Here is a 115,343-nt window from a genome sequence, read left to right as displayed (position 1 = left end):
AAACTTGACAAGTCAACCAGCAAGAGGTAGATTTGTGTGCCAAAGATTCCTGTTAAAAAGGCCACCACACATACTGCAGTTGTTGCAAGTAACGCGTTCACAGGTATACCATTTCGTGCAATGCTTGCAAATTTCTTTGGCGCCCCTTCTTTTTTTCCAAGTGAATAAAGAATGCGCGTTGAAGCATACATCACAGAGTTTGCTGAGGAAATAACTGAAGTTAAGATGACTGCATTCATGATACTTGCTGCAACAGCTAAACCAATATTTTTGAAAACAATTGTGAAAGGACTCATCACAGCGGTTGAATCGGGATTCAGAAGACGTGGATCTTGATAGTTTATAATAGCTGCAATAACAATAATTGTAAAAATATAAAAAAGAAGGATACGCCAAAATATTGAATTCATGGCTTTAGGAATACTTTTTTCTGGGTTTTCTGATTCCCCTGCTGTTACACCAAGTAGTTCTGTCCCTTGGAAAGAAAAGCCAGCGATGAGTAAAACCCCAACAAAACCAGTAACCCCACCTGTAAAACCATAGTTACCTGCTGTAAGATTTCCCACAACGTCAACATGATTGCCAAAAATACCAATAATGGTCAAAACGCCCACGGCAAGGAAGATAATAATGGTAATTAACTTAATAATCGATAACCAATACTCAGTTTCGCCAAAAGCACGAACAGCCATAATATTTATAGCAAATATAAGTAAAGTAGCTATGCCTGAAAAAATCCAAGAAGGAACCTGGGGAAACCAAAACTGAGAAATTAAGCCCGCTGTTGTTAAATCAACAGCAATCGTAATCGCACCATTTATCCAATAATTCCAACCCAAGGCAAAGCCAAAAGCTGGATCAACAAAGCGTGCACCATAGTCGGTAAAAGAACCGGAAGTAGGAAGATATGTAGCCATCTCTCCAAGGGAAGTCATTACAAAGTAAACCATGATACCCACAAAAATATAGGCCAAGACTGACCCAAATGGTCCAGCTTGACTAATGGTAGCTCCCGAAGTGAGGAACAAACCGGTCCCAATCGTACCACCTAGCGCAATCATGGTGATGTGTCTTTGCTTCAAATTGCGCTTTACTTGATTTTCATTTTTCATATTTTTTCTTTCTAAAATTTCATTATTTCATTTACAGCATAATTTTGCCCAAAAGAAAAGACCGTATAGCCTAGCTACCCGGTCTTTCTGAGAATCACCGGCATAGATGTCTTTCGAGCGGACTCTAAAGTTGCATCTATACCAAAGTACGACACAACTCTTATCTATGCACATGATGATGTTGAGATTGTGAAGCTAACTTAAACATATGTGATTCTCCTTCCTGATATTTTATTTTATTAGTATAATCTTTTATTTAATAATTTGCAAGAATTAACTTTTCATAGTCATTTAGTCTCGGATAAATTTATGTTAAAATATAGAAATGGAAAAGAAAAAAAATACGAATCTTATTTTTGGAGGACTACTCGTTCTCATCATTGTTATCATCGGAGGGCTCCTCTACTTTGCAAATAGTTCTGACAGCAAAACAGAAGCTAAAAACGATTTGCAAAATGTAGCACTTCCTCAGCTCTCTTCTGAAGTTGGAAAAGATGAAGCCGAAGTTCAAATCCAGACGACAGCGGGAAATATTAACATTAAGCTCTTCCCTAAACTTGCACCGATGGCTGTGGAAAACTTCCTAACTTTAGCTAAGCAAGGGTACTACAAGAATAACGAATTTTTCCGAGTGATTGATGACTTCATGATTCAAACTGGAGATCCAAGCAATAAAGGAACAGGTAGTAAATCCGTTGTTAACGATAACAAGCCTTTTGCTACTGAGATTTCTAATCAACTTTATAACATTCGTGGTGCTGTTTCTCTTGCAAACAGTGGCCAAGGTGAAACAAGTAGTTCACAATTCTTTATCGTTCAAAACCCCAAACCTGCTGATGACGGTTTGACGACAGCTCAGTATCCTCAAAAAATTATTGATGCATACCAAAAAGGCGGCTCACCTTTCCTTGACGGTCAATATACTGTCTTTGGACAAGTTATCTCTGGGATGGACATTGTGGATAAAATTGCCGCAGGTAAAGTGACAACTAACCCTAACAATCCCCAAGAAGAGTCTTCCCCTGTTAAGCCTGTAAAAATCACTGCTGTGAAAATTATCAAAGGCTGGGATTTCTAAGAAATATAAAAAAACTTCCGCTATGCAGAAGTTTTTTTATTTATTGCATTAATTTTTGCATATCTTCGGGCATCTCTAACTCAATGTCAATCAATTCATCTGTAAAGGGATGGACGAATTGTAAGTGATGGCAGTGCAATGCTTGACGTCCGATTAAATCATGGTTGCCTCCATAGAGTTCATCTCCTACTAGAATATGCCCCAGATGTGAAAAATGTACACGAATCTGATGGGTTCTGCCTGTATGCAACACAACATCGAGTTGCATCAAACCATTTTTTTCAGCAACTACTTCATAGCTCGTACGGGCTTCCTTTCCGTCAGGAGTCACGCGCCGCTCAATTATCGAAGTTTCTACACGCCCAATCGGAAGATTAATTTCACCAGATTTTGGTAAGGAATCATCTGCATGAATGATTGCATAATAGCGTTTTGTTACACTGTCTTTATATTTAGGATGTACAATCAAAGAATGTGCCAGACTATGTTTGGCAAAAATCATCAACCCACTCGTATCACGATCCAAGCGTGTAATGATATGCACGGTTTGGTCTTCATATTTTTTGCGAACAATGTAGCCTTTTACAATGTTGGACATGGCACCTGTCGGATGCAAGCGACCCGTAATCGACGTCCGACCTGCTGGTTTATTCACGATCAAATAATGGTCATCTTCAAATACGACCTCTGGGTCAATATCTTCAGGGATTAACAAATCTGTACCTTGCTCAACTGGGGTAATGATTGTGACAACATCATCTACTTGCAAAGGAAAGAGAACATTGCGTTCCATACCGTTCACGAGAATCTCACCCCCATCAAATTTGATGTGTGAGAGGAAGCGTTTAGAAACTCCATGACGCTTGAGTAAAGCTTTTACCGTACTTCTATCAATTGTATTTGTAAATGAAAATTCCACTGTTTCAACTTCTCCTTTTAAGACTGTTCCATAACATATCACAATGAAAGGCAATTTTCTACATCTAAAAACTCCAACAAATGTCGGAGTTTGCCTAGAACAGAACTTTATTATATCATATTTGATGTTTATCGGTAGTGCTCTTATTCGACTTCCCCAATAAAAGCATTTTTCACCCGTTCCCAAAAACTTGTGTGGGCACAATTGACAAAAGCAATCGTCTTACCGTCCATACTGTATTCAATAGCTTCAATTTTTTCGTAATTAAAGGTTAATTGATCCACAGTTACACTGTAGTCCTCCACATCCTCTGGACTAATAACAATGCTGTCTTTTTTAGCTACAATCATTGGGGCGCCTAGTGTTCGATACACGATATTGTTTAAGCTTGCTATCTCTGCCATTTGCATCGCTTCAACACGCGGATGTAAAACAGCACCGCCGATAGATTTGTTGTAAGCTGTCGAGCCTGTCGGGGTAGAAACGGATAAACCATCCCCACGAAATTTTTCAAAAAGAAAATCTGAAATTTTAATATCAGCCATCAATGTTTTAGAGGTGCGACGGATTGTTGATTCATTCAGTGCATAGTGTAATCTTTCCGATCCGTCTTGAAATTTCACAAGGATACGGAGTAGCGGATAGCGGACAGCATGCGCAGGTTCTTCCGTTCCTAATGCTACTGCAACTTTGTCCAAATCGGTATCCATGAAGTCCGTATAAAATCCGAGGTGACCCGTATGGACACCTACAAAGCGGATTTTCTCTAACTTATGTTCATACAAATGCATGGCCTTGAGTAAGGTACCATCTCCGCCTACAGAGATAACAACTTCAGGATTTTCTTTATCAAACTGAAAGCCTTTAACTTGTAAGAGAGCCGTTAATTCTGACAATGTCTTCTGTGATTTTTCGCTTGAATTTCCGACTAACCAGATTTTTTTACCAGAGCTCATTGTCTTCTCCGTTTTCCTTTTTATAATCTAGCCTTGCCTGAGGATCGTCAAACAGCAATTGAGCTTCTTGAATATCTTCGCGAATCGCTCCCATTTCCTTATCAAGCTGTGCCGCCATATGTGCTGCAGCCGTCAAACGTTCACGGACTTCTTCCGGAATAACTCCCCCATACTTGTAGCTTAGAGAATGCTCGATTGTGGCCCAAAAATTCATCGCCAGTGTCCGAATCTGAATTTCTGCAAGAACAACTTGGGCCCCCTCAATCATATCAATAGGGTATTCAATTACCACATGATAAGAGCGATAGCCACTCGCTTTTTGATTATGTATATAATCACGTTCTTCGATAATCTTCAAGTCTTTACGTTTTCTGAGAAGTTCGAGAACATCCCAAACATCATCAACGAATTGGACCATAACACGGACTCCAGCGATGTCTTCCATCTCACGAATCGTTTCTTGAGTGTAACCACGCATCGCTGCCTTCTTCCGAATCGAGTCCCGACGTTTCACTCGACCAGTCACAAACTCAATCGGTGAATAAAGTTTTTTCTTCAGAAATTGCTTCCGCACACCACGAAGTTTGATTTTCAGCTCCCCGACCGTTTGGACATACGGATCAAGAAATTCTTCCCAGTTAAATTCAGTTTTTGTGCTTTCTGTCATATGTTTATCCAAATTGACCTCTGGTCAATTCTCCTTTGTATTTTATTACAGGTCTCCCTAAATTATACCATATATCCCTTATATTAACTAGGCAGCTCCGTCTATATTAAGCGATTCAAAAGAGAAGTTAAATGTTGCTACAACTGCACTATAGACCTGAAGTCATCGTACATCGTTTCCTCTCTGGCTTTACTTAGATACAGGCTTTTGATATACTTTTAGGTAATAGATTATTTATCATTCTAATAAGAAGGGAGGATGTCTCTCTTGGAGATCTTGTAAAGAGTAATCTAAACAGAGCATCTTTTTATAAACAAAAATGTCCACAAACTTAGAAATTGAGCATAAAACAATGCTCTCTATGCCGGAGTATGACCGTTTGAAAACTCTCTTTTCACACGTCACTCCTGTCCGACAGACCAACCATTATCTTGACTCTCAAGATTTTACACTTCGTAAGAAAAAGTTAGCTCTGCGCATACGTACCTTTGACCGCTCAGCGGAAATGACACTCAAGGTTCCTCAACAAGTAGGAAATATTGAACATAATATTGACCTGACACTTGATGAGGCTCAGCACCTTCTCTCTCAAAAAAACATCACCTGTGGGGAAACCGATCTGAGTGAAATCCTCGATATTTTGAAAGAGCGAGGGGTTGATGTAGAAAGCATCACCTTAATTGGGAGCTTGACGACTATTCGCTATGAACAAAAACTTCCTATCGGATTAGCAGCCCTTGATAAAAATGATTATCTTGGTCACACCGACTACGAGCTTGAACTAGAAGTTACAGACAGTGAACAAGGTAAAAAAGATTTTCTAGCCTTCTTGAAGAAAAATCACATTGAGTTTCGCTTTTCAAAATCAAAAGTTGTTCGTTTTCTTGATTGCTTACGCCATCTGAGAAAGCAATAAAAAGTGCTAAATTGGCACTTTTTTACTTCTAATTATTAAGCTTTTGCATATAATTTGGTCTAATATCTAAAATTTGATACACTATACTTCGTGGATACTTCAACAGATAAAATAATAATAAAAGATTCTAAATAAGGAAAATAAAAACACTCATGTATGACATTCATCATTTTTTCACTCCTATTCTCGATCAATTTTCCGAATTTGATTCTCATAGCTGGTACCTCTACCCTATAGCTACCCTCGCAGCAGCTAAAGAATTACGTGATAACAGTGAGATGCCTCGAAATATTGAGAACCTCAATGCCAGTTTTGACCGTCTACAAAAACTCTCTTCAGACTTTTTGACTATCAATCTGCACGGGCGAAAATACGGGCGAAAATTCCTTTTAACACTGCAAGACAAACTGAAACACAACAGTGTTCTTGATTATAATAATCAAATGCGCCAGGAGATACTCTCAGATATGGGACTGACAACAGCTGATTTTATCACGCACCGTCAATTTGCCAAAAAACAAATGATGAAAAATGCTCAAGAATTTTATAAGAATGAGTTCACACAAGTCCCTTCTACATTAGTCTATACAGAGACGGAATGCTTACATATTGAAGGTTGCACGCAAACGATTGTTCAAAATTATCTTCGTCGCATTGAAAAAACTGCCTAAGGGCAGTTTTTTTATATCTTATTCTCAAACACCTCCGGTGTCTAAAAAAGCAATATTAGTGGTTACAATTTAGCCAAGGCAGCTTCAAGCTGTCCTTTAATCTCGGCATTTGTTTCTGCAAAAGCTTCCGAAAAGTTTTTGTTAAGATCTTTCAAATGACCGCGTCTTACTCTCTTCACAAATTTTAGTTCTTTGAGTTTTTTTATTGTAGTCTCAGCTTCTTCTTCATTTACATATAAAAGACTATAGTGTGCCTTGCGACTTGTGTAACTCAGATCCCCATAGTGCCCTAACTGTCTGTTGCCTTTGTAAGAATTGCAATAGACAAAAAGAGCAACCCTTGATTGCTTATCCAAAGGGCGTACTTCTCTATCTTCTGACTTACTTTCTTTTATTTCTTGATCAGTGATGTCGTTCATGTCGATTCCCTCCTTTTAAGGGTAAATTTTCATCTACAAAAATGTGTTTGGAAATTGATGCAGTAATATCTTTTGTTAGATTAGACAAAAGCTCTTGCAAATCGTTTTCGGCAACACGCAGATGATATACCTTGTCATTAAGCAGGATATCCTTCTTCAACTGTGCAAGTTCGGGCCGATAAGCGATATAATCTTGATTTTCTGTAAGTGTACGTAAATTATCCTGCAAGTTCTGATCCGCTTCAAATTCAGCCTTTAATTTTCGATAGGCAGCAACCTGAGGCAAGTCTAAAAAGTCTTTGACCAAAACATCTATTAAATCATCAATTTCAAACAATTGTTCATTTATGATTAACATATACTTATTATAACACAACCCATGACACGATATTCAGTAATTACGACCTGGCACGCTTATTTTCCCCTGAGGAGGGCGCAAGACTCTTGTAAAGCCTGATTGGGCTTCACGTTTGTACGTTCACGACTAGACGGGTGACGGACGCAGCAATTTTTCATTAAAAAACAGCGTCCCTCATTTACTCAATACGAAACTTTTTACTCTTCAAAAAAAGTCGATCTCAAAAAATCTTGCTAAATTAATTCAAAAAAGATATAATTAACTGATAATATATATAATTGTATATAAAATTACAGAAAGGTTTTTATGAATAATGAAAACAATCAGACCCAGAGAGGTCTGAAAAATCGTCACATTCAGCTTATTGCAATCGCGGGAACTATCGGAACAGGTCTCTTCTTAGGAGCTGGGCAGTCTATCAGTATGACTGGCCCATCCATACTACTGATTTATATCATTATTGGCGCATTAATGTTTGTCTTGCTCCGAGCAATCGGTGAGATGCTTTATATGGACCCTGAGCAACATTCTTTCCTCAATTTTGTTAGCCGTTATCTAGGTAACAAAGCCGGATACTTTATTCAATGGTCTTATTGGCTGGTTGTTATCTTCATGGCTATGGCAGAGTTAACTGCTGTTGGGGTCTACATCCAGTTTTGGTTGCCTAGTGTACCAGTCTGGCTTACCGAAACAATCATCCTTGTGGCATTAACAGCTTTAAACACCTTAAATGCGCGCTTCTTTGGTGAAACTGAGTTTTGGTTTGGAATGATAAAAATCGTGGCCATCGTTGGGTTAATCGTTGCGGCTGTTGTTATGGCTTTTAGTGGTTTTCAGGCCGATGGAAATGCCGTAAGCTTAAGTAATGTAACCAAGGGCTTCTCGTTCTTCCCTAATGGAATTTCTAACTTTATCGGAAGCTTCCAAATGGTTATGTTTGCCTTTGTAGCGATGGAATTTATCGGTATGACTGCAGCAGAAACTTTGGATCCTCGTCCAACCCTTAAAAAAGCCATCAATCAAATCCCCATTCGTATTTTAATTTTCTACATTGGTGCATTGACTGCGATTATGTCAATTTACCACTGGACAGATATACCCGCAGATCAGTCACCCTTTGTTATGGTTTTTGATTTGATCGGCTTTAAGTGGGCAGCAGCTCTTATTAACTTTGTTGTATTAACTTCAGCAGCTTCTGCTCTTAACTCTGCCCTCTTTTCAACAACACGTAATCTTTTCTCCCTTTCAAAATTACATGGAGATAAGGCATTACAGCCTTTCACCAAACTTTCTAAAAATGGAATACCAACGAATGCGCTCTTCTTTACAGCAGCCTTGATATTCTTGGCTCCCTTTATTTCACTTATTCCTGGGGTGTCGAACGGGTTTGTATTTATTACAAGTGTCGCTACAAATCTATTCTTGATTGTCTACATCATGACCTTGATTGCTTATACAAAATATCGCAAATCAAGTGAATATATGAAAGACGGCTTCAAAGTTCCTATGCCGACTGTCTTAGTTCCAGTAACAATCTTCGCTTTTAGCCTAATCTTTATCTCGCTCTTCTTCTTTAAAGATACGCGCATACCTGCTATTGGTTCTGCAATTTGGATTGTTATCTTTGGTATTGTTTCATATCTTCGCAAAGAAAAACCAGTAGATTTATAAATAAAAAAAACTTCTGAATTCAGAAGTTTTTTTTATTATTCTAACTCAAGTTCAATTTCTTCTACATCTGAAGGTTCAACTTTGGCTTTTTCCTCTGTTTTTTTATCTTTAACAACTTCGGTATCTTCTTCTTCGCTTCCTTCAATCAAACCATAACTTTGACGGACCTTGCGGTCGATTTCGTCAAAGATTTCTGGATTATCTTTAAGGAAAGCTTTGGCTTTTTCTGCACCTTGACCGATTTTTTCGTCATTATAAGAGAACCAAGCACCTGCTTTTTTAACAATGCCTTCTTCAACCGCAATTGTTAAAAGTTCACCAGTCTTAGAAATACCTTCACCAAACATGATGTCTACCAAAGCTACTTTAAATGGTGGAGCTACTTTATTTTTAACGACTTTAATTTTAGTCAATTTACCGATAGCGGTTTTGTTATCACCAGAACCTTCTTCAATTTTAGTACTTCCACGAACATCTAAACGTACAGATGCGTAAAATTTAAGCGCACGTCCACCAGGTGTTGTTTCTGGACTACCAAACATCACTCCAACTTTTTCACGCAATTGGTTAATGAAGATAGCTGTTGTCTTTGTTTTATTGATACCAGCAGCAAGTTTGCGCATCGCTTGGCTCATCATACGCGCTTGTAAACCGACTGTAGAATCACCGATTTCACCGTCAATTTCAGCACGTGGTGTCAAAGCTGCAACCGAGTCTACAACAACGAGGTCAACTGCCCCTGACTCGATCAATTTTTCTGCGATTTGTAGACCTTGTTCACCATAGTCTGGTTGTGATAAGAGAAGCTGATCCACATCAACACCGATCGAAGCAGCATATACGGGATCCAAAGCGTGTTCTGCATCGATAAAGGCTGCAATACCACCCTCGGCTTGTACTTGCGCAACTGCGTGAAGCGCAACTGTTGTTTTACCTGAGCTTTCAGGACCATAAATTTCAATGATACGTCCTTTAGGATAGCCACCTGCTCCAAGGGCAATATCAAGAGCTAAGCTCCCTGAGCTTGTGACTTGAACTTTTTGGCTGGCAGCCTCACCCAAACGCATCAAAGACCCTTTACCAAAATCTTTTTCAATCAAATCAAGAGCATCTTTTAACGCTTTTTCACGTTCTGCTCCATATTTTTTAGTAATATCTTCTAATTTTTTCTTTTTCTTTGTAGCCATTATCTTCTCCGTTAATCTCTTATTCTTTATATTATAACATTTTTCAATTTGTTTGAAACTGATTACACTGCATAATTCTATACGTAAAAAAATTAAGTTTTCACTTTAATTTTTGACAGTTGGGGCAAAAATGCGTCCCACGTCCTGCAACTTTTATTTTTTCAATCTCAGCTATCTGACACCGTGGACATATCGCACCCTTTTTACCATAAACCATAAGAAGATCCTGCATACTTCCCTCCTTACCCATAGCATTTTTATAGGTACGTATGCTGGATCCACCACGCTCAACTGCTGTCTGTAATACTTCTATTGTATAGTCATGGATGGCATGAATCTGTGCTTTACTTAAGTGGGAGGCAAGTGTTTCTGGATGCACCTGTGCACGCCACAGTACTTCATCCACATAGATATTTCCCAAGCCAGCAACTAAAGTCTGGTCTAATAAATACGGCTTTATCTTTTTCTGAGATTTTTTCAACCTTTCAGAAAAACCTTCTTCATCAAAATCTTCAAAGGTGGGCTCTGGTCCTATCTTTTTGGAAATAAAATACTGCTCCACATCTTTTGAAGGTAATAATTCCCAAGTCCCAAACTTACGAACGTCAGCATACACAAGCACCGCATCCGCAAAGCTTACAAAAATATGATCATGTTTTTGCCTTATAAACTCTAAAGGCTCGACCCGATACTTCCCTTCCATACGCAGATGAGAAATCAAAGTCCACTGACCAAAATCAAAAAGTAAGTACTTTCCACGTCGCTTTACTTCTCTAATTTTTTGATTTTCAAGCTCCTTTTTTAATTCCTCGAATCCTGTTAGAACCATTCTAGGATAAGGACTGCTAATCTCTAGTATTGTTTTATTTCTCACCAGCTTTTCCAAGCCTTGCCGAACATTTTCGACTTCTGGTAATTCAGGCATCTGTTTTAGTATCCTATCTGTTATTGGGTTTATACATTGACTATATTTTTTAGCCACTAAATATTGAACCTATCAATATTATATTCTATTTTCGCTATAAAATCAACATATTATATTGGTTTTTTCGATATTACATGAATAAAAAAAGAAGCTCCTAAGAGCCTCCTATTACATATAATCTTCTTTTTTGTAACCAAAGTCAGACAAGTCCATTTTACGGTCGCGCCAGTCATTTTTTATCTTCACCCAAGTTTCAAGATAAACCTTATCTCCAAGCATCAACTCGATATCACGGCGAGCCAGTTTACCAATCTTGCGAATCATATCGCCACCTTTACCAAGAATAATCCCTTTTTGGCTCTTGCGTTCAACGATGATTGTTGCCATAATATGGATTTTACCTGTCTCTTCGTCACGTTTCATCGAGTCCGTCGTTACAGCAATGCTATGTGGAACTTCCTCACGGGTCAAAAGCAATATTTTTTCACGAATCATTTCACTGACAAGAAAGCGCTCTGGATGATCAGTAACCATGTCTTCTGGGAAATATTGTGGGCCTTCTTCAAGTTTTGAACTTAATGTTTCAAGCAAGCGTTCAGTATTGTTCCCTTGAAGTGCTGAAATAGGAACCACTTCAGCAAACTCCATTTGTGAAGTATAGTCTGATACTGTTTCAAAGAGAGCATCTGGATGTACTTTGTCAATCTTATTGACAACTAAAATAACTGGAACATCTGCGGTTTTTAAACGTTCAATAATCATGTTTTCACCCGTTGAACGTGGCTCATCTGCAGCAACCATGAAAAGTACCATATCACATTCACGCAAAGTTGAATAAGCAGACTGAACCATGAAATCGCCCAAGGCATTATGTGGCTTGTGGATACCAGGCGTATCAATAAAAATAATTTGTTCCTTATCTGTCGTATAAATTCCTTGAATTTTATTACGTGTTGTTTGTGGCTTGTCACTCATGATCGCAATTTTTTGGCCCATTACATGATTTAAAAATGTTGATTTACCAACATTGGGACGACCTAAAATCGCTACAAATCCTGATTTAAATGTATTATTTGTCATAGAGCTATTCTATCATATTTCCTCCATTTATTCTCCCCCTCTCGCACTTTGCTCCTGACGATAGCAGGGAGACAAAATATGCCTTATATTCTCAAGGTACCTCCTGCTCTACTGGCTTGAGTGGCGTCCTAAATAAAAAAAGAAGAACGAAGTTATAACTTGGTTCCTCTTTTTTGTTTTAAGTCTTGTCGGTTCTATTTTCTTTATAGAGTAAATAAGCGATACGCATGCAGACAAATCCTAAGACGATAGCCGTGATTGTCAGTGTATCTCCAACATCAGGCAACCGTTCAGTAGTACTTGGAGCATCTGGCGTCTTGCTCGGAGGTTCGGTCATACCGACGTAGGTATTTCGGATACTAAATCCTTCTTGAGCATTACCTGTTATCTCAACATCATAACCATTAACGGGGAGTTCCTTCACTTGATAATCGACTTCTTGTCCGTCCGCATCATAACGTGGTAAATCTTGGAATAGTGTTTGCCACTGAGTTTTTAGTGAGAGCTGCCGGCGACTTATTTCCCTGCCATCTACCATCAGCTGAATGATGATAGATTGGGGTTGTAAGTTTACGGTTAATTCCTTATGAACCCATGTCTTCTTAACAGGAATATTAATTGTCTCTGTCAGCAAAGCTGAACTGTCAAAACGATTGACAAATACGGGGCGTAAACCTTGGACACGTTCGCCATTTTTAGTGAGCCATTGCTCTGCCATAACAAGTGTGCCACCCTGTAGTTCAACTCTTGCAAACCACTTGTATTCTGTATTGTCGTAAGTCCACCCCAGTGTACTCCCGCGCGTTTCATGAATAGTAAACTCAAAAGTACCTGGCCGCTCAAAGGTTACTTCTGGAAAACGTGCACGGCCGCTATTCGTAATGTTCACCACATGATTACCTGGATTCATCACAAATTCAAATTTCTCGTCATGCGGGCTGCTGTCGCCAGTGAGTTGCTTTTCAATCTCTAAGCTGCCTCTAATCGGAGCCATCCAGACATTCTGAATATTAATACTCTCAGGGTTAGTTACCGCATTCCAACCGGGAACAGGAACTTCTCGGATACGATATTGGATCTCGTTTCCTGCACTATCAAACTTTGGTAAGTTTTCAAAAGTATAGGTCCAAGTTGGTCCTGTAACATTTATTTGCCTTACCACATGATTGTCTTGCATGAGCTGCAGTGTAATCTCTTGTGGGGGCTGAATCCCTTCAGGCATCTCCCAGCTTTTGACTCCTGATAAGGTTATCCTTTCGTGAATATAGCGGTTGGTTTGGCGGACATGAATAACTTGTCCAAGATGCCCAATCTCAACGCTTCCTGTACCATTACTAATACCTATCTGGATAAAACCAGCCCCGAAGCTGTCATGCTCAACAACGCGCCAACGGTCACCTAAGGCAAGAGTGATTGGTGTTGAACTTTGGCCACTTCTTAAACGAATCACTTCATCCTGTTTAACATCATTGATATAAAGATCAAACAAGAATTCATGATTCGCATCATAGCCTGTGCCTACAACATTTTTTTCAATGACGAGTTGAGCAGAACCACTGGGCACTTCACGGTTGATGAAAAGATGGTGTGAAGTGCCGCCAATTATGGTCGTACCATTTGCCTCATCAAGCATTTCAAAGAAATCATCGCTTGGAATTTCACGGATATTATAAGCCAAACCAGCAGGTAAATCAGCAAAGACGACCTTCTGACCATGACGGAGGCGGATAGTATCGCCAGATATAAAGTCTTGTAAAGCGCCCTCGGTGCTACCTTCGATAATCCGATATTGGAAAGTTTGACCATCGCTCGGTTCAAAAGTCACTTCAAACTCAAACTCTCTTTCGAGCATGGCTTCATTCTCTGAAACCACTTGCTTTTCAAAAGACAGAGTAGCTGGCTCAGGCTCAACGCCACCCACTTGGTAACTATTGACAAAGCGGTGATGCGGCGTTGTATCTTGAACGATATTCCCTTGCACTGTCTCCGTACCAGAAACAAAGCCTGCAGTTGCTACTTCACGGATCTTGTAGGAAGCACCTACCGGTAAGTTGTGGATGGTAAGGATTTCACCATGACGAAGTGTGAGTGTATCACCACTCGAAACTGTACCCTCACGCGTATCCGCATCGTTATTAGGGTCATCATCAATTTGGTAACGATTGGTCGTATAACGGAAACTTGCTCCATCTGGGACATTTGAAAGTTCAACTTCAAAGTTAAAGTCGATGAGCTTTTGCTCAGGAGTTACACCTGAGCCATCTGAGTTTACAACTTCTTTTTCTAAAATTAAATTCCCTCTGCGGGTCATATCACGGTTGGTAAAAGCTGCTAGTGAGGGTTCAGAATGAATATTCCCCGAGGAGTTATTGGCTTGACCATTTTGAAAATTAATTTCCTCTACCATATAGTGGACACCGACAGGAATGCCAGTAAACACTGCACGTTGCCCATGGCGTAGGCTCAATGTCTCCCCAGAAGACAGCTCATGCATAGCACCTTGACCATCAATTTGGTACTTATAGGTTCCGCCGTCTGAAAAGGTTACTCGAAATTCAAAGAGTTGTGCCAATTGCTCTGGAGAGAGGGGGTGCCCATCGTCATTCACCAGTGTTTTTTCGATAATTAAATCCCCCGCCAATCGACGGTTGTAGGCTGTAACAATCGGTCTTTCATTATTACTCTCTTCAGTGACAGTAAAGTCATAGCGCCTAATGGGTTGATTTTCGCTATCAAGATCTGGAGCAAAGCCATAAGGCAAACGAATTTCTTGGAAAAAATAACGTCCTGGTGGCAGTGAAACAGTTATTCGACCCTCTTGGTCTGTAGTAAAGGTGGCTTGAATCTGTACAGGACTATCGGGATTATTTGCCGGAATTTCAAAAAGTAAGAAATCTGCACCAGGCACAGGAAGTTCCGTTTGATTTCCCTCCGTATCAATCTCCAGCTTAAGTAAATGTACAGGTCGTTCGCCAATCCGTGTCTGGCCAAGATTGAGGGCGCTTTGTCTGCCACTGTTCCATGCCATGGTTCCCGTAATACCTGTCACAATCATTGTTAACAAAAGAGCAGAAAGTAAGACACGACTTTTCACTGTTAATTTACTTAAAATCTGTTTAAGTCTGTACAAGACGGTGCTCCTTTCTGCTGTTTTCTACAGTTGTTACTTTGATCAGTCAGTTTTGTTCCCGAATCGTTTGGACAATACTTTGGCCATTTGCGGGGTTGAGATTTGCAGCTGCATCTTCCGTCCAAAACTCGGCAAGATAAGCTGTATCATTACTAGAAAACTGTCCAATGACATGAATTTGATAAGAACCAGCGCCTTTAAGGGTACTCAGGGCAGGTTGTGCGCGCTTGCTGTCCAAGAGGAAACTGGTGGCTTGCCCTCCCGATAAGAGATTTGCCCAATAAGCCCATCCCGTTTCTTGATCAATCACCCAGAAATTACCTACACGGTCATCTACTGCCAGTGTTTGCCATTGGGCAAAAGTCATGGGCGGACGCGCTTGATTAAGTACCTGTTTTGTTTCCTGCTGCTCCGCAGACTCTGGTGGACCCATGATAGAGTTGCCAAACATCCCTGCCGTCCAATAGTTAGCCGTGCCCTTGCCCGGGTGTGTAGCGCTCCCTGTTTCCACATCACGTCCTACCCCTGCAGCCGCAGTCCTCGTAGAAGTAGAATCTCTGTTGAAGGTGGGCATAAACCAAGGCCGCTGGGCATCCTGAGTGGCTTGACCTAGCGCCAAGTGAAAATAAGCATTGAGGGGTGTATTTACTCCAATACGTGTACCGAGAGCTTCAGTTCCTAAAGGGGTCGTAGTGGCTTCAGGCCCAGGTATCCAAGTAGGCCAAGTCAGCGGATCGTTCATATCAATATCCCCACTCTCAATCAGTGATCTGTCATTGTGCATAAACAGCTCTGTAAACTTCACACGCGCAATAAGAGGCTCACTGCCAAAGTTTTCCACAAAGACATCTTTGTTCCCTGTTGCATCATCGAAATAGTCATGGACGCGGCCGCCATATACGAGTGGCTTGTCCCCTTCAAGCATATTTAGAGCACGTTGTCCCATGTTTGTATAAGCAAAGGTCCCGCCTACCAAGACTAAACTGGCAGCTAAAGCGCACAGGGTGGTAAAAGATTTGATACTTTTTTTCATAAGTTTGCTTCTCTATTCTTTAATTCTACCAAGTAAAAATGAGACAGTTTCATGGATAAATATTTCTTCTTCCTATAAGATACTTTCTCTTTGCTCGTCTTAGCTTATAATGCCCTGCATCAGTTCACCAGCAGAAGCTGACACACCCTGCCATTGATCTATTCCTTCAGCTGTAGCCACGTCTGACTCAACATGCATCCCATAAAATGTATCCTTATTATTAAAATTTACCTCTAAAGCATCTAATAACAAGCTAGTGGCTGTCTCTTGAGGCAACCATGTAGCCCAATAAAGCCAACCGTCATTGTCATGCACCCAAAAATTACCTGTTGGGCGACCAGAAGCCATCCACTCGCTCATCGTGATATAGCCACCCCGCTCTGATAGGACGGTTGCTTGTGCAGTATGGGTCACATTTGCGGTCAAGACTTCTGCACCATTTCTTTCATCCCATGTTCGTAGGGTCGAAGTGTGTGTCTGCCCTAAGTTCCACTGATTATGTGTTCCTGGCATTGCGATACCTAAGTTGGTATTATATGTTCCCGTTAAAGTCTCAAGCCCTCGGCCTGTTGTATTCGATTCTTGGTTTTGATTATTTTGGTTAAAGGTGGGCATAAAGATTTTGGGACGACTGTTATCATCACCAAGATGAAGAGTCACATAATCCCGCAAGCGAGAAACTGTTACCCCATCGGATAGCAGCCCGCTAGGCCTAACCACAGCCCAAGAGTTATGGTCTGCAAGAGTGGCATTTTCTAGTCCTGCATCACTGAGTGGCACGGCTTGGTTGTTTGCTGTTTGACCAGCGCCTGCGCCTACCTCCATGTACTCACTGAGTCTTACACGTGTCAAGATATTTTCTGAAGAATAATTTTCCACAAAGACATCTTTATTCGTTCGGCCACGTTGATTTTCCAGATGAGCTAAACCTTCAAAATCATCATGTAAACGTCCGCCTGGAAGAGATTCAAAACGAGTTTCATTGACTGCCCGCTGACTAATAGATGTCCATGTAAATGTGCCTGCTGAAGTCGCACTTAAGACAACAAGTAAGAGGGCGGGAATAATATACCTTTTTTTAAAAGTGATTTTCGAGAGAAAGTTAGATTGCCTCATGAGACAGTACCTTCCTTTCTCTTACTTTACGCCGTTTCACTCTATTCTTTGGTTTAATTCTTCTGTTTTTTCTTGTTTTTCCCTGCTTCAATCTTGTAATAAAGAAACTCAACATTTCATGTAAGATAAGTACGAGGACCAGCATGAGAATGACCGAAATCACTAGATGTTCTCGAATAAATTGGACAATCCTGCCCAAAGGATAACTTGAAAAGATGACTCTACCCACTACATTATTAGCATGAACGATTTCGGCATCTTCACGCGCGTTATCTACGCCCTTAGTTACAAAGCCACGCTCACGTGTTCGAAGATAGTCTTCTTCGATACCCACAATCCGGTGTGTAACTGTTCGATTTGCCTCAGTAATAAAAGTGATATCGTCTCCAATATTAAGGGTTTGAGGATTTACTTGACGTGTCACCAGTAAGCTTCCTTTAGGATAAACACTTTTCATCGAATTAGAGAGTACAGTCATGGGTGAAAACCCTGCCAGATTTACTGGCTTATCATTTTCATTTTGTAAAATCACACTTGATTCTAGAAAGACTAAAAGAAGAATAATAATTAGATAGAAAATAGTATTACTCAGAATTCCAGCACCTTTAGATTTGGGTTTGGGTTTGAACTTTGAGGCTTCTTTATTTTTACCCTCATTTTTCAAGGCTAGCTGATGCTCCTTATAAAACTCTGCGCGTGGTGCAGTCGATACGGTTAACTTATTTACAACAATTGTCGGATAATGCTTAGCTTCTTTGGGAGAGGCATTATAGTAAAGATAGCTTCCTTCTTGGCGGGGAGAATTTTCAGACCGTGCTGCTGGAGCCTCCTCTGCTAGCTTGTTAGAACGTAAAGATTTTTTTTGAGCTTCATGCGTATAGGTTTTTTTCTTCGCTTTCTCCGTTGCTTGCTTTGGCTCTACAACAACGGATTGAGCAGATATGGAAGGTGGTTCCTCTACTTTATGTGCAGCTGGAAAAACTATTGTTGGCTCATTTTTTTGAGAAGAAGGGTAGTGAACTTCTAGAACTTTTTCAAAAGACTTCTTTGTCGTAGGGGTGTCTAAGATAGAGGCCTCATAGCTTGCCTCAGTGGCGCGAATCGCTGCTCTCACTCTCTCTTGAATCGCCTGTATATCTTCTGGAAAATCACAGGCAGCTGTCGCAAAATCTTCACCACCGCTAAGATCATGATAGACAACCTTTCCTTCTGACTTTTGTTTCTTCGGGACTTTGTTCATACTTCCTTCTCCTTTCTAATCGAAATGTATTATTTAGTGCTACGCGCTATTTAATTAAAAAATAAGTCTAAAGTTACATATTGATGAATATTGATTTTATAGATTTCATTATGATTACACATTTTTATGGTTCTATTATATCAAAAAAACAATATATTAAAAAATAAAAATAAAAAATATATTTGTCCACTTCTCTCATTTAATATCCTCCAATAAGTTTTGAGCGCACACAAAATATTTCTTCCTGTTCAGGTAATGTAGAAAGAGGATTTACACATCTTTGGCATCACTTCCTTGGATCCAAGTCCTGTTTCGTCCCTCCAGATATTCTATAGCATCATTCACGTTATCTATGGGTATTATCGACATGTCTGAACGCAACCATTTTACGGTTTCCTTTGCTTCAAGATAATTATAATCTCCGACCGCCCTGCCGTTGCTATAGACAAAGAAGACATCTATATCTTGACGTTCAGCAGCCACCACCTTTTGGCGAATACCGCCAACAGGCCATACTGCACCGCCAACAGTGATAGAGGCGCTACCGGCCACTTTGCGTCCTTTCGTTATGTCTTTCCCTGTAAGCTTGCTGTAAATATCCAAAGTAAAAAGTAAACCGCCTGAAGGACCACTAATATCGCCAACTTTTATCTTGACTTCTGGGTTGCTTATAAGACTTGTGTTTTCCATAAGCGACATACCTATCCCCGTTTTGCCATTATCAAGCTGGATATAGTTTCCTTCTACCTCTTGTTCCTTTTTCTCTCCATCCATCTCCCGTTGAAATTTCAGAGTAACTTGGTCTCCAACCTTCTGCTTTTTTATATAGTCCAGCATCTCCTCGTTACTTTCAAAACGCGGTCCATCCAGATGAGTAATCAAATCCAAAGGCCTTAACTTATTGTGAAAACTTGAATATCTTGCCACTTCTGTAACGTAAGCTCCCCCATACTCAAAGTCTATAGGCTTTTTTGCTAAGCGAAAGGCTTCCCATACAGCAATATTCTCGGAAACTCGCATCTGCAACTGGCTAATAGTCTCCTCTTGCTGCTTTTTAGACATCGCTTGTGCATCTGAGGTTATGGGATGAATTTCCGAATACCTATCAAATAAATTATAAATGAGAAGACTGATATTCACTGGCGCAGTTTTAACCGTAGGAAGGTAAAAACCTCCACCCGAGCGTACGGGCGCTCCATGCCCGGAAACCACAATACTCTCGTTCAACGGTTTGGCTTCTCCTGGTATTTCGATACGGTAAGGTAAGGGCAAGATGAGGAGCAAGCACAAGAGTACAAGACAAATTATTTTAATAAGAGCCCTTAAATTTTTAGGAACATACTTTTTCATGCTTAATTACCTTTTGTTGAGATATTTGGTTGACAACACAGAGAGATAAAAAAGAGAAGATGGCATGAAAAAATATTTTTTCACTGTATCCTTCTCTTTTTATTTCCTTTAGACTTATATAAAAACTAAGTAATGCTTATGGTGTGTGTTCATTTTCAAGATGCGCTACAATTTCTCTCGCTCCTGCAGTGTCATCCTCTGGATTATCAAGAAATTGATCAAGATCATCAAAAGATACAAACTCACCAATAACATGGATGCTGTATTTCCAGTCATGGGCTTCTGCTCCTGGGAAGTTCGCAGTCAAGTTGTCATTAAAGTCAGCGCTTTGGGCAATGTCATCAAGAAGATAAGATGTCGCTTCACCAGACTCTAGAGGAACGGCATAGTAAGCCCAACCACTGGCTTGGTCGATGATCCATGTTTGACCTACACGACGCCCAGAAGTTGAGAGATCCATCCATTGGCCTGCTGTAAGTGGAGGACGATCTTGGGCTAAAACAGCTGCTGCTGTGTTTGTGCCACCAAACTCTGCACCTACTGGCATGATCGACGTTGCTGTATCTCCCGACTGCCAGAAAGCTTCTGTACCATCACCTGGGTGTGTCACGTCGTCTACGATAAAGTCACGTGCATTACCTGCTGCCGCTGTTTGCATATTATTTGGGTCATGATTAAAGGTCGGCATAAAATACATCGTTGTCCCTGGGATACGTTCCATACCTAAGTTCCAGTCCCAATAATCACTGAAAAGAGAACTGCGCGCACCTTGACGATCATCATTTGCAACGGTCCCACCTGTGGCAGGTCCAGGGATAAATGTTGTCCAAGTATTTGAATCATCTGGGTCTACTGTGGAATCATCATCGACCGGCTGACCTGCGACCTCCATATACTCTTTCAACTTGATACGTACAAATAAAGTATTTTCACCGTAGTTTTCCGCAAAGATATCTTTGTTTCCTGAGTCACGGTCAAACTGGTCGTGGATACGTCCACCATGATTTGGAACGCGTTGGCCATCAATGTCATTCAAGGCACGTTGACTGAAAGATGTCCAGGCGAATGTACCTGCCAAAAGTAATGCCGCTCCTGCAGCTACTACGGGCCACAGTTTCTTTTTAGATGTTCTGTTCTTTGTCATAAATACTCCTTATTTTTAATAATATTTTTCATTAATTAACGTCTGACTTAGGCAGACAAGTTTTGTTTGCGTTTTTTTGTTTTTCTTGTGAGCTTCTCTGGCTTCCCTTCAATATGCCCCTTCTTCTTTTCCTTGCGTACTTGGAAGAGCGAAATAACATACTTGACGAGTACATCTAAGAAGATTAGAAGAAGGACAAAGGTAATAAAAGCCAACAACATATTCTCTCGGATAAAACCAAGCACATGCCCAATGGTTGAGCTTGAGAAGATGACTCTCCCCACCACATTTCTGGCATGAACAATCTCACTATCGACTGTTGTATTATTTACCCCTTTGGTCTCAAACCCACGTTGCCCCGTGGAAAGGTGATTCTCGCGAATACCAACGATGCGGTGAGTGACCGTCCTGTTTTGCTCGGTTATAAAGGTAATATCGTCGCCAACACTCAGTGAGCGAGGTTCCACAGCACGTGTAAGTATAAAGTCGTCACGCGCATAGACATCACGCATACTATCCGAAAGAACAATCATGGGCGAAAAGCCTGCGATATTACGTGGTGTCGTATCCTCACTCTGCGAAATAACGGCGGACTCGATGAAGATGAAAAGGCCTGTGAGCAAGATATAAAACACGATGTTTCCTAACCATTTTCCTTTGCCCGTTTTTGTTGCCTCAGGAGGAGCCATGGCTAGAGTAGCATTTTGTTGTTCTTGCGACTCTTGATGAGCTTTCAATTGCTCTTTAAACTCTTTCATTTGCATCTGCAAGGTGTTTTGCATCATCAGAAGGGTCTCTTCTGGAGTCGCTTCTGATGAGACGGTTGAAATCTGCGGGACAGCTTCATGTGAGAGCGTTGAGCGTCTTTGAGTAAGTTCTGCGGCCTTTTGTGCTGCGGCTTCAGCTTCTTTTTTTAAGGCATCAATCGTCTCTTGCTTAAAAGAAAAGCTATTGGACATTGATGACTCTTGGCTTACCTGAGTGCTGTTCCTCTCAGAATCTTTCCCCAGCCTATCTTGTGAGGGATGAGACTTGTTTTTTACGTTTTTTAAAGTGTTTTCCATTTCTATTTACCATATCTATCACCTCAAGGATGAGTTTTTAGTAGATTACACTGTTGCTCTTTTTATCAACCTGATGAGGACGGCTTCACGTTGCTGCATCTTCTTTCATCGGGAGAAGTTTGGCCTAAACTAAGTTAGGTGCCCCACCCCTCACTTATAATGAATTATCTAAAGTAAGAACACACAAAGCCTCTGAATTAGGAGAGGAATAGATAAACTCACTAAAAATATCCTAATTTTTCCATCCTATACATTTCTTTATGTAACTTATTTTTCTTTAAGGTTACATAAATGACATCTCCATACAATAATATAACAAATCGCACGAAACACAAAATGATTTAATAAGAATAATCTAATTTAAATAAAAATAAATAAGAACATAGATAAAATATTACCTATAAGTTGTGCCTCTAAGGTTGAGCCTTCCCCTTATGTCACCTATACTCTCATGAGCGTAGATATCTTTCAGAAACTTCTTAGATTTGGAAAATAAAAAAAGACAAAGTCATAGGACTTTGTCTTTTTTCTGAGTAAGTTTAGAGGCTTACTTTTTATTTATCACCACGGTTACGCATCACGAAGCCTGCTTGTTTTTCGCTTGCTTGTGTTTTAGGTTTGCGGTCTTTTTTGTAATAGTCACGTTTTTTGTCATCACGGTCACGCCAGTTACGTTTTTTGTCGTCGCGATCACGGTCGCCGCCTTTACCACGGTAACCACCTTTACCATCACGGTCACGGTCGCCACCACGGCCGCCACGGTTGTTATTACGGTCACGGCCATAACGTCCGCCACCTTTATTACCATTACCGCCTTTACCTTTGCCCTTGAAGCCTTTGCCTTCACCGTTAAATGGTAATGGGCGTTCAGCTGTGATTTGAACGTCAGGCATATTATCTGGGTCTTTAACGCGGCTTTGAATCAACATAGCAACGAGTTCTTTCACATCGTACTCTGCCATAAGTTGTTCTGCATCTGCATCAAACTTCGTCAACTTACCTTTAAGGCTGCCCTCTTGTAAGTCACGTTTAATTTCATCCATCGCAACAGAAAGACTGGCTTGGTAAGCATCTTCTTTTGTTGGTGGACGCAAGCTCTTCATTTCTTTCTTCGTCAGTTTTTCAATAGCACGGAGGTAACCCATCTCATTGTAGCTGACAAAAGTTACAGAACGACCAGATTTACCAGCACGACCTGTACGGCCGATACGGTGAACATAACTTTCTTGGTCTTGGGTAATATCGTAGTTATAAACGTGGGTAACACCTGAGATGTCAAGTCCACGTGCCGCAACGTCTGTCGCAACCAAGATATCCAAATGTCCGCCCTTAAAATCACGCAAAACGCGGAGACGTTTGTTTTGGTCCAAGTCACCGTGAATACCTTCGGCACGGTAGCCACGTAATTTCAAACCACGTGTGATTTCATCAACACGGCGTTTTGTACGACCAAAAACAATAGCAAGTTCAGGACGTTCCACATCAAGCAAACGTGTCAAGATATCAAATTTTTCAAATTCTTTTGATTTAACGTAGTATTGATCAATACGATCAGCTGTCATTTCCTTAGCTGCAATCTTGATATGCTCTGGATTTTTCATGAACTTCACGCCAATTTTTTTGATGTCATTTGGCATTGTTGCTGAGAAGAGCAATGTTTGACGTTCACTTGGTGTTTTACCAATGATAAACTCGATGTCTTCGAGGAAGCCCATGTTGAGCATTTCGTCTGCTTCATCAAGAATCAATGTTTCAAGATGTGAAAGGTCAAGTGCTTTACGTTTAAGCAAGTCAACCATACGCCCTGGTGTACCTACAACGATATGAGCACCTGAACGGAGCGCTTTGATTTGTTTTTCGATGCTTGATCCACCGAAGACAGTACGCACTTTAAGGCCTTTAGATTTACCAAAGCGGAAGAGTTCTTCTTGTCCTTGGACAGCAAGTTCACGTGTTGGAGCAATCACAAGGGCTTGGATAGCTTTATTTTCTGGATTAATTTTTTCAATAGTTGGGAGGCCAAAAGCGGCTGTCTTCCCTGTACCAGTTTGGGCTTGACCGAGAACGTCACGTCCTGAGAGCGCAAGTTGGATAGTTTGCTCTTGGATTGGCGTTGGCTGCTCATAACCGATAGCTGTAAGAGTCTCGATAATGCCTTCTGAAAGGCCGAGTTCGTTGAATTTCAATGTTTCACCTATAATTTTCTAAATTTGCCTATAGCAAATATGACGACCAAGCTCGAAAGCTCAGTTACAGGCGAAAAAATCTTTGTCTTAACTCGCCTGAATATATAACTTGACTATTATAACATACTTTTAAAGATGTAAATGCTTACCTTTTTTATTTTTTTTTTTTTATTTTGAAGTCCTTTTTTGCAGATAGAAAAAGCCTCATTTTAGAGGACTTTTTAACTCATTTTCATTAAACAGAAAACTGCTCCATCAACTCAACATCGGGGTATTTATCCTTGAACCAACGCATGGCAAAGTCATTTTCAAACAGGAAGAGAGGATGGTCAAAGCGATCGCGTGCCAAAATATTTCGGCTAGAAGACATTTTTTCATCCAAATCTTCAGGTTTAATCCAACGGACGGTTTTACTGCCCATTGGTGTCATGATAATTTCGGAGTTGTATTCATTTTCCATACGATGTTTGAAAACTTCAAACTGGAGCTGACCAACCGCACCGAGCATGATTTCGCCTGTGGTGTAAGTCTTATAAAGCTGAATCGCACCTTCCTGAACCAACTGCTCGATCCCTTTTTGGAAAGATTTTTGCTTCATGACATTTTTAGCGGTCACGCGCATAAAGAGTTCTGGTGTAAAGGTTGGTAAAGGCTCAAAAGCTGTTTTAAGCTTCCCTGTTGTTAGCGTGTCACCGACTTGGTAAGTACCTGTATCATAAACCCCGATGATATCTCCAGCAACAGCATTTTCTACATTTTCACGTGACTCAGCCATAAACTGTGTAACGTTTGAAAGTTTGACTTGTTTCCCTGTACGAAGAAGCTTCACACCCATCCCACGCTCAAATTCACCAGAAACAATACGAACAAAGGCGATACGGTCACGGTGACGAATATCCATGTTGGCCTGAATTTTGAATACAAAGCCTGAAAATTCTTCACGTAAGGGGTCAATAATCTCATCATCCACTGTCTTATGTCCGTTTGGTTCAGGGGCATAAGTCAAGAAAGTATCAAGGAAAGTTTCCACACCAAAGTCGGTCAAGGCTGATCCAAAGAAGACGGGGGTCAGCTGTCCTGCGAGGACTTCTTTTTCATCAAACTCATTACCTGCATCTTGCAAGAGTTCAGCGTCTTCCATAGCTTGGGCATAAAAAGGGTTGTTTGTCAGTGGGTAGCTGGCGTCAATCTCTCCATTTTCATCGAGCTCAATAAAACGTTCTCCATTTTCTGGCTGAAAAACCTCGATACGGTTATTATAGAAATCATAAAGCCCTTGGAAGTTTTTTCCCATACCAATCGGCCAGTTCATCGGAACAGAAGCAATCCCTAAGATGTCTTCTAACTCACTCAGCAAGTCCAAAGGCTCACGACCATCACGGTCCAGTTTATTAATAAAGGTGAAAACGGGAATACCACGGCGCTTCACAACTTGGAAAAGTTTTTTGGTTTGGGCCTCAATACCTTTGGCACTGTCAATAACCATCACAGCAGCATCTACTGCCATCAAAGTACGATAGGTATCCTCGGAGAAGTCCTCATGCCCTGGGGTATCCAAGATATTGACACGCTTTCCTGCGTAGTCAAATTGCATGACGGATGAAGTTACCGAAATCCCACGTTCTTTTTCGATATCCATCCAGTCTGATTTGGCAAAGTTCCCTGTTTTACGTGCTTTAACCGTTCCGGCTTCGCGTATGGCACCACCAAACTTAAGGAGTTGTTCCGTAATCGTTGTTTTACCAGCATCCGGGTGACTGATGATGGCAAAGGTGCGGCGTTTTTTTATTTCTTCTGCTCTATTCATTTTTTAACCTATTCTTATCAAAGTTTATGCCTTACAATTATACCAAAAAAGCAAAAAAGCTGCTTTTCTCTGAGGTTTCAGAATTTACTTAAGTCAGACTTGTGTGATTTCTCCAAAAAAGACTGCCTTCACAGCCCTTTTAATTCATAAGAAGTGCCACGACAATCCCTAATACTGCACCTCCAAAAACCTGCAGTGGCGTATGTCCCAGCAACTCTTTCAGAGCCCTTTCAGCATTAATCTTAGGATTTTCAATCGTCTTGATGATGATATTCAGAATATAAGCGTGTGTCCCTGCTTGCCGACGTATGCCTTGCGCATCATACATAACTACAAAAGCAAAGACCGTTGCCATAGCAAAAATGGCTGAATCAAAGCCCTGTGTCAGCCCAGTTGCTGTCGTCATCGAAACAACCAAGGCGCTATGAGAGCTGGGCATACCACCTGTGGCAAACAGCAAGCGCAAGTCTAACTTTTTATAACGAAATATATCAACGAAAATTTTTATTATTTGTGCCGCAAACCAACCGACTATAGCCGTTACTAATATTTGGTTGCTAATAATTTCTTTAAAAAAATCCATATATCCCTCCTTTTCTTGTAAATAAATCTACACGACAATTCACTCTTAAGTTAATTTTATACCATTTATAGTGAATTCAAAAATAAAACAATCTATTTATCTATCAAAAAACTACACCTTGGAGGGTGCAGTTTATTTTTTATGAAATCGCAATTTTCCTATATTCAGCAGCTTCTGCTTCAGTAGAAAGGACAAAATGTCCTGGCGTAATTTCACGGAGTTCACGAGGCTGCCCGTCCAGCTCAGCTGTGGGATCGTAAGCCTGAGGCACACGACTACGTTCTGAGATTGGGTCTGGCGCTGGAATAGCGCTGAGCAGTGATTGAGTATAAGGATGGAGAGCATTATTATAAACTTGCTCAGAAGATCCTATTTCAAGAATTTTACCCCAGTGCATCACACCGATACGGTCGGAGATATATTTAACCATAGATAAATCATGGGCAATAAAAAGATAAGTTAAACCTTCTTTTTCTTGAATATCACGCATCAAATTAACAACCTGAGCCTGGATAGATACATCCAATGCCGAAATTGGCTCATCTGCTACGATAAATTTAGGATTGACTGCCAAGGCACGGGCGATACCGATACGTTGGCGCTGTCCTCCAGAGAACTCATGAGGATAACGTGTCATATGGTCTTGATTTAAACCAACAAGTTGAAGCAACTCTCTAACTTTTTCTGTACGTTCACTTGAGTTTTTTGCTAAGCCGTTGACATCGATTCCCTCAGCAATGATATCTTTAACACGCATTCTTCCATTTAACGAAGCTTGCGGGTCTTGGAAAATCATCTGTACTTTTTCACGGAATTTTTTAAGTTCAGTACCTTTAATCTTGCTCACATCTTTGCCGTTGAAGTGAATTTCACCTTTATTAATATCATATAGCTTCATGATCGCACGGCCGATAGTTGTTTTACCAGATCCTGATTCACCTACAAGACCAAATGTTTCTCCTTCATAAATGTGAAAAGAAACATCATTGATCGCCTTGTTGACATTTTTTTTACCCTTGTTGAAAACCAGGTCCACGCCCTTGAATTCGACAAGTTTTTTTCTATCTTCAGTCATTATTCAGCATTTCCCTTCATTTTCATTACTTGCCAACGTGCCCAACGGTGCTGGATATTTTCAGAAGGCGTTACTTTTGGTGAACGCTCATCTAAAAGCCAAGATTTAACTTGATGAGTCGGTGAAACTTCAAAGTAAGGCGGTTCTTCTTCAAAATCAATTTCCAAAGCATGTTGGTTACGCAGCGCGAACGCATCACCTTTTGGTGGGTGAAGCAAGTCTGGAGGCGTACCAGGGATAGAAACAAGACGTTCTCCATCGGTATCAACCGTTGGCATTGAGTCAAGCAAGCCCCATGTGTATGGATGTTGCGGGTTGTAGAAGATTTCTTCCACAGTCCCAAACTCAACGATTTCTCCCGCATACATCACAGCAACACGGTCCGCAAAGCCAGCAACCACACCCAAGTCGTGGGTAATAAAGATGATTGATGACTCGATACGTTGTTGCAACTCTGACATCATTTGCATGATTTGTGCTTGAATCGTTACATCTAAGGCTGTCGTTGGCTCATCTGCGATAAGAATTTCGGGATCAGCAGCCAGCGCAATCGCGATAACGGCACGTTGACGCATCCCTCCAGACCATTGGTGCGGGTAGTCATTGATATGTTGTTCACTTTGTGGAATACCAACAGCTTTCATGAGTTCCAAAGCTTTTACCAAGGCGGCTTTTTTCTTCATGCCTCTGTGCTTGATCAAGGGTTCAGCAATTTGGTTACCGATACGCATAGTAGGATCCAATGACGTCATCGGGTCTTGGAAAATCATCGAAATTTCATTTCCACGGATTTTTTGCCAATCTTCTTCTTTTATATCTAAGAGATTTCGTCCTTTGAAAAGGATTTGTCCATTAGGAATCTCTGCGTTTGCTGCATTTAGTCCCATCAAGGTTTTTGTCGTTACAGATTTACCTGATCATGACTCCCCAACGATGGCTAAGGTTTCGCCTTTTTTCAAATCAAACGAAACATCACGGATGGCTTTAACCTTCCCAGCATACGTTTTAAAATTAACATGCAGATTTTTTACTTCAAGTACTTTTTCTTCTTTTTCAGTCATTTTACTTCCTCATTTCTTAGTCTTGACCAGATTTTGGATCAAATGCGTCACGCAAGCCGTAACCAAAGAGGAAGAAGGCGAGTGACAAGAGCGACAAGACTACGGCAGGTACTGCAACTTGGAACGGATAGAATTGCAAGCTTTGAATACCATCAGAAATCAATGAACCCAATGATGCTGTTGGCGGTTTAACACCTAAGTTAATCGCAGAAAGAACAGCTTCAAAGAAGATAACCGATGGTATATCAAACATAATTTGAACGATGATAACACCCAGCATATTTGGAATAAGGTGTTTAACCATGATTTTAAATGGACTAGCCCCTAAAGTTTTCGCAGCCAGAACAAATTCTCGTTCTTTCAGAGACAGGGTCATATTCCGCACCTGCCGGGCAATACCGGTCCAGATAAAGAGACCGATAGCAAGGACGATTGAAATTATCCCTTGTCCCAGCAAAAGTCCAAACATGGTTACAATAACCAAACTTGGGATAGAACTGATGATTTCAATGATACGCTGCATTACGGTGTCAACTTTTCCGCCAATCCATCCAGAGATTAGACCATAGGTGATACCGATGAGGACATCAAAGACAATCGAAGCGAAGGCGATAATCAAGGAGATACGCAAACCGACAATCGTACGTTTAGCAATAGAACGTCCTAAGGCATCTGTACCAAAGATGAAAGATGTACCTTCTGGAACACTTTGAACTTTATAGAGATCTTCAGCTATCGTGCTACCTGGAGCAGCAAAGTTACCATTCCAACCCGGGATATTTACATTTCCCAGCTTTGGAGGTAAGTTTTTATAGGTTTGAACCTGGTTTGGGTCAAAGTTATTGGCTTCCGATTGAGGAACAAAAACTGTTGAAACCACAGAGAACAAAAGAGTGAAGACAACGACAACCATCGCAACCATTGCGATTTTGTTTTTCTTGAAACGTCGCCAAGCGTCTTGCCAAAAAGTGAGGGCAGGTTTTGCGATTGCTTCGCTCGCTTCAAAGTCGCGATTTGTTACAAGTTTAAATTTACTGTTAATATTTTCCATTTTCTTCCCTCCCTTCTAGTCTAAACGCACACGTGGGTCAACAAACGCTGTAATAATGTCAGTGATTAAAATCATTGCCATCAACATCACAGCATAGACGACCGTTGTTCCCATAATGACTGGGAAGTCTTTTGATGGAATCGACTGAACGAACTGTTGCCCAATACCTGGTATTGAGAAGATTGACTCAATAAGTACAGAACCTGTAAGAAGCCCCGCACTCATCGGACCGATCAATGTCAGCATCGGAATCAATGAATTACGAATCGCGTGTTTCCAGAGTACTTCACGATCAGACAAACCTTTAGCACGTGCCAATAAGATATAATCTGATGACAGTGACTCAATCATCTGTGCACGAACGAAACTCATAACCTGAGACATAGGTGCAAAAGAGAGCGCTAAGGCTGGCAAGATGGTTTGAGAAAAGGTTCCCCAACCTGATACTGGCAAGAGTTCCCAAGTATAACCAAAGTAAAGGAGGAGCAAAGTACCAACAATGAAGGAAGGTACTGAGAAGAAGACAGTGGAGATGATACTTAAAAGTCCATCAATCCAAGTATTTTTGAAGCGTGCAGCAACAACACCAAAGAATGTTCCTACAACAACACCAATAATCAAAGCTTCAAAACCAAGCTGAGCCGAAACAGGCAAGCGTTGTCCAATCATTGTACTTACAGGTTGGTTGGCAAAGGTAAATGAAGTTCCGAAGTTACCAGTGAAAGCATTTTGAAGGTAGATAAAATACTGAACAATCAGTGGTTTATCCAAACCATATGCAACATTTAATTGTTGAATTTGCTCAGGGGTTAATTTGGGGTTATTAAAGGGCGTTCCTGGCATGATCTGCATGAGGAAGAACGTCGCTGTAATAACTACAAATAGTGTCAAGAGCATCAATAAGATACGTTTTACAAGATATTTAGCTAACATATAAAAATTCCTTAATAAAAGCACGAAAAGTAGGCCTAATAAGCCCTACTTATTCGTTTGATGTTAGTGCCTACTATTTTTCGATGTAAACACCTTTGAGATCGTAAGTCAAACCTGTTGAGTTGAATTGTAAACCTTTAAGGTGTTGGTTACGGAGCGCTGGTGTTGCACGGTAATAAAGTGGGTTAATGCTTGATTCGCTAAAGAGGGCAGTTTCTGCTTCTTTATACGCTTCATCACGTGCTTTGTCATCCAATACCGTTGGCAATGTAGATGCTTTAGTCCAAGCTGCTTGGTAGGCAGGGTTGTCAAATTTCCCATCGTTATAACCTGAGCCATCTGCAAAGAGTTGCAAGAATGTTGATGGTTCAGCGTAGTCACCACCCCAAAGAGAGAGAACTATATCAAAGTTTTGGTTTTGTGAATCTTTCAAACGTTGTTGGAAAGGAACGATTTTTTGAGTAAGTGTCAAGCCTGGCAATGCTTTAGAAAGCGATGCTTGCAAGAAGTCTGCAGTAGATTTTGAAACTGGGGCATCAGCATCTGTTGTATATTGAATATTCAATGATGTTACGCCGACTTCTTTCAGACCTTTTTCCCAAAGTTCTTTAGCTTTCGCTGCATCGTATTTATAATCTTGTTTTGCAAATTCTGCAAAGTCAGTACCATCTGCTGTTACAGACATACCTGCTGGTGTAAATGTTTCAGCCACTGTACCCGCTGGGATAAACTGATCAACGATACCTTTACGGTCAGTTGCTAAGTTAATTGCATCACGGATATTTTTGTTTTGAAGAGCTTTAGCTACTTCTGGGCTTGATGTACCACCACCTGATTGGTTATATTGAAGGTAAGCTGTTGTTGCTTCTTTTAAGACAACAAGGTCTTTACCATCATTATAGTCTTTGTTGGCATTGTACAAGTCCATAGTGTTCAAACTTGCTTGGTCCAATTTGCCTTGTTTAAAGAGCTGAACGGCTGTATTTGGGTTTGATTGTACAGTGTAACCAATTTCTTCTGATTTTACACCGTCTTTGTCATAGTAATCTGGGTTTTTCACAAGTGAATAGCTGTTGTTTGTACCAGTCCAACCTGCATCTTTCTTGAACATGAATGGTCCAGAGTAAACAACTTTATCAGATGAAGTACCGTACTGTTTACCAAATTCCTCAACTGCGCCTTTATTTACAGGCATGTAAACAGAGTTAGCAAGAAGGAACTTAAAGTATGGTGTAGGTTGTGTCAATGTTACAACAATCTCTGTGTCACCTTTGACTTTAACGCCCAATTCATTGAGGTCTTTAATTTTTCCTGAGTTGATTTCATTGGCGTTTTTGATGTTACCAAGCAAGTAAGCGTATTGTGAACCTGTTGCTGGGTTTACAGCACGTTGCCATGAATAAAGGAAGTCGTTTGCTGTCAGTGAATCTCCATTTGACCATTTAAGACCTTCACGCAATGTAATAGTGTAAGTCAAACCATCGTCTGATACTTTAATGTCAGAAGCCAAAGCATTTTGAGCAACACCTTCTTCGTCAACACGTGTTAAACCTTCTTGAGTGTTCCCGATGAAAAGGTTTGAATATGTGTCTGTTGCCAAGCCTGAGTCCAATGTAGCAATGTTTGTAGGAACTGAAAGTTGTGGAGTAGCAGTTTTTGAATCGCCTCCGCCATTTCCACATGCTGCTAAGAGCCCTACCGAAGCTAGGGCAAGAGTCCCTAATGATACCTTTTTCCAATTATTCATGTAACATCCTCTTTCTGTTTGACTTATCCGACAATTTTGCATTTGTTTATTATTGTCTGAAAATTTATTATGTTCTTTATTATACTTAATTCAATCTAAATTGTAAAGAGTTTTCTACTTAGTTTTTCTAAATTTTTGTCATTTAAAATTTTTATACGTCATTTCCGAACATTTTCTTCTATTTTAGCCACAAAAAAAAGCACTTGCATGCTTATTTTTGTAATTCTTCGACTATCGCCCCTAAGTTCATACTGTTGGAACCTTTAAGTAAAAGTTGATCTTGGGGTTGAAGCTCCATTTTTACTTTCGCTGTCAACTCAGACAAGTCTGTAAAATAAGAAACTTTGTCTTGCGGCAGTTCTTTCCAAAGGTTTCTCATTAGTTCGCCATATAAGTAAACATGATCTAGAGTAGAGAAATCAATGGCTTGGGATATACTTGCATGTAACTCAGGAGCTTGTACTCCGAGTTCAAGCATATCCGCGAGAACAGCCATTTTGCGTCCTTCTGCATTTTTAGGAAGAACTTGGAAGGTTTCTAATATCAACTTCATAGCTGTAGGGTTGGCATTATAGACATCACTCAGGATATCTGCGCCATTGCTGGCTTTTTTCCACTCTGTCCGATTACGGGTCAAACTTACGTTTGCTAGAGCGTGCGCTATCTTATCTTCTTCGACACCCACTCGTGTCCCGACATAAGCTGCAAGCATGGCATTGGTTGCATTAAATTTCCCTGGAACTGGAATTGTAAGCTCTGTATCTAAGAAGTTGGTTGTGAAACTCAACTGATCTTTGTGCTCGATAAGCTTCGTAACAAAGATATCTTCATCTGCACCAAAGCGTGTGATTTTTGTATCGGCAGGCAAATATTTGTTAATAATCTTATCGGCAGGAACGATGAGTTCCCCCTCAGGACGCAAGCCAGAGGTAATACCAAGTTTTCCTTCAGCAATTTTTTCCCGTGTGCCAAAAAATTCCAAGTGAGACTCACCAATAAGGGTCACAAGTGCGATTTTGGGTTTTGCTATTTCCGAGAGCAAGTCAATATCCCCCAGACGATCCATTCCCATCTCAAGCACAATTTTTTCCGTATCGTCTGGCATGTGCAAGACAGTGTAAGGCATGCCTATTTCATTATTATAATTGCCCTGCGTTTTATAGGTTTTATACTTCTCAGAAAGGACGGCGTGGATCATATCTTTGGTTGTGGTTTTACCATTTGATCCCGTAACAGCAATGACTTCGACCTTCATTTTTTCCAAGTAATACTGGGCAAGTTTTTGAAGAGCCTGCAAGCAATCCTCAACACGTAAGTGTGACTGTGCGACTTCTTTTTCAGCAAATGTCGCCACAGCACCGTTGGCAAAAGCTGTTTCAATAAAGTCATGTCCATCTCTTACACCTTTAAGGGGTAAGAAAAGATCACCTTCCTTGATTTTACGGCTGTCAAATTCAATATTTTGAATCTCTATATCTGTTAATTCTGACCAATTATTTGTCGCGCCGACTGCGCGGGCGATTTCGTGTAGTGTAAGTTTCATGATGAGTTTATTATACCAAAAGTCCCTTCATAAGGCACCCCTTCTTCTTAGATATGTGTAACGTAAATGTGTGACGAACTCTACTATTTTTTTATAATCATTTTAATCGCTTGGCTTATTTTTTTCTCGCGCTCTTTTTCATCGCCTTCTAATAGTAGAAGACAATTTTGCAAGTTTTCCGCCACTATAAGACCAATCAAGCTGTCAAGACTCGAACGCACTGCTTTGAGCTGCGTAACTACAGCATCACAGTCTTTTTCTTCTTCTAACATCCGCAGAACGCCTTGCAACTGACCATCCGCTCTTTTCAATCTATTTTTGGTCTTACTATCGTAAATTGTTCCCATTAGTATCTCCTCTTTTCCTATCATTATATAGAGGACTCTATAATTTGTCAAAGAGCGTGTATTTTATAAAAAAATCTCCCGACAGTTACATCTGGAGATTCTTTCTTTTTATAGAAGGTGACTTTCACGGATTTCAAAAGCTTCTTGGGCAAGAGTAACTAACTCTTCAATCAAGTCACTGTATGAAAGTCCCATGTTTTCCCAGAGCAATGGATACATTGACCATTGTGTGAAGCCTGGGATAGCATTAATTTCATTGAGATAAATGTCCCCTTTTTCATCATAGAAAAAGTCACAGCGTGATAAACCTGTACCATTCATCGCTTGATAAGCTTTTTCGGCATAGTCGCGCATCTTTTGCGCAATCTCTGCTGGTACTTCTGCAGGGATTGCCATCTCAATTTTGTTATCAATATATTTTGAACGGTAGTCATAGAAATCAACGTCTTTGACTACTTCACCAGGAAGGGTTGAGCGTACTTTTCCACCATTACCAAGGACGGCACATTCTATTTCTCGCGCATTTACACCTTGTTCCACAACCACACGGTTATCATACTTGTAAGCTTCAGCAAGACCTGCCTCCAGCTCTTCAAGGCTATTTACTTTAGAGATACCGACACTTGAGCCCATGTTGGCTGGCTTGACAAAGACAGGGAAAGTCAGGTTGGCTTGGACAGCTGCATGGATTTTTTCTTGGTCTCCATCCGAATACGCCGCAACATAAGGCACCTGTGGGACACCTACCGCGCTGAACACATGTTTGGCTAAGAGTTTATCCATAGTGCTGCTGGCAGATAGGATATTTGGGCCAACATAAGCAAGGCGCATAATTTCTAAGAAGCCTTGGATGGAACCATCTTCGCCCATAGGTCCATGTAAGACAGGGAAAACCACAGCATCTTTTTCGTAAATGTCAGATGGTGCGACTTTTTGCTCGGTTTTAACCGTTTCGTTGGTCATGAGTTGTTCGTCTTCTGCTGGTGTTTCCCTGAATTCTTGAGTTTTGATAAAATCACCAGTTTTACTGATAAAGTAAGTCTTCACAGTAAATTTATCATAGTTTACTGCGCGCATTACGCTTTGAGCTGAAAGAACGGATACTTCTCGTTCTGCACTTCGACCGCCATATAATAAAATCAATGTTTCTTTTGACATAATTTTCTCCACTTAAATTTCCATACGATTTTCAACTGCTTTGGATAAGGTAACCTCATCTGCATACTCAATATCTGATCCAACTGCGAGTCCACGTGCCAAACGTGTCACCTTGATACCCGCAGGTTTTATCATTCGTGAGAGATACATCGCTGTTGCTTCACCATCAGAAGTTGCATTCGTAGCAAGAATAACTTCTTCGACTTCACTGTCTCCCATCAGGCGCGTTAAAAGCGTCTTGACATTTATTTCATCGGGACCGACACCATTCATCGGGCTAATCGTACCATGTAAAACATGATAGAGGCCTCTGTACTCACGGATTTTTTCCATGGCTAAGACATCTTTGCTTTCTTCTACGACCAATATGGTCGTACGATCACGAAGAGGGTCTTCACAAATGGCACACGGATCACTTTCTGTGAGATTGCCACAGATTGAACAAAAGCGTAAATCACGTTTTGCCGAAATCAGATTCCGCGCAAATTCATTTACATCTTGATCATCCATACCAATCGTGTGAAAGGCTAGACGTGTTGCTGTTTTTTGCCCTATACCGGGCAACTTGCTAAAGCTTTCTATAAGTTTAGCGATTGGTTCTGGGTAGTATACCATGCGTTCCTTTCTGATCTTTTTAAGATAAAGTCATAATTATTATACCACAACTTAGATTTCTGCACCTTTTAAGCAGAGTATTCTGTTGCTTATTTTTTTGGATGAAAAGCAGTATTATTGCTTTTTTGCTATAATAAACTTCAATCCTAATAGAGATTTAATGAAAGAGGAGCATCCACTGTGATTGAGACACACACCTTAAAATCAAGCGATAATCAAACGGAGCTGAATCTTCTCCACTGGCCCATCGATAAGCCCAAAGCTATTATTCAATTAATCCATGGAATGGCGGAAAATATTGCGCGCTACAATGACTTTGCGCTTTATCTTAATGGGTTAGGTTTTGCGGTTATCGGTCACGACCATCTGGGACATGGGCATTCTGTAAATAAGCAGCAGCCCCTGTATGGATATTTTGGTAAAGCAGGTGCTAAAAACGTGATTACAGATATTCACCGGGTAAAAACATGGGCGAAAAAAAGATATCCCGAACTGCCTTACTTTATGATGGGGCATAGCATGGGTTCTTTTGCCTTGCGAAGTTTTCTACAAGATTATCCTGTGGATATTCAAGGGGCTATCTTTATGGGAACGGGCACAAGCCCTGTACATTTGAAGTTTTTCTTGCCTCTTCTAAAAAAATTAAGCCAAAAAAGAGCAGAAAGTACAGCTCCCATGATCGATAAACTGGCTTTCGGTGGCTACAGTAAAAAATTCCCCGAAAAAGGAAACTTCAACTGGCTTTCTAAAAATCAAAAAAATGTAGCAAATTATGAGAAGGATCCCCTGTTAGGCTTTACCTTTACCCATAATGGCTTCGTCACGCTCTTTTCTTTAGTCCAGCGCGCAAACCAGAAAAACTGGATGCAAAATCTGCCTTTAGACTTTCCCCTCTTAATCATAAGTGGCACGGATGATCCTGTCGGTAACTTTGGTAAAGGTCCCCAAAAAGTTTACCAAAAATTGAAAGAAGCGGGTCTTCAACATCTTGATCTACAGCTTCTCCCTGGGCTCCGACATGAAATCCTTCTCGAAGAGGATTATGAGAAAGTCTATCGTCTCATCAGCCAGTGGCTTGATAAACAACTCACTTCACCGACTCTCTGATCTGCTGAATTATTTCGAGCATCAGGGGGTCTTTTTCTTCGGCATAAGTAATGGCCGAGAAAGTACGATGATATTTACTGTCGAGTGCTTGATAAGTCATCCCTTCTGAAACAAAACGTTTTGAGATGAGGGAGACGCCTAAACCCGCACGGATATGTGCGATAATCATGTCGTTGTTGTTCATTCTTACCTGATATTTAGGTTTATAATTTTTTTCTTGGAGATATTTTTTAATATAATGTCCGACTCCTGAACCGACTTCTCTTGTAAAAAATGTATCACTGCTCACGTCCCCTGCCAAGACGAGTTCGTCTTTCATAAGGGGGAAATCTTCTATCTGTTCACTGGCCAAGGTTTTTTCGATAATGCCAAAGTGTAAGTCGTGCTTCTCTACAAGGCTAAAGACTTTTTGTGAATCATACATCGCTATTTCCAAGTCTATCCGATCTAAATAAGGGAGGAGCTTCGTATATAAGACAGGCATGATACTGGTTGCTGTACTTTGTGACACGCCTACTTTAAATGGCTTCTTTATCATAGTGGTTTGACTCAGTTCAGACTGGAGCTGTTCCCAATCTTGGATATATTTGACAGCCTTATTGTATAGAAGTTTTGCGGCTTCTGTCGGAATAACTTCTTTATTTTTTCCCCGAATAAAAAGGGAGTTGCCCAGTTCTTCTTCGAGCTTTTTTATTCTCACTGTCACTGTAGGCTGTGAGATAAAGAGATACTGTCCTGCTTTAGTAAAACTTCTTGTTTCATATATAGCAATAAATGTTTCAAATAATGAAAACATGGCTGTTCTCCTTCACAGGTTTTAATTAATTTTTTCTATAACTACCATTACAATAATTCATTTTACAAATTAAAGCAAGTGTTTTATACTTAATAACGGTGATAGAGTTGTGAGATATTTCTCGCACTTCTACTCAAAAATTGTAATCTCAGGAGTTCTTTGTATGAAACACGCATTTTTTAACTTTTTGAAAAAAATTCCCATTCCCATCTGTGGTTTGATTTTAGGTATGGTATCCTTGGGAAACTTACTGTATTCTAAAGGTTTTAGCTTTTGGGGCAACTTCTTTGACCTTGCTGGTCTCTTTTTTATGCTTTTGATTCTTTTAAAGCTGGTCTTCACCATGCGTCATCTTTTGGAATCCCTCAAAGATCCTATTATTGGTTCGGTTTCTCCAACTTTTACTATGGCATGGATGGTTATTTGTGTTTATCTTAACAGGATTTTCCCGCATTCAGCTTTTGTTTATTTTATTTGGCTGTTAGCCATCTTCTTGCACTTCCTTTTAATGGTTTACTTTATTGCTTTACACATCCTCCCCCAAAAGATTGGCATGATACACATCTATCCAAGCTGGTTCATTACCTTTGTCGGTTTGGGTGTTGTCCCTACGACTGCAGCAGCATTTAATGTAGAGATTGGCCGTATGGTTCTCTGGCCTGCACTACTCTTCTACTTCATCTTACTTCCCATCATTATCCATCGCATCTTTATTTTCAAAAAAATGCATGAGTCAACATTGCCACTTATCACAATCCTTACAGCTCCTGGTTCTCTTTGCTTAGCTGCTTATCTTACGGTGATTGAGCACAAGTTTAGTTTCTTTGTCTTCGGCTTATTTGTCCTTTCACAAGCTCTTTATTTTCTTACGGTGTTTATGATTCTTCCTTTATTGCGCCTGCCCTTTTATCCAAGTTATGCCGCCTTCACCTTTCCACTGGTTATCTCGGCGACAGCGGTTAGCCTGCTGGCTAAGAACTACCCTCACTTGGACTTCTTTCTCACTCCCTTGTCAGTAGTCGAACTCCTTATTGCTTTCTTGATGGTCAGCTATGTTTTGGTGCGTTATAGCCTTTTCTTAAGTAAAAAAAGTTAAAGAAAAACTCCTTGCTCTTATTATGAGCGAGGAGTTTTTTTCATTTTATTTGAAATGATACATTGAGTTATAGAGGTTTGTAATTTCACGTGTGATATTTTGCCCAATCTTAGATGTAACGCCACCTTCCTTGACTGTTGTTTGTGGCACCATCACACCGATCGAGATTTGTGGATTTTCTGTTGGAGCAAAGGCAACGACATTATTGACCGTTACAGGAACCTTAGTACCATCTGGGGCAACGTAAGTTACTTCGGCAGTACCTGTTTTGGCAGAAATAGAAACTTCTGCCCCCTGTGATTGACGCATATAGTAACCTGTCGCACCAATCTGACCATTCACATAGTCTTCTCCGTGGACAACAGCAGACATCCCTTGGTGAAGCACGTCCATGTTATCTGGTGTGATATTTACTTTGTCCATAATTTTCGGTGTTATGTTTTTAACAAGATCACCCATGCCACCTTCAGAGTTGGTTTCATAGATGCTGTCCACAATGTGAGGCGCTAAGCGTTCGCCGTTATTTGCCAAAGTCAGACCATAGGTCGCAAGTTGAAGAGGTGTATAAGTATCAAACTGTCCAAAAGATTCCATAAGTAGGGCGGAAAGGTTCGTCTTATCCGCAGCAGGTACGATACCTTCTGTTTCACCTGGAATATCAAATCCCGTGGAGGTTCCCATGCCGTAAGAGGCATAGGCTTCGCGTAGCTTTTTAAGTATTGCCGGGCTGTTTGAACCATCTACTGTCATATTTGGCACATAGGGTTGCCCCAACATCTTGAGCGCGATCTGTACCATATAGGTATTGGAAGAGTACTCCAAAGCTTGTACAGCATTAATTGGCAGGCTGCCATTTGTGAACCAAGAAGTGATGGCACTTGTACCCGCTAACTGTATCGGCATATCATAAAGCATTTGGTTTCCAGCAATCACGTTACTGTTCCAGCCTGCTGTAAGAGTGGCTGGCTTAACAACCGAACCGGGTACAAAAGCGGACTGGAATGTTCCATTGGTGTCTTTTTGGTAAGCACCTGTTGTTTCATCACGTTTGAGTCCAGATAGGGCTAACACCGCTCCTGTCTTCGAGTCCAAAACGACAGCATAAGCACCTTGTGAATAAGTACCAAATCCATCTGCAATCATATTATTCATTTCATCTTGCAAGATTTTATCTACAGCGTTTTGGAACTTCATATCCACAGTAAGCTTAAGGTTATCCCCTTTACTTCCTTTTTGTTTCACTTCTGTTCCGGTGACATTCCCTTGTTTGTCAGTCAGTACTGTACTTATAGTAGGAGTACCTTGCAGGTACTTTTCATAACCTTTTTCTAAAAAGGCGGTACCCACTCGGTCATTACGTTGGAATCCTTCTTTAAGATATTCATCCAGCAAATCTGATGGAATACCTTGTTTCTGAGTTGTTACCGTACCTAAAATTGGCTTCAGCACAGTATCTGCATATTTTCGATTCCAGCTGGTACCCACTGAAATACCTTGTAACTCCCCTTCATGCTCCCCAATATAAGCTTGTTGCTCTGCTGTGAGGTTGCTTGTGGTGATGATTGTGGTATTAAAAGTCGTAGTGGAGTTCATCTCTTTAAAGAGTTTCACTGCAAACATCTGTTGCTCATTAAAGTTAATGTCAGCATCAGTTACTTTACTCAGTTGGACATTATAGATTTCTGAACCTGACAGGCTATTGCCTTTTTCGTCTGTTTTTTCTTCCTTCGTCAAACTTTCAGCAATTTTTTCCAAGTTATCGGCATCAGCTAAAAAGTAGTCTTTCTTATCACGCTCAGTTATCTGCTTAAAATCGTTGTCCAATGTCAGTACGCCTGCTAAACGATCAGCAATTTTGCGCATGTCATCTGCTGTGGTATTTTGCCCACGCGTATATTCAATAGCCTCAACAGGCTCAGTGGTAGCTAAGGGTACACCTTTAGCATCATATATATTTCCGCGGGGAGCGCCTTGTACAATTTGTAAAGAGCCGGCTCCGCCGGACTGTTTGCTTTCATAAAAGCTTTGATTCATGATTTGCATGTGATAAAGCTTCCCAATCAGAACCAAAAAGAGAACCGTGATGACAAAAAAGAGGAGTTTAACTCGCCCTGATGCCAGCATGGCTGGGTTTTTCAATAGTTTACGTGTTTTATCTTTTTTTCCGCTTAATTCGCTTCGTGTTTTTCTTTTCTCAGACATGGAATCCTATCCTAATTTCGCTTGTCATATTTATACCTAAACATTTTATCATATTAAGCTGTATTTTACCTTACATTTTGAAAAGAAAAGAAAAAACCTGTGCAATACAGGCTCTATCTTATTATTTATGCTTGTTTTGGTGCAAGGTAGTATTCCTTAACAAGGTTCAAATTATCATCAAATTCAAACACGAGTGGTGGGAAGTTAGGGATTTCAACATCCATGATTTCATCATCTGAAAGTTGTTTGATGTGTTTTACCAAGGCGCGGATTGAGTTACCGTGTGCACCTACGAAGACGTTTTTACCATCTTTCAATGCTGGAGCGATTTGATCTTCCCAGAAAGGCAATGAACGCTCAAGTGTAACTTTGAGGTTTTCAGCATCAGGGATGAGGCTGTCTTCAAGGTTAGCATAACGACGATCAGCGTGTGCTGAGTATTCATCATCACGTGGCATTGCTGGTGGCAATACATCGTATGAACGACGCCAGATGTGAACTTGATCGTCACCGTGTTTAGCAGCAGCATCAGCTTTGTTCAAGCCAGTCAAACCACCGTAGTGACGTTCGTTCAAGCGCCAAGTTTTAACAACTGGTACCCAAAGTTGATCAGAGTATTCAAGTGCATAGTTTGTAGTTTTGATTGCACGTTTCAATACAGAAGTATAAGCGATATCAAATTCGATACCTGCAGCTTTGATGAGTTTACCTGCATCGATTGCTTGTTGTGTTCCGTTTTCTGAAAGGTCCACGTCAGCCCAACCTGTAAAGAGGTTAGCCAAGTTCCATTCTGATTCACCGTGACGAGCAAAAACTAATTTTACCATTATGTGAGTTCTCCTATGTTAAATGTTTTACAAAATTTGTATACCGCTCTATTTTACACTAATTTTCATATTTTTTCTAGCCCAGACTCTGTTGGACTAAAACTTATAATTCTCGAAATAGACTTCTAAACTTCGCTTGTAAGACTTGGCCGCATCTGTAAGCAGATGACTTTTCTGCTTGACGAGAATGAGACTGTTTACATTATCGCCATCCATTGGGATAACGGTGACATTATGCACACTTTCCTTATCAATAAAGCCAAGACCCGTCGCATAAGCATCTGTCCGCTCTAATATTCCGTTGAGGGTCGCACGGTCCGTAACGTTATAAATAAAAGTGTTCTCAAAAGTTTCTACTAAATCCTCGGAATAGTAGAGGAACTGCTCATTTTCTTGTGTAAAACGTACTCGATCCAAAGACTTTAAATCACTGGTCTTAATCGTTTTTTTACTCGTCAAAGGATGATTTTTTCTTAAATAAATATGAGTTTGCGAAATAAAGAGTTCTTCGTAGTCTAACTCAAGTTTATCCAGCATACGCAGAATACCAGAGCGATTATGTTTATTCAGGTAAACAACACCAAGTTCACTGTGGCCTTGAGCAACTTCTTGTAAAATATTATAAGTTGTTGATTCAAAGACGCGGAAATTTTTGATTTCTGGATTTTTTTGAGAAAATTCGACCCCTACAGGGGCAAGAAAATCATAGTGCTGACTCGCGACAGAAAAATGGCGCTCTGCTTCTTTGGGCTTTGCATACTTTGACTCAAAAGCTTCAAAATCTCGCAAAATTCCTTGCGCCTGCTCATAGAACCGTTCCCCTTCAATAGTCAAGCTTGCACCAGTATTTGTGCGCTCAAAAATTTGGAAATTCAGTTCTTGCTCCAAGTCTTTGACCGCAATAGACATGGATGGTTGGCTCACAAAGAGCTGTTCGCTGGCCTCACGAAAAGTACCGGTATTAGCGATGGCGACAATATAACGAAGCTGTTTGATGTTCACTTTCTCACTCCTTGATTTTTCTCTTGTTGACTTGCCTGAATGTGCTTGGGAAAATTACTCCCTTGTACACTTCTAGCATATTAAAAAAAGCCTATAAATAAATTATACACTATTTAGATAGGCTTTTTATTTTATTTCACTATTTAGTTGGCTCTTTTTTCGACATCTGCACGTTTCCATAGCACGCATTGATATTTTTCACACCAGAAGACATCGTCTTCTTTTTTCTTTACATGACCCAGTTGGAAGATAAAGAGTTCATCAACTTTAGTCCCCAGAATTTCGGCCAGTTTAAAAGCAAGTAAAAGTTCTGGATCATATTTATCGTTTTCAATTGCGTTGACGGTTTGACGACTCACGTGAGCAATACGGGCCAAGTCTTCTTGGGAAAGTTTCTGCGCTTGCCTAAATTCACGAATTCTATTTTCCATGCTTCCTCCTGATGATATTGTCAATCTGTGTTGCTTTTACTATTTAATCATCTTTTAAAGCATTTTGCAATATTTTTTTCTTAAGAATTTTTTATACAAGCTAAACGATAAAGAGCATCCGTATAAATCTGAATAGCTTTATAGAGTTCGTCAAGTTTGATGTGCTCATCTGTTTGGTGCATGGTAAATTCGGATTCAGGGAAAAGAGCCCCAAAGGCGACGCCACGCTTCATTAGGCGCCCATAAGTTCCACCACCTAAGGTTTGCGGCTGGCCCTCATCTCCCGTATGGTCACGATATGTAGCCAAAAGCGTTTGTACTAGAGAATCATCTTCTGAGAGATAATGAGGCTGATAGTTGATACGGTCACTGATTGTCACTTTCTCAATGGCCTCGCCTAACTTTTGCTTGAGCTTTTCTTGAATGTCTAGCTCCGTTAACCCTTTCGGGTGGCGGATGTTCAGGGCAATCTTATTTTCTTGCCCTTTTGCTTGAAAGGCAAATACAGAAGGGTTGACGGAAAGTTTTCCCATATCTGCATCCTCAAAAGAAATGCCAATGTTAACTCCTTCAAAGTCCTTATGGAGCCTCTGGCCACTCACATCTAAAAACTTTCTCGCGTCTGCACCGAACTCATATGAAGAAAGGAAGTTTGCCAGATGAGTGCCCGCATTTATGCCACTTTCAGGAGTGGAACTATGAGCTGACTTCCCTTTGATCACGAGGAGAATATTTGCTCCTGTTTTAGCAAAACTTCCTTTCAGATTATTTTCCTGTAAGTACTTGTCAAAGGGTGCCTGTAAATCGACGGGACTACTAACGGTGGCTTGGGCTTCATCTGGCACACAGTTTTCCTGTGCTCCACTGTTAAAAGCGTGAAGCACAAAGTTTCCTGTATTTTCATTGCCAAAATGTAGATATTCTGTCAGATTACTTTTCTCGCCATTAACGACGGGGAAACGTGCATCTGGAGAGAAACCAAAGTCAGGAAGTCCTGCCTTTGGTAAATAATAGTCCATATCTTTCCAGCCACTCTCTTCATCAGTTCCAATGATGAACTTCACTTTTTTATAGAAGGGAACTTCCAGCTCCTTTAAAATTTTCAGCGCATAATAGGCGGCGAGTGCTGGTCCTTTATTATCCTGAGTACCTCTGGCGTAAAGCTTTTTTTCTTTTATAACTGGTTCATAAGGTGGATTTGTCCATCCTTCCCCTACCGGTACGACATCTGTATGAACAAATATCCCTAGCGTTTCTTCTCCTTGGCCGTAAAGTATCTCTCCTACATAGTTGTCAAAGTTTTTTGTTTCGAAACCATCTGCCTGTCCAATGTTTAAAAACTCTAGCATTGCAAGACTAGGCCCCGGACCAAAAGGATAGACCTTGCTAGCTTGCTTATCATCGCGCTCAGAATTTATCTTCAGCAAGGTAAACAAATCCTTTAAAAAAGCTTCTTTTCTTTTCTCTACTTCTGCTGTAAAATCAATAGCCATGTACTGTCCCCCAGTTTATGTTATTTATGTGTCACACTTTTAGCCCAGGTGTCGCCCACAACTTGGACCAAGAGCACTAAGATTAAGATAAGTAAAGTAGCTACGAAAGTGACGTCATTAGAGAAGCGGTTATACCCGTAGGCAATCGCTGTGTTCCCTAAACCGCCAGCACCAATAGCTCCAGCCATTGCTGTCAAGCCAATAAGTGAGATTATTGTCACTGTTGAAACACGAATCAAACTGCCCAACTCTTCACGGAGATAAACTTTGAAGACAATGTCCCAAAAGTTTGCTCCTACGGTCTGTGCGGCTTCTACTGTTCCTTTGTTTACACTTTCAAGTGCAACCTGAACTTGTCGTGCATAAAAAGGAAAGACACCTAACGTTAGTGGCACTAAGGATGCTGTTGTTCCAATCTGAGTTCCAACAATTTTTTGTGTGACCGGTGCAATAATTGCGAGCAAAACGATAAAAGGTACTGCACGGAAAATAGATGTAAACTTATCTAAAAATGAGTAAAGCGCACGGTTAGGAGTAATGCCTCCTTCATTTGTTACGACAAGGGCTACACCGAAAACTAAGCCGAGTAAACCACCAAACAGCCCCGACCAGAAAACCATGAAAAGTGTTTCAACTATTGAAGTTACCCATCCTGTATCTCCATGTAAACCGAGGGCTACAACATTTGGAAAATGTTCTGTAAACCATGCTGTCATTTAATTCACCTGCTCTTTCAATACTGTAAACTCAATTTTTTGCTTGGCCAGATAGTCTTTGGCTGCCAAACGATTTTCTTCTGTTCCTTTTAAAGCCACAACCAAAGAACCAAAACGTGTATTTTGCAAAACCTCAACATTCCCATAGAAAATATTGGTCGAAACATCAAATTGGCGTGTGATTTCAGACATCGCTGGTTCTCCAGACTGATTGCCATAATAACTCAAATAAATCAGTTCCTCATCTTCTGCTAAATGACTAAAAGTATCATTTTCTGTCAAGGAGTGGATAAAACGTGAAACATTCGAAGTCGTGTCAATAAACTGCTGTGTCAGTTCTTCCTGTGGATGTGCAAAGATTTCTAAGAGATCGTTTTGCTCAATAACTTCACCGTTTTGCATCACTGCTACTTTGTTCGCAATTTCTTTCACGACATGCATTTCATGTGTGATGAGGACAATCGTAAGTCCTAGACGTTTTTGTAAGTCTTTTAATAAATCCAAAATCTGATTCGTTGTTTTTGGATCCAAAGCTGAAGTCCCTTCATCAGATATCAAAATTTCGGGGTCATTAGCTAGGGCACGCGCGATAGCCACACGTTGCTTTTGTCCACCGGAAAGTTGAGCTGGATACTTTTCTTCGAACTCTGACAGACTGACTAATCTTAGAAGTTCACGGATTTTTTCCTCTTTTTGCTTGTCAGATAGCTTACTGTGTAACAGTGCAAATTCGATATTTTCAAAAACCGTCTTCTCATTGAGTAAGTTGAAGTGTTGGAAAATCATGCCGATTTTTTGACGTTCTTTACGTAAATCAGCAGGTTTGATTTTTGCTGTGTCTTTGCCATCTTCTCCTGCTTTGAAAATCACCTTCCCGTTAACTTTAACTTCCCCAGCAGTCGGTTTTTGAAGGAGATTAATTGTACGGACAATTGTAGACTTCCCAGCACCTGAGTAGCCGATAATTCCAAAGATATCTCCTTTTTCTACATGGATAGTCGTATTTTTAACAGCATCCACTTTAGCTTTCTTGGTCTCATAGGAAACTCTGATATTATTTAGTTCAATAATTGCCATCTCATTCTCCATTATCTTGATTATTTCAGTTTTAAATTCCAAGCTGGAATTGTTCCCTTTTCAGGATATAGTTTAGCGAACAAATCTTCTGTTTCTTTTGTTTGGTAAGCTTTGACTACATCTTGATAAAGTTTATTGTCTTTATCTTCTTTTCGTGCCACAATGATATTGATCCATTGTTTTGAGTTTTCGTTCAAGGCTTCTGTTGCGATAACTTCTTTGTTTGTTAATCCTGCAGGAACAGAGAAGTCATTATTGACAACTGCCGCATCTACTGAAGACAAAGCTGAAGCTGTCTGTGACCCATCCAACTCTTTGATTGTCAAATCTTTTGGATTTTCTGTCACATCTTTTACTGTTGCAAGAGCTCCCGCTTTTGTATCTAACTTGATCAAACCTGCGCTTTCTAAGACATAGAGCGCACGGCTTTCATTAGAGGTATCATTTGGTACGGCAATTGTTCCTTTATTTGGAATATCCTTCACATCGGTATGCTTTTTAGAATAGAGACGGATTGGGGAAACCAAGATATCTCCAATTGCTTGTAAGTCTGCATTGTTTGCTTCATTCCATTCATTAAGGAATGCGTAGTGTTGGAAAGCATTAATATCAACATCGCCATTAACTAAGGCCGTATTAGGCTGGTTGTAATCTGTAAAACGAACAAATTTTAGGTTGATGTTATATTTATCTTTAGCTGTTTTAGCAACGGAATCCCAAATTTCGGTGCTCTCTTTGGAACCTGACATAATGCCAACTTTTACTGTCTTATCTTCAGCTACATCTTTTTTAAAAAATGAGAAATATCCAATAAGCACGACAACGACTAGTGCTACGACTACAATAACTTTGTTTCTTGTTTTCTTCTTCATAAGTTCTCCCTTAATAAATAGTAATAATGACCTCATAATCAAAAATAAAAAAATAGTCCGCTTCTATAAATAGAAACGAACTACCGTGGTACCATTCTAATTTCACATAAAACATGACAAGGCATGCTTTATATCTTGCTAACTATCTTCGGTGACAAGCAAGACTGCCCCAAAAATAATGTGTTCAATAACGAGAACCACTCCGTTGACAGTTTACTTTAAAAGTAAGCTCACTGCCACGCGATTTCCAGGCCATTTTCAAAGTTTCCGTTAGTCTTGCTCTCACTATCTGCAAGCTCTCTGTGCTAACTTTCGCTTTTACTCTCCTGGTCGCTTTCTTTGTTTTTGACTATGAATTTATTCTATCAAAATTTTTTTAAATTAGAATTACAAATTTTTAATAACCAGCTTTAAAATAATAAAACCCCTATCCGAGGATAGAGGTTGCATTTCATCTTAAAGATAGATAATTTTGAATAAAGCTACTGCTGCAAGTGCTGCAAGGATAGGTGCTGTAACAGGTACCCATGCATACCACCATTTGCTGCTTCCTTTGCTTTCACCTAAAACTGATTTAGGCAAGAGTGAGTGCAAGATACGTGGACCAAGGTCACGAGCTGGGTTCAAGCCAGGTCCTGTAGGGCCTCCAAGTGAAGCAACCAATACAAGAACAAGGAAACCAAGAACTACGTGGCTGACTGCTGCTGATGAAGCAGCACCTGATACTGATGCAGCAATTTGCCCAGTAACAGTGCTACTTGTTACGTCTGCACCTTGTTGAGATGCATAGTCAGTCATCCAGTTGATTGATTCAATACCACGGTAAAGTTTTGTCAAGCCCATTGCTCCAAAGAAGAGGACAAATGAACCAACAAACTCGTTCAAGAAACCATTCACTAAGGCACCTGTGTGTGTAGTGATTGTACCATCATCAACATTATCGATAGTTGAGAATGTTCCCAAGATGGCATTTGGATTTTCTGTTTTAAGGTAGTAAGGACGGTATACCATTACGATGATTAATTGTCCAAACATTGCTCCAAGAAGTTGAGCAAGAATGTAAAATGGTACTTGTGCCCATGGGAAAAATCCTGATGCTGCAAGTCCAAGGGTAAATGCTGGGTTGATTTGAGCTGTAACATTACCTAAAGCTACTGCTGGCAACATAACACCAAGACCGTAACCCCAAGCAATAATAAGCCAAGATTGACCAAAGGCTTTTGTACCTTTAAGTTCGACGTTAGCTACCGCACCGTTACCTAGGATAAGCAAGAGTGCAGTACCGATAAATTCAGTGAGATATTTCACTGTCCATGAATAGTCCATGAATTCCTCCAAGTAATAAAAATTAATGACAAAATAAAAACGAGATTAACTTATGTTAAACTCTTTTGTTATACATAGACATTATAGCATGTTTTTTTTATTTTCGCTAAAAAGATGTAAATTCCTGCCAATCGGCTCTATGTAAGCGTTTAACAGTCCTCAACAAACTAAAAAATTCCGATTTTTGAAAAAATAAAAAGACTAAATTCAGTCTTTTTAGCTAATATAATCTTCAAAATATTGGGCGTTGTAAACCATAATCTTGTTATCAATAATGTCAATGATTTCTTCTGCTTTTAAGTCACGTATAATCCGGTTTACACTGTTCCGCGTTGATATACCACAAAAACCCGCAATATCTTCATTCGTCACCGGAAAATCAATCAATATGCCGTTTCTTTTTTTAATCCCAAATTCATTGATTAGACTGTTGATACAAGCACAAACCGCACCTTTTTTCCCATTAATCGTCATCTTTTGCAAGAGTTCTAAGTTGAGAGCCAGTCTTCTTTGATAGAAATCATCCACTATCCTAAATAAAGTCAAGTCACTCATCACCCATTTCCAAAATACTTTACGTTGTACTCGGTAAAAGCTTGCTTCATCTGATTCTACTCTGACATTAAACAGGGCAGAGATACCATTTTCCTGTTTTTCTTCAAGCAAGGAAACGAAATCAGGTTCGGTTACGTAAGCAATATTGAATTCTCGTCCATCTCGCATGATATTACTGATTTTAGCTACGCCCTCTTTAAGGATATAGACGTATTCAGATTCAATCCCCTGATACATCACATAGCTATGTCTTTTTTGCGTCACAACATTTACTTCTTTTTCTTCCAATAAACGCAGTAAATATTCTATAAATTCTTTTGTCATCTTCCTTTTTTACTCATCTAACTCCATCAATACAGAAGTCATTATACCATCATTTACTCTATTTTTTAGAAATAATGTCTTTGTTCTTTTATACAAGAACGTAACTGCTCTAACAGCTCCTTATTCATTTTAAAAAAATGTACATACTTTGTCGCTAACATTTGTTACTCTTTTTATAAGAAAATGAAAAAACATGCCGTAAAACATGTTTTTTTGTTTTCTTATTCAACCTCAGTAATCGTCCGAACATGAAAGGCAAACTTGCCATTATCTGTTACCATAAAACCATTGCTATCAGTCACATGCTGAATTGCTTGTTCTATGTTGTCGAATTCTTTAATAATACTGTGTGAATTTGCTTCCCCCATAAAGTTTGGAGTAGCTTTTTCCTCATATGAAGATATCCCACTGAATTTGAATTTCATTATCATTCTCCTCTCTGCTTTGTTCTTCTCTACTCTTTTATTATAGCACTCTTTGCTCTTTATACTCAAATAAAGCCTTTTACGGAAAGGAAACCTTTAAAATCTCACGAAAAGACTGTCCCTTAAATTCAGAACATTCTAGTCAAATTTTTGTTATAATGGCAATAATAGTGTATCGAAAGGAAGATATTGCATGAAATTTAATCACTTTTCTATTGTAGAAAAATCTTTTGATGAGCAGTTAATAGAACTGGATCATCTCGGCTTTACTTGGTCTGTCTTTTGGGAAGAAAAGAAAATACTCAAAAACTTTTTAACCGTCGCTCCAGTAGATATTGAGAGCATTCAAGCAACAGCTACACAAAGCCTCCAAGATTTTCTTCTCACTGAAGATGAGCTTACTTGGGATATATTCTGGACGGTTAGCTTACAGTTACTCGGATTTGTGCCTAACTTTGAATTTCAGGTGGCACATGCTGCTGATTTTGCAAGTTCCATTAATTTACCTATGTCCGATAAGGAAGAACTAAACAGTGAAAGCTTAATAAGTGCCCTTTATCTCCTCTTATGTACACGACGCAAAAATGGGATGTCTCTCGTAGAACATTGGGTGTCTGAGGGTTTGCTTCCTTTAAGTAACACTTACCATTTTTTCAATGATAAGTCTTTGGCAACTTTCGATACAGCTAAGGTAATACGTGAAACAGTCTGGGTGGAAACAAAGGTAGATACTTACAATACTGGAGAGTATGATTTGATTAAAGTACAGATCATCCGTCCACTCTTTGAAGGTAAGCTTCCAGCTGTGATGACAGCTAGCCCCTACCATTTGGGAATAAATGAAATAGCGAACGACAAGCAACTCCATGATATGAATGTTCCCTTGACTGAAAAGAAAGCTGAAAAAATTCAGGTGGAAACCAAGATTCCCGAGTTGCCTGACTATAAAGAAGAAACAGCTTTGGAGGCTTCAGCAAAAACTACAAGCCAAAAATTTACCCATGGTTGGACTTACTCACTCAATGACTATTTCTTAGCGCGTGGTTTTGCTTCCATCTATGTCGCTGGTGTTGGTACGCTCGACTCTGATGGTTTTCAAACTTCTGGGGATTATCAACAAATATACAGCATGACTGCTGTTATAGACTGGCTGAATGGACGCGCTCGCGCGTTCACTTCACGAAAACAAAAGCTAGAGATTATAGCCGACTGGGCAAATGGTAAAGTAGCCATGACAGGTAAATCTTATCTAGGAACGATGGCTTATGGTGCCGCCACTACTGGTATTGAAGGTTTGGAAGTTATTTTAGCTGAAGCGGGCATCAGTTCTTGGTATAGTTACTACCGTGAAAATGGCCTCGTACGCTCACCGGGTGGCTATCCAGGTGAGGACTTAGATGTCTTGGCTGCGCTCACTTACTCTCGCAATCTTCAAGGTGCTGATTTTCTGGCTCATAATAGCCAATACGAAACAAAGCTTGAAGAGATGCTCCAAGCCCTAGACCGCCAGACGGGGGACTATAACCAGTACTGGCACGATCGAAACTACCTCCCTCAAGCTGAAAAGACCCAAGCGGATGTTTTGATTGTACACGGCTTGCAGGATTGGAATGTCACACCTGATCAGGCCTATCATTTTTGGCACGCACTTCCTAAAGGAGCGAAAAAACACGCTTTCCTGCACCGTGGTGCCCATATTTACATGAATAACTGGCAATCTATCGACTTTAGTGAAACAATCAACAGCTACTTCACTGCTAAGCTTTTGGATAGAGATTTAACCTTAGACTTACCCCCTGTTATTTTGCAAGAAAATGGAAAAGCCCAGAGTTGGACAGGCGTTCATAGCTGGTCGGCTGAAAAGACGGTAAAATGGCCATTAGGTAAAACTGCAGCTTCTATCTCTAAGTTTGATAACCATTATGATGAAAAGACTTTTGCTCAGTATAGTGAGGATTTTAGAGCTTTCAAGAAAGACTTATTTGAAGGAAAAGCTCAGGCGACAGTTATTGACTTGCCTGTGTCTGAAGATGTGATGATTAATGGTCAGATTCAGCTTGATCTCAAAGTAAAAGTCAATGATAGCAAAGCTATCCTCTCAGCTCAGCTCCTTGATTTTGGAGATAAAAAACGCCTCAGTGATAGTGCTCAAAATCTAGAGTTAAAAGCTATAGACCGTGGCCGAAATTTCATGCTCGAAAACCTTATGGAAATTCCATTAGTGGATAATCCATATCAACTTATAAGCAAAGGGTTCCTCAACCTCCAAAATCGTGAGGACGTACTTTCAGTCAGCTCGATCCCTAAAGATGAGTGGATGCACTTTACTCTTAAACTTCAACCCACACTCTATCAACTCAAGCAAGGAGAGAAGTTGCGTCTCTTGCTTTACAGTACAGACTTTGAACATACGGTACGAGATAACCGCGAGGTAACTTATGAAGTCGACCTTGGTTCTTCTAAAATTATCTTACCTGTAGATTCTCAATAATGCAAACAGAAAAAAGTCCATCTTGATGATGGACTTTTCTTCTTATTTTAGAAGCAATAGTTAAATAAGGCAGAAGTGCTAGATTTGAACTTCCTTCTTATCTCTTATTCCTCTTCCTTTTTTGTGAGACAGCAAAGCCTGCTACCAAAAGTGAAAGTAAGCCTAGCGCCACGAGCCACAGCCCCAGATTTTCTCCGGTAGATGGTAAACCATCTCTTGATTTATTAACCAGTTTTCCTGCATCTATTACACCTGTAGCTCCCTCTTCCAGCGTGGTTTCGATAGGTGTAGCATCCAAAATATACCCTTCTGGAGCCGATGTTTCGACGAAACGGTAACGCGCTACTTTTGGAACATTCGCTGTAACACGTCCATTGCTATCTGAACTTAAGTTTTCTGATACGATTTCCCATGTTTCTGTACTTTCATTATACATTTCTAGTTTAAAGACTGCACCAGAAAGAGGGTCATTGGCTTCATTTACCTTAAGCAGTTGTAAGGCATAGGAAGGAGTTTCTGGCTTTTCGGGCCCTGCTCTGTGGTTAACCATATCTCCAGCAAAGAATGTACTTTGCCCAGTTTCACCTGCATTTACCTTAACTTCACGTGGGCTTTCATCAAGTACAAAGCCTGTCGGTGCCTGAGTTTCAATAAAACGATAGAGACCGTCCTTTTCCACAGTATGTGTCACGAGACCATCGGCTCCAGATGTCAGACCTTCAGCAATAGTCTCCCATGAACCGTTGTTTCTCAATTCAACTTTAAAAACTGCTCCAGCCAAAGGTTTGTTAGCTGCATCTGTTTTTCTAATCTGAATGCGCTCAATAAGTCTATTTTCCATCTCTCCAAAGCGGATAAGACCTGTATTGCCATCTACTACTGTGCGTTCTTCACTATAAGGATTTTCCGCTATTTCATATCCTGAAGGTGCTTGTGTTTCATGGAAACGATAGCGTCCTGGTTCAGTAACAACATAGTTTACGAGGCCATTTTTATCGGACTCTAACCCTTCCACAATGGTTTTCCACTCATTTGCTGAGGTATCATAAAACTGTAATTCAAATTGAGCCTTGGCAACTCGATGGCCGTATTGATCAACTTTAATCAGCTGAAGGGGGTAAATAGGTGGTAGGGGAGGCGTAACAGGCGGTCGATTGTAACGATTATTCATATTGATTGCAATATTGTTGTTGGCTCCTCCACCAGAAATATAAAAGTTATACTGAAGTGGATCTCCCGTGCCAGCGAGTGGGGTGCCATCAATGGTAGCTGTACTAATATGCTCCCAGCCTTCTACCTTATAGTTATGTTCGGTGATGGTATAAAGCCCTGGTGGTAATTTTTCCACCTGAAGCGTGGTATCATCACTAAGAATATCCGCTTTCGAGATCCGTCCGACTTCTTCATTGTTTTCATTCGTCACTGCAATATAGAAGTTCTCTGGAATCCGATCAAGTGGCAGGCCTTCAAAAGTCTTTGTTAGCGCAAATGAACCCAGCTGTTCATAGAAGTTGTCAAATCGGAAAATGACATCATCTTCTGCTCCTCTTATCGTTACATCCACAGGTCCTGTCCCACTGCCTTGACCTGAGTTGCCTCCATGGCCTGTTTCTCTATAACTCCATGAGTTGCCTGAAAAGAGGTAGTCTTGGTTTACTAGATTATCAGCATTCAGCTCTGTAATCGTATAAGTACCCTGTTCAATGTCAAGAAAGGCTGTCCCAGAAATAGCTTCATTGAGGTTGAGGCGGGTCTCCCAACGCCCACTGGTTGTATTTTCTGTCCACACACCTGGACTCCCTGGTTGAGGATTAACTCCCACAGGTCCTTCTACTAAGATTTCAAAGTTTTCCGGATAGACCCCGTTAGGGAGACCATGGAAGAACTTGATGATTCTGAGTGAAGGTAAGATAGGTGCTGGCGCCACATACAAGTTAACAAAACTAGCGGTTGCTGTCGAACCAGGCGCTAAAGACACGCTTTGAGTCTTTTGCCCGGGAACATGTGTATAACCCGGTGTAGTGACATCTCCACCAATCTCCGTCACTTCATAAGTGCCAGGCGGAAGATCTTCTGGTAAGTTAAAGCTATATCTGCCGTTTTCGAGTACAAAAGCGTGAGGATCAAAATCGACTGTGCGAATCTCCCCAGACGGTGTTTTTATCTCAAATTTTAACGGCTCTAACTGTACTCCAGTAGGTATTTCCCCGTCGGGATTGACGCGGTTACCATCTGCATCAAGGAAGATAAACTCTTTTTCGAGTCTTATTTGCCCTTTGTACTCTAAGGCAAAAGTTCCATTGTTTCCTAATAAGTTCACAACAATGCGTCCTGCAGGATCTGTTGGATCCGCTGTGCTATTTTGGATACTCACATGTGCATCTGTCGCTGTAGTATTTTCTGTTTTAGTTATCACTCTGTCCCCATCAAAGTTAAAGAAAGGGTTGGCTTTTGATGGCTCAAAAGTAACAAAAGAGTCATTATTTTCTTGTTCCCAAAAATTTGAGTAGAAGGACGTCGGCATGGCACCTCCGCCTGCTCGAAGATCAGCTTCCACTCTTTCTTCATCTAAGCTAACATTAAATCTTGCCCGCACAGGTGATGTATTCCCTGTAATCGTTCCGTCCTCTCGCACCGTACGCTCAGGCAGAAGATTCTGAGGAATACTCCAATGAACAAATTGATCCTGTGTTTGTAGAAGACGCTCACCTGTCTTGCCTGTCCCATAGTCTGAGCGGAAGGTGATATCACGCAGGGCAGTATAAACACTAAAGAGTAACCCACTCACATTTGCAGATGTGCCGGTGGCTTGACTTTCGACCGCACCCCAGACAGGGTAAAGTGCAACTTTTGTTGCGGCTGTTGCTTCGAGACTTGCATCAACCCCTAGATAACGGCCATCTGTATCCGTATAATAAGTGATAATCCCACCTGGGCGGTTATCCAATATTTGTGCCGCATCTGTATCACTGATAAAGTCGACCGAAGGTTCAGGATAACGGATTTGGGATGTTAATGTTTTAATGAACTCCTCACGGTGTGCATCTACATCAGCAATATTATAGGTAAATGTTCCACCTGATGGAGCTGGGAATTCAATGTTGGTTAGCCCATCAAATGCCATATATTTTCCTAAGACATCCGAAAAGTCCACTCTCCCCGCTCCCAAATCACTCGCATCACCCGATCCATCTACAATGTTAGAATTACTTGTGTTTTGAATATTATTAGTGATAGAAATAAACGCATCCCGCAAAGTCTGTAAGTCATCTGCTTTGAAAAACTCATCTGCGTAGGCGATATTAGAGGCTGTTAGAGTTATAGGTGCGTTATTAGTAATATTGACTGTACTCTTAGCATTATTCCATTGGTAATTACTAATGCCTTGTCTAAACTGTGCTTGAAAATTACCTGTTGAACCGTTATTTACAAAGTTATTAAAAAGAGTGGCCATGGTAGGAGTTGCCGAAGTTGGCCCAGCTGTAGTGCCGCTCATTCCCATCTGATGACGGATATTTGGTCCCACTAGACTTGTATTGGCAGCTATAGGATTCAAGGTTGCGCTGATCAAGTTCTGCGCTGCAGCAGTTGCTTGGACGCCTAAGCTAATACTAAAGAAACCGACATCTGCGCCTGGTTGAGTCGGAGCAGTGCCTTGAACCTGCCCTTGGGGGAAGAAGTGATTAAAAACTGTTCTTTCCCGATAAGCTGCGGTCAGGGCGGTCATCACTGCTAGTCCTTGTTCACCATAACTTCCATCGCCATAGAAATCACCAGTTGAAGCTACGATTTGACCTCCATTTGGACCTACAGTGACAGGTGCTTCTGGATTTCCATCTTCATCGGTTACGGGAACTTCCACTAAACGATCGGAAACTTGTTCTAAAATACGACTCGCTTCTCTTATCCCCCACTGGGTCGGTGTTGAACCAGTGACAGAGAGGCGATCAGCTTTCACTTGCCCTCCAGAATTTGGGACTGGCTTTGCCACTACATTGACTCGGGAAGATGTTCCCATGGTAAAGAAAGAACCATTCGTAGAATCGTAACGTCCTAATGAAAGAACATTTTCCACTCGGGCATAGCCTCCAGTTGCTCCTCCATAAGCCACCACGGCTACGCGGTTGAGAGGGTTAGCATCTTGTAAGATATCTATAGCTTCGTTAATAGCATCAACAAGAAGTGCAATACGTGAACGTCCCCCCGGTGAGTCGACACGTGTCATACTACCAGAAACATCAATAGTAAATACAGTATCTGCAGGAATCTGATAACCTGCACGAGCCGGAGCACTCTGCGCCAAAGCTGAAAGTGTCACTTCAAACTGATCTTCAGATAGACTTCCTAGATGATGACGAACAGTCTTATCTGTCCAAATCCGCCCATCATGCGCACCTGGCACGTCCGAGAATCCCATATCTGCTAACCCATCAGTATTTGGATCAGAACTTTTGCTGTTTTCTACGATAGTCCAAGGAAAACTTTGCGCATTGGGTAAAAATTGTGTTGAACCTAAGTTCAAACCTCTCTCTTTATCGGTTAATGTTCCTGTTTTCTTTTCAGACACAGATGTTTCCTCAGCATTAGTGCTTGCTTCATCTGATTTTTCTATTTTTATAGGAACAATCAAAACTTGATCTCCAAGCGTGACTTTTATTTCCTTCCCATCCACCAAAGAGTCTTTAACTACTTGAAGTCTCAGCGAGAGTTTGCCTTGACTTTCTTTACCTAGGGTTAAGAAAATTTTATCATCCTTCAGGCTATAGTGGCCGTCGGTTATATCTGATAGTTGTGCTTGCTGGTCTATATTTATAAACTCAGCTCCTTCAAGCTCTATCGTTTCAGAGTTCTCTTCTTCGAAATTCCCTTTTAGTATCTCTCCGTCAATAACAAGGTGCGTCTTCTTTTCGTCTTCCCAAGAAGCCTCACTTAAATGTATGCGTGAGGGATTTTTTTCCTTCTCTAAGGTATCTGCAATACTTAACACTGGAAACAGTGCTTGTATTACAAGGGAAATAATCATGAACAAACGTATTCCTTTGTACAATTCTTTACCTTTCATTTTGACCTACTCCTTTTAATATTTAAGCAATATTTATAAAACACAAATTAAATATTTTAATCTATTGCATATATTACACAATGTAATTTTAACACAAATTTAAAGTTCGTCAAAATGTTATTACACACAGGTAATAGCTCTTGGAAAGGTTAAATATTTTTGTACACTCCTCATCTCTCTGGATAGTATATATTTATTTGCTATAATCAAACTATGAATAAAAGTTTAATATATGAGGCATTTGGGCAACCTCATCAAGTCCTAAAGATAAAAGAAAGCTGTAAACCAAGTTTACAAGATCACGAAATCCTTGTGAAAATGATCTATGCTCCCGTCAACCCTTCCGACTTGATTCCTATTAAAGGAGCCTATGCTCATCGAATCAAACTTCCCTCGGTTGCGGGATATGAAGGTGTAGGGAGGATTATTGAGGTTGGCGATGCTCTTTCCCAAAAACTTATTGGGCAACACGTTTTACCTTTGCATGGCGAAGGAACCTGGCAGTTTTTCGTCAAATGCCCGATAGATCATGCTTATTTCATCCCAGAATCTTTCGATTTGCTGTCTGCCAGTCAACTTTATATTAATCCTTTAACGGCTCTGCTTCTTTGTACAGAGGTGCTAAGACTAGAACCTGGTGAAAAGCTCGCTATCAATGCAGCAGCCTCTTCCATAGGCCAGGTCTTTGCTCAGCTTTCAAAAGTTATAGGCTTCGATCTGGTTGCCATCACACGAGACAGGAAAAAGCACGAAAAGTTACGTCTACTGGGTGCCCGAGAGGTGCGGACAGATTTGATCGGCTTAGAAGTTGATGCTGCTATTGATTGCGTTGGAGGTGAGGCTGGTAATGATTTAGCAGCTTGTGTTCGTCCGGGTGGGAAATTTCAGGCACTCGGTCTCCTTTCTGGTAAACAAGTAGACTGGGCGAAAATCTCAAGCTTACCCATAGAAACTGGTATTTTCCATCTGCGTCACTGGTATACCAAACTTAGTGTACAGGAGTGGCAGGAAAAAATGCAGATGTTGGAACAACTGGTCACTAATAAGCAATTAGTCATCAATCAGGAGATTACTCTTGTGCCCTTCGATAAATTAGTTACTAAATTGGATAAACCTTCAAAGAATAAGCTTATCGTCGACTTTACGCAAAAATAGCGTAAAAAAAACAGATAGTCTACTTAATATAAAGTGACTCTATCTGTTTTTTTATTTATTCTTACAAGAATTTTGCCATATGTTCCAGTACTTTTTCCTTACCTAAGAGGGCGATAGTTTCCGGTAATTCTGGCCCGTGCATGCTACCAGAAGCGGCAATACGAATAGGCATCCAGAGATTTTTTCCTTTAACACCTGTTTCTTTTTGTGTTTCTTTGAAAAGCGGGAAAATATTTTCAGTAGTGAAATCTTCTAAGTTTGACAACTTTTCACGGAAAGCTGCAACAGCTACTGGTGAAGTCTCTAGCTCCATCATTTGACGTGCTTCTTCAGTCAATTCTGGGAAATCACCAAAGAAGAGGTCTGTTAATTCAAGAATTTCTTCAGCATATTTCATTTGTGGTTTGTAGAGTTTCACCAACTCTTCAGCACGCTCATCCAGACGTCCAGCTTCTTCAAGGAAAGGTTTTGTTAATTCAAATACAGGGGCAAATTCGGCATGCTTAATGTATTCATTATCCATCCACTCCAATTTCTTTTGGTCAAAGGCAGCTGGAGATTTGCTCAAACGTTTCTCATCAAAAAGGGAAATTAACTCTTCTGGACTGAACTTTTCTTTTTCCCCACCAGGATTCCAACCTAAGAGGGCAATAAAGTTGAAAATAGCGTCAGCCATGAACCCTTTTTTACGGTAATCTTCGATAAATTGAAGCGTATTTGTGTCTCGTTTAGACAACTTTTTACCCGTTTCAGAGTTAATAATTAACGTCATATGACCAAATACAGGTGCTTCCCATCCTAAGGCTTCATACACCATTAATTGTTTTGGTGTGTTGGCAATATGGTCATCCCCTCGAATAACGTGTGAGATTTGCATATCATGGTCATCTACAACAACAGCAAAGTTGTAAGTTGGGTAGCCATCACGTTTTTGGATAACCCAGTCGCCACCGATATTGCCACCCTCAAATTCAATGTCGCCTTTAACCATATCTGTCCATTTGTAAACGGCTGTTTCATTCACAGAAATACGCACAACAGGTGTGATTCCTTGTGCTTTACGGTCTTCGATATAAGCTTCTTTTTCTGCTTCTGACATACCCGCATATTCATTTACGTAATGCGGTGCAACTCCTGCTGCTTCTTGCGCCTCATGATCAGCTTCAAGCTCTTCCGGTGTTTTATACGAGTAGTATGCTTTCCCTTCAGTTAAAAGTTGATCAATATATTTTTGATAAAGGCTCAAACGTTCTGACTGACGGTAGTTTTCATGTGTTTCTGGGCTTTCATCCCAGTCAATACCCAACCAACGCAAGTTTTCAAGTTGTGAACGCTCTCCATCTTCAACATGACGCTCACGGTCCGTATCTTCGATACGAATGATGAAATCTCCATCATAGTGACGTGCAAAGAGATAGTTAAAAAGTGCTGTACGAGCATTACCGATATGTAAGAGGCCTGTTGGTGATGGTGCATAACGCACTCGAATGTTATTAGACATAGTTTTCTCCTGTTAGTTTCGATCCTTCTTATTTTATCATATTATGAGTAATGTTTCTAACAGTGAGTCATTATTAAATCATACTGTAATTAAAGAAATATAAGAGGCTTCCTTGACTCGATGTCAACCTGCATGTTAAAATAAAGATATGACTAAAATTACATATGACAAAGTAAAAATCACAGACATTGATGATGTGATGCACATCGAGGAAACTTCTTTCCCTGCGGACGAAGTTCTCTCACGCGCTTCAATGTTAGAACGTATCCAAGTCATTCCTGAGCGCTTTTTTGTGGCTCGTAATGAAGAAGGTCGAGTGGTCGGTATGCTTGTAGGCCCGACTTCTGACAAATGTTATCTGACAGACGATATGTTTGAGAAAACAGAAGCTAGTCTTCCTACAGACCGCTTTCAAATTATCGTCAGCCTAGCTGTAGATAGTGAATACCAAGGACTTGGTATTGCTACTTCACTTCTGGATTTAATGAAGGAAGCTACAGCTGAGGAAAGCCGTCAAGGTATCAGCCTTACTTGTGTAGAAAGCCTTATTCCTTATTATGAACGCTATGGTTTTGTTTCTAAAGGAATTTCTGACTCACAACTTGCAGGAGAAACATGGTACAACATGGTTCTTCCATTATAAAAAACGCTGCTGTAGCAGCGCTTTTTTTATTTGTTAATCACTGTGTCAACTTCAGTGTAAACCATGTTGTATAAATCAGCGACAGGTTTGCATGTCAGTTTACCCTGATCTGCATTAAGGCCTTCTTTTAGTCCTGGATTAGCTTTCAGAGCTTCTTTATACCCTTTGTTCGCTATAGCTAAGCCATTTGCCAATGTTGCATTATTTAAGGCTGCTGTAGAAGTTACAGGTACTGCACCTGGCATATTTCCGACACAATAGTGAATCACACCTTCTTCTTCAAAAACAGGATTGTCATGATACGTGACGTGTGAGCTTTGGCAAGTTCCACCTTGGTCAATAGCCACGTCAACGATAACCGCTCCCTTCTTCATCAAAGGCAAGTGTTCACGGCGAATAAGTTGGGGCGTTGCAGCACCGGGGATAAGAGCAGCACCAATCACAAGATCCGCTTTTGAGATAAGTTCTTTTACTGTATGATCTGTACTGTAAACTGTATTTACACGTCCTTCATAAAGCTTATCCAGCTCTGTCAAAGCATCCAAGTTCACATCTACTGCCGTAACATTGGCATGCATCCCTACTGCCATAGCGACAGCGTTACGTCCAACTACTCCTGCACCACCCAAAACGAGAACGTTGGCAGGAAGCACCCCTGTTACACCACCAAGTAAAACACCACGGCCACCAAAAGGACGCTCCAAATATTTCGCTCCCTCTTGTACAGATAAACGACCAGCAATCTCTGACATTGGTTTTAGAGCTGGAAGGGCACCATTGCGATCACGAATGGTTTCATAAGCAATGGCTACAATCTTCTTTTCCAGCACTGCTTCGGTCAAAGCTTTATCTGCCGCTAAATGGAAATAGGTGTAAAAAATCTGTCCCTCACGCATCAATGAGTATTCTGGTTCAAGTGGTTCTTTAACCTTAATAATCATCTCTGCTGTCGCATAAATATCCTCGGCGGTTGGCAAGATATTACAACCCACAGCCGTATAGAGTTCATCAGGGTAAGAAGAACCTTCACCTGCTCCTTTTTGGATATAAACATCATGTCCTGCAGCAACATAAGCGGCTGCAAATTCTGGTGCAAGTCCTACACGATATTCATGCTTTTTGATTTCAGTTGGAACACCTATTTTCATAATTTTATCCTCCATATAGATATATGTTCTGGGGTTTATTCCCCTTTTTATTTAACCCATTTATGCCTCAAAAGCGAAAATGTAACCGCTTTTACAATTAGAATAACATTTCTAAAGTTTTATTGCAACTATAAACTTATACGTATTTTATCTACAAAAGTAACAAAAAAAGAAGCCTTAGACTTCAATTAAAATCTATGATTCGGGCTTCATCTTTAAAATTTTCATGTACTAATGAATGTATGGTAAGCTTGATTATTGCCATATTTGTTGCATTTTCATGGAGGTCAAGTATACTACTTTCTTGTTTAACAAGTTTTTTTGCAAGTTCTCCTTGTAAAACTTCTGCAGTAACATGGTTAGTAGATAGGCGCTCCCCTTTTTCCAAGTTATCAAACCATGTCGTCAATGAAACTTGTGGGTTTTCTTGTATACTCCGCACTTTACTAGCTTTTTTATCAGCTACCATATACCAGATATTCTCTTCATTAGCAGATTGAACAAAACTCATGATAGTAGTAGAGGATTTTCCATCTGTTGACTGACAAGTCAAAGCGAGATAACCAGGAAGTCGTTTGAGTATACGACTCACTTCTCCAGCTTGATGTTTCCCGCCAACAATATTGGCTTTTTTGTTACTCTTCAGTACAGTTAGTAAGACCAAGGGCAGAGTCAATACAGCATAAGAAATTAAAAGGGCGACAAGAAAAGTCAAGGTTTTATTCTGTAAAAAATCAGTAGCAAAAATTCCTATTAAAACTAAAGCTGCTAATACATAAATCAGAAAAAGTTGCACAAATCGCTTGAGATACATTGTTTTTCTAGGTCCCTCTCTTAATGAATTATTTTGTTACTTATTTTGAATTAACGAGCTCAGCAAAAATCATACGGCCTGCACTGGTTTGTAGAACTTTGGCAACCTCCACTAAGACTTTTTTGTCAATCATCTTAGCTGTGTCTTCAATAACAATCATCGTGCCATCTGGAAGATAAGCTACACCTTGTTGGCGCTCAGATCCTTCACGTATAATAGTTACTTCGATTTGTTCGCCAACGACGAGCTGTGTTTTCACTGCATTTGCCAAGTCATTAATATTCAAGACAATGACACCTTGAATTTCTGCCACTTTATTGAGGTTGAAATCATTAGTGACTAATTTGGCACCAATTTCACTCGCATAGCGCAACAGTTTAGTATCAACTTCGCGGATATCTTTATAATCCTTCATTGAAATCTCGACATTCTCAAATTCTTTCAAGGAATTCACTAAATCGAGACCTCGACGCCCTTTAGCACGCTTAAGGGGGTCAGCACTATCCGAAATCAGCTGCAATTCTAATAAAACAAAATTAGGGACAATAACTTTATCACTAATAAATCCTGTCTTAAGCACATCCAATATACGCCCATCAATGACTGAGCTGGTATCCAAAAGCATCGCGTGCTGTGGCACTTTTTCTTCTTTAGCAGCGGCTTTGTCGACTGCAACTTCTTTGCGCTTGCGAAAAACTGTCTTAAAGATCTCATCGCCTCGCTTGTCAAAGACGGTGTAACCCAAATAGAGGAGACCAATAATTACCACAAACGAAATAATATTGCTGAGTACAGGCACCCCTAATAATGATAAGGGAATTGTCAGTAAGACACCAACAGTTAAGCCTAAAATGGCACCAATAAAATTGAAGACCATTTTTGAAATATTAACTCTAGTGATTTTTTGGTCAAGTTTTCTCAAGCCTCTCATCAGTAAATTGGACATAAAAAATGAAAGAATAACAAAAATAATTGCTCCAATTAAACCATTTACAATTTCCTGATTAAAAGCATTTTTCTCTTGTCCAAAGAGATGCCAAACCCATGGGAGAGTTGTGATACCCAAAGAGGCACCAACAATACCCATGAGAACATGAATTATCCAACGACGCATAAGACTTCCTTTCTATACGTAACCTTATTTTTTATAAATAAAAAAGCTCTGTGTTAATTATATCACACATCACAATAAGATACTGGTTTGTCTTATTGCGATTATGACTTCTTATCCCACAAAGCTCTTTTTTATCCAAATACTTTTTTCAAACATTCTGACAGAGTCGTTACACCAATAACTTTTAAATTATCTGGGATATCGACACCCGCCAAACTATTTTTAGGCGCATAAACTTTTTTAAATCCTAACTTACTGGCTTCATTTAAACGCTGTTCCATACGCGTTACACGACGTATCTCCCCAGTAAGGCCAATTTCACCAATAAAACACTCACGCGCATCTGTGGGCTCTTCTTTGTAGCTTGAAGCAATCGCAATTGCTACAGCTAAGTCAATAGCAGGCTCATCCAGTTTAACACCCCCTGCTGATTTTAAATAGGCATCTTGTTGCTGTAAAAGAAAGCCTGCACGTTTTTCAAGTACCGCCATAATCAAACTTACGCGATTGAAGTCCAAACCAGAAGTCGTTCTTTTAGCATTTCCAAACATGGTAGGTGTTGTCAAGGCCTGTATCTCAACTAAAATCGGACGTGTTCCTTCTAGTGCACAAACGATGGCTGAACCTGTGGAACCTTCCAACCGTTCTTCTAAAAAGACCTCACTGGGATTGGTTACTTCGACTAAACCTGTGCCCTGCATTTCAAAAATCCCTATTTCATTCGTCGAACCAAAACGATTTTTAACAGCGCGTAAAATCCGAAAAGTATTTTGTCGTTCTCCCTCAAAATACAACACAGTATCTACCATATGCTCTAACATTCGAGGCCCTGCAAGCTGCCCTTCTTTTGTCACATGTCCAACAATAAAGGTTGCAATATCATTTGTTTTAGCCAGCTGCATGAGTTCTCCCGTGACTTCACGGACTTGGCTCACTGAACCTTGTGTGCTTTGAATTTCAGGTGTCATGATTGTTTGAATCGAGTCAACAATCAAAAAATCGGGTTGCAAGCGTTCAACCTCATTGCGAATACTTTGCATATTTGTTTCCGCATAAAGATAGAAATCCGTGTCAATATCGCCCAAACGTTCTGCGCGAAGCTTAATTTGTTGAGCGGACTCTTCACCACTTACATAGAGGACCCGTCCTCGAGAAGCCAGTTGCGTTGAGACTTGGAGTAAAAGCGTGGATTTACCGATTCCGGGATCTCCTCCGATGAGTACCAAGCTCCCGGGCACAACACCTCCGCCCAATACTCTATTAAATTCACCCAAATCAGTCTCCACGCGAGGCGTATCAAAAAGCTCAACTTGATCAAGCTTCATCGGTTTTGAATGCTCACCCGTAAGACTTACTCTCTGATTTTTAACTTCCTGCACCGCAACTTCTTCGACAAAGGAACCCCAAGCACCACAGTTGGGACACCGTCCCAGTTTTTTGACAGATTTGTAGCCACACTCTTGACAGAGAAATGTTGATTTTTTCTTAGCTATTTTTATGTCCTCACTTTTACTTATTTTTATAGACTTTTATGTATATTTTTGTTAAAATTATTATTGTTTAACTCTAGCTTATGAGATTATAAACTGGAGTATTAAAATTAGCCGCTGTAGCTCAGTAGGTAGAGCAACACCATGGTAAGGTGGAGGTCGATGGTTCGATTCCATTCAGTGGCATTCATGTTTTAAATCTTTTATAAAGCCCTTGGAGGGCTTTTTTCTTTTTTTATGGATGGTTCTGTTTGCCTTGACCTTGGATACGTTTTTAAACTCACCAAACCAAGGCCTATAGTAAGATTATAACATATAGAGATGGGGTATCTAGGTTATGTTTTCTTCTATATAACATAACCTAAGACTACTGCATAGTCAATAATTATTTCAAAATGCTTTGCAACTCCTCTTATGTGTATCTGAACGATTGCCTGAAAAAAATATTTCATGTATAACTTGAGTAGAAATTTCAAAAACTTATTCTTGGGCAAAATAAGGGGTTCCTTCAGCATAAATTGCAACTTCACTGACAGCTTGTTTTTTTTGTAAACATTTTTCCGCATTTCTATGACAATACGATAAAAATGTAGTATATGAATAAATAGATTATATCACATTCCCTCAAAGGCTTTTCTGACATTCTTTTTGATCTTCTATACTTTCTTCTCTATACAAAAAATAAGGGCGAGACTTGACTCACCCTTAATATTCCCCGATTTTATTTTAACTGCTTACTTGTCTGTCAGATTTTCTGTTTTTGTGCAAACAAGTAGAAGTTATTTTCCGCTTCTTCTCCAAACTTTGGCAAAAAGATTTGGTTTATTCTTCACTTTATACATATAACCTAAACCAGCAAGAAATAGAGCGACGACTGCTAATACTATCGGCCCTGTACTTCCACCTGAAATAGTAGCTTCTTGAGTTCCTAAATTGGGATTAGATAAACTAATCGTTTGACTTGTAGAGTTTTCAATTCCTAAGGTACTGAAAGGAATTTGAATCTCCATTTCGTCAACAAAGGAATCATCATTAGGCGTTCTCGTTATATAGGCTTTCACATTTGCATCATTGAGCACGGTATACTGAGAAGGTATGATTGTACTACTTCCCTTACGTAACTGTGCTGCAACCCCTATAGCCATACTTTCTCCAATTTTTAAGGTATCGTTTGTGATTGGCAATCCTGAATAAGGATTATTAATATCCGGCATCAATATCGCAAATTCTGTATCGCCTATGTCTAAGATATACTCAGAAGTAATCATCGTATTGTTACCTCCAGCTTTAGCCATCTGCACATAAAAATATACGTTACTGTCATCTGAAAGAAGTGAAACCTCATGATTATTATAAATACTATCATAAGGGGTAATAACTGTTTTAGGCTTATCCTGCCAATCAGACATGTTACCATCTATTGCGATGTTATAATCTCGTGAACTGGCGCTCACTGTAAGGGGGATAATTGATACTATTATAAAACATAAGATGAGGGTTATTTTTTTCAACATTATTTACTCTTTTCTATAAAATGAAGTTATTTCCAACTAAATACTCTCTTAATATTGGTTAAAGCTTTGGCACTGCTTAGCGAGGCAAAGATAAGTATTAATGGTAAAAACTGGATAAGATAACGACTCCGTCCACCTTCAAATAGTAGAAGATAAAGAAATCCTCCAATTATACCTAACCTTAAAATTTGTTTAAATTTTATATTCTCTATGCCACCAAATAAAATGAGACTAAGTATTATGAGCCAAATGACTTGAGCAATAAACCTGTAATCGGAGATATGCTCACCATACAAGTAGAAAAATGACTTTATAGCACTCGAAAAATCATCTATTTTTACAGTTTGTTTTTCATTGCTTATGAAATGTCCCTCCTTTTGCCAAGCAAAAGTGCCATCAGAGGTATTATTAGAATGTTTATTCAGAAGAAAAACAAGGTAACCACCTAATCCCTTTTCCTGTAATCTTTTCTTTATATTTTTTTTGGAATAGTCTATTCTTTCTTTTTTAGTTGGTAATTTACCCATCATTAATGCATCTTCAGGGTTATATCCACCTTCATTAGATAACCCCATATTCATGAAATGTAAAACAGGGATGCTTCGATTGGGATCCACTTCAATATAGGTCTGCTGATTTACAAATTTTCCAATCCCCCATAATGCAATTACCGTAGAGAGCAACATTATAAGATATGAAAGCTTATTTAAAAAAAGCTTGTTTTCTGGTTGTCTCTTGGTCTTGAAAGTAAATAAAATTTCTATGATAATAATGGCAATGACTGGTATAATAGCCGAAGGCTTCATAAAATATGAAGTGATTAAACAAATCCCAAAAGTAAGCGCGGCAAAGTATTTGTAAATATTTTTACATTTTCCAAATGCAATAATACTGTAGGACAATAAATATCCCGAGACAAAGGGGATAACCCATGTATCCGTATAAGGGATAATTATCATAGGAAAGGCCAGCAGCCATAAGGAATGAATGTAAATAGCCGGTACAATATATTTTTTATCGATTACATAAACTGTTGAGATATTAAATAAAACAGATAAATCTACTAAAAGTAGTGTGATAAGGTCAAAGAAAAGCCAAGAATTACTATTAAATACAGTGGATAGCCCATGTTGTAACAACAAAATAAGCATATTATTCGGGTACATACTATAGTATGCCTTAATTTCAGGATCCCAAGTATTAGTTAAAGCCTCATGTATGGCTCCAACGTCAAAACCTATAGCTGGGTGTACCAAGTAGACAAATGTTATTTGAAGGACGATAACAATTAACAAAATACATAGGGAGGTCAGCAAGCCTTTTTCCCAGAAGATGAAGTATAAAAATTTTCTTAGACTGTTAAAAGTCGCAACGGCTACAATGAGTAGAAGAGCAGCTAAAATGAAAACTGTAGTTACTATCGTAGTGCTCATTCCATAATACTTACTATCGCCCACCGTGAGGTTGACAGAAGTAAGCGAAAAATAAAATGTTAAAGCAAATAAGAAATAGAATAATATCCGTATGGAAGAATTACTAAAAGAAAAAAATTTATCTCTCATAAATCATCCTCAGCCTCAATCCTAAAGATATGAGTAGGTTTCTCTGCTATTTCAACTTGTACCAATTGTCCGTCTACTTTTTTTATATCTTGACTCAGCCTTTCAAAAAAGACTTCTGTAACATTTTCAAGCGTAGGATTGATATTTTTAAACGTAGGTGTCTCATTCAAGTAAGTACCCTCGAACTTATCTAAAATATTTCTTACAACCTTCTCTGCTTCAAAAAAGGAGATGAATTTGTCATTTAACCCTTTGAACTCACACACAATTTCCCACGTATGATTATGTTTTTGCCCGATTCCCTTTTCCCACCGAATGGCATGGCTAGCGTTGATATAAAACTTTAATCTATAAATTCTTTTCATTTCTACCCTTATCTTCCTTTTTTAACTTTCATAAAATCATTTCTTATCATCTCAATTACCTGCTTTTTCTCCTCTTTAAACTTTTTCGTATCCCATTTAGCTGGCGAAGTGATGCTATTGAGCACTCCTACCAACCTAAACCATGAACAGATAAAAGTGTAAATAGGCAAAGTTAATAAACACCATATGTTTCTCACATAGAATTGTCTTTCCTCTTTGAAATTATTAAAAAATAGAAGAGTGCATATTGTATTCAATACCGAGACAAAGAAATAAAGTAAATAGATTAACCCATAAGACAGGAGAATCATTCGATATGAATAACCAAACTGTATAAGAATAAAACTTGCAAATAGCCATATCATCTTTGGAAAAATAAACGTATGATCTATAATCATTCTACGAATAAGAAAATCTTTAAAAAATCCTGTGATATGGTTTCGTCCAGTCATGTAATTACCCACAACTTCTAACTGTCCACGTTGCCATCTTTGACGCTGAATATAGAGCGTATCTAAATCTTCTATAGGATCAACAAAAAAGAAAGCATCTTCACAAATATCTACCTTTTGCCCTCCGTTGACCCGGATTTGAAAGGTCATATCGGTGTCTTCCCCAACTGTATCCACATCATATAAAAATGTAGAAATTAAAACTTCTTTTCTAAAACTAGAAAAAGCACCTGCCATTGTAAACAATTGATTATGCGTTGTTTCTTTAGTTCTACCAGTCAAAAAAGAGTGAGCATATTCAAAATATTCGTTTTTCTGCAATATTCTTTTATACAAAGACTTTTCAGATTGTATCATATCTTTTTGAGTTAAGATGACGCCTGTCATTGCGGCTATACTGCTGTCGTTCTCATATTTCAAAATAAGGTTTGAGATGGCATCCCGTTCTAGAATACCATCACTATCAATATTTACAATATAAGTACCAATACAGCTATAAATAGCTGTATTTAAAGCTTTGGCTTTCCCGGGTGCACTTCTTAAATAGACCATATTAAGATGGCTGAACTCATGGTTGTGCATCTGATCAAAGATGTCGAAGCACTCTTTATCTCCCCCAGGTTTATTATCAACTAATATAATTTGAATTAATTCATGGGGATAACTTGAATTATCAACTGATTTTATACATTCGTAAAGTGAATCTTTTGAGTTAAACACAGGGATGATGATTGAAACGTAGGGCTTAACTTCAGGAAAGGCCATCATCTCCTTTTTTTTCCTATTTCTAAGCGTACTGATAAGGAGTCTAATGATAGAAATAATGGAAGGAAGTATCTCAACCAATATTGGTATCATCGTCCACGAAGCCCAAAATCCCATTTGAGATAAACTTAATCGGAACAGTTGCCCTATCATATTTCTCTCTTTCTAAATCTCTTTAATAATTGTTTGTAACCTTCACTATTAACCTGTGTATAAGTAAATGTATAGTAATAAATAATGATTGTTATAACATAAAAAATAATTCTGCCAATTATTGAATGCGCCCAAAAAAAGCTTTGACTGCCATAGGTATTTACAATAATTATAACTGTCATTAGCCTTACCACATTAGCAATAGTGATACTAATACTACCTAATAGCGCATAAACTAATTTCTCTTTGCGGCTGTATACTGGAAAAAATAGCAATAAAGAAAGCAAAGCCACGATTTCTATTATTCCTGAGCATTCATAGTCAATTGTTAGAAAAACAGGTGAATTCACATTATTAATCCAAATTCCTCCATATTGAGTAAAAGATTGTCCCAAATGAAAAAAATGTGATATAGAGCCAACTATAGCAGTTATAAGTTGAGTCAATTCCCATACCCAAAAAGGATTGGATAATTTAATAAGAATAAAAAATATACCAATACTTCCCCATATATAGTAATAGGCTGTAAGCTGAGCTCTTCGAAATACAGATAGTATGTACACCCATACTACAAGACCGACTAAAAACATCACTGTCATTGTTATTCCCTTTTTTCTAGATAACACAAACGTAATTCAAGTTACTTTAATAATTTTCCAAACAATCAAGCCTCGTTGGTATTTATATTTGATACTCGTGATACTTTGCGTTTGCTAGGAAGGAGGTTATTGTCTACTCCAGTTGTTCGTGAATAAAATATTTCTTCATATTATTAGGTTATTAGGGAAACTTTAAATCTCAGATCTAAACCTGCCTAACCTAGGTTATCGTAAATACAATATATCATTATAAATTTTGTACAATTTTAAATATATGTCTATAATAGGATACACTTAGATATGAGATTTGTCAATTATTTCTACAACGTTTATTTTTTAGGTGAAGGGTTATCATGTAAGGGGGATATTAACGAGTATGAGTGTTACTGTTGAGTTTTTAAATTAATTTCCCTTCAGATGACGAATTGCTATTCCTCATCTGGCGCCTAAATTCATTTTTTTATTCATAAGCAAAGTATTTTACATTTAAACCACTGCCTTAGGTTTTACAACTTTTGAAGAATGTGGGTTGAAGCTTCATAATACCTTTCCCACCATGAAAGGCACCTTAACCATGTTAAGTAATCCGTTAATAGGAGTAACAGCGACTACCGGCAAAGCACAACATTGTCCTTCCCCTCATAATAAAGCGACAAATCTTTGGCTACTTGAATGGATTTCACCTGAAAAGTATCTTACCAATACTTCTTATAATAAAACTAATGATAATAACAATAAATAAATTTAGTAAACACTAGTCTTTTTCAAACAAAAAAGCATCAGGATTATACCTCCCAATGTCTTTAAATATCTTTTAGTTTATCTACTTTTATTAATTACCAACTTCTTAAGTAAAGTGGAGGTCGGTTAGACTCCATACAGTGGGGTTCATGATTTAAAATCTTTTATAAAGTCTTGTGAAGGAGTTTTTATTTTTTCGCAAGTTCCTCCTTAACTAAAGAAATAAAATCAACTTTATCTTTTACCGATTGATTCCACAGTCGAAGAACGTCTTCATCCGAAAGTGCGGAAGAGTCAATTCCTGCTTGATAAATTGCTATCCTTGCCTTCCCTAAATTTGACTCACTTCCTTCTGAAGTATGTATAGATTTTTTGGAAGAACTTGATGGTTTACTTGAATTTTCGCTATCAGATGAGGATGAAGGTGAAGTAGAACTTTTCTTCTCTGTAGATGTACTTTGAGAATATTCTGTTGTTTTTTCTGATTTTTGACATGCAGTTAAATTAAGCATTGTCAACCCTACTATTAAGAGTAAAATATACTTTTTCATTTTTTCTCTTTCTATTTAATTGCAAATACTGGGCGACCTGCATCCCAGTCCATTGTGTCAGCAGATGGTTTATTCCAAATTGAGCTTAAAGAAGCACGTCCACTGGGATAAAATTGTCTGTTATATGGGTCAAAAACCTCTACAATCCCATTATAATAACCATATGTAACCACTGCATGGCCGATACCTACGTTAATATAGAATACGAGGGGATAACCTGCTTTTAATAATGTTATCGCTCTACTTTTATTATTAATTTGCTCTACAGAGTGACCATAAGCTTTAGCAGTATTGATTAAATCTTTTCCTGATAGGCCAAAACTATGTTTACTGATAACATCTGCTTTTTTAGCTACAGTACCTGGATCCACATTCATCCCATAACTTCCTCTGAACACCATAGCAAGGCTAGTTGGTACACAACCGGAAACTTTAACGAGGGAGTCATTTAATCTTACATTTGCCCAACGCGCATCTAACTGAGAGTAGTAAGTAGGACGCTTGGCATGAGGTTTTGGCGGCCGAGGTGTTTGAGGAGGCGTGTAGTCATTAATTAATGAGGTGTTGCTACTTTTCCATGCAACCCCTTCATATTTCCAGCCCCTTGAAGCCAAAGAGTTCTTCTCATAAGCGTCTCGTGTAACAAAGTGAGCCCCAATGCCAGCAGCTGAATTAAATAATCGATATACTGATAAACCTTTTGTATCTGAATAGAATTTTTTACCTTCATTTCTCCAGCCAAATTTTGAACTAAGAATTTTTGCCTCATAACTGTCTTTTGTATAGAGATGTTCTCCTGAACGAGAATTATAGACACGATAAACCTTTGAACCCGTACTGTTTGGCGACATCCATGCTGGGCCTTCATACTTCCAATCAGAGTTATAAATTTTAAGAAGAACAGTCATTTCATTTTTATCTGTAGTATAAAGATGTTCTTTATTACGTGTATTATAAAGCCGATAAACCGTAATGTAGGTTTTCTTTACTTTTACCGTTTGTTCTTTCGGTTTTTCTTGCTCAGTTGTACTTGGTTGGCTTTGGGAACTGTTACTTTCTACAGTTTCGCTACGTGCGCTTGATGAGCTTTCAGTTGCTGTATCTTCATCAGATGATGTTGAAGATTGACTTGAAACTTGTGTACTACTTGTTTCTTCCGTTATTGAGCTTTCTTCGTTTTGAGAGGAGCTCGGAGTTTCTTCAGTCACAGTTCTGTCATCACTTGTAGATTCAACTAAGACTTGAGGTGTAGTTGATGTATCACCCATTTCAGCCCTTGCTACATGACTTAGAGTTCCCCCTGCCAGCAACACTAGCCCCAATAAAAAAAGTTTTTTATTTTTCATAAACTATCTCACTCCTCCTTGTATATGATTATATCATAATGAGTTCTAAGTTAAATTGTAAATAGTATTAAGATACTTTTTTCGTCAAAATTGATTCACTATCTGCAAACACTATTTTTCATTCAGTCTATGACCTAAAAGCACTTGAGTGAATCACTTACATTGTATATTTCACAATTTTATTTTATATTTATATGCACTTTCTCTACGGATACAACGTATCTTTCTTCTAGATATGCTATTGGAGCCTTCGTTCACCTTACTAAAACATACTTATATTTTAAACTCAGTTTATTAATAGCAGTTTATTCTAAGGTTTCTTCTTTTTATCGAGGAATATGACCAAATTCGTAGGTAGAAATTACGAGAAGAAGATTAATGCTTACTGGCTACCTCCCAAAAATCATTTAATCCTATTATTCTACTGAGAACCCAACTGAAATAAATAAAATTAAAAAAGCCTTTTCAATATAAAAAAGGCTCTAAATATTTTGTAAAAATGCAAAAAAAAAACATATTGAGTGAACTACCGAAATAAAAATTTCGGTAGACAGAGCTAGACTAAGCAGTGCTACTCGACGTCTATACGTCAACTCAAACACAGCGCCATCATCATAACACTCAATAAGTAATCTTATATATTATTCAATCCGAACTAATCTTAAACAAGCTCGATGATTGCCATAGGGGCAGCATCACCACGACGTGGTTCAACTTTCAAGATACGAGTGTAACCACCGTTACGGCCTTCGTAGCGTTTAGCAATATCGTCGAACAATTTTTGAAGTGCAGTTGGGAAAGTTTCAGTTTCTTCGTTGAAATCTTTAATAGCGACTTCGTTACGAACGTAAGCTGCGGCTTGACGACGAGCGTGCAAGTCACCACGTTTACCAAGAGTGATCATCTTTTCAACTGTTTTACGGATTTCTTTAGCACGAGCTTCAGTTGTAACGATAGTTTCGTTGATAAGAAGATCTGTTGTCAAATCACGAAGCATAGCTTTACGTTGTGAAGATGTGCGTCCAAGTTTACGGTAACCCATTTTTTTCCTCCTGTATTATTTTCGTTTTTTGAGCTCCAAGCCCAAGTCAGTCAATTTAACCTTGACTTCTTCTACTGATTTGTGACCGAGGTTTTTGACTTTAATCATGTCAGCTTCACTCATTTCCACAATATCAGCTACGGTATTGATTCCAGCGCGTTTCAAACCATTATAGGCACGAACTGAGAAGTCCATTTCTTCGATAATTTTATCGAGAACACGTTCTGTTTTCACTTCTTCTTTAGCTACGAGAGTTTCAGATTCTGAAGCTGTTTCTGACAAGTCAACAAACAAGTTCAAGTGATCTGTCAAAATCTTCGCAGAGAGAGACAAAGCATCGTCAGCAACGATTGTGCCGTTTGTAGTGATTTCCAAAGTCAACTTATCGTAAGATGCATCACCACCTACACGAGCTGGTTCTACTTGATAGTTAACTTTGCTAACTGGTGTGTAAATTGAGTCCACAGCAATTGTACCGATAGGTGCACCTTCGACTTTGTTTTCGTCAGCAGGAACGTATCCGTAACCTTTGTTTACTGTCATAACAGCGCGCATAGAATGACCTTCTGCGATAGAGAAAAGATAATGGTCTTTATTGACAATTTCGATATCACTATCTGTCAAAATGTCACCTGCAGTTACTGCCATAGGTCCAGTAACGTCAAGCTCAATTTGTTTTTCATTTTCAACGTAAGATTTGATCGCAAGTCCTTTAATAGCAAGGATAATTTGGACCACATCTTCACGTACACCAGGAATAGTTGCGAATTCGTGTTGAACTCCTTCAATTTGAATTGAAGTAACAGCTGAACCAGGCAATGAAGACAAGAGAACGCGACGCAAAGAATTACCCAAAGTTGTACCATAACCACGTTCAAGCGGTTCTACTACAAATTTACCGTAAAATTCTGTTTCGTCTAATTTAATAATTTTTGGTTTTTCAAACTCAATCATGTATAGTCTCCTCTAAAAGAAAAGTAAAGTGATTTTGCAACTCACTAACGATTATACACGACGACGTTTTGGAGGACGTGCACCATTGTGAGGTACAGGAGTCACATCACTAATAGAAGTTACGTTAAGACCAGCAGCCGCGAGTGCACGGATTGCAGATTCACGACCTGAACCAGGACCTTTAACTGTAACAGATACTGTTTTCAACCCTTGTTCTTGAGCAGCTTTAGCAGCAGCTTCAGAAGCCATTTGCGCAGCGAATGGTGTAGATTTTTTAGAACCTTTAAAACCAAGTGAGCCTGCAGATGACCAAGCAAGAGCGTTACCATGAACGTCAGTAATCATAATGATAGTGTTGTTAAAAGTTGATTGAATGTGGGCGATACCAGTTTCAATATTCTTTTTCACACGACGTTTACGAGTAATTTTTGCCATTTTAACTCCTTTCTAGATTATTTTTTCTTACCAGCGATAGCTTTAGCAGGACCCTTACGAGTACGTGCATTGTTTTTTGTGTTTTGTCCACGTGTAGGAAGTCCACGACGGTGACGCATACCACGGTAGCTACCAATTTCCATTAAGCGTTTGATGTTGAGGTTTACTTCACGACGAAGATCTCCTTCGAGTTTCAAGCCGTCAAGTTCACGACGGATTGCATCTTCTTGATCAGATGTAAGATCTTTAGTACGTACATCTTCTGAAACACCTGCAGCAGCAAGCACTTTTTTAGCAGTTTGTAGTCCAACACCGTAAACGTATGTCAATGAAATAACAATACGTTTTTCGTTTGGAATATCAACTCCAGCAAAACGAGCCATAATTTAATAATTCCTTTCTATCCCTGACGTTGTTTGTGTTTTGGATTTACAGGGCAAATTACCATAACACGACCGTTACGACGAATTACTTTACAGTATTCGCAGATTGGTTTAACTGATGGTCTTACTTTCATTGTGTCTTCCTTTCTTATAGGTTACTGTGCTTTCGCACTCAATGAATGTCCAGGTTATTTAAAACGGTAGGTAATGCGTCCACGTGTCAAATCATATGGTGACATTTCCACTTGCACGCGGTCTCCTGGCAGGATACGGATATAATTCTTACGAATTTTTCCAGAAATCGTCGCCAAAACTTTGTGACCATTTTCAAGTTCAACAGTGAACATCGCATTCGGCATAGTATCTACTACTCTACCTTCAATTTCGATAACATCATCTTTTGCCAAGCAAAAGTACCTCCTTAAAAATCCCCGAAAGATACAAGCGTATCTAAAAAGTCGGACTGATATATTATAGCATACTGCATAACAAATAACAAGCCCTTCCTTCTTTTTTTTCTTAATTTTTATGGGAGCTTTTAATATTAACTGGTTGACATTTATAGGTAAGCGTGTTATTATTAACCAGTAAACAAAAGGAGAAAGAATATGTACACAAATTTAGAAAACCAAATTGATCACTTCTTATCTCAAGTCATGCAATTCGCAGAAAATAAACATGAAATCCTTTTGGGTAAATGTCAAAGCGATATCAAATTAACATCTACGCAGGAACATCTACTCATGTTACTCAATGAGGAAGCAACAACAAACGCACGGATGGCCGAAACGCTGGCAGTCTCACCTGCAGCCATTACTAAAGCTTTAAAAAAATTACAAGATTTAGAACTTATCTCTCCTACGAAAAGTCAGACAGACGAGCGTGTTGTTTTATGGAATTTAACCCCTAAAGCTTTACCGATTGCGCAAGAGCATGCTGCTCACCACGCCGCAACGCTTAATAGTTACCAACAACTTACTCAAAAGTATACAGCTGAAGAACAGGAAGTCATTAAGGATTTTCTCAATCAATTAGCCGAAAAATTTAAATAGTTTAGGAAGTATATTAAAATTATGCCTTATATTGATGTACAAAATGTAAGCTTTCATTATGACAATAATCCTGTTTTAGAAGATGTAAGTTATACAGTTAACCCTGGGGAATTTGTCACTCTAACTGGTGAAAATGGTGCTGCAAAATCAACCCTAATCAAAATCACTTTAGGTATTCTAAAGCCAAAGTCTGGCCAAGTCGTCATTGCACGCCATGACACACAAAACAGACGTTTAAGAATTGCTTACGTACCTCAACAAATCTCAAGCTTTAATGCTGGTTTTCCATCAACCGTCCATGAGTTTGTACGTTCTGGTCGCTATCCGCGTAAGGGATGGTTCCGCACCCTCAACGCACACGATGAGGAACACGTTGAAGCAGCACTCAAAGCTGTGGGGATGTGGGAATACCGTCATAAAAAAATCGGAGAACTTTCAGGTGGTCAAAAGCAACGTATCATTATTGCACGCACCTTTGCATCTGATCCAGATGTTTTTGTTCTCGATGAGCCTACTGTGGGGATGGATGATGTAACAACAGACGCATTCTATGAACTTATGGCTCATGCCGCTCATGAACATGGAAAAAGTGTTCTTATGGTGACACATGACCCGGATTCTGTTAAAAAATACATGGACCGCAATATCCATCTAGCCAGAGATAAAAACGGTAAGTTCGAATGTTTCGAACTTCATGGAAATGGCAGCAAAAAGTCTCAAGAGGAGGTGAGTCTCAGTGTTTGAAATTCTCTCTTATGATTTTATGCGAAATGCACTTTTAGCGACAACTGCTATTTCACTCTTCGCCCCACTTCTTGGTGTCTTCCTTGTACTTCGCCGTCAATCACTCCTTTCTGATACACTTTCTCACGTTTCTTTAGCAGGTGTGGCCTTTGGTATATTATTTAGCTCTAATCCCACATGGACTACGCTTATTGTTGTTATTATTGCAGCTATTTTTATGGAATTTCTCCGTACTGTTTATAAAAATTACCTTGAGTTAGCAACTGCTATTTTGATGTCTGCGGGTCTTGCTCTTGCTATGTTTATCATCAATGTTGCTGGGAGTAAAACCAGTATCAGCATTGACCAATATCTTTTCGGCTCAATCGTTACAATTGCAACTCCACAAGTGATTATGCTGTATATCATTGCTCTTATCGTTCTAGCTGGATTCATCTTCTTCCTCCGTCCGCTTTATGTGATGACTTTTGATGAAGATACGGCCTTAGTAGATGGTCTTCCTGTCCGGGCTATGTCAATGATTTTCAATATTGTCACTGGTATCGCTATTGCTTTAATGATTCCTGCTTGTGGAGCCTTGCTTGTTTCTGCTATTATGGTCTTGCCCGCTAGTGTTTCGATGTTGATAGGAAAATCATTTAAAACAGTACTCATCTGGTCTGTCATTATTGGTTTTATTGGTATGAATAGTGGTTTGATTATTTCTTATTATTTCAATGCCCCTGCCAGTTCAGCAATCACTCTAATCTTTGTCGCTCTCTTCTTGCTTGTTTCGGTGCTGAAACGCTTCTTCAAGAGATAAAATAAAAAAATCATGCTTAGACATGATTTTTTTATTTTAACCGAGCACGGCTTTGATATCTTCTGTTACTTTTTCCATAGCTTGTCCACCATCGACTGACTTAACTAAGCCAAGATCTGTGTAGTGTTTCAAGATAGGTGCAGATTCTTTGATGTTTACTTCTAAACGGTTTTTAACAGTTTCTGGTACATCATCAGCACGTTGGTAAAGATCATGTCCACCACAAACATCACAAGTGCCTTCAACTTTTGTTGGTTTGAAAAGTTTATGGTAGGTTGCACCACACGTACGACAGATATAGCGACCGCTGAGGCGTTCTACTAAGATATCTGGGTTCACTTCAATATTGATAACAGCATCAAGCTTAATGCCGAGTTCTACTAACATTTTATCCAAAGCTTCTGCTTGTTCAAATGTACGTGGGTAGCCATCAAGTAGGAAGCCTGATGCCTTGATATCGTCCTGTGCCAAACGTTCTTTAACGATTCCGTTAGTTACTTCATCGGGTACCAAAGCTCCTTTGTCGATGTAAGATTTAGCCAATTTGCCCATTTCTGTTTCATTTTTCATCGCTGCACGGAACATATCTCCTGTTGAGATGTGATTGACACCGTAGTTTTTTACGATAAATTCTGCCTGTGTACCTTTACCAGCACCTGGTAGGCCCATGATTAACAAGTTCATACTTTTCTCCTGTTTTCTTATTACGAGTTTTACTGTAACTGTAAACTCCCCTAAAAAGTAGCTTACAGTATAGTTTATACTTTAACATTTTACCGCATTTTTAAAGATAAATAAAGAAAAACCTTGCCTAGGCAAGATTTTTTTAATTTTCAATTGGATTATCCATGAATCCCTTGTAATTTTTCTTATATAGATAGCCTTCCAACTGTTTAACTGCTTGGATAGCAACTTGAATCAAGATCAAGAGAGACGTTCCTCCCAAGGCAACGATTTTTGGCAATCCCCATATATTTTGGGCAACAATTGGTACAATCGAAATAAAGCCAAGGAATAAGGCACCTACTGTGGCTAGACGCATCAATAAGCTTGAAACATATTTTTCAGTCCCTTTACCTGGACGAACAGATGGAATGTATGACCCTTGCTTCTGCAGATTTTCTGCCATCTTCTCTGGATTAACTTGTACAAATGAATAGAAGAAAGTAAAGAGGACGATGAGTAAACCATAGAGCAACATACCTGTCCAAGTGTTGTAAGAAAGGGCTGATTGTAACGTATTAAGCCATCCCACATTATTCCCCTGAGCACGTTGTAAGAACTGTAAAATAGTTGCAGGAGCAGTTGTAATTGAACCCGCAAAGATAACAGGGATAACACCTGCTGGGTTTACACGTAGTGGCAAATATGAGCTTGTTGGCGCACCTTGTGTCAATTTCGTGTATTGAATTGGGACTTTACGCTCAGCTTGCTGTACAAACGTTGTAAAGTAAATAATCAAGGCTGAAGCAATTACTAAGATACCAACCATAACCCATGACATTGGAATTTGACTTGGACGTACATTTACAAACCACTCTGTGTAAACTTCGTGAATAGCACTTGGAATACCTGAAACGATACCCGCAAAGATAATTACTGAGATACCAGAACCAAATCCTTTTTCATTGATTTGTTCACCCATCCAAGTAACAACCATGGAACCTGTTGTCAAGATAATACCAATCATCAAATATGTTTGCCAATTTGGATTTTGCACAATATTGGCTGAGCTCATTGCTTGGAAACCAGCAGTAATACCAACTGATTGAGCCATAGCTAAAACGAGGGTGATGTAACGTGTAGCTTGGTTTAGCTTACGACGTCCAATTTCCCCTTGTTTTGACCATTCCACAAACTTAGGTAAAATATCCATTTGTAAAAGCTGAACAATGATTGAAGCTGTGATATAAGGCGACACCCCCATAGCAAATAACGAATAGTTTTGCATGGCATTACCTGAAACCAAGTTCATCATGTTCAAGAATGGTAAATCACTTAGGGCTTTCAAGTTTTCAACATTGATCCCTGGTACTGTGATATGGGCACCTAATCGAAAGACAAAAAGAATAAAGATAGTAAAGATAATTCTAGCTCTAACATCTTTTATCTTAAAGGCTTCCTTTAGAGTTTTGAAAAACATAATTTCCCTCTAAACTTTCTTAAATATTAATCCTATAAAATAAGCGGTTGAAAATCAACCGCCAATTGAATTATTTTGCTTCAAGAATTTCTACAGAACCACCAGCAGCTTCAATAGCAGCTTTAGCAGTAGCAGATGCTTTAGCAACGTTAACCTTAAGGTTTTTAACTGTCAATTCGCCGTTAGCAAGAACTTTGATACCAGATTTAACATCTTTAATGATTTTAGCAGCTACAAGTGTTTCAGCTGTAACTTCTGCACCATCACCAAGACGGTTCAAAGTGTCAAGGTTTACGATTGCGTATTCTTTACGGTTTACGTTAGTAAATCCGCGTTTTGGAAGACGACGGAACAATTCTGTTTGTCCACCTTCAAAACCTGGACGTACGCCACCACCTGAACGTGATTTTTGACCTTTTTGTCCACGACCAGATGTTTTACCGTTACCAGATGAAGTACCACGACCTACGCGGTTGCGAACTTTACGGCTGCCTTCAGCAGCTTTCATTTCATGAAGTTTCATGTTTTCTCCTTATTTTGTACAATGCTGACGCCTCACTCCACTCTAAGGAAGGGCAGGGTTCGACTCGCCTGTACTTTTTCTATTTGGCTTTTGAGCCTTTTCCATTTTACTAAATTTACTATCAAAAAGCAAATCATTCAGGTACTTTTTGACTGTCTATGCTCTATTGAAGAATCAAAAAAGTATGGTTCCCCATACTATTTTTTACTTATTTTGCTGGCACTACGATTTTTCCAGAAATAATATCCGCTTTCGCTGCTTCCACTGCCTTCCACGCTTCGTCTGAAGCATTATCACGGGCAAGTGTCACACCACCATTAGAAAGATCGTATTTAAGATTTTCGCCTCCAGGAAATTCATTTTTCTCTGTTCGAGTTGAGATATCTTTAACAGCATTTCCAACTTCTTTAACTGTTGAAACAAGAACAAAGTTTGACTCTTTTCCATCTTTCGATTTGTATCCGCCTAAATATTCTTGGTCTTGGTCTACGCCAATCACCCATACTTTATCAGCTTCATTTTTAGTTTCATTACGGTTTTTTGCTTCTGTGAACAAGCCTGTTCCTACGCTACCAGCTGCTTGATAGATTACATCTGCACCACTTGCATACATTGCAGAAGCAATTGTTTTTCCTTTACCTGCATCTGTAAAAGATTGAGCATATTGTACATCAACTTTGATATCGGGACTTACAGACTTCGCACCAGCGGTAAATCCTGTTTCAAAGGCAGCAAGAACGTCTGATTTAATCCCCCCGATGAAGCCAACATGGTTTGTTTTACTTGTTTTAGCCGCAGCGACTCCTGCAAGATAAGCCGATTGTTGGTCTGCAAAAGTAGCAGAAACGACATTATCTTTCCCTTCAATTACAGAATCAATAACGGCAAATTTTGTATCTGGATTATTTTGTGCTGCTTGAGAAGTAGCTTCATGCAATACAAAACCAATACTAAAGACTAAATTATAACCACCTGAAACGGCTGAATTAAAATTTGATGTAAATTCCGCTGGTGAATTTGATTGGAAATAGTTGATTCCCTTGCCTTTAGATAGACCATTGTCTTTTCCCCATGATTGGAGACCTTCCCAGGCTGATTGGTTAAATGAGCGATCATCTACCCCATCATTTCCTAAAACTAGAGCTGCTTTAAGGTCTGTTTTCGCATGTGACGTTTCTGTATTGCGTCCTCCACATCCTGCAAGTACTACTACTGATGCAAGTGCGACGGCTGCAAGTGCAAAAATTCGTTTGTTCATTCTTCTCTTCCTTTTCTTCCTTTCACATTTAAAGACAATTATACCTTAAAATTCTTTGTACATTTTTACTTATTTAATTCAGCTTCTTGAAAATTTTTACAAATTTCTCATAAAAAAAGTTCAGATCATCTGAACTTTTTTATTTATTATTTAACTTCTTCAATTGTTACCAAGTGTGAAATTGAGTTAGCCATGCCGCGAAGTGCTGCATTGTCTTCTTTCACTACTGATGAACCAAGTTTACCAAGGCCAAGCGCAACAACAGTTTTACGTTGTGCAGGGATACGGCCGATTGGTGATTTTACCAATGTAATTTTGATTTGAGCCATGATATCCTCCTTATGCCAAATCGCTTACTGATTTGCCGCGGAGTTCCGCAACTTCTTCAGCGCGTTTCAATTGTTGCAAACCTTCAACAGTTGCGCGAACAACGTTGATTGCTGTGTTTGAACCTAATGATTTTGATGTTACGTCAGCAACACCTGCGAGTTCGAGGACGGCACGAACAGCACCACCTGCGGCAACTCCAGAACCTTCTACAGCTGGTTTGATAAGGATTTTACCACCGCCGAATACACCAAGTACTTCGTGAGGTACAGTAGTTCCTACCATAGGAACAGTCACGATGTTTTTCTTAGCTGCTTCGATAGCTTTACGGATTGCTTCTGGAACTTCTTGAGCTTTACCAGTACCAAAACCTACACGACCGTTACGGTCACCAACTACAACAAGTGCAGCAAAGCGGAGACGACGTCCACCTTTAACAACTTTAGTAACGCGGTTGATACCAACAACGCGTTCTTCGAATTCTTTAACTTCTTCGTTTCTAGCCATTTTAATGATTACCCCTTTCCTTAGAATTTCAATCCAGCTTCACGTGCAGCTTCTGCAAGTGCTTGGATACGTCCGTGATAGAGATAACCACCGCGGTCAAATACAACTGCTTCAACACCTTTAGCTTTAGCAGCTTCAGCAACAAGTTTACCAACTTCAGCAGCTTGTTCTGTTTTAGTACCAGTTAATTTGAGTGATGATGCAGATGCAAGTGTTACAGCTGCTTCGTCATCAATAACTTGTGCATAAATGTTTGTGTTTGAACGGAAAACGTTCAAACGTGGAGTCTCAGCAGTACCTGAGATTTTTCCGCGAACGCGAATGTGGCGTTTTTGACGGAGTTTGTTTTTATCTGGTTTAGAAATCACAATTCTACCTCTTTAATATTTTTATATTTCGATAGTTTATGCCATCGATTTTCTTGCAAAAATTGCAAGCGGGAAGTTTCTGCTCACGCAGAATTTTGGCAAAGTTAACTTCACCAAATGTCGGATCATAATCTCAAAGAGATTATTTACCAGTTTTACCTTCTTTACGACGTACAAATTCGCCAACATAACGAATACCTTTACCTTTATAAGGTTCTGGTGAACGACGGCTACGGATGTAAGCTGCTGTTTGACCAACAACTTCTTTATCTGAACCTGAAACGTTGATGTGTGTAGCATCTGGAACTTCGAAAGTGATTCCTTCTGGAGCTTCAACTTCGTCTGGGTGAGATTTACCAACAGCCAATACAAGTTTTGAACCTTGAAGTTGTGCACGGTAACCAACCCCGATCATTTCGAGTTCTTTACGGAAACCTTCGCTTACACCAACAACCATGTTGTTGAAGTTCGCACGAGTTGTTCCGTGGATAGTTTTCATTTCTTTAGAATCATCTGGACGTTTGAATGTTACTTCAGATCCATTGATTTCCATTGTGATTGCTTCTGCAAATGTACGAGTCAATTCGCCTTTAGGGCCTTTAACTGTTACTGTTGCGCCGTTTTGTTCAACTGTTACACCAGCTGGTAAAACAACGACTTTATTACCAATACGTGACATGTTTTTTTACCTTTTCTGTTAAATTATCAAGAGTATTTCTACTGCCTGTTTTCACAAATGTTTTTTGAACTGCTTAGAGGTAAGAGATTACCAGATGTAAGCGAGAACTTCACCACCGATGTTCTTAGAGCGTGCTGCTTTATCAGTTACAACGCCTTCAGAAGTTGAGATGATTGCTGTACCAAGACCGTTAAGAACGCGTGGTACTTCATCAGATTTCACGTAAACACGGAGACCTGGTTTAGAGATACGTTTCAAGTTAGTGATAACTTTTTCGTTGTTTTTTCCGTATTTCAAGAATACACGAATAACACCTTGTTTGTTATCTTCAACGTATTCAACGTCTTTCACATAACCTTCAGCTTTGAGGATTTCTGCGATTTCACGTTTGATTTTTGAAGCAGGTGCTTCAACAACTTCAAAACGACGCATGTTTCCGTTACGGATACGTGTGAGGAAGTCTGCAATTGGGTCTGTCATTACCATAATGTAATTTCTCCTTATTTGTAGTTTGGGTTTGTTCAATCCCACTTTCAAATTAATGAGGTCTTTTTAAAAAGACCGAACTTATATAGTTTAGCAAAATATTTCATGTATGTCAATAGTCTCGGGTGTTTCTTAGTGCTTAATTTCTATTAATTCTCGAAAGTTTCCTCGCTTTTATTTCAGTCCCATTTTAAGTTTTATATTCTAGTACCGTTGCTATACTCACTAGATCTGTCCCGATTCTTCTCAAGTTATTTAAAATCCGAATGTCTTCAAAGTCTGCTCTTAACAAATCTCGATTGGTTTGGGTGAGATTAAGTATCTCTTGATCTAATTTTTCTATATCTTGCAAGAGCTGCTTACCTTCCCTATATTCCTTATCTCCAAAGAAGTTGTATGTCTGTAGCAGCATTCTATCAATCAGTGGAATAATTGCTTCCATAACGAGATGTATTGCTACTTCTCCTTCTAGAGAGCTTTTCTTTATCTTTTCATAACGCTTCATAATATATGCGATGTCTTTGGAATAACCTTCAATTTGCAGAAGATAATTGATGATTTTATAACAGATTCCAACCGTAATAGCATATTCATCTTTTAGCTTCACAGTATTGACATTGACGAGAGCCTTGTTTATTTCTTTAAACAAATATTCCACCAGTAGCTCGTTAGCAAGGAGCTGTGTTTTTTCACTTTCAGAATGCAAAAGCTTATAGTTAGTGGCTTGTTTAAAATCCTCATAGATGAGTTCAAAGGTTCTTTCTGTTTCTTTCACTATATGCTCAACTTCAATTTCCGGTGAATAAATCAAGCGACGATCAATAAAATGTAGCTTGAATTGCTTATTGTCTTCTGGACCTGTTTTTACCATCTTCCGTGCCATTTGCACAATGTATTTAGAAACTGGAAGTAAAATTAACATCGTTGCAGTGTTAAAGATAATATGTGCATACACAAGTTGTAGTGCAATATTATCTGACATACTCTGTATTAGATTAACAAACCCAAAAGGCAATATTGTAAATAAAGTAAATATTAAAGCACCAATCGCATTAAATAAAACATGGACCATCGCCGCTTGTTTAGTCGCTGTGTTACTGCGTATTGAAGCTATGAGTGTTGTCACCACTGTTCCAGCGTTGAAGCCATATAAGATAAAGATAGCTTGATGAAGATCAGCCACTATTCCTGCTGCTACCATGGTGAGTAATATCCCCACTGAAGCAGTCGAACTTTGGATTAACGCGGTTACAGTAAAACCTACAAGTAAACCAACCAACGGCATCTGAGTATGAGTAAACAAATCCATCATCAGCGTAGATTCCCGCAAGGGCATCATCGAAGAACTCATAAGATTTAACCCCAGAAATAAAAGCCCAAACCCTAAAAGAATCATTCCCATGTGATTAAAAGTTTTACGTTTAACAAAAAGAGTAGCAATAGTGCCGATAAAAATCACAAATGGCACAATATCTTGGATATTAAAAGTAAATAATATCCCGGTTAGAGTTGTACCTGCGTTTGCACCCATGATAACCCCTGTACCCTGTGTTAAGGTCATCAGCGATGAATCAATAAAGCCCATAACCATCATCGTGGTGGCAGTCGAGCTTTGAATTACCATTGTTACCAAAAAACCAAAAAAAGCACCTAACCATTTATTACGTGTTAATTTACCTAAGATATTTTTCAACTTGGATCCGGCTATTAAACTTAGCCCTTCACTCATCAAACTCATACCGTATAAAAATAAGCCTAAACCTCCTAGTAAAAAGAAGATATCATAGATAGTCATTGTTCGTGCTCCTTATTTATTCATTTAACAGATTAGGTTTTTCTCATTTTAAGTATATCTTATTTTAATTTTATCTAAAAGCGATATTACGTAAGTCTTTCATACAAAATAAAAAAAACTTCCTCAAAGAGGGAGTCTTTTTATTTGTTAGAACCACAATTCCCCGTGGGAATTGCATGGGCACTAAGCTACGCTTCTGAACATGCCCGTTATATATAAATTTTAAATTACCAAGATGCTTTCTTAACGCCTGGAAGTTGACCTTTATAAGCCAACTCACGAAGACAGATACGGCAAAGTTTAAATTTGCGGTAAACTGAATGTGGGCGTCCGCAGCGTTCGCAACGAGTGTAGGCTTGCGTTGAGAATTTTGCAGGGCGTTGGTTTTTAACAACCATAGACTTCTTAGCCATTAGTTATTCTCCTATCCTATTATTTAGCAAACGGCATGCCAAGTTTAGCAAGCAATTCATGTGATTCTTCGTCAGTGTTAGCAGTTGTTACAATAACAACATCCAAACCACGTACTTTGTCAACATCATCGTATGAGATTTCTGGGAAGATCAATTGTTCTTTCACACCAAGTGTGTAGTTTCCGCGTCCATCAAACGCTTTGTTTGATACACCATGGAAATCACGTACACGTGGAAGAGAAACAGTTACGAGTTTGTCCAAAAATTCGTACATACGTTCGCCACGAAGAGTTACTTTCGCACCGATAGCTTGACCTTCACGAAGACGGAAAGCCGCGATTGATTTCTTAGCTTTAGTAATCAATGGTTTTTGACCAGAAATCAAAGCCAATTCAGCAACGGCTTTATCAAGGTTTTTAGAGTTGCTTACTGCATCCCCAACACCCATGTTAAGCACGATTTTTTCAACTTTTGGCACTGCCATGATTGAAGTGTAACCGAATTTTTCAGTCAATGCTGGTACTACTTCGTTAGAGTATTTTTCTTTTAAACGATTAGTCATATTCTTTCTCCTTCCCGTCTTAGTCTAGGACTTCGCCTGATTTTTTGTTGAAACGAACTTTTTTGCCGTCAACTTCTTTATAACCAACACGACCTGCTACACCGTTTTTGTCGAGCACTTGTACGTTAGAAACGTGAATTGGTGCTTCGATTTCAAGGATAGCGCCGTTTGGATTAACAGCGTCTGGTTTTTGGTGTTTCTTCATGATAGCAACACCTTCAACAATGACTTTGTTCATTTTTGGCAAAGCTTTGATAACTTTACCAGTTGTACCGCGGTCTTTACCTGCGATAACTTTTACAGTATCTCCAGTTTTTACAAACATTTGATATTCCTTTCTTACGCCCTCTGGGCACCCTACATGTAGGGGACTGTTTCTATCTGAGATAGAAGTGGATTTATAAATGCGGAATTAAATTCCTTTTGTTAATTTTGACGTGAATTAGAGAACAAGTCCTCCAACTCAAGAAACTCTCTAAATATTAGAGAACTTCAGGTGCCAAAGAAACAATCTTCATGTAACCAGCTTCGCGAAGTTCACGAGCTACTGGGCCAAAGATACGTGTTCCTTTAGGTGTTTTATCGTCACGGATAATAACTGCTGCGTTCTCATCAAATTTGATGTAAGATCCATCAGGACGTTTAGCACCAGATTTAGTACGAACGATAACAGCTTTAACAACTTCACCTTTTTTAACAGCTCCACCAGGGGCAGCTGATTTTACTGTAGCTACGATAACATCACCAATACCAGCGAATTTACGGCTTGAACCACCGAGTACACGGATAGTCAAGATTTCTTTGGCACCAGAGTTATCTGCAACTTTCAAACGGCTTTCTGTTTGAATCATGCTTTTTTCCTCCTAGTTAGCTTAGATAATTACAGCTTCTTCAACGATTTCGATCAAGCGGAAACGTTTGTCTTTTGAAAGTGGACGAGTTTCCATGATACGTACGATATCACCAGTTTTGGCAGTATTGTTTTCGTCATGAGCTTTGTATTTTTTAGAGTAGTTAATGCGTTTACCATAGACTGGGTGGTTACGTTTAGTTTCTACGACAACTGTGATAGTTTTATCCATTTTGTCTGAAACCACGCGGCCTTGATAAACTTTACGTTGATTACGTTCCATTTATGTATTTCTCCCGATCTATTTAGTCAATTCGCGTTGCACAGTTTTTACACGTGCAATTGTTTTCTTCACTTCGTCAAGTTTCGCTGTGTTTTCGAGACGACCAGCTGCAGCTTGGAAACGAAGTTCAAACAATTCTTTTTTCAATTCAGCTTCGCGTGTAGCCAATTCGTCGATTGACAAAGCGCGGAGATCCTTGAGAAGTGATTTTGTTTCGTTCAATTTCATTCTGCGTCACCTCGTTTTACAAATTTAGTCTTGACTGGAAGTTTGTGAGATGCAAGACGCAAAGCTTCGCGTGCTACTTCTTCACTTACACCAGCAATTTCAAACATGATTTTACCACGTTTAACTGGTGATACCCAACCTTCAGGAGCACCTTTCCCTGAACCCATACGTACACCAATAGCTTTGGCTGTATATGATTTATGAGGGAAGATTTTAATCCAAACTTGACCGTTACGTTTCATGTAACGAGTCATAGCAATACGGGCTGCTTCGATTTGACGGTTAGTGATCCAGTGAGAAGTAGTCGCTTGAAGACCAAATTCACCGAATGCGATTTCTTTACCGCCTTTAGCTTCGCCACGCATTTTACCGCGGAATTCACGACGGTGTTTTACACGTTTTGGTACTAACATGGATTAATTTTCTCCTTTCACAGATTTTTTAGTTGGGAGAACTTCACCACGGTAGATCCAAACTTTAACGCCGAGTTTACCATAAGTAGTGTCTGCTTCTTCCCAAGCATAGTCGATATCCGCACGCAATGTGTGAAGTGGAACTGTACCTTCAGAGTATCCTTCTGCACGGGCGATGTCCGCACCGTTCAAACGACCAGATACTTGAGTTTTGATACCTTTAGCTCCTGCACGCATAGCACGTTGGATAGCTTGTTTTTGAGCACGACGGAAAGCGATACGTGCTTCGAGTTGTCTAGCAATTCCTTCACCAACTAAGTGAGCATCCAAGTCAGGACGTTTGATCTCAACGATGTTGATGTGAACTTGTTTACCAGTGAGTTTGTTGAGGTCTGCACGGAGTGCATCAACGTTAGCACCAGATTTACCGATAACCATACCTGGTTTTGCAGTGTGCAAAGTTACGATAACTTTGTTTACAGCACGTTCTGTTTCGATAAGTGAAACTGAAGCATCAGCAAGTTTTGTTTGAACGAGTTGGCGAATAGCCAAATCTTCGTGAAGGTAATCCGCATATTCTTTCTCAGCATACCATTTGGCATCCCAGTCGCGAATAACGCCAACACGCATACCAATTGGATGAATTTTTTGACCCACGATTTTACCTCCTTATTCTTTCTCAGCCACTACTACTGTGATGTGGCTAGTACGTTTGTTGATTGGTGAAGCTGAACCTTTCGCACGTGGACGGAAACGTTTCATTGTTGGTCCTTCGTTGACGAAAGTTTCGCTAACTACCAAGTTAGCTTTTTCAAGACCAAAGTTGTTTTCTGCATTAGCGATAGCTGAGTTCATTACGTTAAGAACTTCTGCAGCACCTTTAGTCGGTGTGAATTTCAAGATTGCGATTGCATCCGCAACACGTTTACCACGAATCAAGTCTGTAACAAGACGAGTTTTACGAGGTGAAACGCGAACTGTTTTTGCAGTTGCTTTAGCTGAAGTAATTTCTGCCATTTTGTTCTCCTCCTATTAGCGTCTAGTTTTCTTGTCGTCAGCAGCGTGACCACGGTATGTACGAGTTGGTGCAAATTCACCTAATTTGTGTCCAACCATATCTTCTTGAACATAAACAGGAACGTGTTTGCGACCATCGTAAACAGCAATTGTAAGTCCTACAAAGTTAGGGTAGATTGTAGAACGGCGTGACCAAGTTTTGATCACAGATTTCTTTTCGGCATTTTCTTGAGCTTCGACTTTTTTCATCAAATGCTCGTCAGCGAAAGGCCCCTTCTTAAGACTACGACTCATATTTTTGAGTTCTCCTTTAAATTTGATACCACGCTGGCTACTAGGACCAGGTTGGCGGATGATTTATATAGACATCTTCTCGACATCTTACTAAAGTTGACAAGTTTTATCAATTTTAGCAAGACGCCGAGAAGGCATCTCAACCATAGTTTCACTAATGATTGCTTGCCCGATTTAAGATAAATCAAACAACCAATCATGCAGCGAAATTATTTATCGTTGATACGTTTAACAATAAGTTTGTTAGAACGTGCGTTTTTGTTACGAGTTTTGAGACCAAGAGCTGGTTTGCCCCATGGAGTCATTGGTGATTTACGACCAACAGGTTGTTTACCTTCACCACCACCGTGTGGGTGATCATTCGGGTTCATTACAGAACCACGAACTGTTGGACGGATACCACGCCAACGTGTACGTCCGGCTTTACCGTAGTTGATCAAGTTGTGTTGTTCGTTACCAACTGTACCAACTGTAGCACGACATGATGAAAGAATCATACGCATTTCGCCTGATTGAAGACGAACAAGTGTGTATTTACCTTCTGTACCAAGTACTTGTGCAGATGTACCAGCTGAACGTACGAGTTGTCCACCTTTACCAGGTTTCATCTCGATGTTGTGGATCAAAGTACCAACAGGGATGTTAGCAAGTGGCAATGCGTTACCAACTTTGATATCTGATTCAGGACCAGAAACAACTGTCATACCAACTTCAAGACCTTTAGGTGCAAGGATGTATGATTTGATACCATTTTCGTATACGATAAGCGCGATGTTCGCTGAACGGTTTGGATCGTATTCGATTGTAGCAACTTTAGCTTTTACGTCATCAGTTGTACGTTTGAAGTCGATCAAACGGTATTTACGTTTGTGTCCGCCACCGTGGTGACGTACTGTAATGCGGCCAAGGTTGTTACGACCAGCGTTTTTGCTAAGACTTACAAGCAAGCTCTTTTCAGGAGTACTTGTAGTGATTTCTGCAAAATCGCTACCAGTCATATTACGACGACCGTTTGTGGTAGGTTTGTAAACTTTAATTCCCACGATTTTCCTCCTTTATTATTCTGCGTCTTCGCCGAAGATGTCAATAGATTTTGAACCTTCAGTCAAAGTGATGATTGCTTTTTTGTAACCAGGTTTGAAACCTGTGTAACGACCAACGCGTTTAGCTTTAGGCTTAACGCTGATAGTGTTTACAGATGCAACTTGAACACCTTCAAATGCTGCTTCAACAGCTTGTTTGATAAGGAGTTTGTGTGCGCGAGCGTCTACTTCAAAAGTGTATTTCTTTTGATCCATTGCTTGCATAGAAGCTTCTGTAATAATTGGTTTACGGATTACGTCATAAAGAGACATTATGCAAGAACCTCCTCAATTTGAGACAGAGCTGCTTGAGTAGCAAGAACTTTGTCAGTGTTTACAAGATCAAGTACGCTTACTGAACCAGCAGTTGATACCTTAACGTTTTTAAGGTTACGAGCAGAGAGTTCTGCAAATTCGTTACCTTCGTTAGGAAGAACAACAAGCACTTTACGTTCGATTGAAAGAGCTTCAAGAACTTTAGCGAATTCGCTAGTTTTTGGTGCTGAGAAGTTCAATTCGTCAACAGCCAAGAGAGTGTTGTCGATAACTTTTTGTGAGTAAGCTGATTTAAGAGCTAACTGACGTACTTTTTGTGGAAGTTTGTAAGCATAGCTACGTGGGTTAGGTCCGAAGACAGTACCACCACCACGGAATTGTGGTGAGCGGATTGAACCTTGACGGGCACGTCCAGTTCCTTTTTGACGCCATGGTTTTTTACCGCCACCAGATACGAGTGAACGGTTTTTATGAGCGTGTGTACCTTGACGGAGGCTAGCGCGTTGTGAAAGAACGACATCAAACACTACAGTTTCGTTTGGTTCAATACCAAATACTGCATCGTTAAGTGTTACTTCACCAGCTTGTGTGCCGTCTTGTTTAAATAATGATACTTTTGCCATTATAATCTATCTCCTTTCCTTATTATTTAGATTTGATCGCTGATTTAATAACGATCAATGATTTTTTAGATCCAGGTACGTTACCTTTTACAAGGATAACATTTTGTTCTGGAAGTACTTGTGCAATAACAAGGTTTTGTACAGTAACTTTTTTGTTACCCATACGTCCAGCAAGGCGTTTACCTTTTGGAACTTTGTTAGCTGCAACAGGACCCATTGAACCAGGACGACGGTGGTAGCGTGAACCGTGAGCCATTGGCCCGCGTGATTGACCCCAACGTTTGATTGGTCCTTGGAAACCTTTACCTTTAGAAGTACCGGTAACATCAACGACATCTCCAGCTTCGAAAGTATCTACTTTAATTTCTGATCCAACTTCTAAGCCTTCGATTCCTTTGAATTCACGAATGAAGCGCTTAGGAGCTGTGTTAGCTTTAGCTACATGACCTTTGGCAGGTTTGTTAGACAAAACTTCACGTTTGTCATCGAAACCAACTTGAACAGCTTCATAACCGTCTGTATCGACAGTTTTTGTTTGAAGCACAACGTTCGGAGTTGCTTCGATCACAGTTACGGGGATTAATTCACCGTTGTCCGTGAAGATTTGAGTCATTCCCACTTTTTTCCCTAAGATTCCTTTTGACATGAGAATTACCTTTCTTATAATTTAATTTCGATGTTTACGCCACTTGGAAGATCAAGTTTCATCAATGAATCAACAGTTTTTTGTGTTGGTTCGATGATGTCGATCAAACGTTTGTGTGTACGCATTTCAAATTGTTCGCGAGAGTCTTTATATTTGTGAGTCGCGCGGATAACTGTGTAGACGCTACGGTCAGTTGGAAGTGGGATTGGACCACTTACTTCTGCGTTTGTACGTTTTGCAGTTTCTACAATTTTTTCAGCAGCAGCGTCAAGGATACGATGTTCGTATGCTTTGAGGCGGATACGGATTTTTTTAGTTGCCATTTTTTCTCCTTCGTCTATTTGTTAATAGGCTAGCTCAGCGAGAAAACCGACACTGAAGTATGGCAATACTTTCGGGTGTGTCGCAACCTCTCACTTCGTCGCTAATACTGTAATTTTTACAGCACCTAACTATTCTACCAAAGCGACTTTCTCTTGTCAAGGGTGTTCATACATTTTATTTTATTTATTTTTTCTATATAAACGAAACCCTGTAGAAACCTCTTTAAAGTCACACCCAATATTTGCCGACAGAATAATTCCCATGTTTTCAGAAATATTATATAATGTTAATAAATACATATTATTATAGGAGGAATTATGATTAAAGAATTTAAAGAATTTATTTTACGTGGGAACGTACTAGACTTAGCTGTTGGTGTAATCATCGGTGCTGCTTTCACTGCTATTGTTACATCTTTGGTTAATAACCTGATTAATCCACTTATTGGTCTCTTTGTGCAAGACGGTGCTCTATCACACATGAGTGTAAAACTTGCAGGCGCTACATTTACTTATGGTGCTTTCTTGAATGATGTTATTAACTTCTTGATTACTGCTTTTGTTATCTTCATTATCATCAAAACAATTAACAAGCTCTTCCCTAAAAAAGAAGTGGAGGAAGCTGTAGATCCTAATGAAGAACTAGATACATTACGTGAAATTCGAGATCTCTTGAAAGAAAAAGAACTTTCTAAATAATTTGAATTAAAAAAGCCATTAAATTAATGGCTTTTTTATATTTTAAAGTTTTTTTGGACAGCTCTTTGAAAACAAATTTTCAAAAATACAAAACGGAAAAAATTATCTGCCAGAACAGCGAGCCAGATCCCTTCTAAGCCAAAGGCAAAACTTTGACTCAAAAGATAGCCCAGTCCAACCCGTATGATAAGCATTCCTATAATCGTTGTGTACAAGGGAAGTTTAGCATTTCCTATTCCTTGAAAAGCTGCAGTGTAGGTCGTCGTTCCTGTAACAAAAAAGGTCGCTAAGAACGAGAAAAGAATAACCGTATTACTTGATGCAATAGCCAGCACATCAGAAGTAAAAAGGCCACTCAAAAATGAAGAAGCGAGAAAAAGTAACAAACCGATACTGAACATCATCCCGGTCGCCAGCCAGTAAGTTCTCTTGATATAGGAACGAATAGCTGGAAGATTTTCTTGTCCGAACTCTTGGGCAACCAAAATAACAGTAACAGTAGCTAAACCAAATGCAGGCATATAGTTAAACTGGGTAATACTTTCGCCAATTGCATTCCCTGCAAATACGCGATCGCCCAAAGAAATTATCAAAACCATGATTACCAAATCACCTAGGCGCATCGCCAAACGTTCACCAGCCGCCGGAAGCGTCAGTAAGATTAAGTCCTTGCTGATTTTTTCTTTCAAAAAGTACTTTGAGGGTTGTAGGTCCTTGGTATGTAGTTTGTGGTTCAAATAAATAAGCGACAAGGCGCGGGATAATGTTGTTCCTATGGCTGCCCCCATGACTCCCATATGGAAAATAAAAATCAAAACAGCGGAAAGAATAATATTCAAGACATTGGCAAAAAGACTCGCATACATCGGTGTACGACTATCTCCACTTGCTCTGATCACTGCACCAAAGCTTGTCATCAAGGCAAGTAGAATGACAGTGCCTCCCACTAACATCAAATACTTGGTACCTAAAGCAGCAACTTCTCCTTCGCCACCAAAAAAGCGGACTAAATTTTGAGAAAATAAGGCAGTGAAAATACCAATAAGTCCACCCAAAAAAATGGTCAATTTCACTCCCGCATTAATCATCTGCCTTGTCATTTTTCTAGCAAGAAAACTTGACAGTATCGTTCCTAAAGCAATAAAAACAGCCTGATAAACAGTAATAATATTATTAGCGAGCGAAACCCCTGCTACAGCTGAAAGACCAATACGAGTAACCAAAAACGTATCACTAATCCCCACTAACATTTGTAAAAAATTCTCAATGACTGCGGGAAGCGCAAATTTCAATATTTCTTTTGTTGATTTCATATTTAAAATAAATAAAGACGCACCTCAAAAGACACGCCCTTATTTTTTATCCTTCAACTTCTTCAATTTGGTGCAAGTCAAGTTCTACTGGAGTTTCGCGTCCAAACATATCAACCATAACTTTAATCTTGTCGTCGCCAAGAACTTCAGTGATCGGTGCTTCAAATCCTGAGAAAGCACCATCAATAATGCGTACACGTTTGCCAACAAAGATATCAAAGTCGATTTCGCGTACCACTTTGCCCATCCCGATTAGGATTTCTTGAATTTCTTCTTCAAAAAGTGGCGTTGGTTTAGAACGGTTACCATGTGAGCCAACGAAACCTGTAACGTTTGGAGTGTTACGAACAATAAACCAAGCTTCGTCTGTCATGTTCATTTCAACTAAAACATAACCAGGGAAAAGATTTTCTTCAACATCTTTCATCTTGCCGTTCACTTCTGAACGAACAGTTTCAGTTGGAATTTCTACACGAAGAATCTTGTCAGCCATGTTGTAAAGTTCTGCGCGTTCCAACAAATCTTCTTTAACTTTTTTTTCATAACCAGAGTAAGTTTGGATAACGAACCAACCTTGGTCAAAACTTGTCAATGTACTTTCGTCCATTTGAGCACCTCTTTATTATTTTTTTATATTCAAATTTATAAGTTCATAATATGAACGGATTGTATAAGAAAAAGGCTTTCGCCCCTTCTTTCTTTTATTATATCACTAATTGCGTACAAATGGAAGTAGGTGCTGTACAGCACTGGTGATACCGTTTTGTGTTACCCAGTCAAAAATCATCAAAAAGATGAGGAAGAAAACAGTATATTCAATAACCATGAAAAAATCAATGACAGACTGCTTACGCGTCGGCCACGTTGTTAACTTCATTTCCCTGACAACACTACCAATAAATTTGAACATCTGCTTTATCTCGTTTCCTTATGCAAAGTATGTTTGCCACATCGTGAACAAAACTTCTTGACTTCAATACGTTTTTCTTTTGCTGTACCTGACAGTTGGAGAGAATAATTTCTCGAGCCACAGACAGTACATGCCAATCCTGCTTTTTTTAACATGGTTTTATTTTAGCAGAACTAACGAAAAAATACAAATCTCTCTATCTTTTCGCCATACTCTCTAAAATTAAACGTGTGTAATTTATAGCACCTTGATCTTTAGGATGAATACCATCACTATAAAACCACGAATCTTGATGTTCAGAAAAACCATACCAGTCAATAATCGTTAGGTTAGAATACTTCTTAGCGATTTCTGTCAGTTGCTCATTGTTGCTTGCTTCCCAAGGACGTGGCATACGATTGTTAATCCAGTAAACGGGCTTATCACCAGCTTCTTTCATAATCTTTTCAACATAATTTGTATTCCCTACAGTGAGAGTTCCATTCGTCCCTAGCCCAATCAAAATAGCATCTGATTTTTGTACAGCCTCTTTGTTATCTGCTAGAATAGTTGCACCAGCATCAACTTGTTCCCCCACAACAGCTTGGATAGTCATTCGTGGGAAAGCTTCTTGCAAGTCTGTAGAGCCGGCAACCATCACGGAATCTCCAACTGCAAAAACCTGCATTTTACTTGCTTTTTCTATCACAACTGGATCCACACCGTATTTTTCAGCAACGCTTTTAAGAGGAGTGCTCACGCGCGCATTAGCGGCTTTGAGATTAGCCTCTTCTAGAGCCTTTTGCTGTTCCATAATTTTAGCTTCCAAAAGCTGCTGGTCATGTGGAGATTTCGGAGAAGTTAAAATGAAAATCAAAGAAATAAGTACCAATAGGGTAATGACAAGCACTCTTTTTGGAATGGCTCGCCATTTGTCTTTTTTAATCGCTTCTGCTTTCATTTTCATCCAAGACCATAGGCTACTATAATCATAAGCTACCAGTGGTCGTTCAATAAACCGATAAGAAAACTCAGACAAAACGAATATCAAGGCGAGTTGCCAAATAACATTGTACCAACGGGTTGGATTAACAACTTTTGCAGCAACTAGGGCAAAAACAGGTAACTGCCACAGATAAATGCCATAAGAACGAGAACCAATATAATCAAAAACTCTATTTGACAATATTTTATTGGCTTTTAATCCCGGATGTACTACCAAAGCGATCAAGAGCATAGACAATAAGCTGACAAACCAAAGACCTCCATAATAGGTAATGGGGCTTTGTGCCGGCATAAAGACATATAAGATTAAAGTAAGACCAAGTACACCTAATAATAGATTTCGGCCAAAAACTTGTCCTTTTTTATTCAACTTAGCTGGCATTTTATTTATTGGCCAGATGAAAGCCATGCTCGCTCCCATTAAAAGACTAAATACCCGTGTGTCTGTTCCATAATAAACGCGAGTTGGGTCTTGCCCAATCTTGTACTGAGCAATCATCAGTATCAAAGAAATAAGTGCCAAAAAATTAGTCAATAGAAAACTATGTTTCTTACTACGAATAACTTTAACTAAAAAGAGGAGCACAAGAGGCCACAAAATAAAGAATTGTCCTTCAATAGCCAAATAATAAATATGCTTAAACGGCGACTCACCTGCTGAATCAGCAAAATAAGAAGAGCCTTGCTGAATTTGCCACCAGTTTTGCACCATAAAAATACTTGAAAGGAAGTTGGATCTTAAACCCCTCATTTGGTTCGGCTGAAAGAAAAACAGATAAGGCGATACAATCAGAAAAATTGCCAGAAGCATTGGATAAATACGCTTTGCTCGCTTTTTCCAAAACTGAATCGGGCTTATTTTTTTCGTTTTGAGAAACTCTCTTAATAGTGAATCAGTGACTAAATAACCAGATAAAACAAAGAAAAGGACGACTCCAAGAAATCCTCCTTGAATTTTCTGAGGATAAAGATGATATAAAATGACAGCAAGAACCCCTAAGGTACGTAAGCCGTTAAAACCGGTAACGTAGCGTTTTTCTGCTTTCATCTCTGTCCTCCTTTAAATAATAGTATCTATTCTTTATCTTATTATATTTTAGTTAATTTTTTTATAAGAAAAAAAGCCGTGGTATGACTTTTTTCCTTCATATCTGCACATCCTCATTTTATCACTTTTTACGCCATTTTAGAACAATTTAACCACCGAAAAATCCAGTAATTTTATCCCAGATATTTTTGGTAGCATTTTTCGCATCATCCACTGTTTTCTGGAAGTCAAACCCGTCATTTGAGTTTGAAGATTCACTACTAGAAGATTCTGTTGTAGGCATATTTCCTGTGCTGTTTTGTGCACTTTGTTCTTGGTAGACAATGGCATCTTGTTGATCACGCATCGCGGTCCACGCTGGAGTAATTGGAGCAATATTGTGCATTGCATACGCATTTTCTGCAGTAAAGGCTGTTCCTGGTGTGTAAGGCAACAAGTAACTTGCTATATTGCGGAAAATGACAGATGGCTGTCCTTCGGATGAACCTTGCAATTGTTGTTGCTCATTAGTTTCACTTGGGAAGCCAATCCAAAGCGCAATGGCAATATCGGGCGTATAACCGATAACCCATTGGTCTGTTGTATTATTAGTCCCCGTTTTACCTGCCATAGCATAACTTGCAGGCGCAGCATTCCAAGCTGAACCATTAGTAAATGTCCCTAACATCATCGCATTCATTTTATCTGCAACTTCTTTTGTCATGACACGTTTTTGTGTAACTTTAGCGGTAGCAACGGTATCCCCAGCGGCATTTTCGATTTTAGTAATCAAGTGCGCACTGTTCATAACACCTTCATTGGCAAATGCTGCATATGCCTGAGCCATCTCCCACGGATTTGTTTCGACACCAGATCCAAGTACAGTAGATAAGTTCTTATCATTTGACTCCGTTAAGTTCAAACCAAATTCACGGCCAACATCATTCCCTTTTTCAGGGGTAATTTCTTTATAAGTATTGATAGCAGGGATATTATAGGAATTAGCCAGTGCCTGATACATTGGCACTGTTCCAAGATACTCACCACTGTAATTTTGTGGTTGCCAGTTTCCCTCATAAGTTGTCGGTTTATCCTCTAGAATTTTATCAATCGCCCAGCCCGCTTGCACAGCAGGAGTATAAGCAATTAAGGGCTTAATAACTGATCCTGTAGATCGTCTAGACTGAGTTGCGTAGTTGAAATCAAGGAAACTGTTATGGTCTTCAGCAGTAACATTACCGACTAAGGCTTCTACACCACCCGTTTTAGGATTAATAGCCACAGAACCTGATTGCGCATGTGTTCCATCCGCTGCTTGGGGGAAAAGTGCAGCATTATCATATGTTACTTGCATTCCCGCCTGTTTATTTTGGTCTAATGTGGTATAAATCTTATAGCCGTCATTCATAATATCTTGAAGACTAAGACCATATTTACGCTCTGCTTCAGCAATGACAGCGTTAAAGTAACTCGGGTATTTGTAGGCTTCAGATTGGGACACATAGGTGTCATTAACTTGTGAAGCAAGATTGACCGAGGCATAACTGTCAGCTTCTTCTTGTTTGAGGAAGCCTGCACTCACCATATTTTGTAAAACCGTATCTCGACGTGCGGTTGCATATTTCCCGTCTTGATAGAGCGGATTGTAAATCTCAGGACCTTTGAGCATCCCTGCAAGAGTGGCAGCTTCATCAACCGTTACCTGACTTGCCGATACGCCAAAATATTTTTTGCTGGCATCTTCAATGCCCCAGACCCCATTACCAAAATACGCATTGTTGAGGTACATAGCCAGAATTTCTTTCTTGCTATAGTGTTTATTAATTTCTAGAGCTAAGAAAAATTCTCTTGCCTTTCGGTCAATTGTTTGTTTCTGTGTGAGATAAGCATTTTTAGCCAACTGTTGAGTAATTGTGGAGCCACCACCGAATCGCCCTAAAGTAACAACTGCTAAAGTAAAGCGGCTGAGATTTACGCCATGATTTTTATAAAATGTACGATCTTCTGTGGCTACTACCGCATTTTTGATGTTGTCACTAATTTCATCAAATTTGACTGTTGTCCCTTTACTTCCATAGAGGAGACCTGCTTCATCTCCATTTTTATCCACAATTTGCGTTTGAGCATCAATGGATTTTTGCAAAATAGAAACATTTGCTGTTTTGGCCAAGTAGAACAGGTATGAACCTGTCGCCAAAATCATAACCAAAATAGCAATGATCGTAATTTTCGTTAAATTATATTTTTTCCAGAAGCGTCTTACTGGACGTAAAAATCGCCCTATTTTTGCTGTATAAGGCGCGAGCATTCTTAAATATTTTTTAATACCTTTAAGATCTTCAAGCGGAATTTCCGCTTCTTTTATTTCCTTCTCCTCTATATTACTTTCTTCTATATTTTGCTTATCCGTATTTTTTTTAGTCGACTTCTTGCCTTTGGCACGTCGACTAAAATTCTGATCTTTTTCTGACATGATTTTTTGAAAATCCTTTATTATATATTTTGCTTATTTTAACAAAAAAGTCTTTGTGTTACAATATTCTATATGGAATTTAGTTTAATTTTACCAAAAAATATTAAAATGCAAAGTGTTTCGCACTTGTTAGAGAAAACCTGGCTTATCCCACGTAAGCAAAGGCATTTTCTACGTATGAAAAAACATCTTTTTGTGAATGGTCAACTTGTAGACTGGGAAGAAGTTGTTGGACCGATGGATGAAATAACTCTTATTTTTGATCAAGAAGATTTTGAAGTTCTGACCCTTAAGTTTGGAAAGCCTGACCTTGCTGACATCTTATACGAAGATGAACATCTCATTATTGCTAATAAGCCTGAGGGTATGAAAACACACGGCAATACATCTGAGGAATTAGAGCTTCAAAATCATATTGCCGCATATCTCAACTCTCCTGTGTATGTTGTTCATCGCCTTGATAGAGAAACCTCCGGTGCTGTTCTCTTCGCAAAAAATCAATTTGTATTACCTATTTTAGGGCGAATGTTTGAGGAAAACAAAATTCATCGCTCTTATTTTGCCGTCATTCAGGGCTATTTTAACGAAAGAAGCTTAACTCTTAATAAAAATATTGGAAGAGATAGACACAACCGTAAAAAATATGTAACCACAAAGTCTGGTAAAAAAGCCATCACGCACGTGGAGACTTTGGAAAAGAGCAAAGTCTCCTCCTTAGTCAAATGCTCACTTGATACCGGTCGTACGCATCAAATCCGGGTACATCTCTCCAGTGAAAACCATCCAATTATCGGTGATCCACTTTATAATCCCCATTCCAAAAGTGAGCGCATGATGCTTCATGCTGGAGCCATAAGCTTTATTCATCCCTTATCGGGTAAATTATTAGATATTTCTGCACCAAGTAACACCTTTATTTATGATAAAAAAAGCCCACATTAATCTGTGGACTTCAGGAGTTTTATGAAAAGATTTTTTAGGAAGGTCTTTATTATAGTGAATGCTTCTTAAAATAAACTTAAGTCCTATTTGATTGTTTCTTTTAAAGATACTAAGTTTTCTTCCATAATTGTCAGGTAACTTTCGCCTGCTTTTTTTTGCTCATCTGTTAAGCCTTCAACTGGGTTAATCACCAATAATTTTGCCCCAGCTTCTTTTGCTAAAGTTTCTGCAAGCTTGCTGCTTGAGTTATCTTCAAAATAAACCGTATTAAGATTTGCCTTTTGCATTTCTTCTTTCAATTTAATTAAAGTGGAACTTGAAGGTTCTGCTTCAGGATCTAGACCCGTAATAGCTATAGTTGTCAATCCATAATCACGTCCAAGATATCCAAAAGCCTCATGTTGAGTAATAAAAGTTTTGTTTTTTGCAGACTTTAACTGGTCAAAATCGTGGTCAATTTTTTTCAATTTAGCCATGTATTCTTTGGCATTTTTAGTAAAGTCTTCCTTGTATTCAGGGAATTTTTTTGAGAGTTCTTCTGCAATATAATTAACTTCTAAAAGAGCAGATTTGGGACTGACCCACGTATGAGGATCATCTCCTATCTTTTCAACTGGAGTACTGGCTTCTATTTTTACACCTTTATTTTTAACTGAAGGTGCCCACTTTTCAAGATTTTTTGAATTATAGACAATCGCATCTGCATTAGTGAGTGTCGTCATATCTTTAGCACTTGGCTCAAAATCATGAGCTTCTTGATTAGAAGGAACAATATTAATAATATCGACTTTATCCCCTACAACAGCTTTAGTAAACTCGTACATTGGTTCAAAAGTTGTCACAATTTGCGGTTTGTTACTGGCTGTTTTTTGACAAGCTGTCAAAAGAAGCAACATGGGAATAAGCAATAAAAGAGTATATTTTTTCATAAAGCTAGTATAATACAAACCGGAAATAATGTCAACCGGTTAAGTAAATTAGTTTTTTTATTTTAGTCGCCTTATCTTATACGCTGAGCCAACTTCAGTGTTAGTTGAGACTTTAAGCGATCTCGTTGTAATAGCCGCTGTTTCCTAGCATTTACTGCTCCTTGCAAATAGTATTGGAGAAGCAAACTAAACATCAACGAGAGTACGAGAGTATAAAGCAACACCCCAGCTTTAATTCTTACTCCTCTATAAATTGGTAGTAAAATATGTGCTCACCTCCTTGCTTAAAAACGAGGACTATCTTTATTTGCTTTTCATTCTGAACAATTTCTGCCTTTTTTAAATCATGTACCAGGGGTTGATAGCCACGACCATCTGCATTTGTTTTTCGAAAATCTCCTTGTGCAGAAAGCCCAAATCGCAGAGGAGTTCTTTTGTTTACATAGAGATAATTATTCTCTACTTTTTCTAAACGTGCTCCTTCAAGTTCATTTCTCATTAAGGTACAGAACAATTGCCAATCTTGAGTATAATCTATTCTCGATTTTTTTATTTCCTCATGAAAGAGCTTGGTCATTCCTAAAAAGAGTAAGAAACTTCCAGATAAAACAAATAGAGCAACTAATGCCTCCAATAGTGTGAAGCTCAATAGTTTACTTCTTCTCAAGAGTAACCAATACCTTTCCAGACTCTTTAATAATGATACGCGTAGAGCTTTCTTCAATAAAGACGTCTACTCCATTTATCTTCAACCGCTCAGCTCCTATATCTACAGCCATTTGTGCTACATTCAAAGCCTCTATTTCTCTATTTTCCAATTGTGTTTGCTTCCTGACTTGGATAACCTGATTTAAAACAAGGGTTACTAAAAAGATTATTAGTCCCATTGCTATTAAACTCTCCAGCAAGATATAAGATTTAAGAAATTTTTTTCTTGTACTTCCCACTTCCAATCTGCAGCTGATAGGAAATCGTTTTTTTCTGATAAGGAAGATAAATCGTAATTTTTTGTAAACTCGAATTTCCCGCATTTTGATCAAAAGTAATGGAAAAATCATTTATTTCGACCCCCTCTGGAACCTTTAGCTCTTCATCTTGGTTGGATAAGGTTCCCTTTATTGATTTTAATGTTTGGTTTTGACTTTTTAAACCTGCTATATACTGCGTATCCTTGTAGAGTCTTTCAAACTGCAATACAAAAATTTCGGCACGTACAATATGAATACTTTGTTTAACCGATCCAGTAAAGAGCAATAAAACAAAGGAGCATATCAAAAGAACTAACAAACTTTCTAATAATGTAAAGGATTTAATTCGGGACATGACGCTTGGCATTTGGATTTTTAGCATAGTAATCATTGTAACTGTCCGCTTGCTTTTGGGTAATCAAACCGTCAGAAACAAGCTTTCCTAAGCTCGGTCCATCTTGTTTATCCAATTGATAGAGCTCAGCTTGGCTTTCTACAACCTTGACAACTGCAGATTGACCTGTATTTTGAATATTTTTCTTTTCTTTGGCCAAATTTGGAATAAACAGTAAAAGTAGAACACTGATAATGAGCAAAACTACCAGCATTTCAATCAAAGTAAAAGATTTAAGAACTTTCTTTTTCATTATTTTTTCTCCTTATCTTTTGTCACATGGCTACACCTATATTGTTATATATTGGGAGTAGCATTGCAGCGTATATTAAAACAATAAGCAAAGCAACAACTAAAAAAACCATAGGCTGGATAAACTGCATCGCTCTTTCAATTTTTTCGAAAAACCTTAACCAACTTTCTTCAGAAAAAATCATTAATTCTTTTCCAAGCTTTGACTTTAGTTCTCCATATTCAATGATTAGTGCAAGCTCTTTTGTAAATATCGGATGAAAACGAAGCACTTCTTCAAACTTCTGACCACTATCTAAAGCCTGAATCAGCTCTAAACCAAATTCTCTAAAAATGCGACTCCTTTGTTCCTGCATAATGAGACAAATTTGGCGTAAATCTACTGCTTGGGCAATTAAATTTCCCCACTCTCTCGAGAAATAAGCGGTCAAGTAAAGTTTAACGAAACCTCCTAAAAAAGGGATTTTTATCATAAATTTTGCATTTGCCAGAGCATCTCTCTTCTTAAAATAAAATCGAAAGCTGGCGAAGAAAAGGACCAAACCTAACACACTAAATAAAAAAAGATAAGGTAAATTTTGAATGATATACACAGGCATACTTGAGTTGTTTTCTAACTGTGGTAATAAATAATTTTTTAAACCTAACATGATGAAAGTTAAGAAGACCAATAGAATTAAAGGATAGGTTGAAACTTGGAATAATTTTTTTCTAATTTCTAAAACTCGAGATAACTTTTTTTCTATTAGTCCTAATGTGAGTTCGATATTTCCATGTGTTTCTGCCAAAGACAACTGTGTCACAATATCTTTGGATACTTTGAGGTCATCTAAGATACTCGAAAGACTCTCTCCTCTTAGTAAACCCTCGCGCATCTTAGAAACAAAATATATTTCCACCAAACCCGAATGTTCAAGAAAATCAATGGTTTCACCTATATGAAAACCGCTCGAAAATAGATTATTCATCAGCTGAATAAGTTTGATCTGTTTAGTTAGACTCAATTTTTTCGTACGAAGCTGTAGCAGCTGAGATATATCCATCTGTAAAAAGTTGGTTAATTTGTTTATTCCAGTTTTCTGGCTGCCAGCTTTCGAATTCTTTTTTTGCATAAACCAATAGTCCTTTTCCTGCAATCAAGCGTTGGTAAGCCACCAGCTGAAGACTTGATTGTAATTCCCAATCTGTTAAGCCTAGTTCTTTCAGGCGAGCAACTACACCGGGGATTGACTTTGCATGTACAGTAGAAAAAACGGTATAACCTGTTAAACTCGCACGTAAAACGGCCTTAGCCGTCTGCTTATCTCTTATTTCTCCAACAATCAGCAAATCGGGGCGATGACGCAAAGAGAGCTTAATCAAGGCATCATAATCATTTCCAATCACCTTGTTCACTTGAAGCTGTAAAAAATGGGGTTCCACTAGCTCCACTGGATCTTCAATACAAATCACCTGTTGCTCTTGAAAATGGCGCCGAGCACATTCATACATTAAACTGGTTTTCCCTGAACCAACGGGTCCAGAAAAAAGATAGAGTCCCCTTCCTTCTATAAGATTATTATAGATATCCTTTTGCCAAAAGCTCAACTTATCTTTCCCATTATGGAGAAGACGGATAACCAGACTTTCATTTCCTTCGAAATCACCAACAGTGGAAAGGCGCAAACGCTGCTCGACTCCCGCAAGCGGGTAAGAACAAGAACCAAGCTGTGTTCGTCTCGTTTCGCCAAGATTCATCCCCGAGATAAATTTTAGATGTGCAATCAAGGATTGCCCTTGTTCTAGAGGGAGGGTTTGCTCAAATTTCCTCTCACTTGCGGTACGGAAATAAAGTCGGTAACTTCCTAAGATAGCAATCAGATAAATATCATGAATACTTTTTTCTACTGCTTTTTGCAAAAGATCCCTTGCCAATTTTTGAATCATTTCTCCTCCAATCATTTTGATTTATATTCAATAGTACGTAAAAATTAGCATCATGTCACAATTTTTTGCAATAAAAAAACCTGCCCAAAGGACAGGTTCAAAATTTTCAATTAGAATTTTTTACGTTTACGAGCAGCTTCTGATTTGCGTTTAGCTTTTACAGAAGGTTTTTCGTAGTGTTCACGTTTGCGAAGCTCTTGAAGAGTTCCAGCTTTTGTTACTGAACGTTTGAAACGGCGGAGTGCGTCGTCAAGCGATTCATTTTTACGAACGATAGTTTTTGACATTGATTTCACCCCATTTCAGTTTCGTATTTGCCCCAAAGAGCACTCCTAACATTCTACCAAATTCAGAAGTCCTTGTCAACCTTAGCTTATAAATAAAAAAAACAGGATAAACCTGTTCTTTTATTTTATTGTACAGAGTAGTTTGGTGCTTCTTTTGTAATTTGTACATCATGAGGGTGAGATTCTTTTAAGCCAGCTCCTGACATTTCGATAAATTGCGCAGATTCATGCAAAGCAAGAATATCTGCTGCACCAGTGTAGCCCATTCCTGATTTCAAACCACCAACCATTTGGAAAACAATATCTGTAGCTGTTCCTTTGTAAGCAACACGACCTTCAATACCTTCGGGAACCAGTTTATTCGCTTCATTGACAGAACCTTGGAAGTAACGATCACTTGAACCTTTCTTCATAGCTGCCAATGAACCCATACCACGGTAAGTCTTGAATTTACGACCTTGGAAGATTTCAAATTCGCCTGGTGATTCATCGGTACCTGCCAACATAGAACCGAGCATTACTGCATCACCACCTGCTGCCAAGGCTTTTACGATATCTCCAGAATACTTAATCCCGCCATCTGCGATGATTGTTTTACCGTATTCACGCGCAACTGCTGCTGCATCATAGATTGCGGTAATTTGTGGTACACCAACACCTGCCACAACACGAGTTGTACAGATTGAGCCTGGGCCAATACCAACTTTAACAACGTCCACACCAGCTTCAAAGAGTGCGCGTGCACCTTCTCCAGTGGCAATATTTCCGGCAATCAATGTACGATCTGGGAAATGTTCACGGATTTCTCGAATTTTACGCAACACACCAGCTGAGTGACCATGTGCTGTATCAATAACAATGGCATCTGCTCCTGCTGCAAAAAGTGCTTCTGCACGTTCAAAAGTATCAGAGGTTACTCCAACAGCTGCTGCTACGAGAAGACGGCCTTGACTGTCTTTTGCAGCATTTGGAAATTCAATCACACGTTCAATATCTTTAATAGTAATTAAACCTGCAAGTTTACCACTTTCATCAACTAAAGGTAATTTTTCGATTTTGTGTTTTTGTAAAGCTTCTTCTGCTTCACGCAAAGAAGTTCCTACTGGAGCTGTAATCAAATTTTCTGATGTCATGACATTTTTAATTTTTTGATTATAGTTTGAAACAAAACGTAAGTCTCGGTTTGTCAAAATTCCGACAAGTTTACGATTTTCCAATGTTTCAACGATAGGCACACCAGAAATACGATAAGTAGCCATCAAGTTTTCAGCTTCTTCGATTTTGTGGTCAGGTGTTAAGAAGAATGGGTCTGTGATAACTCCAGATTCTGAACGTTTTACTTTATGTACTTCTTCAGCTTGATCAGCAATGCTCATGTTTTTGTGAACAACACCAAGACCACCTTGACGAGCCATTGAGATCGCCATCTTACTATCTGTTACGGTGTCCATGGCCGCAGAAATAATCGGAATATTCAATGTCAAGTTCTTCGCTAATTTGGTGCTCATGTTTACCTCGTTTGGTAACACGTGTGACTCCGCTGGAATAAGTAGCACATCATCGAAAGTGTAACCTTTCTTCAAAAACTTTGTTTCCCAATTTGACATTAAAATCATCCTCCAAATATATATTTTTACTATTCTATCACTATCTTTTAGGTATTTCAATGATTTTTTATCAATTTTGAAAATAATTTTGTAAATTACTTTTATTGACTTAGCCTTTTTGTTAAAATAAAAGATGTTAAAAAATAAAGTAACAATTATAGCAATGAGGAAAAAATGATTAATATTAAAAAAACGGCTATTTTTACGGGCTTATGCTTCTTAGCCCTCGCTGCGCATGCGACAAGCGCAGATACTGCGGAAGTACCTGTAGACAATCATCCAATGGGCTACTATGCGGAAGTACAAACGGATGAGAATCCAATGGCCGCTCCCGTTGACGCTCAAGGAAACTTAGCACCTATCGATGAAGATGGGAAAGCTGTTACTGAGGAGGAAAGTAGCACACCTCAAGTTTCCAGCAGAGCCCGTCGTTCAGTAGCCGATGTAAATGAAGCTGAGGCCAGCACTCCAAGTTTAAGAAACGCACCTTCCGATCTTGTATCAAATGATACGAGTCTACCTCGTAAAGATGCTGTGGACATCGCTTCTTGGCAGGATTGGATGACCCAGAGTGACTTCAATCAGCTTAAAGCTCAAGGTGTTAAAACAGTCATTATCAAATTGACTGAAAGCACAACTTATATCAATCCTTTCGCGAAGACACATATTCAAATGGCACAAAGAGCTGGGCTTAAAGTGGCCGTTTATCACTTTTCACATTTCTCAGAATCGGGTAAAACCGCACAAGCTACAGTAAATAGTACTGCTCGTGCAGAAGCAAACTTCTTTGCCACTGTTGCTAAACAATTTGGCCTACCTACAAGTACCGTTATGGTAAACGATGCGGAGTATGTACCAAAAAACAGTGTTGGAAGCATGCCTTATTGGGACTGGACAGCTGCTTCACAAAACTTTGCTGATCAACTTAAAAAACAAGGATTTGCAACAACTCGTCACTACACTTCAAAATCATGGGCAGTTGATGGTACAGGTCAAATGGAGCCAAGCAAACTTGGAGCAAAGAACTTCTGGATTGCCCAGTATCTTTATGGAAAACCTAGTGCTTCCAATCTCCAAAATACACAATTTGGTTCATGGCAATATACAAGCCAAATGTATTTCACAAACTTTAGTAAACGCAGTCCTTTAGATGTAAGTATTGATTATAAGAATATCTTTAGTCCCGTTAATCCTCCGGCTCCAAGTGGTTATACTAATATTTATCGCCTGTATAACAAACGTAACATGGAACATCTTTATACCAAAGATGCTTATGAAAAAGATCGTCTGCCTCAAATATCTAAAGACTGGAAATATGAAGGTATTGCTTGGAAAGCTCCTAAGAGTTCAAGCGTTCCTGTCTACCGTGTCTACGACCCACGTTCAGGTGAACATCTCTACACCAGAGATGCCTATGAGATGAGTATCCTCACATCGAAGCATGGTTGGAGAAAAGAAGGAATTGCCTTCTATTCAGACAGTAGCTCAGCAACTCCAGCTTATCGTCTCTACAATCCTGCAGCAGGTGTTGGCTCACACTTCATAACAATGGATGGCTATGAGAAAAATGTACTTGTTTCTCGCGGTTGGAAATATGAAGGTGTTGCTTGGTATGGGAAGAAGTGAAAAAATATAAAAAAGATATCAATTATGATATCTTTTTTATATATTTTTAATGGATTCTTGATATTATAGCATTCCAAGTCGCTTTACGTTCATTTTTATTAAGTACAATGATGGTTGTAAGGATTCCACTAACTATCGAAAATACTAAAACCGCGCCTGATAAATTAAGCCAATTATTTATTTTTAAAAACATATTAATTACTTTTCCTATTCCAAGATTCAAAGCTAATGTTAGTAAAGCGTATCCAATTAAAGGGTAAAAGGTAGTCCACTTTAAACCTAAATACTTGGCTGAGTAAGGGATTACAAATATTAAGTATCTTAAAATACTGATTATTGAGCTAATTGCCACTATAGCATATGCTCCTAAATCTGTTGTTTCCAGGATAATGAATGTAATAACAACACTGGCAATACCACTATAAATTACACTTAAAGCATCTGGCTTATTTTTATTAACCACCGCAAAAATTTGCCACAGGGGTTGACTCCCATTAATAACAGCCAAATTTACCATTGTAAGAAATGAAAGGACTTGAAGTTGTAAAGCATCTTGTCCAGGGAGCCACAATTTGAAAAATGGTTCACCAAATGCAATAAAACCTGTTAAAGGAAGCCCAATAACGATTAGAGTGACCTTACTTGCTTTATATATTTCTTTAATCATCTCCTCAACCTTACCTTGGGAGTAAAGAATTGTTAATTGAGGGGTAAAAGTTGTTGAAACAGTATTTTGTAATCCTCCAATAATAGCAGGAACTATTTTTGCTAAAGAAACGATACCCATCATTTCTCCACTAATGAATAGATTTGTAAGTAGTAAGTCCAAACCGTTTGAAAGAACAAAACCAAGTTGATTAATAGAGTTCCAGATGCCACTTGAAACTAAATCTTTTAGTGCTCCAAGTTTAATGAACTTTTTATTTAATTTTAAAAAAGGGAGCTCTTTTTTCATTCCAAATAAAAACCAAACTTGTAGCACAAGTGTAGCCATAATCGCAGACACTCCCACATACCAGACTTTAGGAGGGAGGAAAGCAAACATGACTACAATAACAAAGGCTCGTACAATATATGATATCATATTACCAATTGAACGCATATACACTTTATTAGTAACAAAAAATGATATATCCCAATTTGGTGTTGCCATTGATACAAAATAATTTAAAAATACCATTAGAAAGAGTAATTTCACTTGGATGACTAATTCTGGTGATATCTGTATAATACTATCTAAGAAATAAATCCCAAACAAAACTGGGACTAATAGAAGCAATATCAAAGCATTATTCCCAATAAAAGTAGACGTGTAATATTCTCGCATCTTATCTATTTTTTTCTCATGGTAAGCTATTGTCATAAATCTGGAAGACATGGAATTCATTGCTGACATAATAATGGCAATATAAGACACAAAATTTGTAGCTAATTGCACAAAACCATTTGCTTCTACTCCTAATTCACGAACGATAAAAGGAGATAGCAAAAAATTAATTAAAGCATTTGCTATAAAAACCATTAACGTCGCGAAGAGATTTATCATCATTTGCCTATTAGCTGACATTTCACTCATTTGCATTTTTACTCTCTATTCTTTGGTTATTTCTACCCTCTAAGCTTATTCTACAAACCTCAATTTGATAAACTCAAAATAAAATTTTGTCGATATCGATATCTATAAGGAAACGTGTTTCTTCACTTGATTAGAATTATCGTCCACAATCATAAATTGTAAATTATAATATTTATTGGTAAGTTTAAATCTGATAACTTCATCTCGTGAATACTCTAAGGCTAAGTATCCTAAATAAAACTTAATTACCTTATTAATGTTATCTTTCAAGGTAACATTATCTAACTCAGATGATATATTTTTTAACTATACCTTTCTCTCGTAAATTGTAACTTTTTTATAAAATAAGTTGTTGTGGAAAAGCATCTTCCATATCCTTCTTCATTTTTTCTACCATTTTTTCTGTTATTTTATATTTTTCTTTCATGAATTCATCTGAAAATATAACATGGTCATCTTTAGCAACATTTGTGAACGAATGCTCTAACCCAAAAGCAGAATAATAATCTTTAAACTTAAAATTGTCACCAATAACTTTGTCAGATATTAAAATATGATGATTAGGGATATTAAAAGAATCTGCAATAATTAAACCATGCATACTACTTGATAAAATATAATCACATTCCGCAATTTGTTGGATAACTTCTTTAGGGGGAAGCATAACATCAATTACAAACGATTTTTCTAAATTTTTTTCTAAATTTTTTACCGCTAAATGCTCTTTGTCTACATAATGTGGAATAATTCCCCACTTATACTTTTTAGTGATTTTAGACTTATCTACTATTAATTTAGATGCCAAAATACCAGCATCTCCATACACGGGATCGATACTTTTCCCTAATATTTTTTCTACCTTTTGATGTGATAATTTACCACGTAAAGCGTTAAACCTAATATTCTTTCTATAAAAGAAGGGGCCTTCAATCTGGTCAGTTATAAATCCTGTTCCCCATATATAGAGAGGCTTTCTATCAAAAAAACCCAAAATAGTTTTTGCTACCCCTAAAAAAGGAGATTTTTTACTAAAAACCATTCCTCCTAAAATACTTCCTATAGCAAACATATCTGAAAAAATGGGTCTTTCTCTTTCAACTTCTAAGTTAAATAATTCTTCCACAATAATTTTACTGAGCTCATCCCCCATATTATTATTAGCAAAATAAAACAATTTCACACTTTTCTTCATCTTTTTAGCCTCTTTCATATTTGATTCTAATCTTGTTTCGATCAATTTCTATTTTCGAGATAATTTGAAGTACATATTCTATCATGTTTTGATGTTTTTAGCAATTTCATACATAAAAGGGCCCCGCATTACTATTATAATTTCATACATAAATCATTGCCCATAAAGTGTTAAATACTAGTAGAAAATTTGATATAACAACTGCAAAAATCATTAACAATACTACTTTATGATAACCTAAGACCTTTAACTTAATTTTCTCATTACTAAATACTAAGGGAAGTATAAGTAGTAAAGGTGTAGAATATCTTCCCTGAACTCCCTGAATACCAAACCTAACTCCGAAGCTCGAGACTAAGCTTCCGGAGTACAAAAATCCATAATAAACTGAAACAACACCTAGAACAATGATCCCGAGACTGCTTAAACTAATAAACTTAGATTTGTATACTTTCTTATCAACTAAAAGTCCTATGAATAATAACCCAAACCATAATCCTATAAGCCAAGGGGGCATATAATTAAAGCCAGGATAAGGGGCCACCAGAAGGTTAATAACATTCGTTGTACTCATTGTATTAAAGAATTGGAACGTTAGTGACATCCAGATTCTAGCCATTACTTCAAGGAGTCCTCCACTCGATGATGCCATATGAAGTACAGCCAGGAAAGCAAAAATAGCACCTGCTCCTATAAATAAATATTTATACTTCTTAATTAAACTGAACTTTGGATTAAATTTTCTCTTTCTGCTTAGACTATGCAATAACGCTTCTTGCTTGTTTTCTTCGAGCTTCACATAAACTAATGCTACAGGAAAAAGTAAATTGGCTAGCAATAAATTAGGCTTAATTAAAAAGATTGAACTGACAGCTAAAATAAACATATACAAAAGTGAACGCTTATCAAAACTTTTCTCCGCAATTGTATTTATTGCAAGCGCAACTATCGCAGCCGTAACAATATATCCTAGGCCATCATAAGAAAGACTAGAAAATTGGTTCATAATCACAGGGCTTAAACTAACCAACATGAAAGTCAATTTTCCAAATTTAACTTTTTTTATAATGAAATACATAGCCATAGTATAAACGAACATCGAGAATAAACGACCAAATGTAATCATGACCCCTAAAGAGGAATAGACTCTATGCCCAATCCATATTCCGATTGCGGGAATAATATGTCCAAGGTAATTATAGCTTAACTTATTATCTAAATCTAAACCTCTAGGAGATTGTAAAGGTGACATAATTGTTGCTTTTGTCAAATAATATTTTTCGAACCTTTTGCCGTTTTGATATGAATTTTTTTGCATATTCATACCTGTACCTACCTTAGGCTCTCCATAACGTGATATATCTACTGTGTGACGCGTTATAGCGCTAGAAACCATAAAATGATACTGCCCATCAGGCTCATTGAAAAACGGCATCGCTAAAGAAATAATCACGCCAAAAGTGAGAGCAAGTATTAAATAAATTTTAGAAATTTTATTTTCAATAATATTTTTCATCATTCTTGTCTCCCAATCTTACTAAGATTACACCAAAAGTTCCAATTAAAAGGATACTTATTATTACAAAAGTAATAATACGTCTACTTGCATCACTCTTTTTAGAGCCATCTACTGAAATGGCTTGATATTCTATATTTCCCGCACTATAATCAGGAATTTGATTATTAATATTAAAGTCTTGACTTTTAGCAAAACCAATAGTTGAGCGTGTAGATAAATTTCCAGAAGGGGTAAGATAATCTGTACTTGAAACTTCAAATGGTATTTCTTCTTTCACATTCAAACTGTCCTTAGGTGAGTTCGTACTATAGAGAAAATACTTCCTCCCCTGCCCCAATCCTATAAACTTAATTA

117 protein-coding genes, 1 tRNA gene and 1 pseudogene (2 of these 119 cut by a window edge) are annotated in these 115,343 nt (G+C 39.0%); 16 read left to right on the top strand and 103 right to left on the bottom strand.

The window, feature by feature from the left end:
* Positions 1–1,112: the 5' portion of an amino acid permease gene (locus I6G50_RS10135; protein WP_197908750.1), read on the bottom strand. Its footprint begins 319 nt before the window's first position; 1,112 of the gene's 1,431 nt are visible here — the first part of the coding sequence; it begins with the start codon at positions 1,110–1,112; its stop codon lies beyond the left edge, outside the window.
* A gap of 325 nt (positions 1,113–1,437) precedes the next feature.
* On the opposite strand from I6G50_RS10135, the gene I6G50_RS10130 reads away from it, so the two are divergent.
* Complete coding sequence (locus tag I6G50_RS10130) at positions 1,438–2,190, top strand: peptidylprolyl isomerase (protein ID WP_003136085.1); 753 nt, start codon at positions 1,438–1,440, stop codon at positions 2,188–2,190.
* Positions 2,191–2,230: 40 nt separating this feature from the next.
* Here I6G50_RS10130 and I6G50_RS10125 read toward each other — a convergent pair whose 3' ends face one another.
* The 3 genes from I6G50_RS10125 to I6G50_RS10115 all read right to left on the bottom strand — a co-directional run bounded on the left by I6G50_RS10125 (position 2,231) and on the right by I6G50_RS10115 (position 4,732).
* Positions 2,231–3,109: an RluA family pseudouridine synthase gene (locus tag I6G50_RS10125; RefSeq protein ID WP_003136083.1), complete on the bottom strand. Its 879-nt coding sequence runs from the start codon at positions 3,107–3,109 to the stop codon at positions 2,231–2,233.
* A gap of 143 nt (positions 3,110–3,252) precedes the next feature.
* Positions 3,253–4,065: an NAD kinase gene (locus I6G50_RS10120; RefSeq protein WP_081165350.1), complete on the bottom strand. Its 813-nt coding sequence runs from the start codon at positions 4,063–4,065 to the stop codon at positions 3,253–3,255.
* On the bottom strand, positions 4,052–4,732 hold the full coding sequence (locus I6G50_RS10115; protein ID WP_003136081.1) for a GTP pyrophosphokinase: 681 nt from the start codon (positions 4,730–4,732) through the stop codon (positions 4,052–4,054). The genes I6G50_RS10120 and I6G50_RS10115 overlap by 14 nt, the downstream gene beginning before the upstream one ends.
* 319 nt (positions 4,733–5,051) lie before the next feature.
* Here I6G50_RS10115 and I6G50_RS10110 point away from each other — a divergent pair, with 319 nt between their 5' ends.
* A complete protein-coding gene (locus I6G50_RS10110; protein WP_003136080.1) occupies positions 5,052–5,648 on the top strand; it encodes a CYTH domain-containing protein in 597 nt (198 codons plus the stop codon).
* 152 nt (positions 5,649–5,800) lie between these two features.
* Positions 5,801–6,319: a dithiol-disulfide isomerase gene (locus I6G50_RS10105; protein ID WP_197908748.1), complete on the top strand. Its 519-nt coding sequence runs from the start codon at positions 5,801–5,803 to the stop codon at positions 6,317–6,319.
* 62 nt (positions 6,320–6,381) lie between these two features.
* On the opposite strand, the gene I6G50_RS10100 is transcribed toward I6G50_RS10105, so the two are convergent.
* Both I6G50_RS10100 and I6G50_RS10095 read right to left on the bottom strand, forming a co-directional pair.
* Entirely contained in the window at positions 6,382–6,738 is a 357-nt protein-coding gene (locus tag I6G50_RS10100; protein WP_081165356.1) for a YlbG family protein, read from the bottom strand.
* Positions 6,722–7,096 carry a YlbF family regulator gene (locus tag I6G50_RS10095; protein ID WP_197908747.1) on the bottom strand — a complete coding sequence of 125 codons (375 nt, stop codon included), beginning with the start codon at positions 7,094–7,096 and terminating at the stop codon, positions 6,722–6,724. Before I6G50_RS10095 ends, I6G50_RS10100 begins: the two co-directional genes overlap by 17 nt.
* A gap of 306 nt (positions 7,097–7,402) precedes the next feature.
* On the opposite strand from I6G50_RS10095, the gene I6G50_RS10090 reads away from it, so the two are divergent.
* Entirely contained in the window at positions 7,403–8,767 is a 1,365-nt protein-coding gene (locus I6G50_RS10090) for an amino acid permease (RefSeq protein WP_197908745.1), read from the top strand.
* A gap of 35 nt (positions 8,768–8,802) precedes the next feature.
* Here I6G50_RS10090 and recA read toward each other — a convergent pair whose 3' ends face one another.
* From recA to recR, 22 genes and pseudogenes are all read right to left on the bottom strand, one after another.
* Positions 8,803–9,954 (bottom strand): recombinase RecA, encoded by a 1,152-nt coding sequence (gene recA / locus I6G50_RS10085; protein ID WP_197908743.1) that lies wholly within the window; start codon positions 9,952–9,954, stop codon positions 8,803–8,805.
* 100 nt (positions 9,955–10,054) lie between these two features.
* On the bottom strand, positions 10,055–10,879 hold the full coding sequence (gene mutM, locus I6G50_RS10080) for a DNA-formamidopyrimidine glycosylase (protein ID WP_197908742.1): 825 nt from the start codon (positions 10,877–10,879) through the stop codon (positions 10,055–10,057).
* A gap of 168 nt (positions 10,880–11,047) precedes the next feature.
* Entirely contained in the window at positions 11,048–11,959 is a 912-nt protein-coding gene (era, locus tag I6G50_RS10075) for a GTPase Era (protein ID WP_081165371.1), read from the bottom strand.
* A 178-nt stretch (positions 11,960–12,137) separates the two neighbouring features.
* The gene (locus tag I6G50_RS10070; protein WP_197908740.1) at positions 12,138–15,089 is read right to left on the bottom strand and encodes a DUF7601 domain-containing protein; all 2,952 of its coding nucleotides are present in this window, start codon (positions 15,087–15,089) and stop codon (positions 12,138–12,140) included.
* A gap of 46 nt (positions 15,090–15,135) precedes the next feature.
* Positions 15,136–16,122, bottom strand: coding sequence for a hypothetical protein (locus tag I6G50_RS10065; protein WP_197908739.1), 987 nt, complete (start codon positions 16,120–16,122; stop codon positions 15,136–15,138).
* A gap of 99 nt (positions 16,123–16,221) precedes the next feature.
* Complete coding sequence (locus tag I6G50_RS10060) at positions 16,222–17,238, bottom strand: hypothetical protein (RefSeq protein ID WP_197908737.1); 1,017 nt, start codon at positions 17,236–17,238, stop codon at positions 16,222–16,224.
* Positions 17,225–18,478, bottom strand: coding sequence for a signal peptidase I (locus tag I6G50_RS10055; protein ID WP_197908736.1), 1,254 nt, complete (start codon positions 18,476–18,478; stop codon positions 17,225–17,227). Before I6G50_RS10055 ends, I6G50_RS10060 begins: the two co-directional genes overlap by 14 nt.
* A gap of 270 nt (positions 18,479–18,748) precedes the next feature.
* Positions 18,749–19,828, bottom strand: a complete 1,080-nt coding sequence (locus tag I6G50_RS10050; protein ID WP_197908735.1) for a SepM family pheromone-processing serine protease — start codon at positions 19,826–19,828, stop codon at positions 18,749–18,751.
* Between the two features lie 136 nt (positions 19,829–19,964).
* A complete protein-coding gene (locus I6G50_RS10045) occupies positions 19,965–20,972 on the bottom strand; it encodes a hypothetical protein (RefSeq protein WP_197908734.1) in 1,008 nt (335 codons plus the stop codon).
* A gap of 47 nt (positions 20,973–21,019) precedes the next feature.
* Positions 21,020–22,036, bottom strand: a complete 1,017-nt coding sequence (locus I6G50_RS10040) for a signal peptidase I (RefSeq protein WP_197908733.1) — start codon at positions 22,034–22,036, stop codon at positions 21,020–21,022.
* 554 nt (positions 22,037–22,590) lie between these two features.
* Positions 22,591–24,222 (bottom strand): DEAD/DEAH box helicase, encoded by a 1,632-nt coding sequence (locus I6G50_RS10035; protein ID WP_003134376.1) that lies wholly within the window; start codon positions 24,220–24,222, stop codon positions 22,591–22,593.
* Between the two features lie 235 nt (positions 24,223–24,457).
* A complete protein-coding gene (locus I6G50_RS10030) occupies positions 24,458–26,029 on the bottom strand; it encodes a peptide chain release factor 3 (RefSeq protein WP_081165397.1) in 1,572 nt (523 codons plus the stop codon).
* 139 nt (positions 26,030–26,168) lie between these two features.
* A complete protein-coding gene (locus tag I6G50_RS10025; protein ID WP_197908732.1) occupies positions 26,169–26,612 on the bottom strand; it encodes a divergent PAP2 family protein in 444 nt (147 codons plus the stop codon).
* A 139-nt stretch (positions 26,613–26,751) separates the two neighbouring features.
* Positions 26,752–27,687, bottom strand: a complete 936-nt coding sequence (locus I6G50_RS10020) for an ABC transporter ATP-binding protein (RefSeq protein ID WP_003134381.1) — start codon at positions 27,685–27,687, stop codon at positions 26,752–26,754.
* A pseudogene (locus tag I6G50_RS10015) lies at positions 27,687–28,748 on the bottom strand (ABC transporter ATP-binding protein). The gene I6G50_RS10020 and the pseudogene I6G50_RS10015 overlap by 1 nt, the downstream one beginning before the upstream one ends.
* Before the next feature lie 16 nt (positions 28,749–28,764).
* Positions 28,765–29,799 (bottom strand): ABC transporter permease, encoded by a 1,035-nt coding sequence (locus tag I6G50_RS10010; RefSeq protein WP_081165405.1) that lies wholly within the window; start codon positions 29,797–29,799, stop codon positions 28,765–28,767.
* Positions 29,800–29,814: 15 nt separating this feature from the next.
* Positions 29,815–30,732 carry an ABC transporter permease gene (locus I6G50_RS10005; protein ID WP_003134387.1) on the bottom strand — a complete coding sequence of 306 codons (918 nt, stop codon included), beginning with the start codon at positions 30,730–30,732 and terminating at the stop codon, positions 29,815–29,817.
* A gap of 73 nt (positions 30,733–30,805) precedes the next feature.
* The gene (locus tag I6G50_RS10000) at positions 30,806–32,479 is read right to left on the bottom strand and encodes a peptide ABC transporter substrate-binding protein (RefSeq protein WP_197908731.1); all 1,674 of its coding nucleotides are present in this window, start codon (positions 32,477–32,479) and stop codon (positions 30,806–30,808) included.
* A gap of 211 nt (positions 32,480–32,690) precedes the next feature.
* Entirely contained in the window at positions 32,691–34,022 is a 1,332-nt protein-coding gene (locus tag I6G50_RS09995; protein ID WP_197908730.1) for a UDP-N-acetylmuramoyl-tripeptide--D-alanyl-D-alanine ligase, read from the bottom strand.
* A gap of 83 nt (positions 34,023–34,105) precedes the next feature.
* The gene (locus tag I6G50_RS09990) at positions 34,106–34,369 is read right to left on the bottom strand and encodes a metal-sensitive transcriptional regulator (RefSeq protein WP_003134393.1); all 264 of its coding nucleotides are present in this window, start codon (positions 34,367–34,369) and stop codon (positions 34,106–34,108) included.
* 108 nt (positions 34,370–34,477) lie between these two features.
* Positions 34,478–35,527, bottom strand: coding sequence for a D-alanine--D-alanine ligase (locus I6G50_RS09985; protein WP_197908729.1), 1,050 nt, complete (start codon positions 35,525–35,527; stop codon positions 34,478–34,480).
* A gap of 12 nt (positions 35,528–35,539) precedes the next feature.
* Complete coding sequence (recR, locus tag I6G50_RS09980; RefSeq protein ID WP_003134397.1) at positions 35,540–36,142, bottom strand: recombination mediator RecR; 603 nt, start codon at positions 36,140–36,142, stop codon at positions 35,540–35,542.
* A 180-nt stretch (positions 36,143–36,322) separates the two neighbouring features.
* On the opposite strand from recR, the gene I6G50_RS09975 reads away from it, so the two are divergent.
* Positions 36,323–37,249 carry an alpha/beta fold hydrolase gene (locus tag I6G50_RS09975; protein ID WP_197908728.1) on the top strand — a complete coding sequence of 309 codons (927 nt, stop codon included), beginning with the start codon at positions 36,323–36,325 and terminating at the stop codon, positions 37,247–37,249.
* On the opposite strand, the gene I6G50_RS09970 is transcribed toward I6G50_RS09975, so the two are convergent.
* Positions 37,230–38,045: a LysR family transcriptional regulator gene (locus tag I6G50_RS09970; RefSeq protein WP_197908727.1), complete on the bottom strand. Its 816-nt coding sequence runs from the start codon at positions 38,043–38,045 to the stop codon at positions 37,230–37,232. The two genes, I6G50_RS09975 and I6G50_RS09970, sit on opposite strands and share 20 nt — an antisense overlap.
* Before the next feature lie 163 nt (positions 38,046–38,208).
* On the opposite strand from I6G50_RS09970, the gene I6G50_RS09965 reads away from it, so the two are divergent.
* Positions 38,209–39,141, top strand: coding sequence for a TDT family transporter (locus I6G50_RS09965; RefSeq protein ID WP_197908726.1), 933 nt, complete (start codon positions 38,209–38,211; stop codon positions 39,139–39,141).
* A gap of 45 nt (positions 39,142–39,186) precedes the next feature.
* Here I6G50_RS09965 and I6G50_RS09960 read toward each other — a convergent pair whose 3' ends face one another.
* The 11 genes from I6G50_RS09960 to I6G50_RS09910 form a co-directional block, all read right to left on the bottom strand.
* Entirely contained in the window at positions 39,187–41,343 is a 2,157-nt protein-coding gene (locus I6G50_RS09960; protein WP_197908725.1) for a penicillin-binding transpeptidase domain-containing protein, read from the bottom strand.
* Positions 41,344–41,468: 125 nt separating this feature from the next.
* Positions 41,469–42,170: a phosphoglycerate mutase gene (locus tag I6G50_RS09955; RefSeq protein ID WP_003134405.1), complete on the bottom strand. Its 702-nt coding sequence runs from the start codon at positions 42,168–42,170 to the stop codon at positions 41,469–41,471.
* 96 nt (positions 42,171–42,266) lie between these two features.
* Positions 42,267–43,172, bottom strand: a complete 906-nt coding sequence (locus tag I6G50_RS09950) for a LysR family transcriptional regulator (protein ID WP_081165438.1) — start codon at positions 43,170–43,172, stop codon at positions 42,267–42,269.
* A 143-nt stretch (positions 43,173–43,315) separates the two neighbouring features.
* The gene (locus I6G50_RS09945) at positions 43,316–43,603 is read right to left on the bottom strand and encodes a helix-turn-helix transcriptional regulator (protein WP_003134408.1); all 288 of its coding nucleotides are present in this window, start codon (positions 43,601–43,603) and stop codon (positions 43,316–43,318) included.
* 80 nt (positions 43,604–43,683) lie between these two features.
* Positions 43,684–45,096, bottom strand: a complete 1,413-nt coding sequence (pepV, locus tag I6G50_RS09940) for a dipeptidase PepV (RefSeq protein WP_197908724.1) — start codon at positions 45,094–45,096, stop codon at positions 43,684–43,686.
* Between the two features lie 20 nt (positions 45,097–45,116).
* Positions 45,117–45,812, bottom strand: a complete 696-nt coding sequence (locus tag I6G50_RS09935) for a methionine ABC transporter permease (RefSeq protein WP_197908723.1) — start codon at positions 45,810–45,812, stop codon at positions 45,117–45,119.
* The gene (locus tag I6G50_RS09930) at positions 45,813–46,889 is read right to left on the bottom strand and encodes a methionine ABC transporter ATP-binding protein (protein ID WP_197908722.1); all 1,077 of its coding nucleotides are present in this window, start codon (positions 46,887–46,889) and stop codon (positions 45,813–45,815) included.
* A 20-nt stretch (positions 46,890–46,909) separates the two neighbouring features.
* Positions 46,910–47,761, bottom strand: coding sequence for a MetQ/NlpA family ABC transporter substrate-binding protein (locus I6G50_RS09925; protein ID WP_197908721.1), 852 nt, complete (start codon positions 47,759–47,761; stop codon positions 46,910–46,912).
* Between the two features lie 456 nt (positions 47,762–48,217).
* Positions 48,218–49,087, bottom strand: a complete 870-nt coding sequence (gla, locus tag I6G50_RS09920) for an aquaglyceroporin Gla (RefSeq protein ID WP_003134417.1) — start codon at positions 49,085–49,087, stop codon at positions 48,218–48,220.
* 216 nt (positions 49,088–49,303) lie between these two features.
* Positions 49,304–49,966 carry a Crp/Fnr family transcriptional regulator gene (locus tag I6G50_RS09915; RefSeq protein ID WP_003134419.1) on the bottom strand — a complete coding sequence of 221 codons (663 nt, stop codon included), beginning with the start codon at positions 49,964–49,966 and terminating at the stop codon, positions 49,304–49,306.
* A 221-nt stretch (positions 49,967–50,187) separates the two neighbouring features.
* On the bottom strand, positions 50,188–50,391 hold the full coding sequence (locus tag I6G50_RS09910) for a hypothetical protein (protein ID WP_197908720.1): 204 nt from the start codon (positions 50,389–50,391) through the stop codon (positions 50,188–50,190).
* A gap of 193 nt (positions 50,392–50,584) precedes the next feature.
* Between I6G50_RS09910 and I6G50_RS09905 the strand changes: the two genes are divergently transcribed.
* Entirely contained in the window at positions 50,585–52,882 is a 2,298-nt protein-coding gene (locus I6G50_RS09905; protein ID WP_197908719.1) for a Xaa-Pro dipeptidyl-peptidase, read from the top strand.
* Between the two features lie 97 nt (positions 52,883–52,979).
* Here I6G50_RS09905 and I6G50_RS09900 read toward each other — a convergent pair whose 3' ends face one another.
* Positions 52,980–57,944, bottom strand: a complete 4,965-nt coding sequence (locus I6G50_RS09900; RefSeq protein WP_197908718.1) for a vWA domain-containing protein — start codon at positions 57,942–57,944, stop codon at positions 52,980–52,982.
* A 213-nt stretch (positions 57,945–58,157) separates the two neighbouring features.
* On the opposite strand from I6G50_RS09900, the gene I6G50_RS09895 reads away from it, so the two are divergent.
* The gene (locus I6G50_RS09895; RefSeq protein WP_197908717.1) at positions 58,158–59,099 is read left to right on the top strand and encodes a zinc-dependent alcohol dehydrogenase family protein; all 942 of its coding nucleotides are present in this window, start codon (positions 58,158–58,160) and stop codon (positions 59,097–59,099) included.
* Positions 59,100–59,160: 61 nt separating this feature from the next.
* Here the strand turns inward: I6G50_RS09895 and gltX are convergent, their stop codons facing one another.
* Positions 59,161–60,600, bottom strand: coding sequence for a glutamate--tRNA ligase (gene gltX, locus I6G50_RS09890; RefSeq protein WP_197908716.1), 1,440 nt, complete (start codon positions 60,598–60,600; stop codon positions 59,161–59,163).
* A gap of 148 nt (positions 60,601–60,748) precedes the next feature.
* Here gltX and I6G50_RS09885 point away from each other — a divergent pair, with 148 nt between their 5' ends.
* Positions 60,749–61,243 (top strand): GNAT family N-acetyltransferase, encoded by a 495-nt coding sequence (locus I6G50_RS09885; RefSeq protein ID WP_003134427.1) that lies wholly within the window; start codon positions 60,749–60,751, stop codon positions 61,241–61,243.
* Between the two features lie 26 nt (positions 61,244–61,269).
* On the opposite strand, the gene ald is transcribed toward I6G50_RS09885, so the two are convergent.
* From ald to radA, 4 genes are all read right to left on the bottom strand, one after another.
* Complete coding sequence (gene ald, locus I6G50_RS09880; RefSeq protein WP_197908715.1) at positions 61,270–62,391, bottom strand: alanine dehydrogenase; 1,122 nt, start codon at positions 62,389–62,391, stop codon at positions 61,270–61,272.
* Between the two features lie 184 nt (positions 62,392–62,575).
* Positions 62,576–63,205, bottom strand: coding sequence for a pyridoxamine 5'-phosphate oxidase family protein (locus tag I6G50_RS09875; protein WP_197908714.1), 630 nt, complete (start codon positions 63,203–63,205; stop codon positions 62,576–62,578).
* A 40-nt stretch (positions 63,206–63,245) separates the two neighbouring features.
* Entirely contained in the window at positions 63,246–64,319 is a 1,074-nt protein-coding gene (locus I6G50_RS09870) for a PIN/TRAM domain-containing protein (protein WP_081165475.1), read from the bottom strand.
* A 131-nt stretch (positions 64,320–64,450) separates the two neighbouring features.
* Positions 64,451–65,812 (bottom strand): DNA repair protein RadA, encoded by a 1,362-nt coding sequence (radA, locus tag I6G50_RS09865; RefSeq protein WP_042753005.1) that lies wholly within the window; start codon positions 65,810–65,812, stop codon positions 64,451–64,453.
* Positions 65,813–65,922: 110 nt separating this feature from the next.
* Between radA and I6G50_RS09860 the strand changes: the two genes are divergently transcribed.
* A tRNA-Thr gene (locus tag I6G50_RS09860) sits at positions 65,923–65,995 on the top strand.
* A gap of 593 nt (positions 65,996–66,588) precedes the next feature.
* Here the strand turns inward: I6G50_RS09860 and I6G50_RS09855 are convergent.
* The 13 genes from I6G50_RS09855 to infA all read right to left on the bottom strand — a co-directional run bounded on the left by I6G50_RS09855 (position 66,589) and on the right by infA (position 77,078).
* A complete protein-coding gene (locus tag I6G50_RS09855; RefSeq protein ID WP_197908713.1) occupies positions 66,589–67,218 on the bottom strand; it encodes a Firmicu-CTERM sorting domain-containing protein in 630 nt (209 codons plus the stop codon).
* A gap of 131 nt (positions 67,219–67,349) precedes the next feature.
* Complete coding sequence (locus I6G50_RS09850; RefSeq protein WP_197908712.1) at positions 67,350–68,885, bottom strand: TIGR03766 family XrtG-associated glycosyltransferase; 1,536 nt, start codon at positions 68,883–68,885, stop codon at positions 67,350–67,352.
* Complete coding sequence (locus tag I6G50_RS09845) at positions 68,882–69,250, bottom strand: 6-carboxytetrahydropterin synthase (protein ID WP_197908711.1); 369 nt, start codon at positions 69,248–69,250, stop codon at positions 68,882–68,884. Before I6G50_RS09845 ends, I6G50_RS09850 begins: the two co-directional genes overlap by 4 nt.
* Before the next feature lie 8 nt (positions 69,251–69,258).
* The gene (locus tag I6G50_RS09840) at positions 69,259–70,620 is read right to left on the bottom strand and encodes a TIGR03111 family XrtG-associated glycosyltransferase (protein WP_197908710.1); all 1,362 of its coding nucleotides are present in this window, start codon (positions 70,618–70,620) and stop codon (positions 69,259–69,261) included.
* Entirely contained in the window at positions 70,617–71,219 is a 603-nt protein-coding gene (xrtG, locus tag I6G50_RS09835) for an exosortase family protein XrtG (protein ID WP_197908709.1), read from the bottom strand. Before xrtG ends, I6G50_RS09840 begins: the two co-directional genes overlap by 4 nt.
* Before the next feature lie 929 nt (positions 71,220–72,148).
* On the bottom strand, positions 72,149–72,511 hold the full coding sequence (locus I6G50_RS09830; protein WP_197908708.1) for a hypothetical protein: 363 nt from the start codon (positions 72,509–72,511) through the stop codon (positions 72,149–72,151).
* A gap of 11 nt (positions 72,512–72,522) precedes the next feature.
* Positions 72,523–73,857, bottom strand: a complete 1,335-nt coding sequence (locus I6G50_RS09825) for a C39 family peptidase (protein WP_197908707.1) — start codon at positions 73,855–73,857, stop codon at positions 72,523–72,525.
* Positions 73,858–74,518: 661 nt separating this feature from the next.
* The gene (gene rplQ / locus I6G50_RS09820) at positions 74,519–74,899 is read right to left on the bottom strand and encodes a 50S ribosomal protein L17 (RefSeq protein ID WP_003134500.1); all 381 of its coding nucleotides are present in this window, start codon (positions 74,897–74,899) and stop codon (positions 74,519–74,521) included.
* A 15-nt stretch (positions 74,900–74,914) separates the two neighbouring features.
* On the bottom strand, positions 74,915–75,853 hold the full coding sequence (locus I6G50_RS09815; protein WP_197908706.1) for a DNA-directed RNA polymerase subunit alpha: 939 nt from the start codon (positions 75,851–75,853) through the stop codon (positions 74,915–74,917).
* 51 nt (positions 75,854–75,904) lie between these two features.
* Positions 75,905–76,288 (bottom strand): 30S ribosomal protein S11, encoded by a 384-nt coding sequence (gene rpsK / locus I6G50_RS09810; protein WP_003133774.1) that lies wholly within the window; start codon positions 76,286–76,288, stop codon positions 75,905–75,907.
* Between the two features lie 17 nt (positions 76,289–76,305).
* A complete protein-coding gene (gene rpsM / locus I6G50_RS09805) occupies positions 76,306–76,671 on the bottom strand; it encodes a 30S ribosomal protein S13 (protein WP_003133773.1) in 366 nt (121 codons plus the stop codon).
* 17 nt (positions 76,672–76,688) lie between these two features.
* On the bottom strand, positions 76,689–76,805 hold the full coding sequence (gene rpmJ / locus I6G50_RS09800) for a 50S ribosomal protein L36 (RefSeq protein ID WP_014024193.1): 117 nt from the start codon (positions 76,803–76,805) through the stop codon (positions 76,689–76,691).
* 54 nt (positions 76,806–76,859) lie between these two features.
* A complete protein-coding gene (gene infA, locus I6G50_RS09795) occupies positions 76,860–77,078 on the bottom strand; it encodes a translation initiation factor IF-1 (RefSeq protein ID WP_003134503.1) in 219 nt (72 codons plus the stop codon).
* 201 nt (positions 77,079–77,279) lie between these two features.
* Here infA and I6G50_RS09790 point away from each other — a divergent pair, with 201 nt between their 5' ends.
* Genes I6G50_RS09790 through I6G50_RS09780 form a run of 3 tightly spaced genes read left to right on the top strand, consistent with a single transcriptional unit; the run spans position 77,280 to position 79,269 of the window.
* Positions 77,280–77,723: a zinc-dependent MarR family transcriptional regulator gene (locus tag I6G50_RS09790; protein WP_197908705.1), complete on the top strand. Its 444-nt coding sequence runs from the start codon at positions 77,280–77,282 to the stop codon at positions 77,721–77,723.
* A gap of 21 nt (positions 77,724–77,744) precedes the next feature.
* Complete coding sequence (locus tag I6G50_RS09785; RefSeq protein WP_003134505.1) at positions 77,745–78,467, top strand: metal ABC transporter ATP-binding protein; 723 nt, start codon at positions 77,745–77,747, stop codon at positions 78,465–78,467.
* Complete coding sequence (locus I6G50_RS09780; protein WP_003134506.1) at positions 78,460–79,269, top strand: metal ABC transporter permease; 810 nt, start codon at positions 78,460–78,462, stop codon at positions 79,267–79,269. Before I6G50_RS09785 ends, I6G50_RS09780 begins: the two co-directional genes overlap by 8 nt.
* 36 nt (positions 79,270–79,305) lie before the next feature.
* On the opposite strand, the gene I6G50_RS09775 is transcribed toward I6G50_RS09780, so the two are convergent.
* From I6G50_RS09775 to rpsJ, 25 genes are all read right to left on the bottom strand, one after another.
* Positions 79,306–79,953, bottom strand: coding sequence for an adenylate kinase (locus I6G50_RS09775; RefSeq protein ID WP_081165621.1), 648 nt, complete (start codon positions 79,951–79,953; stop codon positions 79,306–79,308).
* A gap of 142 nt (positions 79,954–80,095) precedes the next feature.
* Complete coding sequence (gene secY / locus I6G50_RS09770; protein WP_003134508.1) at positions 80,096–81,412, bottom strand: preprotein translocase subunit SecY; 1,317 nt, start codon at positions 81,410–81,412, stop codon at positions 80,096–80,098.
* Between the two features lie 70 nt (positions 81,413–81,482).
* The gene (gene rplO / locus I6G50_RS09765; protein WP_003134510.1) at positions 81,483–81,935 is read right to left on the bottom strand and encodes a 50S ribosomal protein L15; all 453 of its coding nucleotides are present in this window, start codon (positions 81,933–81,935) and stop codon (positions 81,483–81,485) included.
* Positions 81,936–82,143: 208 nt separating this feature from the next.
* Positions 82,144–83,193 carry a BMP family lipoprotein gene (locus tag I6G50_RS09760; RefSeq protein WP_003134511.1) on the bottom strand — a complete coding sequence of 350 codons (1,050 nt, stop codon included), beginning with the start codon at positions 83,191–83,193 and terminating at the stop codon, positions 82,144–82,146.
* 146 nt (positions 83,194–83,339) lie between these two features.
* A complete protein-coding gene (gene rpmD, locus I6G50_RS09755; RefSeq protein ID WP_003134512.1) occupies positions 83,340–83,522 on the bottom strand; it encodes a 50S ribosomal protein L30 in 183 nt (60 codons plus the stop codon).
* 10 nt (positions 83,523–83,532) lie between these two features.
* Positions 83,533–84,027, bottom strand: coding sequence for a 30S ribosomal protein S5 (rpsE, locus tag I6G50_RS09750; protein WP_003133760.1), 495 nt, complete (start codon positions 84,025–84,027; stop codon positions 83,533–83,535).
* 20 nt (positions 84,028–84,047) lie between these two features.
* Positions 84,048–84,395 carry a 50S ribosomal protein L18 gene (rplR, locus tag I6G50_RS09745; RefSeq protein WP_003134513.1) on the bottom strand — a complete coding sequence of 116 codons (348 nt, stop codon included), beginning with the start codon at positions 84,393–84,395 and terminating at the stop codon, positions 84,048–84,050.
* Positions 84,396–84,537: 142 nt separating this feature from the next.
* Complete coding sequence (gene rplF, locus I6G50_RS09740; protein ID WP_197908704.1) at positions 84,538–85,074, bottom strand: 50S ribosomal protein L6; 537 nt, start codon at positions 85,072–85,074, stop codon at positions 84,538–84,540.
* Positions 85,075–85,161: 87 nt separating this feature from the next.
* Positions 85,162–85,560: a 30S ribosomal protein S8 gene (rpsH, locus tag I6G50_RS09735; protein ID WP_003133755.1), complete on the bottom strand. Its 399-nt coding sequence runs from the start codon at positions 85,558–85,560 to the stop codon at positions 85,162–85,164.
* A gap of 190 nt (positions 85,561–85,750) precedes the next feature.
* Positions 85,751–87,355, bottom strand: a complete 1,605-nt coding sequence (locus I6G50_RS09730) for a Na/Pi cotransporter family protein (RefSeq protein WP_197908703.1) — start codon at positions 87,353–87,355, stop codon at positions 85,751–85,753.
* A gap of 227 nt (positions 87,356–87,582) precedes the next feature.
* On the bottom strand, positions 87,583–87,768 hold the full coding sequence (locus I6G50_RS09725; protein ID WP_003129946.1) for a type Z 30S ribosomal protein S14: 186 nt from the start codon (positions 87,766–87,768) through the stop codon (positions 87,583–87,585).
* A gap of 19 nt (positions 87,769–87,787) precedes the next feature.
* Positions 87,788–88,330: a 50S ribosomal protein L5 gene (gene rplE / locus I6G50_RS09720; protein ID WP_003133751.1), complete on the bottom strand. Its 543-nt coding sequence runs from the start codon at positions 88,328–88,330 to the stop codon at positions 87,788–87,790.
* A 19-nt stretch (positions 88,331–88,349) separates the two neighbouring features.
* Positions 88,350–88,655, bottom strand: coding sequence for a 50S ribosomal protein L24 (gene rplX / locus I6G50_RS09715; protein ID WP_003133750.1), 306 nt, complete (start codon positions 88,653–88,655; stop codon positions 88,350–88,352).
* 157 nt (positions 88,656–88,812) lie between these two features.
* Positions 88,813–89,181: a 50S ribosomal protein L14 gene (rplN, locus tag I6G50_RS09710; protein ID WP_003133749.1), complete on the bottom strand. Its 369-nt coding sequence runs from the start codon at positions 89,179–89,181 to the stop codon at positions 88,813–88,815.
* Positions 89,182–89,202: 21 nt separating this feature from the next.
* Entirely contained in the window at positions 89,203–89,463 is a 261-nt protein-coding gene (gene rpsQ / locus I6G50_RS09705; RefSeq protein ID WP_003133748.1) for a 30S ribosomal protein S17, read from the bottom strand.
* An 18-nt stretch (positions 89,464–89,481) separates the two neighbouring features.
* On the bottom strand, positions 89,482–89,691 hold the full coding sequence (rpmC, locus tag I6G50_RS09700) for a 50S ribosomal protein L29 (protein WP_003133747.1): 210 nt from the start codon (positions 89,689–89,691) through the stop codon (positions 89,482–89,484).
* Positions 89,688–90,104 (bottom strand): 50S ribosomal protein L16, encoded by a 417-nt coding sequence (gene rplP, locus I6G50_RS09695; protein WP_003133745.1) that lies wholly within the window; start codon positions 90,102–90,104, stop codon positions 89,688–89,690. The genes rpmC and rplP overlap by 4 nt, the downstream gene beginning before the upstream one ends.
* Before the next feature lie 3 nt (positions 90,105–90,107).
* Positions 90,108–90,761 (bottom strand): 30S ribosomal protein S3, encoded by a 654-nt coding sequence (gene rpsC, locus I6G50_RS09690; protein ID WP_003134516.1) that lies wholly within the window; start codon positions 90,759–90,761, stop codon positions 90,108–90,110.
* Between the two features lie 12 nt (positions 90,762–90,773).
* Complete coding sequence (gene rplV / locus I6G50_RS09685; RefSeq protein ID WP_003134517.1) at positions 90,774–91,121, bottom strand: 50S ribosomal protein L22; 348 nt, start codon at positions 91,119–91,121, stop codon at positions 90,774–90,776.
* A 15-nt stretch (positions 91,122–91,136) separates the two neighbouring features.
* Complete coding sequence (rpsS, locus tag I6G50_RS09680; protein WP_003133742.1) at positions 91,137–91,415, bottom strand: 30S ribosomal protein S19; 279 nt, start codon at positions 91,413–91,415, stop codon at positions 91,137–91,139.
* A gap of 209 nt (positions 91,416–91,624) precedes the next feature.
* Positions 91,625–92,458: a 50S ribosomal protein L2 gene (gene rplB, locus I6G50_RS09675; protein WP_003134518.1), complete on the bottom strand. Its 834-nt coding sequence runs from the start codon at positions 92,456–92,458 to the stop codon at positions 91,625–91,627.
* A gap of 15 nt (positions 92,459–92,473) precedes the next feature.
* Entirely contained in the window at positions 92,474–92,770 is a 297-nt protein-coding gene (locus I6G50_RS09670; RefSeq protein ID WP_003134519.1) for a 50S ribosomal protein L23, read from the bottom strand.
* Positions 92,770–93,396, bottom strand: coding sequence for a 50S ribosomal protein L4 (gene rplD, locus I6G50_RS09665; RefSeq protein ID WP_003134520.1), 627 nt, complete (start codon positions 93,394–93,396; stop codon positions 92,770–92,772). Before rplD ends, I6G50_RS09670 begins: the two co-directional genes overlap by 1 nt.
* Before the next feature lie 22 nt (positions 93,397–93,418).
* Positions 93,419–94,042 carry a 50S ribosomal protein L3 gene (gene rplC / locus I6G50_RS09660; protein ID WP_003133737.1) on the bottom strand — a complete coding sequence of 208 codons (624 nt, stop codon included), beginning with the start codon at positions 94,040–94,042 and terminating at the stop codon, positions 93,419–93,421.
* A gap of 14 nt (positions 94,043–94,056) precedes the next feature.
* Positions 94,057–94,365, bottom strand: a complete 309-nt coding sequence (gene rpsJ / locus I6G50_RS09655) for a 30S ribosomal protein S10 (protein WP_003129973.1) — start codon at positions 94,363–94,365, stop codon at positions 94,057–94,059.
* Between the two features lie 318 nt (positions 94,366–94,683).
* Here rpsJ and mscL point away from each other — a divergent pair, with 318 nt between their 5' ends.
* Entirely contained in the window at positions 94,684–95,064 is a 381-nt protein-coding gene (mscL, locus tag I6G50_RS09650) for a large-conductance mechanosensitive channel protein MscL (RefSeq protein WP_003134522.1), read from the top strand.
* Positions 95,065–95,099: 35 nt separating this feature from the next.
* On the opposite strand, the gene I6G50_RS09645 is transcribed toward mscL, so the two are convergent.
* The 6 genes from I6G50_RS09645 to I6G50_RS09620 all read right to left on the bottom strand — a co-directional run bounded on the left by I6G50_RS09645 (position 95,100) and on the right by I6G50_RS09620 (position 101,771).
* Positions 95,100–96,377, bottom strand: a complete 1,278-nt coding sequence (locus tag I6G50_RS09645) for an MATE family efflux transporter (protein ID WP_197908702.1) — start codon at positions 96,375–96,377, stop codon at positions 95,100–95,102.
* Between the two features lie 46 nt (positions 96,378–96,423).
* Positions 96,424–96,969, bottom strand: a complete 546-nt coding sequence (gene nusG, locus I6G50_RS09640; RefSeq protein ID WP_042753031.1) for a transcription termination/antitermination protein NusG — start codon at positions 96,967–96,969, stop codon at positions 96,424–96,426.
* A gap of 120 nt (positions 96,970–97,089) precedes the next feature.
* Positions 97,090–97,287 carry a preprotein translocase subunit SecE gene (gene secE / locus I6G50_RS09635; RefSeq protein WP_042753016.1) on the bottom strand — a complete coding sequence of 66 codons (198 nt, stop codon included), beginning with the start codon at positions 97,285–97,287 and terminating at the stop codon, positions 97,090–97,092.
* 5 nt (positions 97,288–97,292) lie between these two features.
* Positions 97,293–97,442: a 50S ribosomal protein L33 gene (gene rpmG / locus I6G50_RS09630; RefSeq protein WP_003134525.1), complete on the bottom strand. Its 150-nt coding sequence runs from the start codon at positions 97,440–97,442 to the stop codon at positions 97,293–97,295.
* Between the two features lie 41 nt (positions 97,443–97,483).
* Positions 97,484–99,319 (bottom strand): acyltransferase family protein, encoded by a 1,836-nt coding sequence (locus I6G50_RS09625; protein WP_197908701.1) that lies wholly within the window; start codon positions 99,317–99,319, stop codon positions 97,484–97,486.
* 148 nt (positions 99,320–99,467) lie between these two features.
* A complete protein-coding gene (locus I6G50_RS09620) occupies positions 99,468–101,771 on the bottom strand; it encodes a PBP1A family penicillin-binding protein (protein ID WP_197908700.1) in 2,304 nt (767 codons plus the stop codon).
* A 72-nt stretch (positions 101,772–101,843) separates the two neighbouring features.
* Here I6G50_RS09620 and I6G50_RS09615 point away from each other — a divergent pair, with 72 nt between their 5' ends.
* Complete coding sequence (locus tag I6G50_RS09615) at positions 101,844–102,713, top strand: RluA family pseudouridine synthase (RefSeq protein WP_197908699.1); 870 nt, start codon at positions 101,844–101,846, stop codon at positions 102,711–102,713.
* Between the two features lie 83 nt (positions 102,714–102,796).
* On the opposite strand, the gene I6G50_RS09610 is transcribed toward I6G50_RS09615, so the two are convergent.
* From I6G50_RS09610 to guaB, 9 genes are all read right to left on the bottom strand, one after another.
* Positions 102,797–103,642, bottom strand: coding sequence for a metal ABC transporter solute-binding protein, Zn/Mn family (locus I6G50_RS09610; protein ID WP_197908698.1), 846 nt, complete (start codon positions 103,640–103,642; stop codon positions 102,797–102,799).
* A gap of 238 nt (positions 103,643–103,880) precedes the next feature.
* Positions 103,881–104,291: a competence type IV pilus minor pilin ComGF gene (comGF, locus tag I6G50_RS09605; protein WP_232252357.1), complete on the bottom strand. Its 411-nt coding sequence runs from the start codon at positions 104,289–104,291 to the stop codon at positions 103,881–103,883.
* Between the two features lie 4 nt (positions 104,292–104,295).
* Positions 104,296–104,529 (bottom strand): competence type IV pilus minor pilin ComGE, encoded by a 234-nt coding sequence (gene comGE / locus I6G50_RS09600; RefSeq protein ID WP_003134534.1) that lies wholly within the window; start codon positions 104,527–104,529, stop codon positions 104,296–104,298.
* 31 nt (positions 104,530–104,560) lie between these two features.
* Positions 104,561–104,977 (bottom strand): competence type IV pilus minor pilin ComGD, encoded by a 417-nt coding sequence (gene comGD, locus I6G50_RS09595; RefSeq protein ID WP_042753018.1) that lies wholly within the window; start codon positions 104,975–104,977, stop codon positions 104,561–104,563.
* Entirely contained in the window at positions 104,952–105,257 is a 306-nt protein-coding gene (gene comGC, locus I6G50_RS09590; protein ID WP_197908697.1) for a competence type IV pilus major pilin ComGC, read from the bottom strand. The genes comGD and comGC overlap by 26 nt, the downstream gene beginning before the upstream one ends.
* Positions 105,258–105,279: 22 nt before the next feature.
* Entirely contained in the window at positions 105,280–106,299 is a 1,020-nt protein-coding gene (gene comGB, locus I6G50_RS09585; protein WP_269668697.1) for a competence type IV pilus assembly protein ComGB, read from the bottom strand.
* Positions 106,247–107,182 (bottom strand): competence type IV pilus ATPase ComGA, encoded by a 936-nt coding sequence (gene comGA / locus I6G50_RS09580; RefSeq protein ID WP_197908696.1) that lies wholly within the window; start codon positions 107,180–107,182, stop codon positions 106,247–106,249. The genes comGB and comGA overlap by 53 nt, the downstream gene beginning before the upstream one ends.
* 110 nt (positions 107,183–107,292) lie before the next feature.
* Positions 107,293–107,469, bottom strand: coding sequence for a 30S ribosomal protein S21 (gene rpsU / locus I6G50_RS09575; protein WP_003134539.1), 177 nt, complete (start codon positions 107,467–107,469; stop codon positions 107,293–107,295).
* Between the two features lie 125 nt (positions 107,470–107,594).
* Positions 107,595–109,076 (bottom strand): IMP dehydrogenase, encoded by a 1,482-nt coding sequence (guaB, locus tag I6G50_RS09570; RefSeq protein WP_003134540.1) that lies wholly within the window; start codon positions 109,074–109,076, stop codon positions 107,595–107,597.
* Positions 109,077–109,250: 174 nt separating this feature from the next.
* Here guaB and I6G50_RS09565 point away from each other — a divergent pair, with 174 nt between their 5' ends.
* Positions 109,251–110,702 (top strand): GH25 family lysozyme, encoded by a 1,452-nt coding sequence (locus I6G50_RS09565; protein WP_003134541.1) that lies wholly within the window; start codon positions 109,251–109,253, stop codon positions 110,700–110,702.
* Positions 110,703–110,748: 46 nt separating this feature from the next.
* On the opposite strand, the gene I6G50_RS09560 is transcribed toward I6G50_RS09565, so the two are convergent.
* The 4 genes from I6G50_RS09560 to I6G50_RS09545 all read right to left on the bottom strand — a co-directional run.
* Positions 110,749–112,284 carry a lipopolysaccharide biosynthesis protein gene (locus tag I6G50_RS09560; RefSeq protein WP_197908695.1) on the bottom strand — a complete coding sequence of 512 codons (1,536 nt, stop codon included), beginning with the start codon at positions 112,282–112,284 and terminating at the stop codon, positions 110,749–110,751.
* A gap of 331 nt (positions 112,285–112,615) precedes the next feature.
* On the bottom strand, positions 112,616–113,488 hold the full coding sequence (locus I6G50_RS09555) for a polysaccharide pyruvyl transferase family protein (protein WP_197908694.1): 873 nt from the start codon (positions 113,486–113,488) through the stop codon (positions 112,616–112,618).
* 124 nt (positions 113,489–113,612) lie between these two features.
* Positions 113,613–114,989, bottom strand: a complete 1,377-nt coding sequence (locus I6G50_RS09550) for a DUF2142 domain-containing protein (protein ID WP_197908693.1) — start codon at positions 114,987–114,989, stop codon at positions 113,613–113,615.
* Positions 114,970–115,343, bottom strand: partial view of a hypothetical protein gene (locus tag I6G50_RS09545; protein WP_197908692.1) — the 3' end only. The gene runs 1,423 nt beyond the window's last position; 374 of the gene's 1,797 nt are visible here — the last part of the coding sequence; its start codon lies off the right edge, out of view — the gene reads right to left on this strand; it ends in the stop codon at positions 114,970–114,972. The genes I6G50_RS09550 and I6G50_RS09545 overlap by 20 nt, the downstream gene beginning before the upstream one ends.

Source organism: Lactococcus garvieae, assembly GCF_016027715.1.
Lineage (GTDB): Bacteria > Bacillota > Bacilli > Lactobacillales > Streptococcaceae > Lactococcus > Lactococcus garvieae_A.
This window is presented reverse-complemented; position numbering and strand designations above follow the sequence as displayed.

Bases quoted from the DNA above. Each gene is read 5' to 3' on its own strand.
- rpsQ (WP_003133748.1), bottom strand. From the start codon at position 89,463: ATGGAACGTAATCAACGTAAAGTTTATCAAGGCCGCGTGGTTTCAGAC.
- rplQ (WP_003134500.1), bottom strand. From the start codon at position 74,899: ATGGGTTACCGTAAACTTGGACGCACATCTTCACAACGTAAAGCTATG.
- rplE (WP_003133751.1), bottom strand. From the start codon at position 88,330: ATGACTAATCGTTTAAAAGAAAAATACTCTAACGAAGTAGTACCAGCA.
- I6G50_RS09560 (WP_197908695.1), bottom strand. From the start codon at position 112,284: ATGCAAATGAGTGAAATGTCAGCTAATAGGCAAATGATGATAAATCTC.
- I6G50_RS09910 (WP_197908720.1), bottom strand. From the start codon at position 50,391: ATGAAATTCAAATTCAGTGGGATATCTTCATATGAGGAAAAAGCTACT.
- comGA (WP_197908696.1), bottom strand. From the start codon at position 107,182: ATGATTCAAAAATTGGCAAGGGATCTTTTGCAAAAAGCAGTAGAAAAA.
- I6G50_RS09995 (WP_197908730.1), bottom strand. From the start codon at position 34,022: ATGAAACTTACACTACACGAAATCGCCCGCGCAGTCGGCGCGACAAAT.
- I6G50_RS10115 (WP_003136081.1), bottom strand. From the start codon at position 4,732: ATGACAGAAAGCACAAAAACTGAATTTAACTGGGAAGAATTTCTTGAT.
- I6G50_RS09970 (WP_197908727.1), bottom strand. From the start codon at position 38,045: ATGTTTTCATTATTTGAAACATTTATTGCTATATATGAAACAAGAAGT.
- pepV (WP_197908724.1), bottom strand. From the start codon at position 45,096: ATGGCTATTGATTTTACAGCAGAAGTAGAGAAAAGAAAAGAAGCTTTT.
- I6G50_RS09915 (WP_003134419.1), bottom strand. From the start codon at position 49,966: ATGACAAAAGAATTTATAGAATATTTACTGCGTTTATTGGAAGAAAAA.
- I6G50_RS09670 (WP_003134519.1), bottom strand. From the start codon at position 92,770: ATGTCTCTTTATGACGTAATCCGTAAACCAATTATTACAGAAGCTTCT.
- I6G50_RS09965 (WP_197908726.1), top strand. From the start codon at position 38,209: ATGAAACACGCATTTTTTAACTTTTTGAAAAAAATTCCCATTCCCATC.
- mutM (WP_197908742.1), bottom strand. From the start codon at position 10,879: ATGCCTGAATTACCAGAAGTCGAAAATGTTCGGCAAGGCTTGGAAAAG.
- I6G50_RS10110 (WP_003136080.1), top strand. From the start codon at position 5,052: ATGTCCACAAACTTAGAAATTGAGCATAAAACAATGCTCTCTATGCCG.
- I6G50_RS09645 (WP_197908702.1), bottom strand. From the start codon at position 96,377: ATGAAATCAACAAAAGAAATATTGAAATTTGCGCTTCCCGCAGTCATT.
- comGE (WP_003134534.1), bottom strand. From the start codon at position 104,529: ATGGGACTAATAATCTTTTTAGTAACCCTTGTTTTAAATCAGGTTATC.
- guaB (WP_003134540.1), bottom strand. From the start codon at position 109,076: ATGTCAAATTGGGAAACAAAGTTTTTGAAGAAAGGTTACACTTTCGAT.
- I6G50_RS10120 (WP_081165350.1), bottom strand. From the start codon at position 4,065: ATGAGCTCTGGTAAAAAAATCTGGTTAGTCGGAAATTCAAGCGAAAAA.
- I6G50_RS09625 (WP_197908701.1), bottom strand. From the start codon at position 99,319: ATGAAAGCAGAAAAACGCTACGTTACCGGTTTTAACGGCTTACGTACC.
- I6G50_RS10010 (WP_081165405.1), bottom strand. From the start codon at position 29,799: ATGGAAAATATTAACAGTAAATTTAAACTTGTAACAAATCGCGACTTT.
- comGC (WP_197908697.1), bottom strand. From the start codon at position 105,257: ATGAAAAAGAAAGTTCTTAAATCTTTTACTTTGATTGAAATGCTGGTA.
- I6G50_RS10095 (WP_197908747.1), bottom strand. From the start codon at position 7,096: ATGTTAATCATAAATGAACAATTGTTTGAAATTGATGATTTAATAGAT.
- I6G50_RS09955 (WP_003134405.1), bottom strand. From the start codon at position 42,170: ATGGTAAAATTAGTTTTTGCTCGTCACGGTGAATCAGAATGGAACTTG.
- I6G50_RS10105 (WP_197908748.1), top strand. From the start codon at position 5,801: ATGTATGACATTCATCATTTTTTCACTCCTATTCTCGATCAATTTTCC.
- I6G50_RS09935 (WP_197908723.1), bottom strand. From the start codon at position 45,812: ATGACAGCATGGTTTACAGAACATTTTCCAAATGTTGTAGCCCTCGGT.
- rplF (WP_197908704.1), bottom strand. From the start codon at position 85,074: ATGTCACGTATTGGTAATAAAGTCGTTGTTTTACCAGCTGGTGTAACA.
- I6G50_RS09550 (WP_197908693.1), bottom strand. From the start codon at position 114,989: ATGATGAAAAATATTATTGAAAATAAAATTTCTAAAATTTATTTAATA.
- recR (WP_003134397.1), bottom strand. From the start codon at position 36,142: ATGGTATACTACCCAGAACCAATCGCTAAACTTATAGAAAGCTTTAGC.
- I6G50_RS09885 (WP_003134427.1), top strand. From the start codon at position 60,749: ATGACTAAAATTACATATGACAAAGTAAAAATCACAGACATTGATGAT.
- I6G50_RS10005 (WP_003134387.1), bottom strand. From the start codon at position 30,732: ATGTTAGCTAAATATCTTGTAAAACGTATCTTATTGATGCTCTTGACA.
- secY (WP_003134508.1), bottom strand. From the start codon at position 81,412: ATGTTTTTCAAAACTCTAAAGGAAGCCTTTAAGATAAAAGATGTTAGA.
- I6G50_RS09900 (WP_197908718.1), bottom strand. From the start codon at position 57,944: ATGAAAGGTAAAGAATTGTACAAAGGAATACGTTTGTTCATGATTATT.
- comGB (WP_269668697.1), bottom strand. From the start codon at position 106,299: ATGGATATATCTCAGCTGCTACAGCTTCGTACGAAAAAATTGAGTCTA.
- I6G50_RS09925 (WP_197908721.1), bottom strand. From the start codon at position 47,761: ATGAAGAAGAAAACAAGAAACAAAGTTATTGTAGTCGTAGCACTAGTC.
- mscL (WP_003134522.1), top strand. From the start codon at position 94,684: ATGATTAAAGAATTTAAAGAATTTATTTTACGTGGGAACGTACTAGAC.
- rpsH (WP_003133755.1), bottom strand. From the start codon at position 85,560: ATGGTAATGACAGACCCAATTGCAGACTTCCTCACACGTATCCGTAAC.
- I6G50_RS09725 (WP_003129946.1), bottom strand. From the start codon at position 87,768: ATGGCTAAGAAGTCTATGGTTGTTAAAAACCAACGCCCTGCAAAATTC.
- I6G50_RS09615 (WP_197908699.1), top strand. From the start codon at position 101,844: ATGGAATTTAGTTTAATTTTACCAAAAAATATTAAAATGCAAAGTGTT.
- I6G50_RS09895 (WP_197908717.1), top strand. From the start codon at position 58,158: ATGAATAAAAGTTTAATATATGAGGCATTTGGGCAACCTCATCAAGTC.
- I6G50_RS09730 (WP_197908703.1), bottom strand. From the start codon at position 87,355: ATGACTATCTATGATATCTTCTTTTTACTAGGAGGTTTAGGCTTATTT.
- rpsM (WP_003133773.1), bottom strand. From the start codon at position 76,671: ATGGCTCGTTTTGCTGGAGTTGATATTCCAAACGAAAAACGTATTGTT.
- rplV (WP_003134517.1), bottom strand. From the start codon at position 91,121: ATGGCAGAAATTACTTCAGCTAAAGCAACTGCAAAAACAGTTCGCGTT.
- rplC (WP_003133737.1), bottom strand. From the start codon at position 94,042: ATGTCAAAAGGAATCTTAGGGAAAAAAGTGGGAATGACTCAAATCTTC.
- I6G50_RS09620 (WP_197908700.1), bottom strand. From the start codon at position 101,771: ATGTCAGAAAAAGATCAGAATTTTAGTCGACGTGCCAAAGGCAAGAAG.
- I6G50_RS09850 (WP_197908712.1), bottom strand. From the start codon at position 68,885: ATGAGAGATAAATTTTTTTCTTTTAGTAATTCTTCCATACGGATATTA.
- I6G50_RS10025 (WP_197908732.1), bottom strand. From the start codon at position 26,612: ATGGATTTTTTTAAAGAAATTATTAGCAACCAAATATTAGTAACGGCT.
- secE (WP_042753016.1), bottom strand. From the start codon at position 97,287: ATGTTCAAATTTATTGGTAGTGTTGTCAGGGAAATGAAGTTAACAACG.
- I6G50_RS09905 (WP_197908719.1), top strand. From the start codon at position 50,585: ATGAAATTTAATCACTTTTCTATTGTAGAAAAATCTTTTGATGAGCAG.
- I6G50_RS09785 (WP_003134505.1), top strand. From the start codon at position 77,745: ATGCCTTATATTGATGTACAAAATGTAAGCTTTCATTATGACAATAAT.
- I6G50_RS09875 (WP_197908714.1), bottom strand. From the start codon at position 63,205: ATGTATCTCAAGCGATTTGTGCAACTTTTTCTGATTTATGTATTAGCA.
- recA (WP_197908743.1), bottom strand. From the start codon at position 9,954: ATGGCTACAAAGAAAAAGAAAAAATTAGAAGATATTACTAAAAAATAT.
- I6G50_RS09825 (WP_197908707.1), bottom strand. From the start codon at position 73,857: ATGAAAAATAAAAAACTTTTTTTATTGGGGCTAGTGTTGCTGGCAGGG.
- rpsE (WP_003133760.1), bottom strand. From the start codon at position 84,027: ATGGCTAGAAACGAAGAAGTTAAAGAATTCGAAGAACGCGTTGTTGGT.
- I6G50_RS09790 (WP_197908705.1), top strand. From the start codon at position 77,280: ATGTACACAAATTTAGAAAACCAAATTGATCACTTCTTATCTCAAGTC.
- era (WP_081165371.1), bottom strand. From the start codon at position 11,959: ATGACAAATAATACATTTAAATCAGGATTTGTAGCGATTTTAGGTCGT.
- I6G50_RS09960 (WP_197908725.1), bottom strand. From the start codon at position 41,343: ATGTCTGAGAAAAGAAAAACACGAAGCGAATTAAGCGGAAAAAAAGAT.
- I6G50_RS09985 (WP_197908729.1), bottom strand. From the start codon at position 35,527: ATGTCAAAAGAAACATTGATTTTATTATATGGCGGTCGAAGTGCAGAA.
- rpsK (WP_003133774.1), bottom strand. From the start codon at position 76,288: ATGGCAAAAATTACTCGTAAACGTCGTGTGAAAAAGAATATTGAAACT.
- I6G50_RS09610 (WP_197908698.1), bottom strand. From the start codon at position 103,642: ATGAAAAAATATACTCTTTTATTGCTTATTCCCATGTTGCTTCTTTTG.
- I6G50_RS10060 (WP_197908737.1), bottom strand. From the start codon at position 17,238: ATGAGGCAATCTAACTTTCTCTCGAAAATCACTTTTAAAAAAAGGTAT.
- I6G50_RS10055 (WP_197908736.1), bottom strand. From the start codon at position 18,478: ATGAACAAAGTCCCGAAGAAACAAAAGTCAGAAGGAAAGGTTGTCTAT.
- I6G50_RS10065 (WP_197908739.1), bottom strand. From the start codon at position 16,122: ATGAAAAAAAGTATCAAATCTTTTACCACCCTGTGCGCTTTAGCTGCC.
- rpmD (WP_003134512.1), bottom strand. From the start codon at position 83,522: ATGGCTCAAATCAAAATTACATTGGTAAAATCACCAATCGGCCGTATC.
- I6G50_RS09845 (WP_197908711.1), bottom strand. From the start codon at position 69,250: ATGAAAAGAATTTATAGATTAAAGTTTTATATCAACGCTAGCCATGCC.
- rpsU (WP_003134539.1), bottom strand. From the start codon at position 107,469: ATGTCAAAAACTATCGTTCGTAAAAATGAATCGCTTGACGACGCACTC.
- I6G50_RS10030 (WP_081165397.1), bottom strand. From the start codon at position 26,029: ATGAATAGAGCAGAAGAAATAAAAAAACGCCGCACCTTTGCCATCATC.
- rplP (WP_003133745.1), bottom strand. From the start codon at position 90,104: ATGTTAGTACCAAAACGTGTAAAACACCGTCGTGAATTCCGCGGTAAA.
- gla (WP_003134417.1), bottom strand. From the start codon at position 49,087: ATGGACTATTCATGGACAGTGAAATATCTCACTGAATTTATCGGTACT.
- I6G50_RS09945 (WP_003134408.1), bottom strand. From the start codon at position 43,603: ATGGAAAATAGAATTCGTGAATTTAGGCAAGCGCAGAAACTTTCCCAA.
- rpmG (WP_003134525.1), bottom strand. From the start codon at position 97,442: ATGTTAAAAAAAGCAGGATTGGCATGTACTGTCTGTGGCTCGAGAAAT.
- I6G50_RS10020 (WP_003134381.1), bottom strand. From the start codon at position 27,687: ATGACTGAAGATAGAAAAAAACTTGTCGAATTCAAGGGCGTGGACCTG.
- I6G50_RS09760 (WP_003134511.1), bottom strand. From the start codon at position 83,193: ATGAACAAACGAATTTTTGCACTTGCAGCCGTCGCACTTGCATCAGTA.
- rplX (WP_003133750.1), bottom strand. From the start codon at position 88,655: ATGTTTGTAAAAACTGGAGATACTGTAAAAGTTATCGCAGGTAAAGAC.
- I6G50_RS10000 (WP_197908731.1), bottom strand. From the start codon at position 32,479: ATGAATAATTGGAAAAAGGTATCATTAGGGACTCTTGCCCTAGCTTCG.
- I6G50_RS09775 (WP_081165621.1), bottom strand. From the start codon at position 79,953: ATGAACTTGTTAATCATGGGCCTACCAGGTGCTGGTAAAGGTACACAG.
- ald (WP_197908715.1), bottom strand. From the start codon at position 62,391: ATGAAAATAGGTGTTCCAACTGAAATCAAAAAGCATGAATATCGTGTA.
- I6G50_RS10130 (WP_003136085.1), top strand. From the start codon at position 1,438: ATGGAAAAGAAAAAAAATACGAATCTTATTTTTGGAGGACTACTCGTT.
- I6G50_RS09930 (WP_197908722.1), bottom strand. From the start codon at position 46,889: ATGGCAATTATTGAACTAAATAATATCAGAGTTTCCTATGAGACCAAG.
- I6G50_RS10045 (WP_197908734.1), bottom strand. From the start codon at position 20,972: ATGACAAAGAACAGAACATCTAAAAAGAAACTGTGGCCCGTAGTAGCT.
- I6G50_RS09870 (WP_081165475.1), bottom strand. From the start codon at position 64,319: ATGCGTCGTTGGATAATTCATGTTCTCATGGGTATTGTTGGTGCCTCT.
- rplO (WP_003134510.1), bottom strand. From the start codon at position 81,935: ATGAAACTTCATGAAATGAAAGCTGCTGAAGGCAGCCGTAAAGTTCGC.
- I6G50_RS10050 (WP_197908735.1), bottom strand. From the start codon at position 19,828: ATGAAAAAGTATGTTCCTAAAAATTTAAGGGCTCTTATTAAAATAATT.
- I6G50_RS09565 (WP_003134541.1), top strand. From the start codon at position 109,251: ATGATTAATATTAAAAAAACGGCTATTTTTACGGGCTTATGCTTCTTA.
- I6G50_RS09855 (WP_197908713.1), bottom strand. From the start codon at position 67,218: ATGTCTGATTGGCAGGATAAGCCTAAAACAGTTATTACCCCTTATGAT.
- I6G50_RS09555 (WP_197908694.1), bottom strand. From the start codon at position 113,488: ATGAAAGAGGCTAAAAAGATGAAGAAAAGTGTGAAATTGTTTTATTTT.
- I6G50_RS10090 (WP_197908745.1), top strand. From the start codon at position 7,403: ATGAATAATGAAAACAATCAGACCCAGAGAGGTCTGAAAAATCGTCAC.
- xrtG (WP_197908709.1), bottom strand. From the start codon at position 71,219: ATGACAGTGATGTTTTTAGTCGGTCTTGTAGTATGGGTGTACATACTA.
- rpmJ (WP_014024193.1), bottom strand. From the start codon at position 76,805: ATGAAAGTAAGACCATCAGTTAAACCAATCTGCGAATACTGTAAAGTA.
- rpsJ (WP_003129973.1), bottom strand. From the start codon at position 94,365: ATGGCAACTAAAAAAATCCGTATCCGCCTCAAAGCATACGAACATCGT.
- rplD (WP_003134520.1), bottom strand. From the start codon at position 93,396: ATGGCAAAAGTATCATTATTTAAACAAGACGGCACACAAGCTGGTGAA.
- I6G50_RS09815 (WP_197908706.1), bottom strand. From the start codon at position 75,853: ATGATTGAGTTTGAAAAACCAAAAATTATTAAATTAGACGAAACAGAA.
- I6G50_RS09990 (WP_003134393.1), bottom strand. From the start codon at position 34,369: ATGGGAACAATTTACGATAGTAAGACCAAAAATAGATTGAAAAGAGCG.
- I6G50_RS10040 (WP_197908733.1), bottom strand. From the start codon at position 22,036: ATGGAAAACACTTTAAAAAACGTAAAAAACAAGTCTCATCCCTCACAA.
- gltX (WP_197908716.1), bottom strand. From the start codon at position 60,600: ATGTCTAATAACATTCGAGTGCGTTATGCACCATCACCAACAGGCCTC.
- I6G50_RS09830 (WP_197908708.1), bottom strand. From the start codon at position 72,511: ATGAAAAAGTATATTTTACTCTTAATAGTAGGGTTGACAATGCTTAAT.
- rpsS (WP_003133742.1), bottom strand. From the start codon at position 91,415: ATGAGTCGTAGTCTTAAGAAGGGGCCTTTCGCTGACGAGCATTTGATG.
- I6G50_RS09840 (WP_197908710.1), bottom strand. From the start codon at position 70,620: ATGATAGGGCAACTGTTCCGATTAAGTTTATCTCAAATGGGATTTTGG.
- comGD (WP_042753018.1), bottom strand. From the start codon at position 104,977: ATGCCAAGCGTCATGTCCCGAATTAAATCCTTTACATTATTAGAAAGT.
- rplN (WP_003133749.1), bottom strand. From the start codon at position 89,181: ATGATTCAAACAGAAAGCCGTTTGAAAGTTGCAGATAACTCTGGTGCC.
- I6G50_RS10100 (WP_081165356.1), bottom strand. From the start codon at position 6,738: ATGAACGACATCACTGATCAAGAAATAAAAGAAAGTAAGTCAGAAGAT.
- rpmC (WP_003133747.1), bottom strand. From the start codon at position 89,691: ATGAAATTGAACGAAACAAAATCACTTCTCAAGGATCTCCGCGCTTTG.